Below are 113,554 nucleotides of genomic sequence, written 5' to 3' on the forward strand. Positions count from 1 at the left end.
ATGTGCGGACGGATCAGGACAACGAGGCGGAAGGAGCGGGTAGTGGCAGACCAGCAACTCGAGGCACTTTGGCGCGACCTGGTTGCAGAACTCCTCCAACTCTCCGAACGCCCAAACTCACCCGTTCCCACGCTCACACACCAGCAACGCGCCTACCTCCAGTTGGTCAAGCCAGTAGTGCTTGTCGACGGCTACGCCATCCTTTCCGCACCGCACACCGCAGCCAAAACCGTGGTGGAGGAGTCGCTCGCCCCGCACATCGCGGCTCAGCTCCAAGCGCGTCTCGGCACCCCGTTCACGCTCGCGGTCTCGATCGCGGCTCCCGGCGTGCAGGAGGTCGGCCAGCCGCAGCAGGAGCCGCCGATCGCCCAGCCGCAGACAGAGTGGACCGCGACGCAGAGCTCCCACACGCTACACCCGCCGGCAGAATCGACGTACGGATTCACCGCACCCGGGGACCAGATCCCGATGGGGCTTGACGAGTTGGCGCAGATGCATGCGAGGCAAACGGAGGAAAGTGAGCGTCGACAAGCAAATGCTCACCCCACGGTGCCGCAGCGTATCCGCCGTGAGAAACCTGCGCACGACCCAGACCGTGAAGCAAGCCTGAACCCGAAGTACACCTTCGAGAACTTTGTGATCGGCTCCTCGAACCGCTTCGCCAACGGCGCCGCGGTAGCCGTGGCCGAGAATCCAGCGCGCGCATATAACCCACTGTTTATATGGGGCGGTTCTGGGCTTGGCAAGACACACTTGCTGCACGCGGCCGGCAACTACGCGCGCGTGCTCGAGCCGAACTTGAAGATCAAGTACGTGAGCTCGGAGGAGTTCACCAACGATTACATCAACTCCGTGCGTGATGACCGGCAAGAATCGTTCAAGCGGCGCTATCGCAACCTGGACATCTTGATGGTCGATGACATCCAATTTCTTGAGGGCAAGGAAGGTACGCAGGAGGAGTTCTTCCACACCTTCAACGCTCTGCATCAAGCGAACAAGCAGATCATCCTGAGTTCGGATCGGCCGCCGCGGCAGCTGACGACGCTGGAGGACCGTCTGCGCACGCGCTTTGAGGGCGGGCTGATTACTGACATTCAGCCGCCGGATTTGGAAACGCGCATTGCGATTCTGATGAAGAAGGCCGCGGCCGACGGGACGCAGGTGAGCCACGACGTGCTCGAGCTCATTGCGTCGCAGTTCGAATCATCAATTCGCGAGCTTGAGGGCGCGTTGATTCGCGTGTCTGCGTACTCATCGCTCATCGACGAGCCGATCACCATGGACGTCGCCCAGGTGGCGCTTCGGGACATCCTGCCGGATGAGAACGATGTAACCGTCACGGCGACCATTATCAAAGATGCCGCGGCAGAGTACTTCCAGGTCGGTGTAGAGCAGCTGACCGGTGCTGGAAAGACCCGGCATGTGGCACACGCGCGCCAAATCGCGATGTATCTGTGCCGCGAGCTGACTGACCTGTCGCTGCCGAAGATCGGCGACGAGTTCGGCGGCAAGGACCACACCACCGTGATGTACGCGGACCGGAAAATCCGGAAGGAAATGACCGAAAACCGCGGCACCTACGACGAGATCCAGGAACTCACGCAGTTAATCAAGAACCGCGCGCGGACGCGGTAGCGGTGAGAGGGTTTTTAATTAGCTAGGTAAAGCTTGTGTAACCCCTGAAAGATTCCATGTTCAGCCTGTAGACATGCATGGAAGCTCCCTGTACGCTTACCAGGTCCTATCTTTTCAGGGAGGAATACATGTTAATTCAGAATGGGAGCTCAGGCGGCAAAACGCGCCGCTTCTCCGACATTCGAAAATCTGTGGTTGCCGCAGTGACTGGTGTAGCGCTTGCGCTGGGGTCTGTTACGGCGGCACCTATGGCGGAAGCGCAACCGGCCGTCCAGCCGGATTATCCAGACGACTCTCGAGCTTGGGATCCGAAGCTTCCGTTCGGGCCCGGGCAGGACATCGCAAAAAACCCCTCGTTAACTCCTGGGATTTGCGGTGGCAAAAATGGCAATCTAAAGATTGCGCTCGTCTTCGATGTCTCCTCGTCAATCGGAGAAGACGGCCTTCGCGACACTAAATCTGCAGGGGACGCGGTGGTGACGGCGCTCAACGATGCACCTGTTCAAATTGGTATCTACAATTTCGGAACCAAGGCGCCCTCGTCCTACAGCGAAGGCGCACAGACGTTGGGTGGTCCACTAGCAGTCGGCTCGGAAGAGGTGCTGAAGGAAAAAATCGCGCAGCTAGCGATTCCAGCCCGACCGCGCATTCAAGGGACCAACTGGGATCGAGGTATCAGCCAGATTCCCACCGGAACCTATGACGTTGTCTACTTCATCACAGACGGATTGCCCACCGCATACGGTGACGCAGTTGGCAGCGTCGATACCCAACGTGGAGCGAACAACCGACCTGCTTTCAATCACGCTAATGGTGGTGCAGCGAACAAGGATTACGCTGCCGCGAAACTCGATGTCCAGGAAGCTGTGAAATCAGCAAACGCTCTTAAAGCATCCGGTACACGCATCGTGCCACTCGCGGTGGGCAAGGACGTTAAAGGCGATCTCGCTAGCACTTACCTCGAATACATCTCTGGACCAGGGAATGCAATTCCAGTCGATGATTACGGTCAGTTGACAAAACAATTGGTAGCTCAAGCAACTGAAGGCTGCGCGGGCGAAGTTACCATCCAGAAGCAGCTGACTGACGCTAACGGAAATCTCACAAACGATTCTCCCGCGGGTTTCTCGTTCGAAGCATCAGGGATTTCAGAGAAGTTCCACCTCACTAACACCACGGCGATCACCGGTGATGATGGGAAAGCTACCTTCGGTTACGTCGCACCTAATAACGCAGCAACAGGTTCTTTCACTATCAAAGAAGTCGGGACCGAGTTCAAAAACGTCTCCTGCACCTCGGCTGATGGTGAGCCTTGGGAGCGAAACGGCAACGATTTCATCGTCCCAGCAAAGGCTGGCGGCAAAGCTGAGTGTACCGTCACTAACCCTGCACCTGTGACAGTTACAGTCACGGAAACTACGACCGAGACACCGTCGACGGTAACCGAGACCACGACCGTAGAACCCATCACCACCACTGTGACTGAGATTCCCGAAGCGGTGACAACAGTTGAAATCACAACTGTTACTGAAATTCCGGAACCTTCAACGGTTGAGAAGACTGTGACCGAAACGCCGGATCCCGTCACAGTCACTGAAGTGCCGGATCCCCTCACCGAAACGCTGACCGAAACACCAGATCCAGAAACCGAAACAGTAACGGTGACGACAACAGAAACTCAAGAGCCGACTCCAACCACCGTCACCCAAACCACGACGCAAACAGAGACGTCAACGGCTACTCAGACGGAGACAGCAACGGAAACTGCGACCGCGACGGCCACTGCGACCCAAACTGAAACCGCGACGGCTACTCAGACGGAGACCGCGACCGCCACAGAAACGGCCACAGAGACCGAGACTCAAACAGACACGACAACCGCTACAGCCACAGAGACTGAAACGACGACGGCGACAACCACCGCTACGGACACGCAGGTTCTTACCTCCACTGAGACGACGACAGTTACTGAGGAACCAGTGACCGTGGTGGAGACCGTCACGCCTGCGCCGGTAACGGAGACAGTGACCGCTGAGGTAACGGTGGTCAACGAAATTCCAGGTAAACCAGTTACCGTCACCAATACTTCCACCGTTACGGAGACCGTCGACAACACTGTTGAGAAAACCGTGGAGCAGACGGTCAACAATACGGTGACGGAAACGGTCGACAACACCATCGAGAAGACGGTTGAGAAGACGGTGAACAACGTAGTTACGTCCGTCGTTGAAGGCGAACCAGTTACCGTCACCAACAATGCAACGGTTACAGAGACACAAACTGAGACCACCACGGTGGTTCCAGGTCGTGAGCCGGCTACCGCGACTGCAACTGTTACCGTCACCGAAACTGAAACGCAGGTCATCACCACCACCGTCAGCGCTGATGACGCAGGTGCAGGAAATGCAGGCGCGAAAGAAACCGTCACAGTGACAACCACCGCGGCACTGTTCCCAGGCTCATCCAATGATGGCGGGATGCTGAGCGGATCATCCATCGGTAGCGAGGGTGGTTCGTCAGCGAAAGGCATCGTCGATGACCGCTGCATCCCGGCAGCGATCGGTCTCACCATCCCGTTGCTGGCTCTGATCCCGCTGCATCTGCTGCAGCAGGTCTCGATCCCGGGCCTGGAAGCTTACTCGGCTGAGATCAACTCGCGTATCACGCAGGCGAACAACCAGATCCAACAGCAGCTCGGCATCTTCGACGAGAACACTGCACGTGCCGTTCAGGAGTTCAACGCCCAGGTGAATCGCATCACCGCAGAGAACCAGCAGATCCTGCAGTGGGCTGGTATTGCCGCCGCAGTCGTCGGCGTCGCAAGCTACCTGTTCTACTTCTGCGTGCCGCGCCCGGACGCTGAGCAGGGTTCCAGCAACTAGGACATAGTTCGGCTTCAATCCTCCCGAAGCCGAATCCCCCGGTTGTCGCACTTCATCACGGAGTGCAGCAGCCGGGTTTTTCTTATCCACAGGGTTATTCACACCTGTGTAATTACGACGGAGAAATTTGGTGACGTCGGCCACAGAGGCGCTTTTCCACAGATTCGAGGTCCGCGTCGGGAGATGGGGATAAGAAAGCGCCGCGTGTGGATTGGCGGTGGGGAAACCGGGGCGGTTTGTGGGATTCGTCGATAAGCGAAAATTGCTCCACAAGATTGCCGGGTTGTGCACAAGCGATCCACAAGCCGAATCACAAGATTGAATTGTGCTGCGACCGCGGCAAACCCGGCTCAATCCACAGTTTCAACACCGCTTACTGTTGTTACCGTTCTTTTTCCTTGTAATTCATCAAGAGAAAGAGAGGGTGTGCACAAGACTGCGCGCCTTGGCTCAGTGTGAGGCTCGCATGCTCGGGGATCGGCGAGGAAGCTTTAGAAATTTCGAGCATGCCCGCCTAGAGTGAAAACGTAATTTCAAGAATCCAGCACAACCGACCTCGAGGGAGCAGCCAGCAGCATGGTTGACATCGCCGGTGACAACGCCGTGTCGTTCCGCGTTCACAAGGAAGACCTGTCGGACGCTGTGGCCTGGGTTGCCAGGAGCTTGCCTACCAAAAACACACAGCCGGTGCTGCGAGCTGTGGTGATCACCGCCGACGACAACGGGTTGGAATTCGCGGGCTTTGATTACGAGGTTTCCAGCCGCGTGCGGATTGGCGCGGAGGTGGATCAGCCTGGCCGTATCGCGGTGGCCGGCAAACTGCTCGCCGACATTGTTTCCAACCTGCCGGCGAAGCCGGTTGAGGTGACCACCGAGGGCAACAAGATGAAGCTCAAGGGCGGGTCCGCGAAGTTCGAGCTGCCGCTGATGAGCCTCGACGACTACCCGCAGTTGCCGGAGCTTCCCGAGGTCACCGGCGAAATCGCCCCGGCTGCGCTAACTGCTGCGGTGACCCAGGTCGCGTCTGCTGCTGGCCGCGACGACACGCTGCCGATGCTTACCGGTATCCACATGGAGATCGCAGGCAACCACTTGAAGCTCACCGCGACGGACCGTTTCCGCCTGGCGCTGCGCTCCCTGGAGTGGGAGCCGGCCGGAGCGGACACCGAGGCGAAACTGCTGATTCCGGCGAAAACGCTGCTGGATAACGCGCGCACGCTGGACACGCACATCGATGACCCAGTGCAGATCGCCGTCGGTGGAACCGGCAACGTCGGCGCCGAGGGCCTGTTTGGTCTGCGTACCGGCAACCGCGAGACCACCACCCGCATGCTCGACGCGGACTTCCCGAACGTGGCGCCGCTGCTGCCGAAGGCGCACACCTCGATTGCCACGGTGGAGATCGCGCCGCTGCTGGAGTCCATCCGCCGCGTGTCCTTGGTCGCCGACCGCAACGCGCAGATCCGCCTGCACTTCCGCGAAGGCGAGCTCGCGCTCCACGCCTCCGGTGCGGATTCCGGTGAAGCGCAGGAAACGCTGCCGGCCGCATTCACCGGCGCGGACGAACTGCTCATCGCGTTCAACGCCGGCTACCTGCGTGATGGGCTTTCCGTCATCGGCACCGATCGCGTCATGTTCGGTTTCACCGAGGCCTCACGACCGGCGATCATGGTCCCCGAGCCGGAGGATCTCCCGGAGGCCAATGCCGACGGCACGTTCCCCACCCCGGACACCTTCTTCACCTACTTGCTCATGCCGGTGCGCCTGCCGGGTTAAACCCTCACTCCGTTGTACGTCGCCGAACTTGACCTGCGAGATTTCCGCTCCTGGCCGGAACTGCACCTTGATCTTGAGCCGGGTGTCACCGTCTTCGCCGGTCGCAACGGTCACGGCAAAACCAACATCGTCGAGGCGCTCTATTACACCTCCCACCTGCGCAGCCACCGCGTTTCAGGCGACGGCCCGCTGATCGGAGCGCAGGCAAGCAACGCGCGCATCTCCGCGACCACAATCAACGAGGGCCGCGCGCTGACCACCCACTTGCTGATCCAGCACAGCGGCGGCAACCAAGCGCAGATCAACCGCACTCGCCTGAAATCGCCCCGCGAACTCGCGGGAGTGCTGCGCACCGTGATGTTCTCGCCGGAGGATCTCCGCCTGGTCAACGGCGAGCCGTCTGAGCGCCGCCGCTTCCTCGACGACCTCGCCGCACTGCGCACGCCGCGCCTCGGCGGAGCGCGCGCCGACTACGAGAAGGTCCTGCGCCAACGCAATGCACTGCTCCGAAACTCCAACATGGCGCTGCGCCGCGGTTACAGCGACGACACCGGCGCCAGCGCGCTGAGCACACTCGACGTCTGGGACGGTCAGCTCGCAGCGTACGGCAGCCAGGTGCTCGCCGGTCGCATGTTGCTTATCGACGCCCTGTCCGACCTCATCACCGAGGCCTACGCCGCCGTCGCCCCGGAGTCGCGCCCCGCGGCGGTACAGATCAAGTCCACGCTGGACCGAGCTGTCGCCGAGCTCGCGGGCGGGGAAACCAGAGACCCAGCGATCTTCGAGGCAGCGATGCTCTCCGAGTTGGGCCGGCGCCGCTCGGAGGAGATCGACCGCAGCACGACGCTGGTCGGCCCGCACCGCGATGACCTCGTGCTCATGCTCGGTGATAACCCGGCGAAGGGCTACGCCTCCCACGGCGAGACCTGGTCCTACGCGCTCGCGCTGCACCTCGCGGAATACCAGCTGCTCAGCTCAGATGGCTCCGACCCTGTGCTCATCCTCGACGACGTGTTTGCAGAACTCGACGCGAAGCGCCGCGAGCGCCTGGTCCACGTCGCTGAGGGTGCAGAGCAGGTGCTGATCACCGCCGCGGTTGGCGACGATCTACCGGGCAACCTCGACGACGCCGTCACCGCGCGCTACGCCGTGACCATGGATGAAGGGGTGAGCAGCATTGAGCGATCTGATCAGTGACACCTTTGAGCTGTGGCGCGAGACAGCTCGGCGGCGGGGTGGGCGCTTGCCGGATCTGTCGCGGCAGGGCACGTCGGTGGTGCCGAGGCGCAGCGTCGGAAAATCTGCGGTGACTAGCTCGGCGGCGGGGGAATCGCAGGTGAAGGTTCCGGGATTGGCGTTGGACGAGGCGTCGATAAGCAAAAAGCCCCAACCCCTGCGAGGCCGGCCAACTGGGCAGGATGGCCGTGCGATTCCGCGTGGGTACAAGGTGGATTCGCTGGGTGCGCTGCTGGGGCGCGAGATTCGCAAGCGCGACTGGAGCGAAAACATGGCCTACGGGTGGGTGATGGGCAATTGGGAATCGCTGGTGGGTGTCAAGATTGCGCAGCACACCGAGGTGAAGATGATCAAAGAGGGCGAGGTGCACATCGAGTGCGACTCGACCGCGTGGGCGACGCAGCTGAAGTACATGCAGTCGACGGTGCTGAAAGCGATCGCGGAAAAGGTTGGTGCCGGTGTGATTACCAAGCTGCATATCTACGGGCCGAAAACGAAGTCCTGGCGCAAGGGTCCGCTGCATGTGCCGGGGCGGGGGCCGCGGGATACGTACGGATAAAAGCGGGCGTCAGGGTCGCTGCATGCGGACCAACTGGACGCGGGAGTGGTGAGCGATCCACTTCGCAGCAGCTGGCTCGATCCAGTTCGCAACATTGTTGATGGCCTGCACCTGACGGTCAAGATTGGCAGTCTCATGAGCTTGGTTGGGGAAAACCAAGGACTCATGGTGGGCGCATCGATTGCGAAGTCTGTAACCAGAATGGTCCGTATCCACCTTGCCCGACTGGCACTTCCAATACGTCATGAACCCGATTCCGTAAAAGGACCTCTACGTGTTGAATGTCCTCAAGAAAAGCTTTTGCAGGTGGGTATTCTACAAATACAAAGACTCGGGAGACTGGTGAAAGCTATAACGGGCCATTCTGTCTGTGGAGAACCATCTGTCGAGGTCCACTCCGCGTGGTCCGTTTACTTTATTGCTCATAGTCCTGTAAACTTTCCCCCGAAAGCCCCGGAGCGATCCCTACGGAAACGTACATCGCCGGGGTTATTGAACTTTCACGACGAGTTTATCCCCTAGCAGAGTCGCGCGCCTGCCCCGGTTTAGATACCCCGACGCTGAAATCCGCGCGAGAAACGCCCTCTCGCGCTTTGAAGCGCTACCGGGCATAGACCCCCAACGGTGTAAGATGAGACGGGTTAAAACGCTTCACAGCGCGCCGGAGTGCTGAGAAGTCAAGAAAGTACTAGAGGAGAGTCCGTTTCCGTGGCTGAACAAGAACCGCATTATGACGCCTCATCAATCACCATCCTCGAGGGCCTCGAGGCCGTGCGTAAGCGCCCGGGCATGTACATCGGTTCCACCGGTGTCCGCGGTTTGCACCACCTGGTGTGGGAGGTTGTGGACAACTCGGTAGATGAGGCGATGGCGGGCTACGCCGATCGCGTCGATGTGACGCTGCTGGCAGACGGTGGTGTCGAGGTCGTGGACAATGGCCGCGGTATCCCGGTGGAGATGCACCCGTCGGGCGCGCCGACCGTCCAGGTCGTGATGACCCAGCTGCACGCTGGTGGCAAGTTCGACTCCGAGTCCTATGCGGTCTCCGGCGGTCTACACGGTGTGGGCATTTCCGTGGTCAACGCGCTGTCCACCCGCGTCGAGGCCGACATCAAGCGCGACGGCAAGCACTGGATCCAGCACTTCGACAATGCCGTGCCAGACGAGCTCGTCGAAGGCGGCAACGCCCGCGGCACCGGTACCGCGATCCGCTTCTGGCCGGACCCGGAGATCTTCGAAACCGTCGAGTTCAACTACGACACCATCGCGCGCCGCCTCCAGGAAATGGCTTTCTTGAACAAGGGCCTCACCATAACCCTCAAGGACGAGCGGGTCACCGATGAGGAGCTTGAGCTCGAGGCCATCGCGGAAGAGGGCGACACCGCAGCGCTTCTCGACGAGCCGACGTTCGACGACGACACCGTCACCGAGCGGGTGGACACGCCGTCCCCGGATTCCGCCGACGAGGTCGCCCCGGAAACCAAGCGCAAGCGCGAGAAGAAGGTGACCCACCACTACCCGAACGGTCTGATCGATTACGTAGAGTACCTGAACAAGGGCAAGACGGAGATCCACCCGACGATCATCGGTTTCGAGCAGAAGGGCAGCGAGCACGAGGCTGAAATCGCCATGCAGTGGAACGCCTCCTACAAGGAGTCGGTGCACACCTTCGCCAACACGATCAATACTCATGAGGGCGGAACGCATGAAGAGGGCTTCCGCGCGGCGCTGACCAGCATGATGAACAAGTACGCCCGCGACCACAAGCTGCTCAAGGACAAAGAGCCCAATCTGACCGGCGACGATTGCCGCGAGGGTTTGGCCGCCGTCATCTCGGTTCGAGTGGCTGACCCGCAGTTTGAGGGTCAGACCAAGACGAAGCTGGGCAACACCGAGATCAAGGGCTTTGTCCAGCGCGCGGTGAACGAGAACCTCTCGGACTGGTTCGACGCGAATCCGGCCGAGGCGAAGGCGATCGTGAACAAGGCTGTGCAGTCTTCGCAGGCGCGCCAGGCGGCGCGAAAGGCGCGTGACCTGGTCCGTCGTAAATCCGCGACCGACCTGGGTGGCCTGCCGGGCAAGCTTGCCGACTGCCGTTCGAAAGACCCGCTCAAGAGCGAGCTCTTCATCGTGGAGGGCGACTCCGCAGGTGGTTCCGCGAAGGGTGGCCGCGATTCGATGTACCAGGCGATCCTTCCGCTGCGCGGCAAGATCCTGAACGTGGAGAAGGCACGCATGGACCGCGTGCTGAAGAACGCTGAGGTCCAGGCCATTATCACCGCCCTGGGCACCGGCATCCACGACGAATTCGACATTGAGAAGCTGCGTTACCACAAGATCGTGCTCATGGCCGATGCCGATGTGGACGGCCAGCACATTGCGACCCTGCTGCTGACCTTGCTCTTCCGCTTCATGCCGCAGCTGATTGAGGAAGGCCACGTGTACCTGGCCAACCCGCCGCTGTACAAGCTCAAGTGGCAGAAGGGGCAGCCGGGTTACGCGTTCTCCGACCGCGAGCGCGACGAGCAGCTCGCTGCCGGACAGGAGGCTGGCCGCAAGATCAATACGGACGACGGCATCCAGCGCTACAAGGGTCTCGGCGAGATGAACGCCAAGGAGCTGTGGGAGACCACCCTGGATCCAGAGACCCGCATTCTGCGCCGCGTGGATGTCGAGGATGCCCAGCGCGCCGACGAGCTGTTCTCCATCCTCATGGGTGATGACGTGGCCGCGCGCCGCAGCTTCATCACCCGCAAGGCAAAGGACGTTCGCTTCCTCGACGTCTAAAGCACTTTCGCTATCCTCGGCAAAAGTATCCGCCCCAGCCCGAGGAGCCGTAACCCATCGACACCTACCCCGCATCCAGCCAGCACGGCGACCGCCCGCTCGTCGTCATCTTCCCCGGCATGGGCATGGGCGCACGCTACTACCGCCCAATTGCCGGGGCGCTCGCAGACGCCGGGTTCCCCACAGCTATCGGAGAGCTCCGCGGCCAGGGCGAGAGCCCCGCCGTCGCCTCCCGCTCCAACCAGTGGGGCTACCACCACGTCGCAGCGGAGGACTATCCAGCCACGATCAGGCAGGCTAAGCAGGAGCTTACGCTTGACGACGACACGCCTGTCATCCTCCTCACCCATTCAATGGGCGGACAAGTGGGCACCCTTTTCATGGCGCGTCCAGAGGCTAAGGAGTGCAATGTGGTCGGCATGCTCGGCGTTGGCGCCGGCAATCCGTGGCACAAGGCGTTTCCGTTGCGTGACAAGCTGAAGTACGGCTTGGGCATCCAGTTCATCTGGCTCGTTGCGCAGGTCCTGGGCTATTGGCCGGGAGACAAGATCTCAGTCGGCGGCAGCTGGGGCCGCCATCCGCGCACTTACATCAATGAGTGGGCGCGCATGAACCGCACTGGCAAGCGCGGGAAACTCGCGGGCGCGGACATGGATTACATCAAGGCGATGAAGCGTATCGACGTGCCGGTGGTGCTCACCCGTTTCACCAATGACCGTGACTGCACGGTCGCTTCCGCGCAGTCGTTGGCCGATCAGGTCTCCGGAGCCACCGTCGAAGAGCTCGACGGTGGGCTTGGCCATAATCGGTGGGCGAGGGAACCGCGTGCCGTCGTTAAGCGAATGCTCGAGTTTGCTGACGAGCTGTAGTTACTTGGCGTGGCGCTCGATGATGTCGCCGAGCTCGGGCAGGGCGGGAGAGACGATCTTGCCGGCCTTGCCGCGCAGGGTGGAGTAGGCCTTTTGCATTGCCGACGGCATGTCGGACGTGGCCTTGTCCGCGGCGCCGAGCATCGCTTCGACGACTTCGTTTTCGCGCGAGACCAAGTAGCTGCCAAAGCCCTGGGTGTCGGAGGACTCGTAGCCGCTCCAGAACGGCGCGAGCTCTTCGGTGATCTGGGGGAGGAGGCGGTTGACGCCCTTGGGGATGGCGTCGGCATCGGCCTTCTTACCTGCAGCGACGGCAGACTTCAGGGCCATGCCGGTGAGGCCGGATTGGTTGGACACGGTTTTGTCGATCAGCTCCGCCAGCTCGGTGACGACGGTCTGGCGGGTATCACCCTCAAGCAGGGCATTCAAGTTAGTCATGTGCACCGAGTCTAGCGGCTGGTGGGCTGCGGGCTGCGGGCTCGTTGCGAACGCGCAGAGAGCGCGTCACGAGCGGCAAGCGAAAACGGCCCTCGCCGGCTCTCGTGAGCGTTGGCGTTGGGCCGTTCGATCGGGTGTCGTAGCTCTTCCACCACAGCACCCGGCTCCTGAATCACATCAGTCACACGAGTCACTGTAACCACAACGGGCACAACCGTATCATGCGTCCCATGGGTCCGCCACTTTCGGGGGAGTGTTGGCGCTTTCACTACTCGGCGACTGCACGGCCCCGCTTTAACCCCAATTCTTCAGCACCAAGTTGGTGTTAAAGATCGCGATAAACCCCAACTTGGTGCTTGAAAGTTGGGGTGGAAGGGATCGGAAGGGGAGTGGCGGGTTAGTGCGGTGCGTTGATCAGGGCGAGGACGCGGTCGACATCGATGATGCGGTTGCCCTCGGAAGAGCCGGCGACCTGGGAGAGACCGAACTGCGCGGCGGCGTTGTCCACGGCCTGGCGCAGCGGCGGGGTGGCATCGACGATGACCTGCAGGGCAGCGGCGGCCGCGGCCAGCGCGATCGCGAGGGAAATCGGTGCGATGCCGGTGTAGGCGCTGCCCAGCGGGGTTTGCTTCGGCACATCGACACCCGGATTGTCCGGGTCGAGGCGGTAGTCCCGCTCGGAGGAGCCGCGGGTGCTGCTCAGTGCGCTCGAGAGCTCGAGGGCTGCGGTCTGGGCGGAGGCAGCCGGGGCGACGGTGACAGCGGCGACGGCGGCGACGGCACCGGTGGCCAACGCGGCGGTGACAGCGGTTGCGGCAGCCGCGGTTTTCATCCGCGCGGCGGGGGTCAGCGATCGTTTCATGGTGGTCACTCTAGGACACGGGGGCACTTACGGCGGCTAATCACCTTCCGCCCAGCGCGAATACACGTCCTGCGCCACGTCGGCAAAGGCCGAGTTGTGGTTGGTCAGGGGCTGCAGTTGCACGATGGTGTCGTGAAGCGAACTGCTCCCCTCGGTGACTGACCCGCAAACCGGCACTCCATGGATGCGCGCGCCGGGGACGGCTGCGGCTGCGGCGAGCGCGGCGAAGGAGCGGATGTGCACCTTATATACGGCGCAGAACTCGTCGGCGATGGCGAGGAGCTGCTCGGGGGAGAGGGCGCGCGTCATTCGCGGGCCTGCCTGATGCGGGACTCGGTGGCGCGGTACTCGGGAATGTGCTCGCGGGCAAGGGCCTGGACGGCGGCGGTGTCCAGCATGCGCGAGGCGGCGGTGAGCACCGCGCGCCGGGCGGCCTCCTGTTTAGAACAGCCCCATGCGGAGGCGAGGAGGACCAACGCGGTGTCCTCGTCGGCGGTGAGTCGAAGCGTCATAGCCATACCATTTTGATACCACGGCGGAGACGGAGAAACGCTCTACGGGCGTTAGAATGCAGGTGAAGCAACCAAGAAAGGGATTTTATGGCTGACGACACCCTGAGCGGCGACGGCTTCGACCGCATCCAACCCATTGACATCAACGAGGAGATGCAGACGAGCTACATCGATTACGCGATGAGCGTGATCGTGGGCCGCGCCCTGCCGGACGTGCGCGACGGCATGAAGCCGGTACACCGGCGCATCATCTACGCGATGTACGACAACGGCTACCGCCCCGAGCGCTCCTACGTGAAGAGCGCGAAGCCGGTCGCCGACACGATGGGTAACTATCACCCACACGGCGACAGCGCGATCTACGACACCCTCGTTCGCATGGCTCAGCCGTGGTCCATGCGCTACCCGCTTGTCGACGGCCAGGGCAACTTCGGTTCCCCAGGCAACGACGGCCCGGCGGCGATGCGTTACACGGAGTGCAAGCTCACGCCGATCGCGATGGAGATGGTGCGCGACATCCGCGAAAACGCGGTCGACTTCGTGCCCAACTACGACGGCAAGACGCAGGAGCCAACGGTGCTGCCGTCGCGCGTGCCGAACCTGCTGATGAACGGCTCCAATGGCATCGCCGTGGGCATGGCCACCAACATCCCGCCGCACAACCTGGGCGAGCTGGCGGATGCGATCATCTGGATCCTGGAGAACCACGAGGCCGACGAGCGCGCCACGCTCGATGCCGTCATGGAGCGCGTGAAGGGCCCCGATTTCCCGACGGCTGGCCTGATTGTCGGCGACGCCGGCATCAAGGACGCCTACACCACCGGCCGCGGCTCGATCCGCATGCGCGGCGTCACCGAGATCGAAGAGGTAGGCAACCGCCAGGTCATCGTGATCACGGAGCTGCCGTACCAGGTCAACCCGGACAATTTCATCCAGTCCATTGCCACCCAAATCAAGGACGGCAAGATGGCTGGCATCTCGGACATTGACGACGAATCCTCCGACCGCGTCGGCATGCGCATCGTGGTCACCCTCAAACGCGACGCCGTGCCGCGTGTGGTGCTGAACAACCTGTACAAGCACTCCGCGCTGGAGACGAATTTCTCCGCGAACATGCTCTCCATCGTCGACGGCGTGCCGCGCACCTTGCGCCTCGACCAGATGCTGCGTTACTACGTCAAGCACCAGATCGAAGTCATCGTTCGCCGCACCCAGTACCGCCTCGACGAGGCCGAAAAGCGCGCGCACATCTTGCGCGGACTGGTCAAGGCACTGGACATGCTCGACGAGGTCATCGCGCTGATCCGCAGCTCAGCCACCGTCGATGATGCTCGACAGGGGCTCATCGAGCTTCTCGACGTCGACGAGATCCAGGCAAACGAGATCCTGGCGATGCAGCTGCGTCGACTCGCAGCGCTGGAGCGCCAAAAGATCGTTGACGATCTCGCCGAGATTGAGAAGCAGATCGCCGACTACAAGGACATCCTGGCCAAGCCCGAGCGCCAGCGCGCGATCGTGGGCGAAGAGCTGCGCGAGATCACCGAGAAGTACGGCGACGAGCGCCGCACCCGCATCGTGGCCGCCACCGGCGATGTCACCGAGGAAGACCTCATTGCGCGCGAGAATGTGGTGGTCACCATCACCTCCACCGGCTACGCCAAGCGCACCAAGGTCGATTCCTACAAGAGCCAGAAGCGTGGCGGCAAGGGCGTGCGCGGCGCTGAGTTGAAGCAGGACGACGTGGTGAAGAACTTCTTCATCTGCTCCACGCACGACTGGATCCTCTTCTTCACCAACTTCGGTCGCGTCTACCGACTCAAGGCCTACGAGCTGCCGGAGGCGGGCCGCACCGCACGAGGCCAGCACGTGGCCAACTTGCTGGAGTTCCAGCCGGAGGAAAAGATCGCCCAGGTGATCCAGATCCAGTCCTACGAGGACGCGCCGTACCTGGTGCTGGCGACCCGCGACGGCCGCGTGAAGAAGTCGCGTCTGACTGACTACGAGTCCGCTCGCTCCGCCGGCCTGATCGCGATCAACCTCAACGAGGGCGACGCGCTGATCGGCGCTGCGCTCGCAGGCGAGAACGATGACGTTTTGCTGGTCTCCGAGCAAGGCCAGTCGATCCGCTTCACCGCCGATGACGAGCAGCTGCGCCCGATGGGCCGCGCAACCGCCGGCGTGAAGGGCATGCGTTTCCGCGGCGATGACCAGCTGCTGGCCATGACCGTGGTCCACGACGGCGAATTCCTGCTGGTGGCTACCTCCGGCGGATACGGAAAGCGCACGCCGATCGAGGAGTACAACCCGCAAGGCCGCGGCGGCATGGGTGTGATGACGTTCAAGTACACCCCGAAGCGCGGAAAGCTCATCGGTGCACTCGCAGTGGAAGAGGACGATCAGATCTTCGCCATCACGTCGGCTGGCGGTGTCATCCGTACGGAGGTTGCGCAGATCCGGCCGTCGTCACGCGCGACGATGGGCGTGCGACTCGTCGACCTTGCGGACGGCGTCGAGCTCCTGGCCATCGACAAGAACGTCGAAGACGAGGGCGAGGAAGAAGCAACCGCAGTGGCCAAGGGCGAGAAGACGATGGAGGAAGCCCAGGAGGCGACCTCATCGGCGCACGGCCACGAGAACTCGAGCACCCAATCCGCTGACGGCCAGGGCTCGGAGCTTGGCGTCTCCGGAGAGCGCTGGGAGGACAACGATCCGATTGAGACCGGCATCACTGATGCATCTGGTGAGGGCGACGCGGAGGCAAACGTCGATTACGATCCTGAGGATGATGACGAGGAGTAACGCATGGCCGCACGAAAAGTAGCGGTAAAGCACGTCGGGGTGGGATCGGTGTTCAAGGTGGCAACGATCCTCGCCTTGATCGGGTTTGTCGCGTGGATGATCGCCGCGACCGTAATTTACTTCGGTCTCGAGCGCGCCGGCGTGATCGAATCCATGAATTCGCTCATCGGCGGAGTCGGCGGTGACCAGGTCATCGACATGGGCTTGGTGCTTTCTGCAGCCGGCCTCGTTGGGCTGATCGGTGTGGTGTTCACCGCAGTGATGGCGCCGTTGGCCACCGTGATCTACAACGCAATCGCGGATCTCGTGGGCGGGATTACTTACACGATGTCCAACCGCGTCGGCTAGACGAAATAGGGCGCTACCTGGCGATTTGGTGCCTACGCCGTCGCTGGGTAATGTTCTATCTCGTCCAACGGGCCTATAGCTCAGTCGGTTAGAGCGCATCGCTGATAACGATGAGGTCGCAGGTTCGATTCCTGCTAGGCCCACGGTGTAAGCTACAATGTGGTTTCACACTTCAAGGGGCATTAGCTCAGTTGGTAGAGCACCTGCTTTGCAAGCAGGATGTCAGGAGTTCGATTCTCCTATGCTCCACAAATCGCTCCCTCTGTTTCGGCAGGGGGAGCTTTTCGCCTTGCGACGGGCGAAACTGTCCCCATTTGGGGGACGCGGGCACTCGCTGGCGCAATTCGTCGATAAGCAATCGAAGCTTGTGAGCGCACTGCTGATTTGTGTTCTGGTGAGGCTGGTGTGTACACCCCGAGGGTGTAACCTCGATGCACTTATCTGCGCCTTTCTTCTATTCACGTTACCCTCACGTTATACTCAGGTTACTTTTCTGAGACAAAAGACGGAAAACGCGTTTAAAGGCGGAAAACTCTATGGGCACTCACGTCTCCCACAGCCAGTTCGAGCGGCTGAAGTTTCTGATGCTGGCGGCACCGCGAGCCGCCAAGGCAACCATTGCGGCCTGCGTGGTGACGGCGCTGGTCGCCTCAGCCATGTGTGCGGCGGAAGCAGGCGCACAGGAGTATCCTTCATCATTCCGCGATACCAACGGTGTCGGCATTGTGACGAAGGTGTTCGACGACTCGACCAGTGCCGCTGAGGTGGAGGAGTCCTTCCGCACCGCAAAGGAAATGGGTGTGGAGTGGACCCGTGTGGGCGCGGCTTGGTACCACATTGAGCGCGAACCTGGCCAGTACAACTGGAGGTTCCTCGACCAGACCATCGCAATGGCGGAGAAGTACGACATCAACGTGATGATGCAGGTCACCACCGCACCGGAGTGGGCAACCGGCTTGAGCAGTATGTCGCCTGCCCAAAAGCGCTCGCTCGGTCACTATCCCGATACCTACGCACCGAAACCGGAGTTTTACGACGACTACGCGAACTTCTTCGCCGACGTCGTTGAGCGCTACGCGCCCCGCGGCATTGTGGATTACGAGGTGTGGAATGAACCGGCGCTCGCGGGCTTCTGGAAGGAAGACACCAACAACCGCATGCCCAGCCCGGAGAGCTACACCCAGCTCCTGAAGGAGACATACCCGGCAGCCCACCGTGCGTACAGTGGCGTCAACGTGATCGCCGGCGGCCAGGTTGTTCTGCCGACGGAGGCGGACGGGTCCCGCATCAACGCCGTGGAGTACCTCAAGCGCATGTACGCTGCGGGCGCAGGGGGCTACTTCGACTCTCTGGCGCACCACCCGTACGGCATTGACTCTCCGGAGTGGATCTGGAACGGCTGGGCATACATGTACAACGAACCGAAGACGAACAACGCTCCGCGGGACACCCTGCACTCGGTGATGAGCGCGCACGGTGACGGGGATAAGGAAATCTGGCTCACCGAGCTCGGTCAGGACACCCGGCACGGATGGGTGGACGAGAAGATGCAGGCGGAGCGCTACCAGCTCTACCTCGATGCGTGGGGAGACACCCCCAACATCGGCCCGATGATCTTCTACAGCCTCCAGGACAAGAAGTCCTACGGTAACAGCTTCGACAAGGAGGACTACTTCGGCGTGATCCGTGACGACGGCTCCTGGAAGCCGGCCGCGATGGCGATCAAGAGCTACACCAACGCCGCAGAATCCGGGACGGTTCCTCGCGCAGCAGCACCAGCGCCAGCGCCAGATCAGGCGCCAGTACCCGCGCCCGCACCGGCGCCGGCGCCGCTGGATGCACCCGTCGGCACCACGCCGGATGTCGAACAGGGCACGCCGGTACCACCTGCAGCCCCCAAGCCGCGGACGCAGGCACCTACCCAGCCGAACAATCCATTCGTTCCGGAAACTCCAGCCCTGGAAGACGCCCCTGCAGCCGACCCAGAGGCACCGCTTGTCGACGAAGCGTTCGCGGAGGAAGCACCCGTCATCGGCCCAGTGCCACCTGTGACTTGGCCAACGCTGGAAAACCCGCGCGCTTCGGATCCCACACTCGCACCGGCTCCTGCGCCGGTTCCCGCACCTGCCCCGGTTCCGGAAGCATTGGTTGAACCGCGGCCGGAAGCTCCGGCCCCGCCGTCTGCACCTGCGGAAGCCCAGCCAGACGCACCAGCGCGAGCAGTGCAGCCAGAAGCCACAACTGGACCAGCTATTGGCCTGGCACCGCTGGGTATGGCCCTGCTCCTATTCATCCGCACCCAGATCTGGAAGTGGCTCACCGGCTACCTGAAATAGTGCGGGGGCGGGAGATTACCCGCCTACCGTTCATTGATCCGCGCTGTGAGTTGTTACGCTTACTTACTCTCATAGAGTGATGACGCGGATGGGAGAAGAGAGATGGGTAGCGGGTTTTCTAGCGCAAGCAATCGACCGCGCTTCGGCGGATTGTCGCGGGCGACTCGGGCTCTCGCGGTATTCGCAGCACTCACGGTCGTCTTTGTCACGTCAACCTGCATCTCAGAGCACTCTGAGACGGAAAATGACAACGGCGTCGGCGTCATTGTCAAGGCATTCGACCACGGGTACTCGGATGATGAGGTCGAAGAGTCTTACGAAAACGCGGTTGAAATGGGGGCGAGGTGGACTCGCGTGGTCGTGCCCTGGTACTACGTTGAGCCGAGCCCTGGTGAGTACAACTGGGACTCCACAGATAAGAGCGTCGCCGCGGCGAACAAGCACGGAATGAACGTGCTCATCCAAGTCTCTACAGCTCCCGAGTGGGCGACCGGGGTTGACAAGCTTGCGCCGGAGGAGCGTGAGTCACTCCAACCCGGAATGGACACGTATGCTCCGACACCGGACCACTACGACGACTATGCGCAGTTCTTTGCCAAAGTGATCAAGCGCTACAGCAAGAAGGGCGTGAGCGACTACGAGGTCTGGAACGAGCCCGGATCGGCCGGTTTCTGGAAGGACAGCCCGGACAACCCCAAAGCCAGCCCAGAAAGCTACGCGCAGCTGCTGAAGCACGCGTACCCGGCGGCGCATAAGGCAAACCGCGATGTAAATGTCATCGCCGGCGGGCAGGTGGTCTTGCCGACCGAGGCCGACGATTCCGTCATCGGCGCAACCGAGTACCTCAAGCGGATGTACGCTGCTGGCGCGCAGGGGAACTTCGACTCGCTGTCGCACCACCCGTACGGCATCAACTCGGAAGAGTGGGTATGGAACGGTTGGGATTACATGTTCGGCGATCAACCGACCCTCAATGCCCCAGCGGACAACCTTTACTCACTCATGCGGGCTAATGGTGACGGGGACAAAGACATTTGGCTCACAGAGGTCGGCCAAGACACGGTGCGCGGCACCGCCGACGAGACGATTCAAGAGGAACGCTACAGCCAATACCTCAACACCTGGGGGCAGTCGCACAATGTCGGCCCGATCCTCTTTTATCACATCGAGGATAAGAAGCAGTACAACGCTAGCGAGAACAAAGAGGACTACTTCGGCGTGATCCGTGAAGACGGCTCGTGGAAACCAGCCGCTTGGGCGATCAAGTACTACACCGAAACGAACCCGCCGAAGGAGATGCGCGACTAGGGCCGTTCGCATGGGCCCCAGGGACCCCGTGGGCCCAGCGCGGCTCGTGCGACTACTTGCGCGGCAGCGCCATCAGCGCCGCGCCGATGGCCACCAGCCAGGCATCCTTCGACAGCGACAGACCGTCGTGGGACGGGCGGATGCCGTCATCCTCGGTCATTTGGTCGTTACCGAAGTACATGGTGAGCAGCCCCGCGCCGAAGGTAGCGAGGCCCAGACCAGCGAGACGGTTGGGCACAAACGGAAGGAGCAGCGCAGCGGCGAGGGCGGTCTCGCTCGCGGCGAGGGTCTTGGCAAAGGTCTCCGGGTCGAACTCGTCGAGCGCCGGGATGCCGGTGGCTGCCATGTCCTGCAGACCCTCAGCCGTTTCCTTGTCGGCGCCGAACTTACCCAGACCTGAGTTGAGAATGTACAGGCCGAGGGGCGCGCGCAGCGTCGCAGAGGCGAAGCCGAGGTTGGTCTTGTCTTGCTTAGAGAAGATGCTGACCGGGAGAAGGTTCAGGGGGTTGAACATTGTGAAATCCTTTTCGGTACTTGGTTGTAGGAGCTTTTCGCTTTACGACGGTACCGAAAACGCTTCGACAGCACTCTACCGCCACCGGTTGGGGCTGTTTCAGGCGCGGCTAGACCGAGATCTCGGGGTAGATATCCTTCTCTGTCGGGCGCCGCAGCGCGCGCAGACCCAGGCACGAGACCAGCCACGAACCGATGGCAAGCGCAACCAGCACGATGACCGCCCGGTGCATGCGCGGATCTGTTACCGCGGAGCCAAAGAGCGCGAAGCGCGTGAGGTCGACCACGTACGTCATCGGGTCCAGCTTGTGCACCCACTGGATGAACTCCGGCTGCACTTCCGGCGGGTAGAGGCCGTTAGAGGCCACCAGCTGCAGCGACATCAGGGCCATCGTGATCAGACGACCCACTGAGGCGCCGAAGACCGCGTTGAGGGCGAAGATGGTGGTGATGAACGCCCAGGAGGCGAACATCAGCACGGCGAAAAGCCAACCCGGGTGCTTGGGTTGCACATCGAGCACGAAGACCTGCACGACCCACAAGGCAATCACCTGAGCGAGACCGATGAGGTAAGCCGGAACCAGGGTGTTCAAAGCGACACGTGTCGGCAGGGCGCCGGAATCGATCGCGCGACGCGACAGCGGTGGGAGCACCATGAACATGATCAGGCCGCCGAACCACAGCGACAGCGACAGGAAAAACGGCGACAGGCCGCGACCGAAGAATGTCAGCTCGTCACCCACCTGGTTCACAACGACCGGGTTTGAGGCATTTTCCACAGCCATATCAAGACGCTCGCCTTCCCACCGCGGCGCCTTCTCTGCGCCCTCGGAGAGCTTCAGGGAGAGCTCGCCGGTGCCGTCGGAAAGCTGCACGAGGCCGTCGCTAAGCTCGCCCATTCCCACAACTAGCTGGTCTGAGCCTTCCGCAAGCTTCGAGGTGGCATCCGCAGCCGCGTTCGCCGCAACGACGAACGCCGATGTACCGTCCTTGAGCTTGGTCACGCCGGCCAGGAGCGTGCCGGAACCCTCGTCCAGTGCCGCAAGGCCCTTGGCCAGCGTCTCTGCTGCGCCGACGGCGGTGTTCATACCGGAGAGGTATTCGGATTCGGGGTCGTGGAGCTGGTATGCCACCTGGTGCGCGCCGTCCTGTAACAGCGTGAGTTGGCTGACTAGATCAGAACCGGCGGCAGCGCCGAGCGTGCCGGAGTTCAGCTGCGCGCGGGTGGCGCGCGCCTGCTCCGCGATCAGCTCGGATCCCGGGATGGGGGAGCGGTCGAGGTCTTCAATGACCTGTGCCAGCGAGGAGTCGATGTCCTCGTACGCCTGCTGTGCTGCGCTCAACGTACCAGCGAGGTCTGCGATCTTGTCCACGCCGCCGGCAACCTGCTCGGCACCGGAGCCGAGGGTGTCGGTAGCGGTCTTGAGTTTGCCCAGGCCGTCGGACAGCTGCTGGGCTCCGTCTGCGGCGGTGCCCAAATTCTCGTTCAGCTGCTGTGCGCCGTTCTGCAGCTCGCTGACGCCGTTGTCGAGTTCGCCGGCCGCTTCCGGAAGCTGCTGGGCCTTCTCGTTGAACTCGTTCAGACCATCGTTTAGACGACCAGCACCGTCGTCGAGCTGGCCAGCTCCGTCCTTTGCCGACTGCGCTCCGTCGTCAAGCTGGCTCGCGCCATCTTTGGCCTGGTCCATGCCGTCGCCGATGGTGTTGAAGCCAACGAAAAGCTGGTTCACCACTTCAGCGCCGATGCTGTGCGAGACGGCCTCCGCAACTTGGGTGGTAGCGGTGCTGCCGAGCATGGTGGGGATGAAACCGTTGGTCTCATTCAGCGTGACGTTGATCTTGGCCTGACGCGGGTTGTCCGACTGCACACTGGTCGCGGCATCGGTGAAGTCCGTTGGCAGCTCCATGGCTAAGTAGTACGTGCCGTTTTCCACGCCTTCTCGCGCTTCATCGGCGCTGACTACGTGGAAGTCCATCGGACTTTCCGCCACGAGTTCGTCGACGACCTTTTGGCCCGCGTCGCCTTCATCTGAGTTCACCAGCGCTACCGGCACTTTGTGGAAGTTGCCGAGGGGGTCGAAGTAGCTCCAGACGAAAAGGCCGCCGAACAGGAGCGGCAACAGCGCGATGGCAATCAGTGCAAGCGGCGGCAGGGTGCCGTGGAAGAATTTTCGGAAGTTAGTGCCGATGTGAAGTCCGCTCATTGCTCCTCATTCACGGTGGTCACGATGACGGGCAGGTACGACGCTACTACCTCAAGGTCATCCATAATTTGGCGGCGCAGGGCCATTTTCTTCACCTGGTCGACGTCATCGACCACGAGTAGCTCGGCGTTCGGCCGGGATACGAGAGCAAGCAGGATCCGGAGACGGAACCGATCCATCACGCCCAGTTCGCCGACCGTCTTGTCAACGTTCAGCTCTTCGAGGCGTAGCGGCTCCAGCCACGGCTGGACGTATTTGTGGCCCAGGATGTCCTTCGGTACACGGGCGAAAAACGGCTGAGCCCATGCGACCTGTTCTCGTATTGATTCCCGGACGGAAACCTGCCGCTCCAGGGTGTCAATGAAGTCCGCGCCGGCCAACGCGGTGCGTTTAAAACCAGGACCGTCCACGGTGCCGGAATAGGGCTTGAAACGGTCCGCGAGCGCCATCGCGAGCCGGGAACCGCCCGCCTCGCGACGCGTCTGCACGATGGTCAGCCCCTCTTCCGCAACCAGCGTCACCGGGGTGCCACCCTTGCGCACCACAAGGTCCTGCGTGGTGAGTACTACTGTCATCCTTGCTCCAGACGGAGGGTTAGCTATCACTTAAATCCGGTGTTATCATCCTCGCCACTAGCAGTCGTGTCAAAAGTAACGGGGAGGAGGTGGAACTGTGCGCGCAGATGCACGCGCAAAACGCGCTCAAATCATCACCGCCGCCATGCGGCAGTTCCGCACCCGGCCAGCCTCGGCGGTGACCATGGAAGGCATAGCCGCAGAGGCCAATGTCGGTATCGCCACCGTGTATCGCCACTTTCCGTCTCGGTCCGAGCTGCGCCAAGCGTGTGCCCTTGAACTCATCCACGTGCTCGACGAGTTCCTCGACAACTCACTTGCAGCTTTCGATGATGCTCCCCACGAGCAGTGGGAGAGCTTTGTTTGGAAGCTGGTGGATTACGGCGTGGGCATGCTCGTCGGCGCGTTGGTCAACGAGATGCCCGGAACGATTGACGCTGAGGTAGCGGCAAGACGCGACGAATTCTTCGACAGGGTCCAGGCGTTGCTCGACAATGCGGCCGCACACGGGTTGGTTGACCCGGGTCTGCGGCCGCTAGAACTCGCCTCCGAGCTGATCGTGGTCACCCGTCCGATGAACGAACAGCTCAATGCCCTGTTTCCCGATGTCCGGGAGCGGCTCGTGCGCCACCTCTTACTAGCGTGGCGTGCGCCGCGAGTGGACATTCAGCACACTCAGCTCAACAGCGCTTAACGCTTCGCGTCGTTGTCCTTGCGCAGCGCGTGGCGGCCGGAAGCGCCGATGGTGGTGTCGGCATCTGAGGTCTTATCGCTGCGGTTGCCCGAACCGGTGTCGCGCAGCACATCGCTCTTCACCTCGCTCCTCGTGTGACGCGGCTCGGTTACCTCACGCTGCGAGTCCTCGAGGGTGTCAAGGGTGGTCAGCTGCTCGTCGATGGAGGTGAGCAGCTCCTCGTCGCGCTCAGCCGGTTCCTCACCGAGCGGGCCTGCAGAGCCGTGCATGTCCGCCTTCGGGCGCATGTCGTTATCCGAGTCGTTGGTCACCCGTGCACCGGTCGCAGTGCTCGCGGTCTCGGTGGTGGTGGAGTACACCAAGGTGGAGTTGCCCTTCGCATCGGTTTCCGTGCGGGTCGGAGCCGGCCGGGTAGTCTTCGTTGCTTGTTTGCCGGAACCGCCGTTGACCATGTCGGAGAGCCAGAACTCCCACGCGGCCCACGCAGCGGCAGCTGCGCCTGCGACGCCGAGGCTGATGCCAATGAACTTGCCGACACCGCCGCTGCTGTTGTCTTTTTCCTGCTGCTTCGCCGCGTGCTTCAGTGCCTCCCGGCGTGCCTTGCGGTCCGGTGCGGCAGCGGCGAAGGCAGCGCGGCGGCGATCGAGGCGGTCGTGTGCGTCGCGGGTCAGGTCGCCCGCGTTCGCACGCGCGGTACCGTGCAGCTCCTCCAGGTCGTCGATGCCAAGCTCGTCGGCGAGGTCGCCCAGTTTGCCGTCTTTCAGTGCATCGAGCAGAGCGTCGTAGGTCTTGCGCTGCTGTTTTGAGTCGCTATTGCGGTGCATGTTGTACGCGCCGGCGGCGGCGCCCATTGCCAAGCGAAGCATGATCCGGTTCATGACGAAATAACTCCTTTTTGTGTGATGCGCGATGCATTCGCACGCGCGCGTGAATCCGCTCCCAGGGTAGCGAAAACGCTGAATGCCCCGCGCTACACAAACTGAACCAAGCGGTTCATTCCGCCCTTCGCACGGTGGTATTTTATTCACCCTACTCAGCTGTTCAACCAGCGCAAACATCTACAAGACCGAGAGGTACATTGAGACTGAAACTTGGGCGCAATAAGTTTTGCACAGCCGTTGTAAAACGGTTGAACGTCAAGTGCCGAGCCCGGCCAGACACCCAAGAAGATCGAAAGGCATCTGTTTCCATGCGTGGGAATTTTGCTTCGACTCGGCTGTCAGCCTCGGCACCCCTGGACAGCCCGTTCGAGGTTGACCAGTACTCGCCGGTGGTGAAGCACCACGGCACGCGCACAGCGCTGAGTTTTGAGCTCATCCCGCCGCGCAACAGCACAGATTCCGCCAAGCTCGATGAGCTTATCCAAGGCTTGGCCGCCTACCACCCCGACTACGTCTCGGTGACCAGCTCCATGCGCAGTGATTGGCTGGCTGGCACCACGGCACTCATCGAGCGCATCGCAAGCACTACAGATCTTCGCCCGATCGCGCACCTCGCGTGCACTGCCGGGCCGAAGGTCGAGCTTGAGGGGTGGATTCGCCAGCTTATCGACGTCGGCGTTCGCGGTTTTCTCGCGCTTCGGGGGGACCTGCAGCCGGGGCAGACTTCGCTACCAGAGGGCTACCTCCCGTACGCCACCGATCTTCTGAACCTGATCAATAAGGTGCAGGAGGAAGAGGCGTTCCGCCTAGCGGCGGGCAAGCTGGCGCTGTCGGTGGCGTGCTACCCCTCGGGGCACGCGGAGTCGAAGCACTTCGACCACGATCTGGACGTGCTGTTGGCGAAGCAGCGCCTCGGCGCAGATTTCGCCATCACGCAGCTGTTTTTCGACGCCTCGGATTACCTCGAGTTCGTGGAGGTGGCGCGCCTCGCGGGCGTGCGCATTCCGCTCATCCCCGGCATCATGCCCATCACGAGCTTGGCCAGGGCCAAGCGAATGGGCGAGCTGTCGGGATTGCAGGTTCCAGAGACCGTCGAAAAGCGACTTGCTTCCGCAACTTCTCCTGAGGAGGAGTATGAGCTGGGCATGGAGCTTTCGGCTGAGCTCACGCGGACGATCTTGGACGCCGGGACCGGCGGCCTGCACGTGTATACCCACAACAACCTTGCCGTGACTCGCGACCTGCTTGGACGCGTCGGCATTCAACAACCGTAATTTAGTTTAAGGACAAGCAATGACTGTACCTTTTCCCAAGGCGACGATTGAAGGCTACCCGCGCATCGGCGCGAACCGCGAGCTGAAGCAGGCGCTGGAGAGCTACTGGGCGGGCCGCATTGACGCGGAGACCTTCCGCTCCACCACCCGCGCGCTGCGCATTGACACCTACAACCACCTGCGCGACCTCGGCCTGACCGAGGACTACGCGATTCCGGCTGATGTGGCGTACTACGACCAGGTGCTGGAGACCGGCCTGACTGTCGGCCTGATTCCGGGCGGCACCGACCTGGATGAGGAGTTCGCGCTCGCCCGCGGCAACGACACCCGCGTGCCGCTGGAGATGACTAAGTGGTTCGACACCAACTACCACTACCTCGTGCCGGAGATCGCCGAGGGCCAGGACATCACCCCGGCCCCGGAGCGCGTGCTTCGGCTGGTGGAGGAGGCAGGCGAAGCTGGCCACAAGGTGCGCCCGTACCTGGTCGGCCCGGTCACCCTGATCGCGCTGTCGAAGCCGGCCGAGTGGTCGCTGTTGCCGGCGCTGGTTGAGGCGTACGCCGAGGTCTTCCGCGCGCTGAAGGACGCCGGTGTGGAGTGGGTCCAGGTTGCAGAGCCGGCCGTCGTGGCCGACCTGTCCACCGCGGACGCGGAGCTTGCCAACTACCTGCGCCAGGCCTGGAGCCAGCTGCTCGCCGAGGAAGCCCGCCCGCAGGTCTACCTGACCACCCCGTACGGCGCGGCGCGCGAGGCGCTGCCAGTGCTCGGCGAGCTCGCCCCGGAGGCGCTGCACGTCGACCTGTCGCCGTGGACCCTGGATTCCGATTCCGGTTACCCGGAGCGCGTGCGCGCGCAGGTCGCGGATTCCACCACCCTCGTCGCCGGGCTTATCGACGGCCGCAACGTATGGGCCGCCAATCTGCGCGTGAAGGCGGAGGTGCTGGAGTCCCTGGGTATCGCCGACGACGCACACGTGTCCACCTCCACCTCGCTGCAGCACGTGCCGCACTCCCTGAACGCGGAGAAGAACCTGCCGGTGGACGTGGCCAACTGGCTGTCCTTCGCCGATGAGAAGATCGGCGAGATCCAGGCGCTGGTCGCTGGCGAGGCAGGCGCTTCCGACGCCTTCGCACGTTCCGATCGCGCCGTTCGCACCCGCGCCGAGTCCGAGCGCACCCACAACGCAGACGTGGCCGCCAAGGTCGACGCGCTGCCGACCGGCACCGTCCAGCGTGAGCCGTCGTTTAGCGAGCGCAATGCTGCCCAGCGCGAGGCCCTTGGCCTGCCGCTGCTGCCGACGACCACTATCGGCTCCTTCCCGCAGACCCAGGAAATCCGCAAGGCGCGCGCCGATCACCGCGACGGCACCTTAAGCGACGATCAGTACACCGAGGCGCTGCGCGAGGAGATCAAGCAGGTCATCGCGCTGCAGGAGGAGATCGGCCTGGACGTGCTCGTGCACGGCGAGCCGGAGCGCAACGACATGGTGCAGTACTTCGCAGAGCTTCTCGACGGCTTCGTGGTCACCGAGAACGGCTGGGTCCAGTCCTACGGTTCCCGCTGCACCCGTCCGCCAATCGTGATCGGCGACGTCTCCCGCCCGGCGGCGATGACTGTCGAGTGGTCGCAGTACGCGCAGTCCCTGTCCGAGAAGCCGGTCAAGGGCATGCTCACCGGCCCGGTGACCATCCTCGCGTGGTCCTTCAAGCGTGACGATGTGCCGCTGGCCGTCTCCGCCGACCAGATCGCGCTTGCGCTCGCCGACGAGGTGCGTGACCTCGAGAAAGCCGGCATTAAGGTCATCCAGATCGACGAGCCGGCGCTGCGCGAGCTGCTGCCGCTGCGCGCCGACGAGCGCCCCGCCTACCTCGACTGGGCCGTGCGCGCCTTCCGCCTGGTTTCCCTGCAGGCGAAGCCGGAGACCCAGATCCACACCCACCTCTGCTACTCCGAGTTCGGCCAGATCATCGACGCAGTCGCCGGTCTGGATGCCGACGTGACCTCCATCGAGGCCGCACGATCCAAGATGGAGCTGCTCGAGGACATTGACGAGACCTTCCACTCCGAGATCGGCCCAGGCGTGTGGGACATCCACTCGCCGCGCGTGCCGTCCACCGAGGAGATGGCGGGCCTGATCCGCGCCGCACTGGAGAACGTGCCGGCCGAGCGCCTCTGGGTGAACCCGGACTGTGGTCTGAAGACCCGCGGCTACGCCGAGGTCGATCCGTCGCTGCGCAACATGATCGCGGCCCGCGACGAGGTGGCCCAGGGCCTGTAGTTTCTGCAGGGTCCGTCGGGCCTTGCAGGCCTCACGCGGCTCGGGCGCGGATGTCGGTACCCTGGAACGCATGACTCAAAAGACACAGACGATTACGTTCCACACCAACCACGGCGACATTGTTGTTGACCTCTTCGGCAACCACGCCCCGAACACCGTGGAGACCATTACCGGCCTGGCTACCGGCGAGCGCGAATACTCCGCGCAGAACGCGTCCGGTTCCACGTCCGGCCCGTTCTACAACGGTGCGATCTTCCACCGCATTATCCCGGGCTTCATGATCCAGGGCGGCGACCCGACCGGCACCGGCACCGGTGGCCCGGGCTTCCAGTTCGCCGACGAGTTCCACCCGGAGCTGCAGTTCGACCGCCCGTACCTGCTGGCAATGGCCAACGCTGGTCCGGGCACCAACGGCTCGCAGTTCTTCATCACCGTCGACGCAACCCCGTGGCTGAACAACCGCCACACCATCTTCGGTGAAGTCACCGATGAAGCGTCGCGCAAGGTTGTCGACGAGATCGCCAACGTCAAGACCGGCCAAATGGATCGCCCGGTTGAGGATGTGGTGATTGAATCGGTGGACGTCGCTTAAGGCGTCGATAAGCGAAAAGCTCTAGCCCCCGCACTGGCCGCGGGGGCCTTTTCCTCTTTTCTCCCATGTTGAAGACCCAGTTCAAAGGTGCGCCCGCGACCGCTGTGATTGCGGTGCTGTGCTGCGTGGTGTTTGTGATCACTGCGGTGCAGGCGCGATCGATCACCGATGTGGTGTGGGATTCTTGGCTCGGCTCCAACATGATTCTGTGGGGCCCGCTTGTCGACGGCCCCGGGTACCTGCGGGCCCTCACCGCCGGGTTCCTGCATCTGGACATCACGCACCTGTTTCTCAACGTGGTGCTCTTGACGGTCATCGGCCCGCCGATCGAACGGCAGGTGGGCACCGGTCCGTTCGCGGTGGCGTATGCGGCGGCGGGGCTTGCCGCCTCGGCCGCCGTGCTCGCGTTTAACTTCGCAGTCCCCACCGCGGGAGCGTCCGGTGCACTGTATGCACTCATGGCAATCTTTGTCGCAGTTGCTTCACGACGGTCCGCCGATCTCCGCGCGCCGCTCGTCCTGATCGCCGTCAACGTGGTGTACACCTTCATCGCCCCGAACGTGAGTTTCTGGGGGCACGCAGGTGGTTTAGTCGCGGGCGCTGTGTTGGCGTGGCCGTTGACGTCGGCGAATGCGCGGGTGCGGTGGGGGACCGCGTGGATCGGCCTGGTTTTGGCCGCGGTAGCGGTGTGGCTGCCGACGCTGCCGACGTCGCAGATGTACACGTAGCGGCTAGCGCGCCCTGTATATATGCGCCCTGCGCGCGGCCCCTGTGTGCGTGCGGCCTGTGCGTGCGCACAAACGTTCGTTCCACGCCGCGGAATCCGGCGCTTTTCCGCGCGGATTCGGTGCCATCGCGGAGTTATCCACAGTTGCGAAAAGACGTCTCCTGTTCACCTCTTTGCAACCTTTCCACTGGTTGTCCCCAAACTTGGGAGGGGTGTGGGTATCCACAGGTTTTGTGCACACTGTGGATACTCACACCTGTGTTATTCCTCGAACAGCGAGTCATAGGCGCCTTAGAACCCCTCTTAAGGCCGTTACGGACCGCAGATTTTAGTTTCGAAGCGAGTAGTGCACAGCTTTATCCACAGGTTGTGAGATTCTTGAAAGACTCATCGCACTCCACAGCCTGTGGATAAAGCTGTACATAGTGTGTGCAAATTGTGACCAAAGAAATCTGAACAAACGAGGGTAGTGTTTACCTGGCGCCCTGTCACAAAACACGGATTGCAGGTGTCGGATCCAGCCCAAAATCGCACAATTTAGCGGATTTCCGAGTCCTGCAGTCCGAGGTTTGGCCGGATTGGGGAGGATGGGCGGTTGATGGGCGGGGGAGGGTGGTGGACGGTTGGATTCCCCGCTATTGGCTCTGATAGAGCCAAACCCGGATAGTTAGCGCCCTCTATGTGTGCAGCAGCACACGTAAGGGATCGCAACTATCCGGGTTTGGCGAAATTGTCCGGGTTTGGCCCCGACGAGGCCGGGACGGACGGATGGGAGAGATGGGAGAGCTGGGAGAGCTGGGTGGGCTGGGAGGGAGTTAGCGCCAGCCCATCGTCATAAGCAAACCAGCGATCATGCCGGAGAAGCCGATGAGGTAGTTCCAGGGTCCGAGCTCGGCGAGGAACTGTACCTGGTCACCGGCGAGATAGAAGACAATGATCCAGCCGAGGCCGAGCAGCATCAGGCCGAACATGATGACTTTGTACCAGGTCGGGGTGCCACCGGTGTTGATCTTCACCGGGGTGCGCGAAGCACCCGCTGAGGTCGTCGAAGCCGGGCGGGTGGTGTCTCTGGTGACTTTTGCCTTAGGCATTGCTCGTTCGGGTCCTTTCGTGCTCACCAAGCGGTCGGCGTAATGGTATCACCGGCACTGATCTCCTAGTTATTCATCGGATTGAGTTTGGCGGGGTCAAACTCCCAGAGGTTGTAGCCAACAGTCTGGTCCTTGCGGATCAACTCGCCCGCCTCGACTTCCTGGTGGCCGATCTGGCCGACGTCGACAAGTGCGCCCGTCGACACGGTGGGCCCGGCAACGAGGCGACCAGTCCAGCCAGCTTCACGCAGAAGCTTGTCCGCCTCAGTCGGCGTCATGCGGGTGATCTCCGGCATCTTCATCAGCATGTTGTTGGAAACGCGCAGCTCAACAGTGGTTCCGCTGTCGACTTCACTGCCCGAACCGGCAACAGCGAGCACCTCGCCGTCGGGGCGGTCGGAGTCGACGCGGCTCACGGTAGATTCCAGGTTCAGCGACGCCAGGGTGGCAGTCGCCTGGTCGACGTCGAGGCCGACCAAGTTCGGGACCTTCACCTTCGCGCGACCGTCGGAAACTGTGACGGTCACCTTCGACCCCTTCGAGATCTGGGAGCCAGCAGCCGGGTGCTGGGAGATGATCACGCCGTCCGGCGCGGAATCAGAATGCTCGCGGTGGATGTCCTCGTTGAGCTCCAGACCAGCTTCCTCCAATGCCTCGGCCGCTTCCTGGGCGGTGAGGCTGGTGATGTCGGGCACGTCAGTCAGCTCACGGCCAGAGGAGACGTTCAAGGTCACCAGCGTGCCGGCGGCCAGCTGCGAGCCAGCGACCGGGTTGGTAGCAATGACGTTGCCGCGCGGAACTTCCGGGTGCGGCTCATCAGAGATCACAACTCGGAATCCCAAGCCTTCAAGTTCGCTCTGCGCGTCTTGGCGCGGCTTGCCTGCCACGTCGGGCACGGCGATCATGTTCTCCTGCACCTTGGCGGGGTCATCGTTCTCACCGGAGAAGTACGAGTATGCGAACCACCCGGTGGCGCCCAGCAGCACCAGGCCTAGCAGGGCAGCAACCCACTTCATCCACCCGGAGTCGTTCTTGCTGTTCGCGCGGCGGTGGTCCGCGTAGCGAGTGGAACCAGCCGAAGCGCCGGAACTGCCCGCGCGACGGGAACCCGCGACACCAGCCGCACCGGCACCAGCCGCACCTGCACCAGCCGCACCGGCACCAGCCGCACCGGCACCGGCCGCACCCGCGGCTGCGCCAGCGCCTGCACCGCCACGCGGCACAGGCTCGCGACGCACCGGCGGACCGCCCCGTACGGCGGTGCCCGACACTGACGTGGCATCCGGTGTCGCACCGTAGTCCGACTCCGCTGCCGCAAGGTATGTGCGCGCCGCGTTGGTCACGGAACCGCGCTCCAAAAGCGCGAGGTCACTGCCCATTTCGGTGGCCGTTTGGTACCGGTCGGCCGGGTGCTTCGCCATAGCGGTGAGAATCACCGCGTCGACGTTGACCGCTTCGTTCGGCGACAAGGAGTACGCAATCCGCTCGCTCGGCGGCTCCGGATCTTCCTGCACATGCTGGTAGGCGACGGCAAACGGCGACTCGCCCTCAAACGGCGGCGTCCCGGTCGTCGCTTCGTACAATACGCACCCAAGCGCGTAGAGGTCGCTGCGCGCATCCGCTGGTTTCCCGCGCGCCTGCTCCGGCGAGAGGTACTGTGCGGTGCCAATCACTGCGGATGTCTGCGTCATCGCGGAGGTGGAATCATCGATCGCACGCGCGATGCCGAAGTCCATCACCTTCACTTCGCCGGTGTTGGTGACCATGATGTTCGCCGGTTTGATGTCGCGGTGGATAATGCCCGCGTCGTGGCTGGATTGCAGCGCGCGGGTGACCGGGATCATCATCGCCGCTGCTTCCGGCGGCGGCAGCGGTCCGTCGGCGCGCAGGATGTCTCGCAGGTTACGGCCCATGAGCCGTTCCATCACAATGAACGGCACATCGATGTCGTCGACAAGCTGAGAGCCCGTGTCGTAGACTGCAACGATATTGGGGTGGTTGAGCCGAGCCGAGTTTTTGGCCTCCTGGCGGAACCGTTCGCGGAAGTTCTCGTCGCGGGCCATGTCGACCTTGAGCATCTTTACGGCAACGTTGCGGCCAAGCATGGTGTCCTTGGCTGCGTAGACGTCGGACATGCCGCCGGTGCCGATGATGTCGCCGAGCTCGTAGCGGTCAGCGATTCTCATGGGTTACGGGAGACCTCCTGTGACGGGTGGAAAGTAGGACAATTCTATCCCACCGTTACCCTGACCAGGCTGTTGCGGCGCGGGACCTTCCGCCGGATTTTGCGGCTGCGGTTGCTGCGGGGCCGATTGTTGCGGCTGTTGGGGCGCTGGAGACGGTGATGGCGAAGGCGTGGGCGTCTGCTGCTCCGTCGGCAATTCCGGAGACGGTGACGGCGACGCAGTGGGCTCCTCGGCCTCGGACGGCGACGGCTTCGGGGTGTCCGACTCCACCTTCAGCGTGCCGGGTTCGGACTGCTCGTGGGACGGACGTCGCCGCGAGGGCTCCGTCACGGTCACCGTCGGCTCCTCCTCAACGGTTGTCTCCGTCTCAGTCACCGTCGTCTGTGTGGACGTCGGCGCAGTTCGCTGGCCTGAGATTCCGTTGAATGCCCCGCTCGTCCAAGCCCACGCGGCCCCGCCTCCTGCCAAGGCAAGCAGCAGCAAACCAGCAATCCACGGCCCAGCTTTCGAGGACTTTTGCTTATCGACGGCCCCTTGCGCGCTCCCAGCCGAACCCGGTACCGAGCCTGCGGCGCGCGCCGGCGTCAGATGCGCTTCGGGGCGCATTTGAGGTGGTGCGGCCTGGTGGCTCGCCTGCACCGCGCGCGCCGCCGATGGAGGGTAGGCGCCGGCGGGACGGGTGGTGCGTTCCTCCGAGACGTCGGCAAGCATCTGTGTTGAAGCGGTGGGCGATGGCTCCGTGGCAATGACCTGGGTGCGGCCCCCCGGTTGTGCTGGGCGCTCGCCTTCGCGTACCTGGTGGACGGCGAGCTGCAGCTCGTTGCCGTCGGCGAAGCGCTGCGCGGGATCCTTGCGTAGGCCGATCTCGATGAGCTCGCGGGTCTGCGCCCCGACGGTGATGGGCATCGGAGGCGGCTCGTTGCTCACGTGCGCGAGCGCGACCGACACCGAGGAGTCGCCGGTAAACGGCCGCTTGCCGGTGAGCATTTCGTAGCCTACGACGGAGAGCGAGTAGACGTCCGAGGCAGGGCCCACGTCGAGGCCCTGCGCCTGCTCCGGGGAGACGTACTGGGCGGTGCCGACCACCATGCCAGTGCGGGTAAGCGGGACTGCGGCGGCGGCTTTGGCAATGCCGAAATCCGTGATTTTGATCTGACCGTTCTGGGTCACCATGAGGTTGCCCGGTTTGATGTCACGGTGCACCAGGCCCATGCGGTGGATTACCGCCAACCCGTGTGCAGCCTGCTCGAGCACGTCGAGCGCAAGCGGCTCGTCGAGCTGGCCTTCACGGGCGATGAGATCGGCGAGCGACTCGCCGCGGATGTACTCCATGGCGATGAAGCACATTGAGAACCCGGCGGGGCTTTCCACTTCGCGGTAGTCATAGGTTGCCACCACGTTTGGGGAATTGATGCCCTCAGCGGCGAGCGCCTCGTTTCTGAACCTGGCGAGGAACTCCTCGTTGGAGGAGAACTCGGGGCGCAGCACTTTGAGCGCCACTTCGCGCTGGTTGGCCACGTCGTCGGCGAGCCAAACGGTGGACATGCCCCCGTGGCCGATGATCCACTGCAGCTGGTAGTCGGCGCCGATGAGGGCCTGCAGGTCGTCGCGGTTTTCAGTGTTCATCTTCGATCACCTCGAGGGCTTTTCGGCGTTCGGGGCTGGCGCCGGGGCTGGCGCGGCGCGCAGCACCGCCCGCCCCAACGGGGCGGAAACTTGGCCGCCGGTCGCGCCGGCTCCAGCGTTGCCGCCGTTTTTCACAACTACTGCCACGGCGACATCTTTGTCCTTGTCAAAGGCGACGTACCAGACGTGCGGGTTAGCACCCTCGGCGTGCTCAGCGGTACCGGTCTTTGAGGCGAACGCGTTGCCGTCGTAGCCGTATGTGGAACGCTCCGAACCGAGCATAAGTCCCCGAATCGTGTCAGCTTCTTCGGGAGACAGGGCCTCGTTGAGCATTTTGGGTTCGGTGGCAGACACCTCGGTGAGGTCGGGGCGCAGCACGCGGCGGACCACGTATGGCGCCATGCGCTTGCCATCGTTCGCCACCACCGATGCCATGACTGCGGCCTGCAGGGCCGTCATGGTCACATCGCGCTGGCCGATCGAGGATTGCGCCAACTCCGCCTCGCCCGGCAAGTCACCGAGCGAGCCAGACGCGGCCGGCAGCCCAAGGTCGTAGCGCTCGCCGACACCGAATGCGGTTGCCGCCTCGCGCAGCCCGTCGGCACCGGTGGCCAGAGACATTTCCACGAACGCAGTGTTGCAGGACAGCGCGAACGCGGTGGCTAGGGTGACTTGCCCGCCACCGCCACCGCCGCAGGCCTGGTCGCCGTAGTTGGTCAGCGGGATCTCGGTGCCCGGCAGGACGGTCTGCGCGGCGCCGGTGAGCATGGAATCTGGCGTGTAGCCTGCGCGCAGGCCTGCGGCTGTGGTGATGATTTTGAAGATCGACCCTGGTGGCAGTTGCTCCTGCATCGCGTGGTTGAGCAGCGGGTTGCCCGGCGCCTCGGTGACCGCGCCCCAGGCTTCGTCGGCGGTGGCAGGGTCGGCGATTAGGTTCGGATCGTACGAGGGTGACGACGCCATGGCCAACACCTCACCGGTCGACGGGCGCAGGGCTACGATGGCACCTTCGTAACCGGGGTTGGAAAGCTGGTCGTACGCCAGCGCCTGCAGCGAAGGATCGATGGTCAGCTCAACCGAGTTACCCATCTGGTCCTGCTCCTGACCGGTGCGCAGGAAGCGCGATGCGCCGCCGCGCTTTTCACCGGTCAGCTCTGCGTTGAACCCGGCTTCCAACTGCGCGGTGCCGAACTGGTTGGAGACGTAGCCCAACACCGGCGCAAACGAGTACGGCATGTTCGGGTAGGTGCGCTGGTAGTAGTCGGATTCGTTCTTGAACGACTCGGCCAGCACCTCGCCGCCGGCGCTGATCTGGCCGCGGTTGATCCGCTTTAGCTCCGAGGTGATGCGCGCGTTGCGTGAGTTCTGGGCGTACTCCTCTTCACGGAAGCCCTGAACCACCGAGTAACTGATCAGCAGGGTGATGATGAGGAGCAGTGAAAACGATGCTCCGAAACGGATGGACTTGTTCATTGGGCGGCCACCTCCTCAGCAGCGCGAGCCGCGCGGCGTCGACGCCCGCCAGGTGCCGCGGTCGGCGCCGCCGCGTCGGACTCTGCCGGGCGGTTCGCCAAGTTCGAAATTCGCAGCAGCAAGCCCAGCAAGATGTAGTTGGCCATGATGGAGGAACCGCCCGCAGACATGAACGGAGTGGTCAAACCGGTCATCGGCAGCATCGACGAGACGCCGCCGGCAACCACGAAGATCTGGATTGCGATCATGGTGGAAAGACCCGCGGCCAGCAGCTTGCCGTAGGTGTCGCGCAGCTGCAGCGCGGTTTGGAACCCGCAGGTGAAGAAGATGGCGAACAGGCACAGCACGCTGGCTACGCCGATCAGCCCGAGCTCCTCGCCGATCGCGGCGAGGATGTAGTCCGAGTGCGCAACAGGCACCAGGTCGGGGTGGCCGTATCCAAGTCCTGTGCCCGTCAGTCCGCCCCAGCTCAAGGCGATCAGCGCGTTGGCGGGCTGGTTGCCAAACGTGTCGAAGTTGGAAAACGGGTCGATGAAGTTGGCCACACGGTCCTGGATCTTCGAGCTGATCTGGTACACCGCGTAGCCGCCAACCGCCACCAGGCCGACACCGATGAGCAGCCACGAAGCACGGCTCGTAGCGAAATAGACCATAGCCAGCACCGTTGCGAAGAGGATCAGCGCAGGACCGAAGTCGTTGGAGATGCCCATGATCAGGATTGCAATCGCCCACACCACCAGAATCGGCGCGAGGTCACGAAGGCGCGGGAACGTCATGCCCAAAAACCGTCGGCCTGCCACGGTGAACAGCGCGCGCTTCTGCGTGAGCAGCTGCGCGATGAAGATCAGCAGCAGGATCTTGGAAAACTCGCCGGGCTGGATGGAAAACGGTCCCAGCCAGAGCCAGATGCGGGCTTCCTCAAACCCCGGTGGCTGCGGCCACACCAGCGGCAGCGCCAGCAGGATCAGACCCACCAAGCCGAGCAGGTAGGCGTAGCGCGCAAGCGCCTTGTGGTCGCGCACCACGATCAGGGTGAGCACCATTAGCACCACGCCGACCAGCGACCACATCACCTGGCGCTCTGCGAGCGGTCCCACCAACGGCCGTTCCGCGAGGTCAAGCCGGTAGATCACCACCAGCCCGATCGCGTTGAGCAGGGAAACCACCGGCAGCATCGTCTGGTTCGCATGCGGCGCCAAAAACCCGATTGCCACATGTGCGATGGCGTACACCAGGACAAACCCGCCCACCAAATACAGCATCTCGGTGGTCAGTGCCCGGCCTTGGCTCATCTCCAGGCTAAAGAGCATCAGCAGCAGCAACCCCGCCGAGCACAGCAACAGCAGCAGCTCGCGGCTGCGTCCAAGCAATCCCGTCACTTCTTCACCTCCCGGCACTTGGCCGCTCCCTCAGAGGAGCTCTCTTGCTTATCGACGCACACCGGCAACGCCTCTTCAGCCAGCCTGCTCAACACCCCGAGAACGTCATCGTAGGTGCCGCCGCCGAAGCGCTCGGCGGCATCCTGCTGGTTCTGCGGCAGATCGTCTTGCCCGAAAATGTGACAGTCGGTGTGCTCCATATCCACAATCTGCAGCCGATTGCGCTCGTCGATGCACGCGCGCTGCATTGGCTCGCGTTTGGACTGGCTGCCGTGCTCGATCACAAAGGCGCCGTCGTCCTCGACGGAGAGAAAATACTGGTCAGCGACACGACTTTTCGCCCACATCACGCCGGCGAACACCAGAATCAACGCGAGCAGCAGCGCGCCGACTATCCACGGCCACCGAGTCTTGTTGGACTTTTTAGGCCGTTGGGGACCCTCCTCGTCGTCGCCGCCGACATCCGCGGGCTGGGTCTTCGCTTTGTTGTGGTCCGGCTCGATCGTCTCGGACTTGCGCAGCAGCGCCGCCGCCCGGCTCGCAGCAGAACTCGGGTGGGTGGATTCAAAGGCTGGAGCCAACGCGCCGGCTACAGCAGGGGTCGAAGCTTGTTCGCTTGTCGACGGCCCACCTGCGACCACATCGGCCACCACAACCGTGATGTTGTCTGGGCCGCCGGAGCGCAGCGCGAGTTCGATGAGGCGCTGGGCCGCGACTTCCGGGGAGCCCTGGCCGAGTGCCACGCCGATGGTCTCGTTGGTCACCGGGTCGGATAGACCGTCCGAGCACAGCAGGTATCGGTCGCCCTCGCGGGCCTCCACGATTTCCAGGTGCGGTTCAACCGGGCGGCCGGTGTACGCCTTGAGGATCAGCGACTTCTGCGGGTGGGACGAGACGTCTTCGGGGTTGAGCTTTCCATCCTTGACCAGGGATTGCACGAAGGTATCGTCCACGGTGAGCTGGCGCAACGTGCCGTCGCGAAGCAAATAGCCCCGAGAATCGCCGACGTGAATCATGCCGAAGACCTCGCCGTTGAACATGAGGGCTGTGAGCGTCGTGCCCATGCCTTCTTGCTCCGGGTGCTTCGAAACCGACTCTTGGATGGCGGCGTTGCCGTCTTCTGCGGCGGCGCCGAGCAGAGCGAGCATGTCGGCATCTTCCGGATCTTTGTCCAAGTGCTCCAGGTGGGTGACCATGAGCTGCGAGGCGACCTCGCCGGCGGCGTGGCCGCCCATGCCGTCTGCGAGGGCGAGCAGGTGTGGGCCGGCGTAAGCGGAATCTTCGTTGTTGCCGCGCACCAGACCGCGGTCCGAGGTGGTGACGTAGTGCAGACGCAGCGTCGCCTTGGTCTGGTCTGTCATGGCACCAACCTCACAATCGTGCTGCCCATCTTGATGTCGGTGCCTACGGAGACCCGCTCCGGCTGGTCAATTCGCACCCCTTGGACAAACGTACCGTTTCTGGAATCCAAATCCTCGACAAACCATTCGCTGCCACGGCGGAAGAGTCGCGCGTGCCTGGAGGACGCGAAGTCGTCGCCGAGCTGGAAATCATTATCCGGCCCGCGGCCGATCGTCACATCTTCGACGCTGGCGATTTCCATGTGCGAGCCGCGAAGCGGGCCCTCGACTACGGCGAGTTCGCGGGCCTTTTCGCGCCTCACCGGAGTTGTGGTGGCCGACTGCCTGCGCACCGCGCCCGCCGCGCGCACCAGATCCTTGCGCTGTACCCACATTGCAAGCAGGATGAACAGCCACAGCAGGGCGAGGAGCCCGAAGCGGGCGCTCAAGATCACCGTGGAATCCATGGGCTGGCCTTTCTCTTCGAAGCCTGGGCGGGAGGTGCGTGCCGAGTGCTACATGCGGAAGAACTCGGTACCAGGGTATTCCCCGCGCTGCGCTGCCTGGGGTTGCTGCGCCTGCTGGGAGTGAGTCGCGGGGGGCTGAGCGCCGGGCTCGATAATGCGGACCTCGATGTGAGAGTGTCCGACGGTGATCACGTCGCCGTCGGCAAGCATCCAGTTTTCTACCGGCTCATCATTGACGGTGGTGCCGTTGGTGGACTGCAAATCCACCAGGACCGCGACCTCGCCGTCCCACGTAATCTCCGCGTGCTGGCGGGAGACGCCGGTGTCCGGCAGACGGAAGTCTGCCTCGTTCGAACGGCCGAGGATGTTCGAGCCCTCGTGCACGAGGTAGGTGCGCGAGGAACCGTCCTGCAGCAGCAGGCTGACGGTGGGTCGGCTGGATGCGCCGGGGTTCATGGAATTGGGTTCGGACATAGTGCTTTCTTGCTCCTGCGAGTGAGGGCCGCGCGAGCGCGCTGCCTTCGGAGACGGCTCAGCGTAGATCGCGTCGAAGCCGCTTGCCACATCGGGCACGGTATCAATGTAAGAAGACACCCGAAGTTGCCCGGTGCGCAAACCGGATTCCTCTGCGATTCGCACCACGGCGGGTCCGTCGAGGAGCCAGCCCTGGTTGCGTACGTACCGCGTGAGCTGCTCGGCGAGGTCTGCGGGCAATTCGCGTTGCTGGGAGAGATTCTCCAAATCTTTCGACGACACGCCGACGGCGTAGACGTTCGGCGCGATCAGCTCGTCGTTGTCTGTGACAACGACCGAATCCTGCGCTTCCTGCTTGATCAGCTCTTCGATCTCAGCTGGAACAACTTTCCCGCCAAAAACGGCGGCCATGGAGTTGTCCAGTCCGCGCTGGATGGAGCTATCGAGTTTGGCGAGCCGGTCCATGAACGACATATCCCCGCACCTCCTTTCCTGCACTCGGTGCGCGCTGGGCGATTGCGCTAGACATCAGCATGCGCTTTGGGTGTTTTACAGCGCCGTAATTATATGTTGCACGAGCGCATCGAACCTAGTGGAACTAGCGGCGAGGCGGTGCGGGAAAAACAAACGCCGCAACCCGGTACCGGGTCGCGGCGTGCTAGCCCTCTCGGGCAACGCCAACTTAGATGGCGGAGGAGAGCTGGTCGATCACGATGATCGGGAACTTCAGGATGGCGGAGATTGCGCCGACGAAAACGTTAACGAGGTTGTTGAGGATCTGGGTCATGATCTTCCCTTTCTGGAGGTTGAATTGAACAAGTCGCAGTTTAAGAAAGCTCTGAGGTGAACGGAAGCGATACGGTGGCGCCAGAAGTGTAGACAACGGAATCTTCAAAGTTAGTTTTCAGGTGGAAAGTTGGCCGTACTGGGTCGCCACTCGCGGGCGGATCGCCGACACACCCTGTGCGTTCAGCGGTAGGTGACGTGGTCGCGACCCGTACACCTGGCCCAAAGGTAACTTTCAGGTAACAGTCCCCCCAGATAGGGGTGATTCGGGGTTGCTGGGAGGGAGGAGTCACGGTACTCGGCCCTCGAGTCGCGTCTGCGCTCTTTGGCCGGTCATTCCGCGATGCGCTGGCGATTTGGTGATTCGCAGCACTCCGGTGCTATATTTATCGAGTCGCCCGCCCGGGTGGCGGAATTGGCAGACGCGCTGGCTTCAGGTGCCAGTGTTCGCAAGAACGTGGGGGTTCAAGTCCCCCCCCGGGCACAAACGAAACGCCCCGTAGTACCAGCTCAAACGGTACTGCGGGGTTATTCTTGTGCTATGAGCGACTCCTGTATTGACCTTGTGCAGCTCGAGGGTTAAGTAGCAAAATGTGTGTCTGGTCGGTGTGTCGTCGGCTGGGCACACTTTTGCTACTTGAGGGGTCCTTTTCTGATTCCTATGTTGTGTTGGTATTCGGTTGGGATAGCGTTGTCATAGAAGGCTGGTCGGCCTGTATGTTGGTCGGCTTTGTTTCGGTCTTCAGGGACAAGATCGGGAACTTTGGCGAGTTGATCTTGCCCGAATGCGCACTGCCTGGCGATCTCTAACGGGTCGTCAGGCAGATGCGTTTTCGAGTGCAGATACCACTCGAGCATTCTGCGTTGGCGTTCTCCTGATCTGCCGCGGTGGGCGTCGGCGATGCGTTTGAGCTGCGCGTTGACCCCGCCTTCAAGACTGTTGGTGGTCGAGGTCCACCGGTTGGGTTCGAGGGCGTTTGGCGGGGGCTGGAGGTAGGTAAACAGCCAGTTGTTGCGCGATAGGTGCAGCAGTGAGTTATAGGCCTTGCGCACTCGGATGTGGGTGTATTCCCACTGGTGGTTCACGGTGCGGCGTTCTTGGGGCACAGGTGTTTTCTCGTTCAGGAAGCCTTTGTAGACCACCCCGAAGTCATGCAGTCGCAGTGTCCATTCCCGGGCTTGGTCCAAGGTGGTGATCTTGGTCAGTTTCAACGCCAGTGCGTAGATGGCTTTTCCGGCATCAGTGCGGGGCCGGGAGGTGGTGTAGCGGCGGATGACACGTTGGGCGTGCACAAGACAGCGCTGGATGAGTGTGGTCGGCCAGCAGGCCTTGATCGCAGAGTAGGCTCCTTGCCCGCCATCGAGGACAACGCATAACGGTTCAGCGATACCGTGCAGGAGTTGTGTGTAGGCGTGGGTGGTTTCGCTTCTAGCCCAGTGCCATGCGATGACGTGGTCCCAGCTGGCTGCGACAAGCAGGCAGCCGGCGTCGGTGTGGGTGCCGTCGATGAAGATCTGGTCGTAGACCCGATCAGGGTCTGGGGTGTTGGGAATGTCGATAAGCCAGAAAGGTTCGAAGCGGCGGTTCAAAGTCCACCTGCTCACACCAGCCTGTCTGGCTACGTCACATAACGGTGCGGTACCGGTGGCGTAGGCGTGGAATGCGGTGAAGTCGCGGGCTTGGGTCAAATCGGTGCGGCGGCGTGTAAACGAGACTCCGCAGTCTTTGCACCGCCACCGAGTGGAGCCTTTGGAGGTGGTGCCGTTTTTCTTCGTTTCCCCACTACATGAGGGGCATCGTGGTCTATTTGGTGTCACCGGGAAAGCACACCAACACCCGGCTACCACATGCAGGCGCCATTCCGATGGATTGAACGCGAATCGGGCTCGAATAAGGTACTGACCCTAATTCAAGCCCGATTCATCCAGCCTGATCAGCGGATACCCGCAAAATCAGACACACTTTCTGCTACTTAACCCCAGCTCGACGCCACCGACGATCCGGACCAGGCACAGCACCTCCAGCGGTGGCTGCGCGAGCGAGCGTGGACGCGCGCGGCCGAAGCTGAGTTCAAGGCGCCGCACCCGACGACGTCGGAAAGCGGGCTGCTCCGGCTCACCGACGCGCTGGCGCCGAAGGGCATGCAGCTGCTGCGCAACGAACCGCGCGGTGAAATCGCGGTGACCATTACCTCCGGGTGGCGGGCATACACCGCAACGGCGAACTACGAGCCGCCCGCTTGCCCGGCGTGCGGCGAACGCGCCGAGCCAATAATCGGTGCGGAAAGTGCGGACCCGTTCATTGAAGTGGTGGGCTCGTGGTGGGAAACGCGCGTTGCGCCGGAGCACACCTGCCCGCTGTGCGACCACCGCGCGGTGATCACCGACTGGAACCTGGACAACGCAGTCGCGTGTTCGTCGCTCGCCATCACCGCGGAGATGTATGGGGCCGAGAACGATCTGCGGCAGGAGCTGGAGGGTGAATTCGGTGGTCAATGGGCGACAATGCACGAACATATTTAGGTATCGTTCATTTCATACGAGGATCGGTTCTCCTCCCCGGGCGGCGAAATCCGCGTCTCCGTGGTGTCGCACCGCTAGTGCCCACTGGCTATAGTCGCGTTTCGTGACCAGACAGCCCAGACCCGAGCCAACGACACCCGCCCAACGCTGGGCGTTTTTTGCCGTCATCTCGCTCGGGCTGTTTCTGATCAGTCTGGACAACTCGATCCTCTACACCGCGCTTCCGGAACTCAACGCCCAGCTGGAAACTACGCCCACGCAGGCGTTGTGGATTCTCAACGCTTACCCTTTAGTACTGTGCGGTCTGCTCCTGGGCACTGGTGCGCTCGGAGACAAAATCGGCCACAGGCTGATGTTCCTCTCCGGCCTCATGATCTTCGGCATCGCGTCCCTCACCGCCGCTTTTGCCCCTACCGCCTGGGTGCTGGTCGTCGCGCGCGGCTTCCTCGGTCTCGGTGCCGCCACGATGATGCCCGCCACCCTCGCACTGATCCGGCTCACGTTTGCCGACGAGCAGGAGCGCAACACCGCCATCGGCATCTGGAGCTCGGTCGCTGTCATTGGTGCCGCGGTCGGCCCGCTCATCGGCGGCGCACTCCTCGAGGTGTTCTGGTGGGGCTCGGTCTTCCTCATCAACGTGCCAATCGTCGTCGCTGCAATCGTGCTCACTGTCTGGCTCGCACCGGAAAACCTCCCCAACCCGCACAAGCACTTCGACGTGCTCTCCTCGGTCTACGCACTCATTGCACTGTCCGGTCTCACCGTGGCCATCAAAGAGGCCGCCAACCCGGATCGCACACCGGCCCTGCTCAGCGTCGCCATCGTCGCGGCGTTCATCGGAGCTGTCCTCTTCACCCGCCGACAGAACACACTCGTAGACCCACTGCTCACGTTCGACATTTTCCGCTCGCGCCTGTTTACCGGTGGTGTAATCGCGGCAGCAGGAAGCATGTTCGTACTCATCGGGGCCGAGTTGCAGACCGTACAAAAACTTCAGCTTGTCGACGCCCTGTCACCCCTCCAAGCAGGCTTCGCCGTAGTCGCCATGGCTGCCGGGGCGTTTCCCGCCTCGGTTCTTGGAGGCGCGAACCTCCACCGCGTGGGTTTCTTGCCATTGATTGCAGGCGGGTTCGCTGGCTGTGCCGGCGGCGTTGTCATGCTCGTGTGGGGTTCGCAGCTGCAGTCGTTGCCCGTCGAGGTGTCCGCGCTCGCGCTTGTCGGTTTATCTGCGGGCGCAGTGATGAGCGTGTCCTCGATCGCGATCCTGGGCGCAGCGCCAATGCACCGCTCTGGAATGGCGGCCGGTGTGGAAGAAGTGTCGTACGAATTCGGTACCTTGCTGACGGTGGCAATCACCGGGTCGTTGCTCGCGCGTTGGCAGCTGGTGAGTCAGTCCGTTGAATACGACGGTGCGTACACCTTCGCCTACCATCGCGTGCTCATCGTGCTCGCTGTGATCTCCGTCTTGTTGGCACTGGGCACCTGGTGGTGCTTCCGCGACAATCCGAAGTCGGGAGATGTAGCGCAGGAGGTTCGATGAAGATTGGAATCGTAGGAGCGGGCATCGCCGGCCTTGCTCTGGGGAACGCATTAGTACAGCGGGGCGTCGATGTTGAAATCTTCGAGCGAAGCGCGCGAGTTAGGGCCGGCGGCTCAGGAATCACCTTGGCCCCCAACGGTCTTGCTGCGCTTGATGCCTTGGGATTAGGGGAGCGGTTCCGCGCGCTGCAGGAGCAGCAGTTGCCCCTTCGAGGTGGGTTGAAGGATCCGCGCGGTACATGGCTGAGCCGCATCCCAGCCGAAGTCACGACACAGTCACTCGCAATCAGCCGTGCGAAACTGCACGGACTTCTTCGGGACGGGCTTCCGGATGCGCGTCTGCACACTGGTGTTGAGGTGCTCGGGGCGGATCCGGAAACCGGTGAGATCGAGCTGGCATCCGGCGAGACCCGGGATTTCGACTTGGTCGTTGGGGCGGATGGGATAAACAGCAATGTCCGCGGATCATGTTTCGACGACCCCGGCACGAGGTACGCCGGGTACAACGCCTGGCGTGCAATTGGCCCGAAGATCGACGGCCTCGAGTTCGGTTCTGAAACTTGGGGCACGAAGGCGCGGTTCGGGGTTGTACCGCTTCAAGACGGCTCCACGTACTGGTTTGCAGTCAAGACAGGTCCGGAATCCCGGGCTGGGGAGAAGTGCTCAGACGAGTTGAAGAGCACGTTCAACCATTGGCACTATCCCATCCCGCAGCTCATCGCCGCGACTCCAGAACAGGACATACAGTTCCTACCCATCAGGGAGCTGGCGTCGCCGCTGCCTAGTTACACCAACGGCCGAGTGGTGCTGGTTGGAGATGCCGCCCACGCCATGACTCCGAACCTAGGTCAGGGCGCCTGCCAGGGACTTGAAGACGTAGCGGTGCTCGCCGACCTGCTGGGCGGTGCGGGGGACGGCACTGTGGATGACACTCTGGATCTCGCTCTCTACGACCAACAACGCGTGAAACGAAGTCAGCGCATTGCTCGACAGTCGCGATTGGTTGGAGATGTGGCACACACAGGAGGCCACAGGGTCGCGTGGCTTCGCAACCGCGTCTTGCAGGCAACTCCTGATGCCCTCACGGAGAGACAGACCAAGCGGGTGACCGATTGGCGCTGACCAATCACCGGGGTCACAGTCCGAAGACATAGTCGTGGCGGGTGAACGCCTCCGGGTCGGGGTCCGGACCCAGGTGGAACACAGCCATGTGGACGCGGCTGGGGAGCCCGGAATCTGCAAAGTGCGCTTCGGGCTGCGCGTTGACCACGCCGTAGAACTGTGATGCGCCTTCCTCGACGCGGAGGTGGTCGACAATCTGGTCGGCGATGTCGCAGATGTCCGAGTGGCCGAGGTCCGTGGGAACTCGCGGGCCGAGGTTCTCAGGAAGCGGAGCGCGCATGGCTCTCAAACACGCCACAAGCGCGAGCGCGTCGTGTTCGTCGCAGGCATGGAGTGCGCGGTTGGCGAGGGTACGCGCGAGCGCGGCGTCGCCGGATCCACTCCACTCGCGATCCGCGATGCAGGTCAGGGACGAGACAACCTCCGAAAGCAGTTGGGCCTGCCGAGCCGTATCGGAGCGCGCCTGGACCTGAAACAAGAGCTGGGCGCAGGCGTGGACATAGGCGAGTGTCGCCACCGCTTCCACGGTTGGGGTGGTTGGCGTGGTGGGGGAGAGCTCGCGTTGCAAAGAGCCGTCGATAAGCATGCGAAGCTCCCGAGCCAAGCTGAAGGCTTCGCCGCTGCCGTCGTCGACAAGATGCGCGACGACGGTGACGCGACTGCTGCCGATGTAGCGGTCGATGACGAGGAACGCGGTGTGGGTGTCGTCGAAGATGTCGATGGGAAAACCATGCGGCCGGGACGGATGAAATCGATGTCCGGCAGGTTTTTGGTGAAGTGCCCGTGCAGGAGTGCCTTGTTCGGTGCGAGGCTGCGGGCGAACTGGGCGTTTGTCTGCGCGTCGTCGATCACGACGTAGCTTTCGGCCCAGGGAAGCGGGGCGGGCAAGGGCTGCGGCATGACAGCCGCAAGCTCCTCCCACGCGCCCATGCCGTCATCGACCTCGCATTCGCCGATGAGCTGCTCGGCGGCGATGGCCGTGCTGTGGAGGTAGGTGAACCGCGCATCGGCCCGCTCGAGGCGACCGAGGGACTTGCGCAACCGCTGAATGTGCCAGTACAGCTCGGACGGCGCGAGCTCCGCGGCGTCTCGGGCGAGGTCGAAACACTGGCGCGCGTAGGCCAGTTCGATGTAGGTGTCCACGGGGAGCGGATGCGTGTTCGAGGCGGGTTCCCAGCTGCGAAGGAACTCGGCCACGTCGGCCTCGAGTGTGTCCATCAGCTGCGGTGACGCGGTGCCCGTGATGCGCCAGGTGAATGCGTTGCCACCGAGGGTGATCGTGCCGCCGCGTGCCGTTTCCAAGTTCATGACCCGCAGTTAAGCAGACGGCACCAACAGGGCTTGGGCTGGTCGAACGCTGGAATCGAACATGATTCTGCTCTGTAGACTCAAGCGCATGCCATTGCCAGTGCCACAGTACCTCGCTGACATCTTGGACACCGTCCGCGACCAGGACGAAGGGGAGAGGGCCGACTACATAGAGAAGCTGAAAAACGCTGATCCGGACAAGCTTGGTTTGGCACTATGCACGACCGCCGGACACCTGTACGCGGTGGGCGATTGTGAATACGAATTCTCCATTCAATCCGTGTCCAAGCCGTTTGTGTACGCGCTGGCACTGGACATCTACGGCCCTGAAGAAGTGCACAAATACGTCGGTGTAGAGCCGAGTGGCGAGGGATTCAACAAGCTTTCGCTGGATCGCGACGGCCGCCCAGCGAACCCGCTCATCAACGCAGGCGCGATCACAGTCAACCAGCTCATCGGCGGGCCGAACATTCCGGTGAAAGACCGTGTGGAGAAGATCCGCGATTATCTTTCGCGACTCGCCGGCCGCAAGCTTTCGATAGATGAGGAAATCTTCGAATCCGAAATCGCGGGCGCCGACCGCAACATGGCGATTGCGCACATGCTGCGCGAGGTGGGCATGGTTGTTGACGAAGCCTACGACGCCGTCTCCAGCTACATCTACCAATGCTCAGTGTTGGTGAATGTCCAAGACCTCGCGGTGATGGCCGCGACCCTGGCGAACGGTGGAACGCAGCCGATCACCGGTGAGAAGATCCTCAGCGCAGAAGCCTGCCGCGTGACGCAAGCGGTGATGGTTTCGGCCGGCATGTACGACGCGTCAGGGCGCTGGATGGTGCGTGTGGGCATCCCTGCAAAGTCCGGTGTTTCGGGCGGGTTGATTGGCACCATGCCCGGGCAGATGGGCATTGCCTCGCTCAGCCCCCGCCTGGACGAGAAGGGCAACTCCGTGCGAGGCGTGAAGATCTTCAACGAGCTCTCTGACGCGCTGGGGCTCAACCTGATGTCCTCCGACTTCTACATCGCGCCGGGGATTCGTTCCGTGCAGCGCAAAGGGCCGACCACTGTGGTGGAGCTGCAGGGCTCAATCAACTTCATCGCTGCGGAAAAGATCCTGCACGAGTTGGTGCAACGCGATCTCATTGGGGAGAACTTGGTGCTCGACGTGTCTGGGGTGACTTCATTCAACAAGGCCGGCCGCAAGATGATTAAGGACGGCTTGATGCAGTTCCGAGACCAGGGCGCGACTGTTGCGATCTACGACCCTGACGGCGCACTGCCGGACTACGAGTTTTCCGATGGGTCTATCGCCGAGTCCGTTGAGGACCTCACCGTGTCTTTCTCCGTGCCGGCGGCGCCGCGCCGAGTCTTCGACGCGATTACCAAACCACGGCACTGGTGGGAGGACCGGATCCAGGGCGAGGCCGATGCAGAAGGTTCCGAGTTCACCGTGGAGAACGACGGGCAAACGGTCGCGCTTAAGGTGGAGGAAGCCGCGGACGGCAAACGTGTGGTCTGGCACGTCGAAACGGCTGGCGACGAGAACGCTGACAGGGACTGGGACGACACCTCACTCATCTTCGACATCGAGGAGGGCGATGCGGGCAGCACTAAGGTCAGCTTCACCCACCGCGGCATGAGCCCGCATGACGACGCTTACGAGGATGCCGAGGAAACGTGGCGCGACCGCCTGCGGGAGCGGCTTGAACCGTTGCTGAGCCGCGTCGCCGAGGATGAAGGCGAGGTCTTGTCGGCGGAAGAAAAGTAGTCTTCGAGACGGAAAATTAGTAGCGTCCAGGCTGGAAAATTCGTATGGTTAAGCCATGTCCTACCGTCACCGGGTCATCGATTCCCAGCTTGACCAGCTCCTTGCTCACGTAGCGGCAATCGCGATCGAGGGTCCAAAGGGCGTCGGCAAAACCGAAACGGCAAGCCGTCGCGCATCAACGGTGATGCAGTTGGACTCAGCCCAAGATGCGGCCGCGATCGCTGCAGACCCAACGTTCACCAGCTTCGAAACCCCCCTGCTCATCGACGAGTGGCAAAAACAGCCTGAATCCTGGGATCAGGTGCGCCGTGCTGTAGATGCCGGAGCCAGCCCCGGTAATTTTCTACTGACAGGCTCAGCGACACCGGTCGCTGGCGTGGATACACACAGCGGGGCAGCTCGGATCGTTTCGCTTCGAATGCGTCCAATGGCGTTGTTTGAGCGACGCGGCTGGGAACCAGCGATCAGCTTGACGGAACTGTTCGCCAGCTCGGCCGACGTGGCCGCCAGTACGGATAAGACTCTGAGCGATTATGTTGACGCGATTGCGAGCAGCGGATTTCCCGGGTTCTACGAGGCTCCGCCCGTCGCGCGGAACCAGCAACTCGATTCCTACCTCGCACGCATTGTTGACCGCGACCTACCGGAGCAGGGATATTCTGCCCGCAACCCGGCGGCGCTGATGAACTGGCTGGCAGCCTACGCAGCAGCGAGTTCCACAACAACGAGCTACCAGGAAATCCTTGACGCTGCGACACCGGGCGAAGCCGACAAGCCGGCGAAAACCACCACAATGCAATACCGGGAAAAACTCTCCCAAATCTGGATGCTCGATCCAGTTCCGGCGTGGGATCTACGGCGCTCACCGTTTGCCGGGTTGGCAAAATCCCCCAAGCACCAGCTTGCGGATCCGGCGTTTGTTTTGCGGCTGCTCGATATCCCTGCCTCGAAATTGACCACTCGCTTCAACTACATGCTGGGACCGCTTTTCGAATCTCTGGCCACACTCAGCGTCAGAGCGGCGGTGCAAGCCGTCTTCGGAAGGGTGGGGCACTTTCGAACTACTAAGGGGGATCGAGAGATCGACCTCATCGCCCAGGATCAAGACGGCAGCATCATCGCCATAGAGGTCAAGCTCACGGCAAACGTCACTGACGAGGACGTTCGGCACTTGACCTGGTTTCGCGACCAAATCCCCGATGATGTCGCCGACCTCGTAGTCCTGAACACCGGAACCCGCGCATACCGCAGGCCGGATGGAGTTGCCGTCATTCCGCTTGGGCTCCTCGGCGAGTAGGGCCCGGCCAATACCCCGAGTAGTACCTTGGTGGGCATGATCGAAGACACCATCTGGTGGCACGTGTACCCGCTCGGCGCGACCGGCGCCCCGATCCGCGACCGCGGCGACAACCCAAACGACGCAGATCACCGCCTCCGCCAGCTCGAGCCGTGGTTGGACTACCTCATCGAACTTGGCTGCAACGGCCTCCTACTGGGCCCGATTTTTGAGTCGGTCGGGCACGGCTACGACACGCTCGACCACTACCGCATCGATTCCCGCTTAGGCGATGACGAAGACTTCGACCACTTGATCGCCGCCTGCAAGGAGCGCGGCATCAACGTGATGCTTGACGGCGTGTTCAACCACGTCGCGCGTACCCACCCGTGGGTTGCCGAAGGGCTTGCCGGCGACACCGACTGGGAAGGCCACGGCGAGCTTGCCACCCTGCACCACGGAGATGAGCAGGTGAAACAGGCAGTCACGGGCATCATGCTGCACTGGCTGCGTCGCGGGATCGCCGGGTGGCGCCTCGACGTGGCGTATTCGGTACCCCCGGAGTTCTGGCGCGACGTGCTCGCCCGCGTCCGCGAGGAGTTCCCCGACGCGCTCATCCTCGGCGAGGTCATCCACGGCGACTACGCCGAGATCGCGCAGGCTGGCACCTTGGATTCAGTCACCCAGTACGAGCTGTGGAAGGGGATTTGGAGCTCGCTTCACGACGAAAACTTCTGGGAACTCGATCACGCGCTGGCGCGCCACCAAGCAATCGCGTCGAAGACACTGCCTAACACCTTCATCGGCAACCACGACGTCGACCGGATCGCCTCCAAGGTGGGCCAGGACAGGGCAATTCTCGCGCTTGCCATCCTCATGAGCGTGGCCGGCATGCCGAGTATTTACTACGGCGATGAGCAAGGGTTTGAGGGGTTGCGCACCGAGGGCTTTAGTGCCGACGACAGCGTGCGTCCCGCGTTGCCCGCCTCACCGAAAGAGCTCTCCCCATTGGGCAACTGGATCTACGTCGAGCACCAAAAGCTGATCGGGGTGCGCCGGCGCAACCGGTGGCTTACCCGCGCCACGACGGAGGTTCTGGACAAGACAAACGAGACGATCTCGTTCCGCTCCTTCAGCGACGACGGTGAGCTGCAGCTCGACGCGTGGGTGCAGCCAAAACCTGGCGTGCGGATCCACGCCGGGGGCGAGACGCTTTACGAGTGGTCTTAGGCGTTAATGCCAGGGACCTTGATGTTGAAGGAGTCGAGGATCCCGGCGAGCGCCTGGCGAACGAGTTCTAACACATCCGGCAAAACGACCGAGCCCATGTCCGCAACCGGCAGTTCAAAGGACGGCGAGTTTGCTGGCGCGAGGTTGAGCAGCACCGGGGCTTGACCCTGTTGCGCATTCCCGGGCTGCGAAGGCACCGGCTGCGCTGGCGCTGGCTGGTTGGGAGCTGGCTGGCTTGGTGCCGGCGCAGGTGCCTGCTGCTGTGCCGGCGCAGCACCGCCGCCCTTGAGGCCGCAGCGGGTGGCGGCTTCGTCGACACGCGCAAGCGCTGCGAGGATCTGCGGGCCGCGCGGATCGAAGCGGGCCACCATCTGGGCTTGGGCAACCTTGTTGTAGTAGTCTGCCTCGTCGGTCCAGTAGCGCTGGGCCTGTTCGCAGGAGATCGGGCCGGACGGCAGCGCGGCAAGCGCGTCGTCGACGATATCGGCAGAGGCGGTGGGGGAAGCGATGAGCGTACCGGCGACAAGCGCGGACGCAGCGAATGCGCGGATCTTCATGCGCATGACCCTACGCGCCGACGAAGCGGCGCACCAGTGCGCGATAGGCATGCGCGGTGAGCTTGACGTCCTCCACCTCGACGTATTCGTCGTGAGTGTGCAGCAGATCGAGCACGCTGCCCAGCGTCTGATTGCGGCCGTGCAGCGCAAACCCGTAGCCCACCCCGCCTTTGCGGCGGCCAAAGCGCAGGTCCGAACCACCCGCAGCCAGGGTAGGCACAACGGGGACACCTGGGAAGAACTCGTTGAACGTCGCCACAATCGCCTCGTAGAGCGGGCCGGAGGTGGGGGAGACGGTGGCATCTTCGGTGATCAGGTGGGTGATCTCAACCTCGTCGGCGAGGTCTCCGAGCGCCTCGCGCAGCAGCGCGTCGATGTCCGCTTGAGTCTGGCCGGGCAGCGGACGGCAGTCCATTTCGAGCCAGGCCGTCGACGGCAAGACGTTGATCGCCTGACCGGCTCGCAGCACGGTGGGCGCGATCGTCAAGTGGCTCATGGCGTGGGAATAGCGCTTCAGGGGCCCGAGGGCGTCGTACGAGGAGCCGTCGAGAAGCGATTGTTCCGTGACTGGATCGAACTTGAAGGCCCGCACGTAGCCGGGCCACGGCTCGTCGCGGCTGACGTTGGGCTCGATGGCGGCGATGCGGCGCGCGACCTCGGCGATCTTGGCCACTGCGAGGTTACGCCCGTGTGGCGCGGAACCGTGGCCGGCATCGCCGTGCACCGTAAGGCGGCGCTGGCCCGCACCTTTTTCGCCGATGACGACGATGAGCGCATCGGAACCGTCAGTCACCGGCAGGTGGGATCCGCCCTCCTCGCTCAGGCAGTTCTTCCACGAAAACGCATCGGGGGCGTGCTCGGCGAGCCAACCGGCGCCGAGCCCGCCGCGAGCCTCCTCGTCCGCGCAGCCGACAAAGGTCAGCGTGCCGCGCGGGGCCACTCCGGAGGCGGCGACGTCACGCACGGCCGCGGCCATGGCGGCGGTGATGTAGAGCATGTCGGTCGCTCCGCGTCCGTAGATGCGCCCGCCGTCCTCCTCGGCGCCGAAGGGGCCGCGGGTCCACTTCGCCTCATCCACCGGCACCACATCGGTATGGCCGAGCAGGGTGAGCGGCTCAGCGTCCGGGTCGGTGCCCTCGATGGTGAAAGCGACGGAGACGCGGCCCGGGTGCGGCTCGAAGCGCTGTACCTTTACCGGAAGCGCGGTATCACCGACCTCAGCGAAGAATGCCTCCAACGTGTTTGCGCTGCGGACTTCCTGGCCGGAATCCGGCGTGAGGTCGTTCACGCACGCGTTGCGGATCAGGTCTTTGAGCAGCGTAATCGTCGCAGAGGCAACGGAGCTTCGGGCATCAGAGGCGGAGCGAGAATCCATGCGAATCGATAATAGCTACAACTTGTCGCAGCGCTTCCGACTCTATGGCATGATTTGCTGTGATTTGCATACTCGGTGGCGTATATAGCCTCTCTTCGCGGAAGGACTGTACCTATCGCACGTCGTGAAACAAGCATTGACCCGCGCGCAATTCGCACCCGCGAAGCGCTGGTCAGCGCCACAATTGACTTGCTGGCCGCGCAGCCAGCCAACGAGCTCTCCGTCACCGCCATCGTGCGCGCCGCTGGGGTCAGCCGCCAGGTGTTCTACGAGCACTTCACCGACCGTGACGCGGTGGTGCTGGCTGCCGGTCGGGCGATCTTTGAGCCCGCCTACACCGAGTTCATCACCACGTTCACCCCAGACACCACCTACCCGGAGCAGGTGACCAAGCTCTTCGCTCGCATGGGTGAGCACGGCGCGACCGTGCGCACGCTGCTGGATTCCGCCGCGCAAGGCAAGCTCAATCACTTCGCGGTGGACATGCTCTACGGCCCGATCCGTGCTGAGCTAGAGGCCCACCTCAAAGCCGCGAACGTGGACGTCGGTGCCGGGATGATGGATGATACGGCGCATTTCCTTGCTGCCGGCACGCAGGAGGTCTTCGCCCGCGGACTTTCCGAGGGCACAGAGCCGGACGAGGTTGCGCGCCGCATCGAGGACGTGCGCCGCACACTCGGGGCGTTCTCGATGGGCGAGTCCATCACCGACTAGTGCCGCAACCGCCGCTAGAGCAGCTAGCGCCGCTAGAGCTGCGCGAGCATCTCGGTCAGCGCATCGATCGCGTCGATGGTGTCTTGGAACGAGCCGTCCTCGCTCACCGCACCAACCGAGATGCCGTAAAGCTGCCCGTCGATCTCGCCGAAACCCATCTGCCGGGACTGCCAGGAGCCGTCCTCGTCAATGTCGCCCCAGCCGCCTTTGATCGGAATGTTCAACTCGCCGAGACCCCACGCCTGCTCGTCGTCAATGTTGCGCATATGCCGGATGACCTGACTGGTCTTCACATCCGGGCGCTGCGAAAGCCCGTATGCATAGCGCGCCTGCGCAGCAAACGGCCACGGCGTGCGGCCCCACGCGATGTCCACGCGCCCGCCCATCTCGTCGTGCACCAGCTCCTGCGCGCCGCCTGCGGCCTCGAGGCAGTACCACAAAGCGTCGGTCGCGTCGTTGTCGGAGATTTCAATCGAGGATTCAATCAAGTCCGCGATGTAGTCGTCGTCGTATTCGCAGTGCTCCTCGGCTGCGAACGCGATAGGCACTTTCACCGTCGACCACGCCGGCAGGGACCGGACTGAGCCGAAGTTAAGTTCGGACGTGCCGTCGTAAAGCGAAAGCCCCAGGCGAGTCGAAGTTTGCTGCTCGATGCGAGCGATCTCGCGGTCAAGTTTTTGTGTATCGATGCCTACGTCAGCTGGGGGTTTGGTCTCCGCTACCACTACCGGCTCCGGCTCAGTATGCGTTGAGCATCCGCTGAGTATCCCCGCCAACACCGCGATCGACACCACCCGTTTCGCATCCACAGATCAGTATTCTAGGGTCCATGCACCAGGTGGACACAGCAGCCCAGGCAGTCGAGGAACTTGTCTCGCTTTACGACGGCGCGTGTGGTCGCGCGCGCGACGCGATCGCAAGCGGAAAGTACGAGTCCTACAGCAGCGTGGTCTACCCGAAGCTCTCGGTGCGCGTGACATCGTGGCATCCGATCAACCGCTCCGAGCCATTCGGCTACGTGGACGAGGCCGGGGTTTACTCCGCGGTGCTGTCCCGCCCCGACCTCATGCGCCCATACCTCTTGGCCCAGCTCGAGGCGTTGACTTCGAACTACGAGTGCGAGGTGTGGGTCGGGGAATCGGACGTGTGCATCCCGCCGGAGTACATCACCGGCATCGACGACCTGTCGGCTGTGCGCGGCTCCAACACCCCGCACGTGCCGCGCCCGACGCTGGACGAGGTTGACGATGCGATTGTCGACGGGCACTGGGACGCGTTCCACGGCAAGGAAAAGCCGCTGTTCCACTTCAGGCCGCAGCGTTTTGATCTGGCGCTGGCCCGCCTGGAGCACTACACGGGCATTTCGCCGGAGTCGTTGCAGAAGTACATCCTGTTCACCAACTACGCCATGCACGTCACCGAGTTCGTGCGTTTCGGCGTACGCGAGCTTTCCAACCCGGATTCGCGCTACACCAGGCTGGTGCTGCCCTCGGGCGAGACGGTGTCCGACACCGTTGCGCTCGAGGACCTGGAGCTCGGCTCGAAGTTCCAGATGCCGCGCTACGACTTGGTCTGCGAAGGCGGAGACGGCATCACCATGATCAACATTGGTGTTGGGCCGTCGAACGCGAAGACCATTACGGATTGTCTGGCGGTGCTGCGCCCTGAGGCGTGGATCATGATCGGGCACTGTGCAGGCATGGACGCGCGCATGCGTATCGGCGACCTGATCTTGGGCAACGCTTACGAGCGTCGGGACCATGTGTTGGACGAGCACATCGGCCGCGACCAGCCGATCCCCGCCGTGCCCGAGATCCAGCGCACGCTGGAGAAGGCGGTGGAAAAGGTCTACGGCGATGAGACGTCGCTGATGCGCACCGGCACCGTGCTGTCGACGGGGGATAGGAACTGGGAGTGGAAGTCCCCGCGCGACCTGTGGGATTGGCTGCGCGGCTCCACGGCGGTGGCGGTGGACATGGAGTCCTGCACGCTCGCGGCCAACGGATACCGCTACCGCGTTCCCTACGGCACGTTGCTCGCCGTGTCCGACCTGCCGCTGCACGCCGTGCCGAAGCTGCCCGCAGGCGCGCAGGCGTTTTACTCCAACTCGAAGGAGGCGCACGTGATGTGCGCCGTGCGCGCGATGGAGCGCCTAGCCAGGAATCCGCGTCGGCTGCGCACCCGCAAGCTGCGCCGCACGATCGGCGAGGTTCCGTTCCGCTAGGAGTGGCAATCCTGCGCAATCCGGCGCAAACGCACTACCCTGCGAAACGATGGCCCAGCACACCTCCCCGGACAGGACGCAGACGCAGCCGCAGTTCGACGACCCCGCGATCGCGATTGCGCACCGCAGCGCCGTGCGCTCGATCGAGCGGGTGGTCTGTGAAACCGCGGTGCCGACGGACCCGTCGGAAGCGAAGCGCAGCGTCCTCGCGCAGCTGGAACACCCTAAGGTGCTGATTGTCACCGGCGCGGGCATGTCCACCGAATCGGGCATCCCGGATTACCGCTCGAAGAACGGCCGCCTGACCAAGGGCCGCCCCATGACGTTTCAGGAGTTCGCGCACTCGCCGGAGCAGGTGCGCCGCTACTGGGCCCGCGCCTTTGTTGGCATCCGCTTCATGTGGGCGGCGCACCCGAACCGCGCACACTTCGCCCTGGTGGAGCTGGAGCGCGCCGGGCTGACCACCGGCATCGTCACCCAAAACGTCGACGGTCTGCACACCGAGGCCGGTTCCGCGAACGTCATTGCGTTGCACGGGGACATGGACCATGTGGCGTGCCTCGACTGCCACTCGCTGCATGAGCGATCGCTTATCGACGCCCTGTTTGACGCCGCCAACCCCGACTTCTTCGAATCGGTGCGCGTCGAAGGATCCATGATCAACCCGGACGGAGACGTGGAGCTGCGCGATGCCGATGTGCAGCGCTTTGAAATGGTCGCCTGCCCCGCCTGCGGCGGCGCGCGGCTGAAGCCGAACGTGGTCTACTTCGGCGAGAACGTGCCGAAGTCCCGCCGCGCGGAGGCAGACCGCTGGCTTGCGCAGTCCACCTCCGTCATCGCGATTGGCACGAGCCTGGCGGTGATGAGCGGGTACAAGTTCGTGCTAGATGCCAAGCGCCAGGGCAAGCCGGTCGCGGTAATCAACGGGGGACCCGGCCGGGCGGACACCAAGGCGGACACCGTCTGGCGCACCAATGTGGGTGACGCGCTGGATCAAGTCCTCGACGGGCTGGGCCTATGATCGCAGCCGTCGTCAATGCCCTGGGTCTTGTGGCTATCCTCGCCTTCGCGTGGTGGCGATACCAGGTCAACGCCGACGAGCTGGGAAATGTTTTCGCGAACCATCTGGCTGAAGAAGTACCGACAGATCTGCAGGTCTATCTTCTTGGCGGCCAGCGCGTCTCTGAGGGTTTGCCGCTTTATGGCGGCGACCTCTTGCCCGGGCTGCCGTTCACGTACCCGCCGTTCGCCGGAGTGGTGTTCTCGTGGTTCGGCGAGTCCCGCCCGGCGCTCGGGATCGCGTGGACCGTGGCGTCGATAATTGTGCTGGCCTGGGTGGTGTGGGAGTCGGGGAGGAAAGGCTCCGGTTTTACGCCGGTAATCCTGCTGACTGCGTTCTTCGTCGTGTGTACGGAGCCGGTGCACGCCACGCTGTTTTTCGGGCAGGTCAATATCTTCCTCATGGCGCTGGTCTGCCTGGATTTTCTGCCGAAGAACCGCTGGTCTGGCGTGGGTACCGGCTTGGCCGCGGGGTTCAAGCTCACGCCGGCGTTTTTCATCTTGCTGTTTGCCCTGCGCCGCCAGTGGGGCGCAGTATTCGTTGCGGCGTTCACGTTTCTGTGCACGGTTGCAACGGGCTTTGCCGAGGTCAAGGATGCCGGCCGTTTCTGGACGGAGTTAATGTTCGACTCCGACCGCGTCGGCTCCGCCGATAACCCGGGTGCGCAGGCGATCCGCCAGGTATTGGAGCGTCAGTTCGGCATTGACTCCACGGGGGTTTGGCTCGCGCTCGCAGTAGCAGTCACGGTACTGGCTGCAGCGGCCGCGCACTTTGCTTTACGACGGGACGAGGTTGCCCTAGCGGTCGCCTTCATCGGGATGGCGTCGTGCCTCGTCAGCCCCTTCTCGTGGCATCACCACTGGGTGTGGATCGTGCCGTTCGGCGTGGTGATCTACCGGTGGTGGGGTGTGCTCGCACTCACGCTGTTCATGCTCCCGTACGTAGCACTGAATGTGTCGTACGGGTTGTTCATGGTGCCGGAGCTGCTCTTCACCGCGGTGCCCATCGGGTTCATGGTGTGGTTTGTTGCCCGCGAAGCCTTCGGCGCGTTGGCGCAGCGCTCCTAGCGCGCTCCGACAGTTGCTTTCGCTTTGGGCTCGGCCGGGGACTCGGCGTCCCCGCCGGGCGTAGCGTTGTCCCAGACCTCCTTGTCCCAGATGCCTTCGCGCTTGGACACGATCGTGGCCACTAGTGCCTGGCCGGTGACGTTGAGGGCGGTGCGGCCCATGTCGATGATCGGGTCAACCGCGAGCAGCAGGCCGACACCGGCCAGCGGCAGGCCCAGCGTGGACAACGTAAGGGTGAGCATCACGGTGGCGCCCGTGGTACCTGCAGTTGCTGCCGACCCGAGCACGGAGACGATCACGATCAACAGGTAGTCCGTGAACTCCAACTGGATGCCGTAGAACTGGGCAACGAAGATCGCAGCAACGGCCGGGTAAATCGAGGCGCAGCCGTCCATCTTGGTGGTAGCGCCGAGCGGCACCGCAAACGCGGCGTACTCGCGTGGGACACCGAGGGATTCTTCGGAGATACGCTGCGTCACTGGCATCACGCCCATCGAGGAGCGGGTGGCAAAGCCCAGGGTGGTGACCGGCCACACGCGCTTGAAGAAGCCCACGACCGGGATGCGGTTGAGCGCGAGTAGCGCGGGGTAGAAGCCGAAGAGCACTAGGCCGAGGCCGACGTAGATCGCGAGCACGAACTTGCCCAGGGAGCCAAGCGCTTCCCATCCGTAGGCGGCAACGGCGTTGCCGATCAGCGCCGCGGTGCCAATCGGTGCGAGGCGGATAATCCACCACAGCACCTCTTGGATCACCTTGAGCAGGGAGCCGGAGAACTCGATGAACGGCTCGGCCGCCTTGCCCGCCTTCACGGCGGCAACGCCAACGAGCAGCGAGATCACCAGGATCTGCAGCACGTTGAAGGAGACGCTCACTGCGCCGGTGTCGCCGACTTTCGCGCTAAGGCCGAGGAAATTCGACGGGACGACGGAGTTGAGGAAGCCCATCCACGACCCGGTCGAGCTGGGCTCGGTGGCGTTCGCGGCGTCGACGGTGGAGTTCATGCCCGGCCGCACAACCAGGCCAACCACAATGCCGATGACCACTGAGAAGAACGCGGTGATGGCGAACCAAACCAGGGTTTGGACCGCGAGACGAGCTGCGTTGGTGACCTTGCGCAGGTTGGCAACCGAGGTCACCACCGCGGTGAATACTAGCGGCGGAATGAGCAGCTTCAGCAGCTGCACGTAGGTCGAGCCCACCCACGCGAGCGTGGCGGCGAGCGCGTTACCGTCGCCCATTCCGGCGGCGACGAAACCGAGAATCAAGCCGATGATCAAACCGGCGATGACTTGGGCACCGAAGTTCGAGGCCCACTTTGGGAGATGCATGATCGCTCTTTCCTAGACAGATCAGTTCATATAGGTGAAATTACTAGCGCACAACCTACTCTTTTCTCCTAGAACGTCAAGATCTAGAAGTAGACCGACCTGTCTTAAGCGTGCCGTCGTGAAGCAAAAAGCCTTAAGCTGGGCCCATGATTTATGCCTTTGAGGGCAAAGCCCCGACCATCCACGAGACGGCGTATGTGGCTCCGAGCGCGACGGTCATCGGCGATGTCACGCTCGGGCCCGATGTCAACGTTTGGCCGGGAGCGGTGCTGCGCGGCGATGTCGGCCGGATTGTCATCGGCGCGCGCTCGAACATTCAAGACGGCTGCGTGGTGCACGTGGATACCGGGGGCGAGACGGTGCTTGCAGAGGATGTTTCCGTCGGCCACCTGGCGCTGCTGCATTCGTGCACGGTGGGCCCAGCGTGCTTGATTGGGATGGGCTCGACGGTGCTGTCGCGCTCTGTAGTGGGCGAGGGCACGATCATCGCTGGGGGAGCGGTGGTGCTCGAGGGGCAGGAGATTCCGGCGTTTTCTCTCGCCGCGGGGGTGCCGGCGAAAGTGAAGCGGGAGCTGGATCCGGCGACCCGGGCGGATCGCGTTTCCCACGCCGCGCAGTACGTGAAGCTAGCTGGACGCCATCGCGACGGGATCCGCGAGCACAAGATCTAGCGCCACGGCGCGCGCGATGTCGCGCACCATCTCGCGGTGGGTGGGCAGCATGCGCAGGTCCACCTTCGCCCTGAACGTCTCGCGCACAGCCTGCGCGAAGGGGGCGGGGGCGAGCGGATCATCGATGAACGCGCTGCCCGCAATGACCACGGTTGCAGGTTCGTGGGCTTCGCACAGCTCGCCGACCAGCTCGCCCAAACCGCGCGCACGGCGGTCGAGGGCCTCGCGCGAAACGTGCTGCACGGTCGTGTCGGTCACCGCTTGGCGCAGGGTGCGTATCGACGGCTCGTTGATCTGCTCTAGGAGCCCCTGGGTGGTCAAATCCTCGCGGACCACTTCGATCGGAGCGACTTCCTCATCGGTGCCCACCGCCGCGGCGATGGAATCGTCGGCGAAAAGCGCGAGCACCGAGGGCATGGCGAGGTCGGTGCTGGATTGCATCTCGGAACCGACGATGGCCGCGGACACCGAGGTGACCTGCACGGGGACTGCGAACTGTTCGCGCAGCTGCGCGCCGAGCTCAACGTCGTACCAACCGAGGTTCGGCGCGGTGACGCTGCCGGAGTCGGTCACAGTGCCCGAGGCAGTGACGCCGACGGTGGCCAGCGGGCGGTTCAGACCCGCTGAAAGGCGGTTCAGGCCAGCCATGATGTGCTGGATGAAGTCGTCTTGATCCAGCGCGGCGACGGAGAGCTCGAGGTCAACGCTGCGCAGCAGGTGGCCTTTGAGGTCGAACAGCCCGATGTAGGTGGAGTCGGTGCCAATAGACACCCCGGCGTGCACCGCCCGGGGCTCCGCCAACTCGAGCGGCACCGTGGGGCGGCCGCGGCCCGTCGAGCGGGCGAGGTCCATGCGCTCGGTAACGTAACCGGCCTCGACCAGGGCCGTTACCGCACGGGTGATCGTCGGCTGCGACAGCCCGGTGGCTTCGATGAGCTCGCTTCTCGACGTCAGCTCGCCCAGGCGCACAAGGTGTAACGCCTTCGCGGCGGGCGACCTGGGTCGAGAGAAAGCCATGTTGCAAGTACTACCTTAAGGTAGACCGCCTTGTCCATTCGTTGACGTGTCCAGCAAGGCAAAATAGACCGCTTGGTATGCCGTATGGGGCCTGCTCGCAACGGTTCAGCGGTTTTGGGTCCGTGGGTTAGAATCCCTAGCCATGACTTCACTCTCCGCGGCCATACGCGAAACCTCGCTACTGGACGCAACCTGCGAAGACTTTGTTTATGACCTCGTCGAACTCGTGCCCACCGTGGGCACCCAGATCGGCCTCGACGGCCACGACGGGGAGCTGCAGGACTATAGCCCAGCGTTCTGGGACGCAGTCGCGGACCGCATCCGCGACTTGGTCCAGGACGTGGAGGCACTCAATGACTCCACCGACGCGTGCGATGACGAAGATGATTTTGACGATGTCGACCGCCTGACCGCTGCAATCCTGCGCGACCAGATGACGTTTGAGCTGGACCTGCACCACCGCGGCGAATACCTGCGCCGACTGAACATTATTGATTCCCCAGTGCAGACCATCCGCGACTCGTTCGCGCTGATGCCGAAGGTCACCCCGGAAGACTTCGACAACATTGCCTCGCGCATGTCCAAGGTGCGCACGGCGCTGCGCGGCTACGCGGAATCGCTCGCCGAGGCTGCGCAGACCGGCGATGTCGCTTCGCACCGTCAGATCGACGGCGTGATTAGCCAGTGCGAGGCGCTTGCGGAAGACGGCTCCCTGCTCGAGCGCCAGGGCCTGCCGCCTGAATCGGCCGTGGTGGAGGAAGCGAAGCAAGCGTTCTCAGAGTTCGCCGACTGGCTCTCCACAGAACTCTCCCCACAGGCCACCCATGAAGATGGCGTGGGGCGCGACCGCTACGAGATGTTCTCCGAGTTTTTCCTGGGCCGCAGCATCGACCTCGACGAGGCGTACAACTGGGCCAAGGACGAACTGGCAAAAACCGTCGACGAGCAGGTGCAGCTCGCCCACAAACTCTACGGCTCGGACACCAACGTGCTGGGCGCGTACCGCCAGCTCAACGAAGATCCGCGCTACCAAGTCCACGGCACCGACGCGCTGATGGAGTGGATGCGCAGCGTCAACGACGAAGTGCGCAGCGAACTCAACGGCAAGGACCTCACCGTCCCTGAGGATCTGCCCCCCGTTGAGTGCGCCATCGACGGCGCCGGCTCCGGCGGGATCTTCTACACCCCGCCGTCAGACGACCTGTTGCGCCCAGGCACCATGTGGTGGTCCGTGCCGGAGGGCCAGGAGGTCTTCCACACCTGGCAGGAGCTGACCACGGTCTTCCACGAGGGCATGCCGGGCCATCACCTGCAGATCGCTACGACGCTGCTGCAGCGCCGCGACCTGAATCTGTGGCGCCGCTCGCTGTACTGGAACTCCGGCCACGGCGAGGGTTGGGCACTCTACGCCGAGCACCTCATGGCCGACCACGGCTATTTCGACGATCCGGGCTACCGCATGGGCTTGCTGGATTCTCGCAGGTTGCGGCTCGCACGAGTGCTTGTCGACGTCGGCGTGCACCTGAAGAAAGCCACCCCGGATGGCATCGGAACGTGGGATGCGCAGTACGCCAAGGCCTTCCTGCGCGATAACTGCGCCATGATGGAGGCGAACCTGTCCTTCGAGTTGGACCGCTACATGGGCTGGCCGGGACAGGCGCCGTCGTACGCGATCGGTTACCGCGACTGGCTCACCCTGCGCGACAAAGCGCTCGCCGAGGGTATGGATCTGCGCCGCTTCCACGACAAGGCGCTCCGCCTCGGCTCGATGCCGATGGACATGCTGGCCAACGAGGTGCTCAACCACTAAGCGCCCCAGCCTTTGGCTGTCGCCTAACGCCCGCGCCGCATCCGCTTCAGAATCCCCGGCAGGTATGCGGCGAAGATGAGCACGCAGATCAGCCGGACGAGCTGCATCGCGATCACGGCCGGGCCCGCGCCACCCTCTGTGGAGAGCACCAGCACCGTCTCAAGCGCGCCGGGGCTGGTGGCGAGGTATCCCTCGTAGAACGTGATGCCCATCCACTTCGACATCACCCAGCCCAGACCCGCGCACGCCGCCATCAGAGCTGCGATGTAGGCAAGGGTGGCCGGCAGGAGCCGACTGAATTGCTTGAGTGCAGGCACCGACAGCGCGCCGCCGCACATCCAGCCGAGTACCACAAACGCCACCACGCTCAGCGGTCGTGGGGAGACAATCGGAATGTTCAGCACACTGCCTACCGCGACCGTCGTCAGCATCGGGCCGAACACTGACGCATTCGGCAGGTGCAGTAGCTTGCCCAGCGGCACGCCAACGACGATGAGCGCGGGAACCAGCAGCCACATCCACCAGTCGGCTTGTACAGCCTGGATCGGCCCGGCTGCCGGCGCGTCGAGCACGGCGGAAACCAAGGGCAACGTAATGGAGACGATGAGCAAGCGCAGGTACTGGCTCAGGGCGACGTAGCGCATGTCCGCGCCCACTTCGTCGGCAATGGCCGGCATGACTGACGCCCCACCGGGCAGCAGCGACAAGATCCCGGTTTCGCGCGAGACCCCGTGATTGGCCAGCACCATCCCGCCCCCGAACGCCATCGCCAGCGCCGCCGCCGCTGCCACCAGTGCCGGAATGAGGAACGGGAGAATTTGCCCAAGCGGCACGCCGAGCAGCGGCAACGCGGCCAAAACACCGATCGCACCGCGGGCGAAGTTGAACAGGTGCTTGTTTAGCGGCAGATCACGGCCGCTTGCCAACGCCACCGCACCCGAGCCGATAATGCCGCCCAGAATCCACGCCGCCGGCACGTGCAGCCAGGAAAGTAAGGCACCGAGGATCACTGACGTAGGTGCAGCGATGAGCCATCGGTTCATGGGCTGTCATAGTAGTCTTTCTGAAATGGACCTCGCTACGCTGCTTATCGCCATCGTCGCAGCGGCGTTCGCGGGGTGGATCGACGCGGTGATCGGTGGCGGGGGTCTCGTGCTCATCCCGGTGCTGATGAGCACCACTGGCATGCCGGCTGCCGCCGTGCTGGCGACGAACAAAGTCGCCGCGGTCACCGGCACCGCGTCTGCGGCAATCACACTCGCGCGCCGCGTCGGCATTCCACGCGCGACCTGGGCGTTCGCTGTCGCCGCATTTGCAGCCTCCGCTGGCGGCGCCACCGCAGTGGCCTTGATTTCGGACGACATCGTCCGCCCCGCCATCATCGTCCTGCTCTTAGCCGTCGGCGCGTTCGTCGCGCTGCGCCCCCAATTCGGCGCCGGCGAACGCACCCGCACCGTCACACCCGCGCGCACGATCCTCGCCCTCGCGGCCGCCGCCGCCATCGGGTTTTACGACGGCATCTTCGGCCCCGGCACCGGCATGTTCCTCATCATGGCGTTCACGGCCATCTTCACCCAGAGCTTCCTCGAGTCCTCCGCGATGGCGAAAGTGGTCAACACCGCCACCAACCTCGGCGCGCTCACCGTGTTCATCATCGGCGGCTACGTCCACTGGCCCCTCGCGCTCACGCTCGCCGTCGCCAATGTCGCCGGCGCGCAGCTCGGCGCCCGCACGGTGCTCAAGGGTGGCTCTCAGCTGGTCCGGTATGCGCTGCTCGGCCTCGTCGTCGTGCTCTGCACCAAGTTGCTTATCGACGAGTTCTTCTAACCCGCCTACCCCAGCACCAGCGTCCCGTTAAGCAGACCGACCAACGCGATCACGGCACCCACAACCACGAGCGCGACGACGAACCACTCGAAGGTGTTGAACAGCCGCTCGCCGCGAGCGCGCTTCGTCCACACGTACGGAACCAATCCCGGCAGCACCGCCAGCGCGCCGAAGAGCACAAACACCGGATCGGCAGCGTAGATCAGCCACAGCGAGTAGATAAAGGCGACCACGCCAACAAATAAGTGGCGGCGATTCTCGCTAGTCCCGGGGCGCACCTCGCCCTTCGTCGGATCGTCCTCCGGTCGCAGGCACAAGATGACCAAATAGAGCGCCGAGAAAATGTAGGGCAGCAGGTACATGATGGTGGCCAGCTGCACCATCGCGTTGTAGGAGGTCTCAGACGCGAAAAAGACGATCACGAAGAACTGGATGACCACGGTGGACACTAGCTGTGCGGCGAACGGCGCACCGGCGCGGTTCACACGTCCCAGCACCGCCGGCAGCAGGCCGCCGCGGGCCATGAGCACGATCGGCTCGGCGCAGAGCATCTGCCAGGACACGTACGCGCCAAGCACCGAAAGGCACACGCCGATGGAGATGAACACGCCGCCCCACGGCCCGACCACGGCCTCGAGCACTGCGCCCATGGAGTTATCCGGCAACGCCGCGAGCTCTTCCTGGGTGAGCACGCCGAAGGACAGCGTCGACACCGCGACCAGCATTGCCAGCACCGAGAGGAAGCCGATGATGGTGGCACGCCCAACGTCGGTACGCTTGCGCGCCTGCTTGGAGTACACCGACGCGCCCTCGATACCGATGAACACCCACACCGTGTACAGCATGATGCCCTGCAGCTGTTTGGAGAACGAGGACCCGGTCGACTCCCCCCAGAAATCCAGGGTGAACTTGTCCCACGAGAACCCGAGGAACGCCACCAGCACGATGAAGGAAAGGATCGGCAGGATCTTCGCCACCGTGACCACGAGGTTCATCACCGCGGCCTGTTTCACGCCGCGCGTTAGCGCCGCGAAGATCAGCCACGTCAACACCGACACCGCCACCGCCAGCACCCACTGATTTTTGAACACCGGGAAGTAGTAGCCCAGCGCGCCAAAGAACAACGTGGCGTAGCCCACCTGCGCCATCACCGAGCCGAGCCAGTAGCCCAGCCCCGAGGTGAACCCGATGAAATCGCCCAGCCCAGCGCGCACGTAGGAGTACACGCCAGAATCCAAGTGCGGCTTGCGCTGCGCCAGGATCTGGAACACGAACGCGATGGAGAGCATGCCCACACCTGCGATGAGCCATCCGGTGAGCATCGCGCCGGGCCCGGCCACCGAGCCGATGTTTTGCGGCAGCGCGAAGATGCCGGAGCCGACGGTGGAGCCGATGATGAGGGACACCAGCGTCCACATCGTCACGGTGTGCGTCTTCTGCGCAGTCGAAAGAGCAGTGGTCATGATGGGTTACATTACTTGGTGCAGGCCCACCTTTCCTAAAATGGCCAACTATTTTCCCATGCGAGCCTTGGTCTTCGCCGTCGCAGTCGCGCTCCACGGGTCTAAAGGCCACGGATGCTTCGGGTAGCGCCCGCGCATTTCCTTGCGCACCTGGGCGTACGGGCCGTTCCAGAAACTCTCCAGGTCATCGGTCACGGCCAGCTCGCGCCCGGCAGGCGACAGCAGGTGGAACTGCACCCGCACCCCGGCCACCACCGGCGAGTGCGCCAGCCCGAAGCATTCTTGCAGCTTGACACGCACCACCGGCCGCCCGCTTGCATAATCCACCCGCGGGTGCGAGCCGCTGGGCACCTCCAGTCGCTGCGGCGCGAGCTCATCAAGTTTCGCAGCCTCGGGCCAAGGAAGGTTGCGAAGCATTGCGGTTTTCATGTCCACATTGCTTATCGACGCCCCCTTGGCAACCTCCCCGATCTCCACACCGTAATCGCCCTGGGTCACGTCCGGCCATGGGTCGCCGAGAGTGGCGTGGAGGAAGTCGAGGCGGTGCTTGAGCTGCTGCGCGGCGTCATCAAGTGTGAAGTGCTCGAAGCTGAGATCGGTGAGGGCTTCCATGGCCTGGTCGGCGGTGAGCTGCACGGGTGTGGAGGACAGTTCAATCGCGCCCACCGCTTTGACCTTGCGCCCTTGGACTCGGCCGTCGACGAGGGTGGCGCGGTACTCCTCGGTGACGCGGTCCTCGGGCAGCGTGGTCGCCGCGGCGGTGCGGATGATGGCGCCGGAGCTTGAGCCGGAGCTTGAACCGGTGTTGGTGCGCTGGATCTCGGCCGCGGCGAGCCACTCCGGGGTGCCCATGGTCCCTGCCACCTCTGAGGCGAGGCGGGCGCGGGTGCCGCTGGCCAGCAGGTAGTCCTCGCCGGTGCGTTTGGCCACCCACTGCGGAAACGCCGCCGCGACCACGTCGCCTGCCGGCACTGGCGGGCCCGCGGGAGCGAGCTTGGCCAGGCGCTCGATCTGACGTTTCGGGGCTTGAGCGCGGGTAAGGTCGCCGCTGATGCCTTCGGCGATGGCCGCGACCGTCGGTGCGGCACCGGCACCGAGGCTGAGGAGCGCTGCGCCGAGGCGCGGATCAAGGGGAAGACGAGCGAGCTGGCGGCCGAATTCGGTGATCGTCGCGGTGTCACCGGTGCCGGTGCCTTCTATTGCGCCGAGTAGTTCGAGCAGATTTTCCGCCTCGCGGAATGCGGCGGCCGGCGGAGCGGTGATCAGCGGCAGGTCGGGCGAGCCCCAGGCGTGCATCGCTAGAGCGGCACCGGTGAGGTCGGAGGTGGCGATTTCGGGGGCGGCATCTTCGCGGAAGTGCTGGTAGTCCGGCTCGGCGAATGCGCGGATGACCGCGCCCGGCCCGAGGCGCGCGGCACGGCCGGCGCGCTGGTTCGCGCTCGCCTTGGATTCGGAGACGGTGACCAGACCGGTCATGCCCCGGGCGTCGCGGCGCGGCTCGCGCGACAGGCCAGCGTCGACCACGCAGCGCACACCCGGCACCGTGATGGAGGACTCCGCCACCGCAGTGGCCACGACCACCGAGGCATCGCCGTTTAGCGCCTCGTCTTGTTCCGCGCTGCTCAACCGCCCGTGCAAACGGGTGGCCTCGCGGCCGTTCGCGCGCAGGAACTCGACCACCATGTCGACCTCGCGCGCGCCGGGCACAAACACGAGCGTGCGGCCATCGTCCTGAAGAGCTTCCGATGCCAGCCCGGCGACATGGCGATAGAACTCGCGCGTGCCCTCGAGACGGCCCGAGTGCGGGGCGTACTGCACCTCAAGGGGATGCGTCTCGGCGCGGGTGGAAAGGATCTGCGCGCCCATGTGCTCGGCAAAGGCAGCCGCGTCCAGTGTCGCGGACATCGCGGCGAGGTAGAAATCGTCGCGCAGGATCGCCACCTCCATGCACATGGCCAGCACCAGATCGGTGTCGAGTTGGCGTTCATGCACCTCATCGATGATGACGGCGTTGATGCCCTCCAGCCCGGGGTCGCGAAGCAGGCGGTTGAGCAGCACGCCGGGGGTGACAAACTCGACCAGCTCACCGCGCTCATGCTCACCGCGGATGGCGTAGCCGACTGCTGCGGGAGGTAACGAGGCGTCGTCAAGCGAAAGCTTTTGCAACCTGCGAGCCGCTGCGCGAACTGCAACCCTGCGCGGTGCGGTGACCAGTGTTTTTCCGACCTTGTTGGCAACGGCCGGGGGAACGAGGGTGGTTTTGCCGGTGCCGGGTGGGGCCTCGACGACCAGGGGGCCGGTGTCTGGCAGCTCGCCGATGACCGACGCGACCGGCAAACCGGCCCCGATTCGTTCCAGGTTAAACATGGGCTCCCAGGGTACCTTTATGGGCATGAGACGCCTGTTCGCTGCAATCGTCCCACCCGCCGAAGTACGCGAGCACCTGGTCACAGCGTTGCGACCGATCCGCGAGAGCTTCGGCACCGAGTCCCGCTGGACGGACCCGGATAACTGGCACATCACGCTCGCGTTCTACGGATCGCAGCCGAACGACGCGGCGTTGGTCACGGACACGCTCGCCGCAGCGACGGCCTGGGCCCCGGCGCTTGACCTGCAACTTCGCGGAGCCGGGTGCTTCGACCGGCGGACGCTCTGGATCGGCGTTGGCGGCGACAAGGTGGGGCTTCGCGAGCTGATGGCAGACTCCATGATCGAACCAGATCAGCGAGGCCGCCAAAGGGCCCACCTCACCGTCGCGCGTACCGGAACCCGGACGCGCGATTTTTGGCTTCTCGACGACCACGCGCATGCGCTCAGCGTGTACTCCGGGCCGAAATTCATCGCCGACGAGGTGCACCTGATGGAGTCGCACCTGGGCAAAGGCCGCTCCGGCGGGCCGAAGTACGAGGTCGTGGACACGTTCTACCTGCGCGGCCCGGCGCGCCGGCAGGCGAGCTAGGGCTTGGTTGTGCTCCCGTACCTCGCGTTGTGAGTTAGACTTTCTAGAAGTCAAGACCATTGGCACATTCTTTGTGGAGTTGACGGAGGCGCGTTGTACGACGTCATAAAGCAGGCCTATGCAAAGCGCGCTCCCGAATACGTTGAGGCCTTGGGCTCAATTCAGGATATGAGTCCTCAAGACATAGTACTCATTTCTGAGTGGGGAAGAATGGTTAGTGGTCCGGTGCTGGATGCGGGGTCGGGGCCCGGACACTGGACAGACCTATTGCGCACTTTGGACTGTGAAGTAGTCGGGCTTGATATGGTCTCAGAGTTCATTGGAATTGCGCAGAATCGATTTCCCTCCACCAACTTCGTCTTGGGCGAGTTGTCGGAGATACCGTTTAAGTCATCCAGTCTCGGGGGGATACTTGCTTGGTACTCGTTGATTCATTTGCGGCCAGATGACTGGGCCTTGGTTTTGAGTGAATTCTCTAGGACTCTTAAGCCGGATGGATCTTTGCTTCTCGGAGCGTTTTTAGGTGAGCAAGGTGCTCCATTCGAGCATGCAATTACTACGGCTTACTACTGGTCAGAGATAGAGCTACTCAAGCAGTTGGAGTCGGCTGGCTTTAAGGCGATTTCTGTCCATTCTCGACACACGGATGGCATTAGGCCGCACCTAGACGTTCTTGCACAGCGTTGCTAGATGGAAACACGGGTTAAGTAGCAAAATGTGTGTCTGAGTTTCGGCGTTCTTGCTGATCAGTCTAGGTAAATCGGACGGATATAAGCAGCAAGACCTTATATCCGCCCGATTTGTGTTCAATCCACCGGAATGGCACTCGCATGTGCTAATCGGGGGTTGGTGTGCTTTCCGGGTGAGTAAAAACAGACCACGATGCCCAGTAGAGGGTGTCAGGAAGTTTGTGTGTGAGGCTCTGATCTAGAAGGAGTTTCACCGATAATGACTACGGTGTCACCGAAGAAAAACCATGACCCGGCGAGGGTCAACGAGATCAGCGAGAAGCTGATGGAAAATCCTGAGCTCGCCAGCCTGATCAGCGAGCTGTCGACCACTGCTGATGATGCCAGCGAGCTGGTCAAAGGCTTGTTGCAGGCATCGATCAACGCTGGTCTTAAGGCAGAGATGGATGCGCATTTGGGCTATAGCCATTCCGACCGCAAGGCCAAAGCCCAGGTGGAAACCGCGCAGGAGAGCAATCACCGCAACGGGTCGTACACCAAGACCGTCAATTCTGGCTACGGCGCGGTGGAAGTGACCGTGCCCAGGGATCGTGCCGGCACGTTTACTCCCCGGATGGTGCCCAAGGGCGCACGCCGGCTCACAGAACTCGACGACATGATCGTCTCGCTCTACGCCGGCGGGATGACAGTGCGCGATATCCAGCATCACCTCGCGACCACCCTTGGGGTGGATATGAGCCCGGATACGATCAGCACCATTACCGATGCGGTGTTAGACGAGGTCATGATCTGACAAAACCGCCAGCTCGACGAGTTTTACCCGGTGATCTTCCTCGACGCGCTACGCGTGAAAATCCGTGACGGCCACCGCGTGGTCAACAAAGCCTGCTATATGGCGGTTGGTGTCGACATGGACGGCATCAAGCACATCCTGGGATTGTGGATCGCCGACAATGAAGGCGCTGCATTCTGGGCATCGGTGTGCGCGGATCTGGCCAACCGCGGTGTCCAGGACGTGTTCATTGTGTGCTGCGACGGGCTCAAAGGCTTGCCGGAAGCCGTGGAGGCAACCTGGCCGAATTCCATGGTGCAGACCTGCATTGTGCACCTGATTCGGGCTACGAACCGGTGGGTGTCGTATCAGGGGTTGCGTCCCTTAGTGTGGTGTAACGCTTGCTGATGGTGGGCCCTTGAAAATAGTGGGGCGGCCACCGCCAGTAACCTTTCGACTCAACTACCACATCTCACCGAAAGGCACATGACGATGACCGCTGCACCGCATTCTATCGACCCTGCAACCTACTTGGATGATCTGCTCGCCCAAGCCTCCCCTGACCTGATGCGGCAGATGCTGCAAGGGTTTATCAACCAGATCCTCTCCGCCCAGGCCGACACCGTCTGCGGCGCCGAATACGGCGTTGCTTCCACCGAGCGGGTCAACCACCGCAACGGGTACCGCCACCGCGACCTCGACACCCGTGTCGGCACGATCGACGTGGCAGTGCCGAAACTGCGCCACGCACGCGTTCTTCCCCGACTGGCTACTAGAGCGCCGCTCACGAGCAGAACGCGCGCTGTCGACCGTGATCGCGACGTGCTACCTCAAAGGGGTCTCCACCCGCCGAATGAACGATCTGGTGGCAACCCTTGGGATTTCTAACCTGTCAAAATCGCAAGTCTCGCGGATGTCGGAAGAACTTGACGAGATGGTCGCAGACTTCAAAAACCGCCCACTCGACCCCGGCGGGTACGCCTACCTGTCGTGTGACGCACTCACGATCAAAGTGCGTGAAGGCGGACGTGTGGTCAAATGCTGCGTGCTGCTAGCTACCGGGGTCAACGCCGACGGCTACCGGGAAATGCTCGGCATGCACGTTGCCACTGCGGAATCCAACGCGTCGTGGAAGGGCTTCTTCCAAGACCTCAAGGCCCGCGGGCTTTGCGGGGTCTTCCTTATCACCAGTGATGCTCATGAGGGCATCCAGCACGCCATTTCTGAAGTGCTGCCTGATGCGTCGTGGCAGCGCTGTCGCACCCACTTCGCCAAAAACCTCTACGAAAAGGTGCGGGTCCGGAGAACGTCAACGGAAAATGCTCGAGTGGTACCTCCACACCAAAAAGCAACTGCCTGACGACCCACTAGACATCGCCAGGCAGTGCGATTTTGGCCAAGATCAACTCGTCAAAGTCAACGATCTTGCCGAAGAAGACCACAACAAAGCCGACCAGGAAACAGGACGACCAGCCTTCTACGACAACGCTATCCCAACCGAATACGAACACTCGATAGGAATCAGAAAAGGCCCCATGAAATAACAAACGGTGTGCCCGCCCCACGACACGCCGAGCGGACACACATTTTGCTACTTAACCCTTTTGGACTGGCAACCCCAAAATTAAAACCCTCGGAGGAACGCGGAGTCTATGTCCGTGAACCCAAACCCGAGGGACTACGTGCTTTAGGCTACATGTGTGACCTACCCAGTGCAACCTCCGACATCGCAAGATTCGTTGTTATGGAGTTCTATTCCTCCTGCCCGTATGGCGACTTTCCTGCGTAATGCCCCAAATGGAACGGCAGACGAGGCTCTGAAACTCTATATCTGGGACCGTGAATTGGCTGCCGCTTTCCTTGCTGATCTTGCAATTCTGGAGATTGCGCTGAGAGAGGGATTGCACAGAGCTGCAACTGAAAAGTGGGGGTGTATTGGTATGAAGAGATGCCCTTGGATTACCGATCGCAAAAAGGACTGGCGGAAGCTTGGAGTCGGTTGCCTGAGAACCTACGGAAAGATCGCCGTAGGGGTGATCTTCCAGGTCGTTTAGTAGCAAATTGTATGTTCGGGTTTTGGACGAATCTGCTTGATCAAGGGGGCTACACGGGTATTGGCCCTCGTCGGCGCCAAATTACATATGACGATAACTGGCCAGCCCTGCTCAAAGCTTTTCCTGGCGGACGAATAGAGGCTAAGCTGCAGCGCCGGAATAATCCCGCTAATGCCAACGAGATTACTTTCTCCAGGGCTTGGGTCTTTCAGGTCTGTAAGAGGGTTAACGATATCCGAAATAGAGTTGCCCATCACGAACCGGTAATTAACGGATTCCCGCTCAAAGGCCAGTCAAGCAATGGGTCGGTTATACGGCTGACTCCGTCGGAGGCGCACGATGAGATTTTGAGTTTGGCCCGCATGCTCGATAGAGACATGGCTGAATGGCTACGGGTCAATAGTGCCGTGCCGCGAGTTTTCGCACAGAAACCGTTTTGATGGTTCTATAGTCACGCGTTTATCTCTACGGCTGTCACCCGGATCAACAGAATGACGCTCCAAGAACGCAGGAATATGACGGTGAATAGCTACGCTTCGATTCGTCCGTAGAGGCTAGCCGAGCTGCCGGTGAACGTTGCCCAGCGCTGGTCGCCGTAGGAGAAGTGCCACCACTCGCTGTCCAGCGGAGCGAAGCCTGCGTCGAACATGGTGTGGCTGAGCAGGCGTCGCAGGTCGCGGTTGAGCACTTGCTGCGGCGACGGATCCTCCAGACGCTCCAGGTACATCGCGCCGGCTGACTCATCGAACTGGTCAAAGTCGGCACCCAAAGGCAGGCCCTGGCCGTCCACGCACAACGTGAGGTCGACGGCCGCGCCCATGGTGTGCGGTGCGATGAGCTCGGTGTCGGAGGCGTCGGCAATGTAACGGGCATCGAGATCGGGGTACTTCTGCTTATAGATACGCGCCAGTTCCGCCTGCGCCTCGACAGAGCGCCACGTGTCCAGGATGAGGAACGTGAACGGTGCTGGCAGCGAGGCCTGCGCGCGGCGGATCCGGTCAATCACTTCCTCACGTGCCAGCATGACCCGCGGCATTGCCTGCGAACCGAGCTCCAGGTATGCGTGGTACGTGGCCAGGTCATCTGGGATCTCCACCAGCGCGCCGCCGGTTTCCTCCACCGGAACGGTTCGTGCCACATCCGTGGACGGGGGCTCGGGTAGCGGCGTCAAGTCCGTCGGGGTGATGGCGCGCAGCTCGTCGTAGTCGTAGGGCTGCAGCCAGCGCTCGGGCACGGTCATGCTGCATCCTCCTTGAGCTGGCGGGGCAGCGACTCCTTGTGCTCGCCCAGGAGCCGCTCAAGCGCGACTTCGTGGTCGATCGGCTTGCTCATGAAGTAGAAGACTGCGCCGATCACCGCCCAGACGATGAGCACGCCGTACTCAAGCGGCCACGCGAGACTCATGTTGGTCCCCGGCCACAGGGCGAGGATGATCACCAGCGCCGCGCCTACGGCACCGATCAGCGGGACAAACCCAGCCTTGAGTTTCGACGCTTCGTACAGCGACGGGTACTTCGTCTTCAAGCGGAACTGGCACGCAACCACCAGGATCCAGACCAGGCCGAGATAGATACCGCCGGTTTCCAGGAAGGACACCATGGCGCCGCGGCCGAGCAGGCCCAGCGCAATCGTGATCGCGGTGACCAGCATCAGCGCGTTCTTCGGCGTGCCGTGCTTCGGGTCGATCTCAGCGAAACGTTCGGGCAGCAGGTTCACGCGTGCGAGCGCGACGACGATGCGGCTGGTGGCCATGAACAGGCCAAGGAAGGAGGTGAGCAGGCCAAGAATCGCAATGGCGAAAGCCAGCGTGCCCAGGACGGGGAAGCCCGCCTCCGTGAACGCGGTGATCGTGCCCTGCTCCATGCCGGGAGGGTGTCAGGAGTTTTGTGTGTGAGGCTCTGATCTGAAGGAGTTTCACCGATAATGACTACGGTGTCACCGAAGAAAAGCCATGACCCGGCCAGGGTCAATGAGATCAGCGAGAAGCTGATGGATAACCCCGAGCTCGCCAAGCTCATCGGGGAGCTGTCCACCTCCACCGACGATGCCAGCGAGCTGGTCAAGGGGCTTTTACAGGCCTCGATCAATGCCGGTCTACAGGCGGAGATGGATGCCCATTTGGGCTATGAGCACTCTGACCGCAAAGCCAAAGCTGAGGTTGACACCCGCGGTGAGGATAACCACCGCAACGGGTCGTATACCAAGACCGTCGACTCTGGCTACGGCCCGCTGGAAGTAACCATGCCAAGGGATCGGGCGGGGACGTTTGCCCCGCAGATGGTGCCAAAGGGGGCCCGCAGGCTCACTGAGCTTGATGACATGATCATTTCCCTGTATGCGGGCGGGATGACAGTGCGAGACATCCAGCACCACCTCGCAACCACCCTCGGGGTGGACATGAGCCCCGATACGATCAGCACGATCACCGACGCGGTACTCGATGAGGTGATGATGTGGCAGAACCGACAGCTCGAAGAGTTCTACCCGGTGATCTTTCTCGACGCATTGCGGATCAAGATCCGCGATGGTAACCGCGTGGTCAACAAGTCCTGCTACATGGCCGTTGGTGTCGACATGGACGGCATCAAACACATCCTTGGGTTGTGGATCGCCGGTAACGAAGGTGCCGCATTCTGGGCGTCCGTGTGCGCTGACCTTGCCAACCGTGGGGTCCAAGACGTGTTCATCGTCTGCTGCGACGGGCTCAAAGGCTTACCCGATGCGGTGGAGGCAACCTGGCCGAACTCGATGGTGCAAACCTGTATCGTGCACCTGATTCGGGCTGCGAACAGGTGGGTGTCCTACCAAGACCGCAAACCCGTATCGAGTGCGTTACGGGAGGTCTACACCGCACCGAACGAGGACACCGCCCGCGCCGCCCTGGACGCGTTCGAAGCCTCTGAGCTAGGGCGCCGCTACCCGCAGTCGGTGAAGGTGTGGCGTGATGCGTGGGAGCAGTTCGTGCCGTTTTTGCAGTTCCCGCCAGCGGCCCGGAGGGTGCTCTACACCACGAACGCGATCGAATCGCTCAATGCTGAACTGCGCAAAGCTACCCGCAACCGGGGCCAGTTCCCGAACGACACCGCGGCGCTGAAGACGCTGTGGTTGATGATTTGCAACATCGAAGACAAACGCGCCGCCCAGCGGGCGAAGAAGGCAAAACGGGCAATCGAATGCAACGGCTATATTGAAGGGGCGAAAGCCACCGGGTGGAAACAAGCCATCAACCAACTAGCCGTGGCATACCCCGACCGATTCGCGGACTACCTGTAAACCAAGCCCCCGCACACAAACAATCGGACACCCTCCATGCCGGCGACCTCTTGCCACGGCATGATGAACGCCGACGATGCCAGCACAATGCAGTAGAACGAACCCGCAATGAGCACCGTCGCCACGACCAGCCAACCGATCTTCTTCGGCGGCAGGTTCGCGTCCTCTGCAAGAGTGGCAATCAGCCCGAAGCCCGCCATATACGTCATGCCTGGCACCACGAAGCGCAGCACGCTCATCGCGGCGTTCTGGTCCTCGTAGAACGGCGGCCAGAAATTATCGACGCTACCCGCGCCGAAACCCACCACCGCCAGCGCCAGGCCGATGCCGATGAGCGCAATGAACAAGATCACCTGCAACTGCCCGCCGAGGCTCGCACCGCGCACGTTGAGGAAGTAGAACAGCAGCGTGAGCGCCAGTCCGGCGACCAGGATCGGCAGCGTCACGGTCGACCCAGCCAGCGTGTACACCGGGATCTCATCCATCGCCGGGATGTAGAACTCCAGCAGCACACCGAACGACGTGAAGTAGAACGCCAGCGAAGACACGTACGCCCCGATCAGCAGCCAGCCGGCGATGAAGCCCCACGTCCGCCCGAGGATGGTGAAGCTGAACACCACCTCGCCACCAGCACGCGGGAACAGGCCAGTGAGCTGCGCGTACGACAGCGCCACACACGCCGCGAGCAGGGTGCCCAGGGCGAGGCCGAAGATCATGCCGCCGGCACCGTATTCCTCGAAGAAGGAACCGTTCGTGTAAATCCAACTCGACCCCACCACGCCTGACACACCCAGTGCAATCAGGGTGAACATGCCGAGTTCTTTCTTCAGCTGATCCGCAGCCATCGTTTCCACTCCCTTCACATCGGTTGACTCACATCACGCAGTTCGCGATTGCGCCATATCTTAAGCAGAGCTCAAGGGCGCAGGAAGGCTTTTCGCTTTACGACGGCACGTTGTCCCCCGTAGCCTCGAAGGCTTTACGAAGCCCGAATTGGGAGTGCGGCTCAACAATGACGTGAAAGGCTTCCATCTACTGTTCCTTCGTCGATCGTTTGACCTCGGCCGGGACTCCCGCGGCCAGCGAGTCCGAGGGTATGTCGCGAGTGACCACGCTGCCGGCGGCGACCACCACGCGATCACCCACCGTGACCCCTGGCAGCACGATCACCCCTGCACCGAACCAGCAATCCTCGCCAATCCGGATCGGGCGTGCGCGCTCCCAGCCCTCGGCGCGTTCAACATGATCGTTCACCGGGTGTTCAACGGTAATCAGTTGGCAGCCCGGACCGAAGAGGGTGCGAGCGCCAACGGTGACGTCGGCGATGTCCAGGATGGTGCAGTTGAAGTTCATGTAACACCCTTCACCGAAGCGGGTGTTCACACCGAACTCGAGGTGCAGCGGCGGCCAGATATTGGGCAACTCACCGTGCGGAAACAATCCGCGCAGCAGCTCCCGCGAGCGCTCCGGATCCGTGTTTGCAAGCCCGTTGAACTCGCGGATCAGCTCGCGGACCTCGCGGTGTCGCGCAGCCGCTTCCTCGCCGGCGATGTACCACTGGCCTGAGCGCATGCGTTCCATGTCGTGCATAGATTGGAGCCTATGCTTTTCGACGCCCTCCCGCGCGAGCCTTCAAACCCACCTCCGGCGCAATATCGTTTACTTTTTGCGCGACCTCGGATCGGCTCTCAAAATGCCGGGAATAGGGTCGTTGGACGAATAATCTTCCAGGACGTTCGGCTCCATGCAATTCATGAATTCGAATATCTCGCTCCTGAGCTGAGCGCAGATACTTTTCTGTGCGAGGCTGGCTCAATGCGCTTAGAACTTCTTGTGCATGCGCAGATCCGCGCATAGTTCCCCACCCCGTGTTAGAAGTCGACCTTGATGTCTCCCAAACTTCGGACTATTATTCCATGTTGAGTGAGCGATGGTGGTCTGATGACCGCCGATTGACTCCAGTAGAAGGGGCCACGTCCGAATACCGGCATCCGCCGAAGCATCGGGAGGGGCCCTTTCACTATCTCAACTCTCCGTGTACGGAAATTGGAGCCTATGCTTTTCGACGCCCTCCCGCGCGAACCTTCCAACCCCGCTCCCGGAGTCGTGCACGTGCCTAACTTCTTGGCGTTGGAGGAGCAGGAAGCACTGGTTGCGCAGGCGCGCGAAATCGCACAGTCGGTGGCCGGCACGCCGGTTGCTATGCGACGGCCTTACGTTGGCACCGGTCAGATGACCACCTGGATGCTCTCACTCGGTTGGTTCTGGGCAACGAAGCCGTACCGGCTGGTGCGCGAGGTAGACGGGCACCCAACGCCACCAATACCCGCGAACTACCAGGAAATCGCGGCCAAAGTTATGGCGGCAGCGCGCGAGATCGACCCGCAGGTCGGTGCCACGCCCGAGGTGGAAACCGCGCTGGTGAACTTTTACCCGCCAGGCACTTCGATGGGCATGCACGTCGATGCGGAGGAAGAGTCGGACAACGCGGTGGTGAGTCTGTCGATCGGGGAGGAGACTATCTTCCGCATCGAGGCGCCCGGCGGCACCGTCGACCTGCTGCTCATGTCCGGCGATGCGCTGGTGTTCGGCGGACCGGCGCGCCGGGCCCGCCACGGCGTGATGGGCGTGCGCGCGGGCACCGGCCCGGCCGGCACGGGTCTCACCGAGGGCCGAATCAACATCACGATGCGGCAAGTGCACGCCCCTTCCGCCCGGTACGCTAATGGGCTATGAACGCACCAGAGAGCGAGAAGTTCGCAGTAGTCACCGGCGGTTCCGCCGGCATTGGTGAGGCCGCCTGCCGGGCACTCGCGGCAGACGGCTGGACCGTCTACGTCGCCGCGCGCCGCGTCGAGAAGTGCGAGGCCATCGCGCAAGAGATCGGCGGGATTGCGTTGGAGTTGGACGTGACGGATCAACGAAGCGTCGACAAGCTGAAAGAGCTCCCTCAAGTCGACCTTTTGGTGAACAACGCGGGTGGTGCGAAGGAGCTGGATTACCTGCGCGACGCGAGCGCCGAAGATTGGCAGTGGATGTTTGACACCAACGTGCTGGGCACGATGCGGGTGACCAAGGCGCTGTACCCGCAGCTCAAGGAGGCGAAGGGGCTGGTGATCAACATTGGCTCCGTGGCCGGTACTGACGCGTACAAGGGCGGAAGCGGCTACAACGCGGCGAAGTACGGGCTGCGTGGGATGACGCGGGCGTTTCGTCGTGAAGAAGCTCCCGACATCCGGGTGTGCGAGATCGATCCGGGCCGCGTGAAGACGGAGTTCTCGCTCAACCGCTTCGCCGGCGACGAGGCGCGCGCCGCCGCGGTGTACGACGGCAAGCTCAACCTCGAGGCGGAGGACATCGCCGAGGCGATCCGTTGGGTGGCCTCGCTGCCGCCGCGTGTGAACGTAGACACCATGAGTATTATGCCCGCTGACCAGGCGGAACGTTAAATGACGGGATCAGCATTCGCCGCACTGCTTGCCACCTGGATCGCGGCGATTCTCAGCCCCGGACCGGACGTATTCCAGATCATCCGCGTCGGCGCGAAAGACCGCGCGGCTGGTGTGGCGTGCGCGCTGGGGATCATGGTGGGCAATGCCCTGTGGATTATCGGCTCGCTGCTCGGGCTGTCTGCGCTGATCCAAGCGGTGCCGCAGATCTTGGTGGTGCTGCAGATTGTCGGTGGTGCGTACCTGCTGTACATGGGCATTGGCGCGTTGCGCGGCGGGTTGGCGGGGCGCAGGCCGGACCCGGCCGCAGCCGGAGCACCCCAACACGCTCGCACCGTCGCTCCGGCGAAGGCGTTTCGCATCGGTGTGGCCACAAACCTATCCAACCCGAAGGCGATCCTCTTCTTCGGCGCGATTTTCGCGCAGTTCGTCCGCCCCGGCATGGGCGCGCAGTGGATGCTCATCATCGCGCTGACGCTGATTGTCACGGGCATCATCTGGTTCGTGGCGTTCGCGGCGGCGGTGCGCGCGCTGGCCGCGCCGATTCAGCGTTACGGCTGGGGGATTGACATTGCTACCGGCGCCGTGTTCATCGCGATCGCGCTGTGGATGGTGGTTGAGGGAGTGACTGCCGCGGCGCAGCATCTGGCTTAGACTTGTCCGCATGCATATCGAGGTGCCCATCGCAGGCGAGTCCATCAAACTCGGCCAGTTTCTCAAGCTAGCCAACCTCGCGGAATCCGGCGGTCACGCGAAAGAACTCATCGCAGAAGGTGAGGTGCAAGTCGACGGCGAGGTGGTCTCTTCGAGGGGCTTTTCGCTTGGCGACGGTGCACGGGTCACCGTCGGCGACACCTCGGCGACCGTCGTGTGTAGTGGGGAGGACGGCGAGGACGACTACTTCGACGAGCGCACCGCCAACGATGATTTCGACCCCGAAAAGTGGAGGAACATGTAAATGCCCGCATTCGAGGCGAAACCCGGCATGCCGTACTGGCAGGATTTGGTGACCACGCAGCCGCAAAAAGCAGCGTATTTTTACGCGAAGCTGCTTGGCTGGGAAGTTTCCAACGATGCGTACCGCGTCGCCCGCAAAGAGGGGTTGCCGGTAGCTGGCATCGTCGGCGCGGAGACCGACCTGTTGGGCTGGACGCCGTACTTCCTCGGGTTGGGCACCGACGGGGTGGAGAAGCTCGGCGGCGAAGTGATCAGCACTGCGGACGTGGCGCTTGGGCAGATGACCATTTGCCAAGACCGCACCGGCTGCCCGTTCGGGTTGATCGAGCCGCACGGGGAAGATCAGTTCGTGGCTGCCGGGGAGCCGGGCGTGCCCGTGTGGCACGAATACATCGCGCCGAGCCAGGACGCGATCGACTTCTACGCTGAGCTTTTCGACTGGGAAGTGGTGCGCGACGGCAACTACTTCATCGCGATGGAAGACGGCGCACCGTTTTTGGGCATGCTGCTCGATGAAACCGCCGGTGTGTCGCTGTGGCAGACCTATTTCGGCGTGGAAAACCTCGAGCACGCGCTGATGACCGTCGGCAATTTTGGTGGTCAAGTGATCAGCGGTCCGGTGGCCAGCCCCTTCGGCCTGATTGCCATCGCGGAGGACGCCACCGGCGCGGGTTTTCACCTCTGCGAAGTAGCGGTGCCCGAATTCGACGACATCCGCGAATCCGACTCCATCCTGGATCTGTGACTTAAAAGCCATGACCAGCGCGAGAGTACTGAATTCTGGAATTGCGGCTGCAGTCGTCGCAATGGCGTTGTTGGCGCTCATGTTCGTCGCCGCCCCCGCGGCGCACGCCTACCACGTGGACCCGTCGTATAACCGGGAACGCACCGCGCTCGCGGTCGTGCACCCGGATGGGCGGGTGAGCATCTCCCCAACAGCAGAGGAGCAGCGTCCGGCGCTGAGCCTGTCCAAGCTCTACCTCGGCTACTACGTGCTCTACCACGGCACTGCGAAAGAGAAGGGCGAGATCAAGGAGATGCTCACTACCTCCGACGACGCCATTGCCACCCGCCTGGATGCGAAATACCCCGAAGGCATTGACAAGGTTGCCAAGGATTTCGACCTTGACCAAACGAAACGCAACGGTTACTGGGGAAAGACACAAACGTCGGCACGCGACGTGGCTACCTTCATCGCCGCCATCGTGTGGGACCCCCGCGCCAAGCCGCTTTTTCGACGGCATGGCGCAACAGGAAGAAGTCGCCGCCGACGGGTTCATCCAGGAATTCGGCACCGCACGCCTCGACCGCGTGAAAAGTTCGAAGATGGGGTGGGCGGATGAACGAGACACCGCCACGGCAAGTGTGTCCTGGGGTGAGATCGGCGATGAGACCTGGGCCGTTGCCGCGCTGACCACGGGTTCGGCGTACCACAACACGGTGGACACGCGGATGGGCATCAGCCAGGTCGACGACTCGCCACCGAAGAGCGAAAAGCGGTGAATCGGTACAGCGAGCGCGGGGCGCTAAGACCGCATTAAGCTGCGGGGCATGGCCAATAAGACATCGGGAGATAACAGCACCCTGCTCGCCGCCATTATGGGATTGTTGCTCGGCGTCGGGTTTTACTTCGGAACCCATAACTCCTTCAGCAGTGAGACGGTCGCGCTAGTGCTGGCAATCGGTATTGGGGTGATGTGGTTCCTCATCTTCAAACCGATCTTCGCTAAAGAAGCGGAGAAAGATCAGGACGAGACGCCTTAGGCCGACGCAAGGAACTCAGCGACGTCACGCACGCGGCGCCTGGACTCTGCAGGCGTCGCGATGTAGTGGGTCGAATGGTACGCAACCACCTGCGCTCGGCGCGGCGGCTGCACCCGCGCCACAACCTCATCCTTCAGCGCGACCTGCAAAAACGACACCGCTTTGGTGCTGGAATCCGGCACCACGGTGGGAAACGTGAGCACATGCACGTCCGCGTCGGGCGGGATGGACTCGGCGGCGGCACCGAATGCCCACACCGCGATCCGCTTGGCACCTTCCGCGCGGGCGAACTCCACAGCCGCTTCGGCGTCAGCCAGGTTGTTCACGTCGAGCATGGTCGCCCCCGACAGCTCTGCCACGCCGGCGACCTCGGGGCGCCAGGAGTTGTTCTTGGCGTTGGACGGGCCGTCGTAAAGCGAAATGCCCCATGTGGCGGTGGGTGAGCTGGGCACGAACAGGGTGCCGAGCTCCACCTCGCGGACCTCGACGCCGCCGGGGAAGGCGACGCCCGGCATGGACTGGTCGATGCCGCTGCCGAGCATGAGCATGGCGGCATGGGTGATGCGGTCGGGAAGCAGCGCGAGGTACTGCTCCGAGCTGGGGTCGTAGGTGGCCTCGATGTAGCTGACGAGTTGCTCGAGCTGAAGCTCGGGTGGCATTTCGCGGTCGCGGCCGCCGACGTGGAAATCGTCGCTGAGCTGCTCGTTGATCGGCTCTACCAAATTGTCACCCGATCTTCCGGCGCGATCCAAACGGGCGAACCTTTCTCCACGTCAAAGGCCTCGTAGAACTCCTCGACGTTGCCGGCGATGACGTTGCAGCGGAACTCGTTCGGCGAGTGCGGGTCAATCGCCAGCAGCTGCGCGGCCATCTCCGGGCGCGACTTGGAGCGCCACACGCGGGCCCACGCCAAAAAGAGGCGCTGGAAACCGGTGAACTCGCCGTCGAGGTCGCCGAACGGCTTCGCCTCGCCGTCGCCCAAGCCCTTGTCCTCTAAGTAAAGCTTGTAGGCCACCACCGCGATGCCGAGACCACCGAGGTCACCGATGTTCTCGCCGAGGGTGAACTCGCCGTTGACGCCGGAAATGCCTTCGCGGTCCGCGAGCACGCTGGGCACGAGGCCTTGGAACTGGCCCACGAGTTTTGAAGTCAGCTCCTCGAAGCGCTCGCGGTCGGCATCGGTCCACCAGGAGTTCAAGTTGCCTAGGCCGTCGTAACGCGAGCCCTGGTCGTCGAAGCCATGGCCGATTTCGTGGCCGATAACCGCTCCGATCGCCCCGAAATTCTCCGCCGCGTCCGCCTCCGGGTCGAAGAACGGCGGCTGCAAGATGGCGGCGGGGAACGTGATGTCATTGACCACCGGGTTGTAGAACGCGTTCACGGTCTGCGGAGTGGAGACCCACTCTTCGCGGTCAGTCGGCTTGCCAATCTTGGACAGCTGGTAGTCGTGCTCGAAGGCGGAACCCGCACGCACGTTGTCCACCAGCGCCTCGCCCGACTCGTCGAATTCGAGCCCATCGAAGCTGCGCCACCGATCCGGGTAGCCAATCTTTGAGGTGAACTGCGACAGCTTCGCCTGCGCGCGATCCTTCGTGGCCTCGCTCATCCACTCCAGCTTGGCAATCCGCTCACGGTACGCGCGGACTAAGTAAGAGACCAGCTCGAGCATCTCGCTTTTCGACGAAGCCGGGAAATGCTTTTCCACATACACCTGGCCAATTTCCTCGCCCACGAGGGACTCCGCCAGTCCCACACCGCGCTTCCAGCGGTCGCGCTGCTGCGTGGCACCGGAGAGGTGGGTGCCGAAGAACTCGAAGTTAGCCTCGCCGATTTCCTCGCTGAGCAGACCGGCGCGCGAGCGCAGGATGTTCCACGCGCCCCACAGCTGCCAGTCCGCCAGGGTCTCTGGGCGCAGCATGCCGGCGAGGTCCTGGGTGTAGGAGGGCATCATGTCAATCAAGCGGCCGTCCTGGATGCCCGAGGCGCGCAGCATCTCCTGGATGATGCCTGGCAGCTGGTCAAGCTCGGTCGGATTGTAGGTGGCCACCGCGTCACGGGCACGGACGACATCCCAATGGCTTTCAGCCAGGTGCGATTCCAAAGCCACGATGCGCTGGGCCGCGAGTTGCGGGGTGAGCCCCAGCAAGTACTTCGGATCCAAGAACTCGAGCATGCGCGCGACGTGCGCCTCGTACTTCTGCAGCGTCTCTGCGTGCTGGGGCTCGCGGTAGTAAGCCTCATCCGGCAGGCCAAGGCCGGATTGCACTAGGTAGGGCACCGCCAATTCGCCCTGGGAGTCCTTTTCCACCCAGTAGGTCAGCGGGCCCCCAATACCATCGCGCTCGAGGACACCGAGGTTGCGGACGAACTCCTCGACGCTTTTCACCGCAATTTTCTCCAGGTCGCCCTCGAGCGGCGCAGTGCCGCCGGCGTTGATCGCGTCGGTGTCCATGAAGGAGCGATAGAGTGCGCCCCCGCGGCTGTCGCTCTCTTCGAGCAACGCGTGAACATCGGCTTCCGATTTATCGCGCAGTTCGTAGAATGATCCGTCGATTCCGCGGTCTGCAGGGATCTCGTGTTCACGCACCCACGTGCCGTTGACTAGCTCAAAGAGGTCTTGCATGCCCCCGAGTGTAACGGTTTAGCTACTCCTCAGATGCCGGTTCCGGTGCAGGATCTCCGGAGTGCAGGACGACCCAATCTGCGGCTTCGCGCGGGGCAGCTTGGCCGTAATCACCGTGCGCGCCCATCGCTCCCGGAATGCCCAGTGCTTCCACGCCCAGGTGGGAGAAAATCCCGGCGAACTCGGAGAAGGGGACGCGGCCCGCGTTCAGGTGGGTGCGCAGCGCAGGTTCCACCAGCGGGCGGTAGTCCTCATCCATGGAGCAAACGATGTCGTCGGGGCGGCAGATTTCCAGTACGAGGTCCGCGAGCTGGCCGTAACCGCCTTCGAGCTCGCCGAGGGCGCCGCGTGAGTCGGGGGAAGTGCCCGGCGCGAGCCACGCACCGTTGTCACCCTGGTACGGGTTGGCAATTAGCGCTACCGAGCGCACGCGCTCCGGCGCGATTGGGCCGGAGCCGTAGGCGATGTCGCGCGTGAGGCGCGCGGCTACGTCCGCGCCAAGTGAGTACCCGGTGAAGTGGAACGTTGCGTCCGGGCACGCATTTGAAAGCCTGGTCACCACATTGCGGGTGGCCGTGTATGCCTCCGCCGAAGCGGCGTAGTACGTGCGGTTCGCAAACGCTGCGGAGTTGTAGGACACCCACAGCGGCTGGACCTGGCCGCCGGTCTGAGCTTGGGTGCGCAACCCGGTGGAGAACACCTGCCCGCCGTGCGGCAAGAACGTGGGCACGCCTTCCACCGTGTTCGCGCCGCCTGGAACGGCAATGAGGTACTGCGCGCGGCATCCCTGTTGGCCGAGCAGGTCGCCAACCAGGTTCGACGGCGTGATTGGGGCGGGGAATGCGTTTGCCGCAGGGGCGGTGGCCAGCGGAGTTAGCAGTGCGGCGGCCGCGGCGATTGTGGCCGCAGCTTTCGCGGCGATGGCGTGAAGTTTCATGATGTTTCTACTCGTTCGGGTTGCGGACCTTCATCGGGCCCGGTGTCCACCAGCCCCAGCGGGTGTGGGTTTCATGATCAATGTCGGCTTCAACTGGCGCGACACCAACCGAGTCAGTGCGTAGCTCGTACTTTGCCACGGAGCCCCAGTCGCGCTGCCAATCATTGCGCAGATACCCCGGGACATCGTAGCTGTAATTCACTGCCTCAGCAGTGGCAAGCGCGCCGCCGCCGAGGAAGTCCTGGAAGCCGGAGAGTTTCTCCTTGCCAGGCGCGTCCGGCATGACGCGGAACTGCGGAATCTCGGCCACGCCGGCGTAGTGGTTGAACGTGCGCTGGCACGGGTATTGGAACGCGACTGTCCAGTCCAGCAGGCCCGGGGTCTCTGGGTCGATCGCCTCGTTCATCGGCGTAAGCACCGGGTTGCGCAGCGGGGTCACCGCCAGCCAGTCCTTTTCCGCCAGCGAGGTGTCCTCGCCAACCAGACGAACGACATCGGCGTCTTCCGGCAGATCCGCGACGGGATAGCGGAGATTGCGCCAGTTCGGGCCCTCGCCCTGGTCGAGCATTTCGACTTCGCCGAGGCGTTTGACCGAGCCGTCGTTAAGCAATTGCCCGTACTCGAGCAAGAGGTCGGTGCCTTCTTCCTCGATCCCGTTGATGTCGTGGTGCGCGATGCGCCCGGCGACGGAGGTGACCAACAGCGGTGCATCTTCGCTGGCTGCGGGCAGCTCGAACCAGACGCTTTCGAGCTTGGCGGCGCGGCTCGGGTCGTCCTCGAAGGTGCCGGCGACGGGCACCCGAGTGTAGTCGAGGCCGAACGGCATGCGCACCGTGGAGCCGTTCACGCCGCGCAGGCTCGGCGGGCGGTTGCCTTGGGTGTTCACGCTCGAGGTGGACTGTGCCGCAGCGCTGGTCTGATCCTCTGGCGTTTCCTGCTGGTTGGCATCGGTCTGGGCGGACTGGATCTGGCCGGAACCGGTAGACCCGGTCGACCCAGCAGATCCAGTAGACCCAGTAGACCCGGTCGATCCGCCACCGCCGGTGCCAGACGCGCCCGTGTCGTTGGTGTTGGAGTTTTCCGAGGCGATGAACGCCGGCACGCCATCCGGGGTGAACCCGCGGTTGACGCCCGCGTCCAGCGAGCGGCCCAGCGGCACGCCGTCAACTGGAGTGAGGAAGGACTCGTTCGGGTCCATTTCCAGCAAAACGTCGCTGGCAAGAGCGCAAGAATCACCCGCGAAAGTGCGCACGTTGCCCATGCCCACCGAATACGCCGGCGCCTGGTCCACAAACGCCTTGACAAATGTCAGGCACGAAAACAGGACCATGAGCACGGCCAAGACGGCCAGCGGGGCCGACATGAGGCCCGCGAAGCGGCCGGTGTCCACGCGCGCAGCCTGGTCGAACTCCTGGGCGCGGTTCGCTTCCTTCGCCTGCAGGCGCTGGGCGTTGTGGCGCAGCGACTGCACGATGCCAATGAGGAAGACCAGCAGCGTAATCGCCAGCATGACAGTGTTGGCTTCGACAGCCTTGTACTGCACCGTGCGGTCCCACCACGGCACACCGAAGGAGGACACGTACCACCAGGCGTTCCAGCCGGCGAGGGCCATCGCCATCAAGAACAGGCTGGCGGCGAGCGCGAACGTGCGGTTGCGCGCCGAGCGCAGGGCCAGGTGCGAGAGCACCACGGCACCCATCGCGGCCACCGCGCCGCCGACACCCGCGTAGATGCCGAAGTGGTGGGTCCACTTCGTCGGGGTGAACATGAGGAAGAACGATGTCAGACCGATGATCAGCATCATCCGCTCCGTCGTGCCCTTCGCCGTGCCGGGGATGCGGCCGCTGAATTTAGCCAGGCCCCACAAAATCAGCACCACGGTGAAGATGAGCACAAACATGGGGAAGCGGCGCGCCAGCGAGGCGTCCACGGTCTGCTGGAACAAGGTGGCGTAGCGCACCCACTCCTCGTACCAGTGCAGTGCAGGTCCGACCTCGGCGCGCACAGCGGTCGCCTCCAGCACGGTGGCCAGAGTCTGGTCCTTGAACACTGGCACCATCACCGCCAGGCCAGCCCCCAGGAAAGGAGCCACCAGGGCGATTCCAGAAGCTATTGCTTGTCGACGCCTCATGGTCCTGAACACGGCGGGCAAGCAGATGAGGAAGACACCGACCGCGGAAAGACCCGTGGGCCCGCAAGCGAGCGTGAATGCCGCGGCGATGGTACCCAGTGCGGCCGGCAGCAATCTGTCCGTGGCAATTGCGCGTTCAAACAGGGCCCAGGTGAGGATCAGGCCGAGTGCAATGATTGGCTCGGGGCGGGTGCCGTTGTCGTACGCCAGCCAGAACGCGAGGAAGACGAACGCGGCCGTCCAGAACGCCACGCGCCGCCCGGCAATCGCTTCGCCGAGCCGCGGCAGGATCTCACGCGAAAGGATCCACCAGATGAGAATCCCGGCGATCAGGGTGGGCAGGCGCATCCACATCGACGCGGTGGACACCCTGGCGAGTAGCGCCAGCACGTCGTAGAACGGCGAGCCGAACGGCGCTTCCGGCACGCCGTACCAGCGGTAGTAGTTGGCCATGTAGTCCGACTCGTTGGCCACCCGCGCCATGGTGAGCAAGAAGCCATCGTCAGAGGTGTTCGCGCCGAACACGTGCCAGAACCCGAGGGTGAGCAAGACCGTCGCATCGAGCGGGGTGAAGGAGCGCCACTCCTTGCTAATCACGGGGATGCGGCGCCCGTCGAGCCGGTCGATGCGCCCCAGCGCCCACAGACCGATCACCGCGGCGATCAGACCGCCGATCATGGCGATCAGCTTCAGGATGCTTGGCGACGAGGTGAATCGGGAGTTGATGTCGATCTCGGCGCGCAGGCCGTCGTCGATAAGCTTCTGCCCCGAGTCTGGGTTGAGCTCTGTGTAGATACCGGTGAACTGCGCGCGGTAGTCGTCCTCTAATTCCTCGCTGTGGGAGGTGCCGGGGATTTCAACCGTGGTTGCCGCGTCGGTCTGGTGGACGCGCAGCACGGCGGTGTCGGGGAGTTTGGTGACTTCCTCGGGGGTGAGGTCGAAGACGATCTCATTCATCGCGGAGACGACCAGGCCGCCGTCGGGTGCGGTGATGAACAGCCCGCGGTCGTGGGCGTCCTGCGAGGACTCGGGAAGCGTGCCCAGGATGAGCGTTTGGCCGTCGCGAACCTCGCCGACGGCAGCGACTGGGACCTCCAGCTCCACCTCCTGCGGGGAAACCGAGATTAGCGGGGCGTTGACCGCCTGGAGCGAGCCGTTCTGCGGCCAGGAGAGGGAGGATTGCACCTGGTTGACCGGCAGGAACGGCACCGCTATGAGCAGCACGAACGCGATCAGGCCCGATACTGCGGCCGTGGTGGTCAGCGACTGCGGTGCGCGGCGGGCGCCTTGCGGCTGGGGGGTCGTGCGGCGGTTCATGGGAACGCGGCGCGGCGGCTCAGCTGAGGTCTCCTGGTACACGGTGGTCACGCAGAGTCACCTTACTTCCGGGGGCAAATCTAGTTGCGGACTACTACGACGAACGGGCCGATCTGTGCCTGGCTCCACTCGCCGGCGGGGAATGCGGCGGGGTTGAAGAACAGGCCCTCGTAGCGCACGTTCGGCTGGCTCGGGTAGATGTCGTGGGCGATGTGGGTCTTCAGCGGCGTACCGGCCGCTAGGTCGCCGCGGAAGATGAACGCTTCCGGCCGGCGCCACGCGGACGCGTCGATCGCAGCGGTGACTTCGCGCGGGTTGGTGTTGGAAAGCTCCGCCCACGCGGCCAGGTCCTCGTTGCGCATGTCGAACTCGCCCAGCGGGTTGGCGTAGTGGCTGGTGAACGCGTTGAAGCCGTAGTAGGAGTTGTAGGCCATGAAGTTGATCTCGTCTGTGTAGATCACAGCCTCGCCAGGGTTGCGACCGTTGGTCTTGAGGTACTCCACAATGTCGCCGTAGTAGCGCGCGGCGTCCGGCGGGAATTTGTCGGCGCGCTCGCCGTAACCGTCGGTGTCCGCGTACGCCTGGTCGATGTGGGATTCGTTCTCCTCCGGGATCTGCTGAACGTAGAACAGGGAACCTGCGGCAATCAGGATCACCACTGCGGCGACAAAGCCGCGGTTGGCCTCGTCGCTGAACCGGTCCGGGTATAAGAAATCGAAGCCCACCAGCATAATCTCTGCGATGCCCAGCACACCTGCGGTGGCGAAGATGAGGATGAGCAACACCTCCACGCGGAAACCCAACAGCGAGGTGCCGACGAGTGTCACCGCCATCGATGCCATGGCCCAGAGGTAGCAGACGAGGATAGCCAGGCTCAGCGCTGCGATCTCCGGCTCATTCATGCGGATGACCAGCCATATCAATCCGATGAGCGAAAGCAGCCCGATGATAGAGATGCTGAAGAACGGCAGCGGGAAGTACGTGCCTTCCGGCGGCAGGAAGTGGTTGGCCGTGGAGCGCGCCTGGAAGTCGCCGAAGAGCAAGTTATAGAGGTAGGGCCCCCACGCCACGAGCGCGATGGCCAAGGAAGAGAACCCGATGATCAGCAGGTGTTTGATGGGGGTGAACCCGCGGTCGTTGAGGAAGAGGATCACGGCCAGCACCACCACGGTCAGCGCGGTGATGGCGGTGAACAGTGTGTAGAACGTCGCGGAGACGCCCAGGAACAGTGCGAGTGCGATGGTGGCGAACCAGGAGCCGGACAGCGCGCGCTGAGCGCCGATCGTCGCGGCCGGCACGAACATGGCCACAAGCGCGGCGTAGGGCTCATCCGGCACCTCAGTGAGTACCACCGCGGTGGTGACCATGGCGATCGCCGCGGCCGTCGGAAGCGAGCCGGTAAGGCGGCGCCAGACCGGAGTGAGCATCGCAGCGCCGGCGGCAAGCGAGGTCAGCGCCCACGGCTGGTACACCTCCCAGCCCGGCATGCCGAGCAGGTTGGCCATTCGACCGCCCAGGAAGAACCACCCCATGGGGTAGAAGGTGGGAAGGTCGACGTAGTTCATGTCCGCGTAGGAGATGGACTCCGTCATCCGCGTCAGGAACTGGGTGCGAAAACCCTGGTCCACCTGGATGCCGTCGAGCCACAGCTTGGTGGCGGATAGCGGGATACCCAGCGACGACACCACGATGCCCGCCGGGGCGAGCGACAACACCGCCTCGACGAACCAGTTCCGGCGGCGCGCAGAGATCCACAGCCACGCCGCGATCAGCGCCAGGGCGATGATCAGCAGCGACAGAGAGACCGACAGTGCCCGCGTCACCATCGACGTGTTGAACGCCGGCAGGGTGGTGGTGTGCAGCAGGAACCACGCCACGAACGCGAGTACGCCGCCGATCAATCCGTAGGAGATGATGCGCGCCCACGTTGCACCACCCGAGATCTCATCTGGGGTGTAGGAGGTTACGCGTAACTCGCGGGGGGCAACGGTTGTCATGCGTCTAAGTGTGGCATAAGAGGCTTCTGGTTTAGCCGATACCGCGCTCCGCGAGGTACATCAGGATTGCACGCACTCGACGATTCTCCTCATCCGGGGTCAGCCCGAGCTTGGTGAAGATGTTGGAGACGTGTTTCGCCACCGCCGCGCCGGAAAGGAACAGCCGCTGCGCGATCTGCGCATTGGAGAGTCCCTCAGCCATGAGTTCTAAGACTTCGCGCTCCCGCGGGGTGAGGGTGGTCAACCAGCGGGAGCTGGCGGCCATGAGCTCGCTTGCCACCTGCGGGTCGATCACCACACCTCCAGCTGCAACGGTCTCGCAACCAGCGACAAAGTCTTTCACTTCGGCAACCCGGTCTTTAAGCAGGTAACCGGTGCCGCCTCCGGTCGCGTGCTCCCCGCTGAACAACTCGCGGGCGTACGCTGGGGCGACGTACTGGGATAGCACCATCACATTCACCGCGCCGTGGCGCTGCCGCAGCGACAGGGCTGCGACGAGGCCGTCGTCACGCATCTGCGGGGGCATGCGCACGTCGGTGATGACAAGGTCGGGCACGCAGCCGTCGACAAGCGAGCAAAGCTCCTCGGCATCGGCGGCTTGGCCGACGATGTCGTGCCCGCGGCGGGTGAGGAGTCCGGCGACACCCTCGCGCAGCAGTGCGGAGTCGTCCGCGATCACGATTTTCATGGTGCGATCCCGCTTTCGCCTCGGTAGAGCAGGAGGGGGATGCGGGCGGTGACGGTGGTCGGTCCGCCGCTGGGAGAGCGCAGCTCGACATCGCCGCCGAACGCCGCGATGCGGTCGCGCATCCCCTCCAGACCGCGGCCGGGTACGAATTGCGCGCCGCCGTCACCCTGGTCTGCCACGGCGATGTTGAGCGTGCTGTCGCAGGTAATCAGCACGTTTACTGGCGCGCCGGGCGCGTACTTCGCGGCGTTGGTCAGCGCCTCGGCGGCGAAGAAGTAGCCTGCCGCAAGCACCGGGGCGTCAATCTGCGGCAGCGGGTGCGGGGCGCGCACCGTGGCATGCGGGCCATAGTGGGCCGCGGCGGATTCCACGGCGGCGACCAGCCCGCGGTCGGTGAGTTCCTGTGGGTGGATCCCGCGCACTGTGCGCCGCAGCGCCTCGAGTCCGCTGCGCAGGTTGTTCGCGGCATCGTCGAGGAGTTGGGCGGTCACCCCGCTCGCCGTGAGCTGTGCCTCGCCCACCTTCATCGCGGCGGCCACGAAATACTGCTGCGCGCCGTCGTGCAGGTCGCGCTCGATGCGCAACCGCTCCACCTCGTACGCCTCCGCGATGCGCCGCCGCGAGGCCGTGATCTGGTGGATCGCTGCCGCGGCCGCTGCCTCGTGGTCAACCCCAGTTTCAACCCCGGTCCCGGCCGGGGCACGCCGTGCTCTGGGCCATCTCATATGCATGCACAATAGCGGGGTAGTGCTGGCACTACCCTGATTTGGGCGCTCGCACCATGGCTTTCGCCGCTGCGCCCGATTGGAATGAACACCATGCTTGTACTCAACGACATCACCAAGTCCTTCACCCAGCAACGGGTGCTCGAAGGCATCAGCCTCGAAGTCGGCCGCGGCGAATCGCTCGCCATCATGGGCCCTTCCGGCTCCGGCAAGTCCACGTTGCTCCACTGCATGTCCGGGGTACTCACCCCCGACACCGGTGAGGTTGTCTTCGAGGGTCAAAGCATTTCTTCGCTTGACGACGCCGCGCGGTCCACCCTCAGGCTCAATCACTTCAGCTTCATCTTCCAAGATGGACAGCTCCTTCCGGAGCTCACCGCCAAGGAGAATGTGGCGCTGCCGGCAATCATGCGCGGAGTGGCGCAGAAGGAGGCACACGCCGAGGCGACGGAGATGCTCACCCGCCTCGGGCTCGGCGCGTACACCGAGCGCTTCCCGGGCCAGCTGTCCGGCGGCCAGGCCCAACGCGTTGCCATCGCGCGTGCTCTGATCGGGCCGCCATCGGTGGTGTTCGCTGACGAGCCAACCGCCGCGCTCGATCAGGCCACCGGGCACGAGGTGATGCAACAGATCACTGCGGTAGCCGAGAAATTCGGCGTGACCTTGGTGTTGGTCACCCACGACCCGAAGATCGCCGCCTGGTGCAACCGCCGCATTGAGATCCGCGACGGGTTGATCCACGACGAGACGTTCCGGGAGGGGATGCGCCGATGACGCCGTCAACCACGCAATCGCAGTCACACTCCCTGACCCCGATGACGCTCGCCCGCGCCGCGATGTCGAGCAGCCGCGAGGGACGCGATCAGCGCACCAGCGGTGAACGTTGGGTGCGTGTGCTCTCCCTGGCCGCGTTCACCGTGTCGACCTGGATGTTGCTCACTCTGGCCGGCGGTACCTGGATGTTTGTGGGCCGACACCGCAATCCCGGGGAGGTGTTGCAGGCCGCCAGCGAAGAACTGCACGGACCGCAGGGCATTCCGTACATCTTTCTCGCGCTGTTCGCGTCGCTACTGTTAATCCCCACCCTGCTCAACCTGCTCACCCAAGCTGCGCGGGCCAACCTTTCCGGGCGCGAAACGCACCTGGCAACCCTGCGCCTGCTCGGCGCAACCGCGGGCCAAGTACGGGGCATGATGATTGTCGACGCCTTGCGTCAAGCCGCCATAGGCCTCGTCCTAGGCACCGTGCTCTACGCGGTGACGGTGCCGGTGTGGTCGCTCATTGCGTTCCAAGGGGAGCAAATCGGACGTTGGGAGATGTTGACCTGGTGGCTGATCCCTGTCGTCTGGCTGGTGGTGCTGGCGTTGGCTGCGGCGTCGGTGTGGCTTGCTCTTCGGCGCGTTTCGATCACCCCGCTCGGTGTCAGCAAACGAGTACCGCCCAAGGGACAAAACCTGGTGACGTTCGTCCTGTCCTTCGTGATCACTTGGGCGCTGCTCAAGATGTTGAGCCGGTTCGGGTTGTCGCCGTCCGCCGACACTGGGGTGTATCTCGGAGTGCTGGTGTTCGGTGCCGCGTTCATGCTGGCTAACGCAGTGTTTGCCGTCGGGCTGATCCAACTCGTTGCGCGCCTGAGTTATAGGGTGCCGGGGTCGAAGAACTACGTGGCCACCCGCAGGGTCGGACGCGATGCGAAGACCACGTGGCGCCGCGTCGCTGCTTTGTTCTTCCTTGCCTTCACCGCGGGTTTCGCGTCCAGGCTGTCACTTGTTGAAACCGAATTCGAATCGGTGGCAGTCGATATGTACACCGCCGACATTCCGACGGGTGTCGCAATCACTGTCACCTTCGGCATTGTGCTGCTGTGCGTCTCCACCCTGCTTGGCCAGGCGCTCGCCGTCGTCGAGCAAAAATACCTGACGAGGTCGCTGTACTTCATTGGTGCGCCAGCATCGTTCCACACCGCAGTCGCTGTGCGGGAGATCGGGATCCCAATGGCCATTGTGTCCTTCATCGGATTGATCCAGGGCGGCCTGATGGGCACAGTGATGTCCGTCGAGCAGCCGAACACCATGACGAGCCTGATCCAGTTCGTGGCCCTGGTCGCCATCGCCTTGATCGTCTCGGTGGCTGCCGTGTACGCAACCGGCCCGCTCCGCCAGCGGGTGCTGGCGCAAACGGGCCGGTTGAACGACTAGCGAGCAATGAGCGACTAGAAGCTCAGCTTGCGCATGATCGGTGCCGGGATGTGCTGCAGCACCAGGGAGATTGGGCCGAAGAGCTTGTGCACGAACACGTACCGGTCGCCCTTCAGCGCAGCCTCCACGGCAGCCTCCGCTACGTCTTCCTTGTTCACGGTCAGCGGGGCTTCGTCCAGACCTGCGGTCATCTTGGTGCGAACCTGGCCGGGGCGGACAACGGTGACCCGCACGCCGTCGTTACGCAATGCCTCGCCGAGCTGGAGGTAGAAGCCGTCCATACCTGCCTTGGCCGAGCCGTAGACAAAGTTGGAGCGGCGCACCTTCTGGCCCGCGACGGAGCTCATGGCGATGATGGTGCCGTGGCCCTGGCGCTTCATGGCCTGGCCGAGCAGCACGCCGACGGAGACGTATGCGGTGTAGTTCGTCTGCGCGGACTCGACGGCGAGCGCCTGGTCCTGCCAGAGCGCTTCCTGGTCGCCGAGGGTGCCGAAGGCCACCACGGCCACGTCGATGTCGCCGTCCTCGAAGGCGGCGTCGATAACGCCTTGGTGCGCGGCGGTGTCGAGCGCGTCGAAGTCGATGACGCGCACCTTGCCGGCGCCTGCCGCGGTGACGGCGTCAATCGCGCCCTGAAGACGCGGGGAGTCCTCGCGCGCGCAAAGCGTCACGGTCGGTGCACCGCCGCGGTGCACCAGCTCCTCCACGATGGCGAGGCCGATCTCGGAAGTGCCGCCGATCAGCGCGATGTGTTGTGCCTGTCCTACTGCGTTGAGCATTTATTTGGTCCCTTTCTGCTTCCTGATCCGCAGTTTCCTAGTTGAGTTCCAACCTGCGCGACAGGTCAGAAGCGAACACACCGGTCGGGTCGATGGCGCGGCGGGTCTCCAGCCAGCCAGCCATGCCCGGGTACATCGCGTGGAACTTCTCGGCGGAGGTACGCGATTCCTTGGCCAGGTAAAGGCGGCCGCCGAACTCCATGACTTGGTCGTCCAAGCGGTCGAGGAATTCGTTGAGCCCGTCGCGGATCGGGAAGTCGACACAGACGTTCCAGCCCTTCATCGGGTAGGACAACGGCGCGCGGTTACCCTCGCCGAACAGCTTGAACACGTTGAGCGCGGTGTAGTGCCCGGAGGACTGGATCTGGTAGATGATGTCCTTGAACGGCTCGACAGCGTCGGTGGGCACCACAAACTGGTACTGCAGGAAGCCGGCATCGCCGTAACCGCGGTTCCACTCGCCGATGAGATCCAGCGGTTGATAGAACTGCGTGAGGTTCTTGATCTGGTTCTTCGCGGGGCCGCCCATGAGGTAGTAGGCCTCGCCGATCATGCGCAGCGTGAGCTTGTTCATGGTCCAGGACGGGAACACGTCCGGCACCGTCATCAGCTGCGGAGCGTTGAACTTTAGCGGGTCCTTGGCCAGGCGCGGCGCGTACTCCTCGAGCTGCGCCAAGGTAGCCAGCGAGCCGCGGGAAATGGTGGAGCGGCCCGTCTTCGGCGGTGCGGAGATCGCGTCGAACCATGCAGAAGAATAGGTGTAGTTCACCTCCGAGCCGTCCGAGTGTGCCGCGATGGTCTCATCCAGGGTGCCGGTCCGTTCGGTGTCCGAGATGAAGTACGCGGTCTCGGTCTTGGTCATCGCGATCCGCGCGCGCAGGATGATGCCGGTCAGGCCCATGCCGCCGACGGTGGCCCAGAACAAGGTGCCGTCCGGGTCGTCCGCGGAGCCCTCTGGCTCGAGGTGCAGCACGCGGCCGTCGGCGACCAGCAGTTCCATGGAAACAACGTGGTCGCCGAAGGAGCCGGCGGAGTGGTGGTTTTTGCCGTGGATGTCCGGGCCGATCGCGCCACCGATGGTCACCTGGCGGGTACCGGGCAGCACCGGAACCCACAGGCCGTACGGCAGCGCCGCCTTCATCAACTGATCCAGGGTCACGCCCGCGTCCACGTCCACGATGCCGCTGTCCGGGTCGATGGAGTGGATCTGGTTCAGCGGCTGCATGTCAATGACCAGGCCGCCGCCGTTTTGCGCCGGGTCACCGTAGGAGCGGCCCATGCCGCGCGCGATCACGCCGCGGCGCTGGGATTCGGGGAGGGAGGAATTCTCGTCCGCGACTTGAGCGACGGCCGCGCGGATCACATCAACGTCCGGGGTGGCCAGCACGTGGGCGGTGGACGGAGCAGTGCGACCCCACCCGTAGAGGGACTTTTGTTCGGTGTGCAGTTCCATGGCACCCAAGCCTACCGACCAAAAACCCGAATACCGGGCACAATAGGTGTGATCTTAATTAACGCTTAGAGTTCGAGGATCTCGCGGATTTCCGCAGGCAACTCCTCTTGGGAAGTAATCTGCGGCCGCCCCGCCTCCGTGTGCTCGCGCAGCAGCTGCATCACCCGCGCGCGGCTCGTTGAATCCAGCACCGGCAGCTCTTGTGCCATCAGTTGTTGCATGAAGTGGTTCAAGGGTTGTGCCATGGGCGTAACTGTAGCGCTACCATCGGCACCCATGACCACCAATGCAACCATCCAGGAAGCAGTCGACGAAACCCAGATCGACTACAACGCACTGGACAACACGCTCGGCGGCCGAGTCATCCAGGCAGGGTTCATCGCAGCATTCTTCGCCACTCGTTCAGTTCCGGCTCGCGTTGGGTTGAGCATTTTGAACTTGACGACGGTCGGGCTGTTCAATGCGTTCGACGAAGATCCCCGAAACGACCTCACTTCCCGGGTGGACGCGGAACAAGGCGAAGACGAATCTGTGGCGTTGTCCTGGGGCGTGCTCGCCGGGCTGGGAGCAGGCACGATTGCCGCTTTGACTGTGGCCGCGAAAGCTCAGTCGGGGATTGCCGGTTGGCTGGCTGGGCGGGGCGTCGCAAAGCCTGATGCTCTGATTGGCCTTGCTGCGGGCGGAGCTTACCTGGCGGCAAAGCAGCTGCGACCGTAGCTATATTGGGCGCCATGTCCAGCACGATCTACAGATCCGCATCGCTTGCGCCGGTGATCAACCTCGCCGCCGAGCGGACGCGCCGCCGCAATGGCAGTGCCGCTGCGGCCGATGTGGGCGACACGCTCATCGTGCGCATCGTGCTGGTGTCCGACGACACGGTGTACCGCTGGGTAGGCATCGATGAGCGCACCACGATCCGGGAGTGCTGCACCGTCGTGGAGACGGTGTTCGGGATCGATGAGCTGCGCGCCACTGAAGACGGCACCGATGCGGTGCGGGCGGAGGCCGATGGGGCCTGCGAACTGCGAGACGTGCTGGACGCGCCGGGGGAGGCCACAGCCTTTACGTGGGGGTTGTGGCAGTTCGGCATGCAGCTTGCCGACGTCTACCCGCGCGACGAATCGACCCCACCTGCCGTGTGCGTCGCGGGCTCCGGGTCGTTCGGCGATGCCCGCTTCGACATCGGACGCGTGAACGCGCAACTGCTGGGCGCGGAACGGGTCAAAGATCTCGCCTCGCTGGTGCGCGACGACGTCCGCGACGTACTGGAGCGCGCGAGCACCCACGACTTCTTGCCGCTGATCCACGCGCTCGGCGTGGAGCGCGCCGTGTCGCCGGGGGAGATGCCGGTCGTGGCCCGCGCGCGCTTGGCGCGACTGCCCGTGGAGGCGGATCCGCGCGCCCGAGACGCGTTCTGGGCATCGGTGCTTGCCGCCGCATGCTGCGGGGATGCGGCAAGCACAGACTCGATCACCGAATCCATTATGCAGGCGCTGCGCGCTGCGGATCTCTCCGCCGCCGAGGTCAGGCAGCTGTGCGCGGCATCGCTCGCGGATCTCGATGCGCTCACCGCGAACCTCTCGTTGCCGGAGCGACTAGACGTCTACCGTGATCTGATTCGGGGGTAGACGCTGTAGACTCAGCCCGCGTGAGTGCTTCCGGTGTGAAAAAGCAGCTGATCCCGTTCGTCATCATCGGCGTGGGCTGCGCCGTCCTTGACTTCGGCATCACCTACCCCGTCGATGAGCTCACGTCACTGTCTCGCGAGATGGCAAAGGCCATCGGCTGGGTGGTGGGCACCATCGTGGCCTATGTGCTGAACTCACGGTTCGCTTTTCACGCCGAAGTCAGCGCCAAGAAGGCTGGCGGGGTGTTCGTCCTGTACGCCACCACCTTCGCGGTGCAGATCCTGCTGTACCGCTATTCAGCGTTGCCGCTGCGCGCGCTGGGGCTGAACAAGTTCTTTACGGACCTGATCAGCTTCATCATCGCCCAAGGCGTCGCCACAGTCACCAACTTCGTGCTGCAGCGCCGGGTGATCTTTAGGGAAGAGACGAAAATAATTGAGTCGCAAGAGCCCGTCGTCAAGCAAAAAGCCCCTATGGGCGACGGAAGTCCTCCCGTGCCCCCATCCGCAGTAACTTCAACCAATTCTTGAAAGCGGCTGGGTCGCGGCGCTGAAGGAGGAAGAACCACGCGAAACGCACAACTTCCTGGAACTTCATCGTGCGCATGCCGCGCTGGTTGATGATGAAGCCGCGGTTGCGGTACGCGAAGTAGCGCTTCGTCTCATTATCCGGGAACTGCGCGTGCGCGCGGCCGCCCATGATCGGCTGGAACTCGCTGGAACCGTCTGGGTGCAGGTAGAACGCGGTGAGCGCGGTGCCGTAATCCAGGCCCGAGTTGGAAAGGCGGCGGTGGTACTCCACCTCGTCGCCGCGGATGAAGAGGCGGTAATCCGGCACGCCAATGCGCTCCATGGCCTCGGCGGAGATGAGAGCGCCGTTGAACAAGGACGCGTAGCCGGGCAGGAACTCGCCCTCCAGCTCGTCGGTGTTGCGCATCCAGGTCAAGCCCTGTCGGATTGGGAACGCGAGGCGGTTCGGGTCGTCAATGGCCGCGACAATCGGGCTGACCTCGTGGAGGTTGCGCTCCTCAGCGACGCGGTAGAGCTCCGCGAGGGTCTCGTGGCTCTCCGGGCGGCCGTCGTCGTCGGCGCACCAGATGGCGTCCGCGCCGAGTGCGAGTGCGTGGAGGAAGCCGTAGGCGAAACCGCCCGCGCCGCCCAGGTTCGTGTGGCTGGGTAGGTAGACGCCGCGGTCCTTTGCGAGGTCGCTGAGCAGCTGCTCAACCTCCGACTCCGCGCCGTTATCCACCACAATCACCCAATCCACCGGGTGGGTCTGGTTCACAACTTGCTCCAACGAGTGGCGCAGAAGTTCCACGCGCTTATGGGTGACAATCACTGCGGCCGTAGTTCCTGAGGATTTTAAGGTCTTTGTCATGTCGACGATTATGCCTTGGTCAGGCCGAGCTGGCTGGGCGGAGTGCGCGTCGGCGCGGGGAACCGAAGCAGGAAAACCGAGGTCTAACCCAGTGTGGGCAAGCTTTTCGACGGCATGCACGTGGTGCCCGGAGACCTCTTAATCCGGGCGAGTGGCGCTGTTCCTGGTGCTGTTCCTGGCGCTGCTCCTGGCGACGGTTTCAGCGGCCTGGTGGAGGTGGCTGGCGGCTACTCCATTCCGCATCGCTTTGCGACTGAGCGCGCCATCGCACGTGCCGCCGCCCGCCACCACCCGCGCGGGATTGCGTACGAGATTCCCGCGGCGTACCGGGCTGCGGCTTACGGCCTGACGCACCCGGATTTCACCGTGACCGGGTTTGGGGCGCTTGCGCTCTACGGACTGCCTTTCCTCGTCGACGCCTGCGACACGGTCTTGGAAGGGCCCCGCGTTGACCGGAAACAACTGGCCACGGCCACGACCCCCACCCTGGTACGCGGCCATTTGAAGCGTGATGAAGTCTGGAACGTGCATTGCCACGGCAAACCGATCACAGTAGCGGCGCCAGCGATCGCGGTGGTGCAGGCGCTGAAAGCCATCCGCCAAGGGGAGGCGAGCTGGTCAACGATCCCTGTAGAGGGAAGAGACCCTGCGTTCGTAAGAGCAGTGCAGCTCGTGGACGCCGCGCGGCGCTTCCTCGATGTAGAAACTGAAGAGATCGTCCGAGCAAGTCGTCAAAAGCTGAATTCCCGGTGGGTGAGTGAGGTGGTCGCGGCATCTTCGAAGAACGCTGACTCTCCGAAAGAAACCGAAATGCGCCTCCTCGCGCAGCAGCTAGCCGATCGGTATTGCCTGACCTTGAAGGAGCAGGTGGTGATTCGGAAAGACGGTGAGCCGGTAACCCGCCTTGACCTCGCTTTCATGGAACCAAAGGTCGGCTTGATGTACGACGGCGCACAGCACTGGGACTTTGAACGCCGGCAGAAGGACGCCAAGATCAATCTCGACGCTGCAACATTGAGGTGGACGATGCTGAGGTTCGCATCGGGGACCTTGGGCACGCTGCCTACGACGGTGGCCGGGCTGCTCGATGAAATTCTGTAAGAATTTAAATCGCGCGAGATCCGACCTGGGGAAACGCGGCAACAGAGGCCCGTCTCAGTAAGTTCCTACAGGGTGAGACGGGGTCGGGCGGCGAGGGACGGAGTCGGGCGGCGAGGGACGGGGGTTGAGCGGGGAGGAGGGCGAGGCGGGGGTTAGCGATCGACGGCATCGGGGCCGTGGAAGCGCTCGACCAGGTCGGCGACGTACTCGCCGGCCTCGGGGCCTTCGTAGGCGGCGACCACGTCAGAGACCAAGCCAGCCTGCCGGATTTCTCCCTTGTCCACCCACAAGGCCGTGTTGCAGAGCTGCGCCAAGAAGTCGTTGGAGTGCGACGCAAAGACCAAGATGCCGGATCTTTCCACCATCTCCGCCAACCGCACCCGGGCCTTGGACATGAAGGCGGCGTCTACCGCGCCGATGCCTTCGTCGAGAAGCAAAATTTCTGGCTCGATCGAGGTGACAACCCCGAGGGCTAAGCGGACGCGCATGCCGGTGGAGTAGGTGCGAAGGGGCATGGAGAGGTAGTCGCCGAGCTCGGAGAATTCGGCGATCTCGTCCATTTTGGCTTTCATTTGTTTGCGGGTCTGGCCGAGGAAAAGCCCGCGGATGATGATGTTTTCGTAGCCGGAGATCTCCGGATCCATGCCCACGCCGAGGTCGAAGACCGGCGCTACGCGGCCGCGGACGACGGCGGAGCCGCGCGTGGGTTCGTAGATGCCGGAGAGCAGCCGCAGCAGGGTGGACTTGCCGGCGCCGTTGTGGCCGACGAGGCCGACGCGGTCGCCCTCGCGCAGGTGGAGGTTGATGTCGCGAAGCGCCTCGACGACCACGGTGTTGGAGGCGTTCTTGCCAATCTTGCCGCCGGCGGAAGCCATCATGGCCTTTTTCAGCGAGCGCGATTTGGCGTCGAAAATGGGGAAGTCGACGCACGCGTTGTAGGTGTCGATGGAAACCATGAGAACCTTTCGAAGCTCCCGTCTTTAAACCCAGTAGGGGACTCGGAAGCGCATCTGCTTCATTGCGAAGAGTGTGACCACCAAGCCGACTGCTGTGCACGCCAGCACTATCCACCAGTGGTATGCGGCGACCTCATGCCCGATCAGGGGTGCGCGCACGATTTCCAGGTAATGGTACAGCGGGTTAATCTCCGCCAGCATCGCGCGCTGCTCGACCTCGCCGCCCTGCGCTTTGAGGGTCTGGGTGGTCCATACGATCGGGGTGACGTAGAACAGCAACTGCACGAGCGCTTCGAGCAGGGGCGCGACATCGCGGAAGCGGGTGGCGATGATGCCGAACAACATGGTCACCCACACCCCGTTGAGTACCAGCAGGAACAGGCCAGGCAGCGCCCACAGCGCGTTCCAGCCAAGGTGGATGCGGAAAATCAGGACGAGCAGCGCCCAAATGATCATGTTGTGGGCTAAAAACAGCAGCTGGCGCCACACCAGCCGGTAGACGTGGACGGACAGCGCCGAGGGCAGCTGCTTGATCAGGCCCTCGTTCTCAATGAACACGGTGGAGCCGTCTTTAATGCAACCGGAGATGAAGCCCCAGACGATGAAACCGACGGTGACGTGCGGCAGGAACACCGCGACGTCGATTTGGAACAGCATGGAGTAGAGCAGCCCTAGGGCCAGCGACATCACGCCGGTTGCGATGGTGATCCACAGTGGACCGAGCGTGGAGCGGCGGTAGCGCTGCTTGATGTCTTGCCAGCCCAGCTGCAGCCAGAGTTCGTGCTGCCCCCAGCCGCGCACCAAGTCGCGCCACGCCATGCGCATGGTTTTCGACGGTGACGGCGGGGTGACCTCCCCAGGCTCGCTGGTCATGCGGGCGACGTCCGCCCGCAGTTGTTCTACGTCGTGCACGTGATTCACCCTAGCGCCCCCTCAACGCGATTTAAGGATTCGCGTCCACTGGATTCCGCGAAGCGGCGAAGGGAGTACTAAGGAGCAGGAGGTATGCACGTTGGAAACGCAGCGTGCATAATAAGAATTCGGCAAGAAATTCGGAAAAGGTCTGGGAGGTTTTCGTGGCCTACGATGTTGCGGGTGTCCGCGGCCTCTACACCTCTCTTTCGGATGGTTGGACGTACCTGAACGCCCACGACACCCCGCAGGTTCCGGAGCGGGTGGCGTCGGCGGTGGCGCGTTCGTTCCGGATGGCGTGCGGTGTCTCCGCGCCCGAGCTGAGCCGCGGTATCCACACGCGCGACCGAGTTGGCCGGCCGGAGGGCGACGCGTTCGTTGCGGATGCACGCGCGGCCGTCGCAGACCTCGCGGGAGTGACCCCGGAGCGGGTGCTGCTCGGCCCGAGCCTACCCGCGCTCTACTTGGCGCTTACAGCGGCGATGCGCCCGCTGTACCGCTATAACTCCTCGGTTGTGCTCACGAACGTTCACAACACCCAGCTCAACGGCATCCTCGAGCGCGCCGATGCCGAGGTGCGCTGGGCGCTGGCCGACCTCGCCACCGGGGAGCTGCCGGCGTGGCAGTTCGATTTGCTTGTCGACGGCTCGACGCGCCTGGTTGCGGTTCCCGCCGCCCACGCGCAGCTGGGCACGGTGGTTCCGGTCCGCGAGATCGGCGAGCGGATACGCGAACGCTCGAGAGCTTGGTTGCTTGTCGACGCTTCGGCGTACGCCCCGTATCGCCTCCTTACTTTCGACGACTGGGAAGCCGATATCGTCGCCATCGACGTGGCTAAACTCGGCGGCCCGCAAGTTGCAGCCCTGGTGTTCCGGGATGAAGCAATGCTCTACCGCCTTGAGGAGAACGTGCTCACCATGCCTATCTCTCCGGGGTTGGCCGGTGGCGTGTCTGCAACGGTGGAGCACTACGCATCGCTGGTGGAGCAGCAGAACGGCCGCCGCTCGCGCCGCAGCCGCCTTGTCGACTCGATGGGTGAGGCGTCGCGTTACATGGAGCACTTGCGTGAAGACGTCTACACCTTCTTGGGCACGCTGCCCATGGTCCACATCGTCGGCTACTCCGGGGAGGCTGCCGAGCACAGCAACGCCGACCGCATCCCGCGGATGACGTTCGGGGTGACCGGGGTTCCCTCGGCCACCGTGCATCAGCGTTTGGTGGCGAACGGGATGATCGCTACTGAGACGTCGATAAGCAAACTGCTCCGCGAAATGGGTGTGGAAGAGATGGGTGGAGCGGTGACCCTCGGCCTGAGCCCGTTCAACACGCAAGCCGACATCGTGCAGCTCACGCGCACCGTGGCGTCGCTTGCCTGACGGCTGCGCAACGGGCTACAGCGGGCTACACAGTCAGGACGATTTTGCCGGTGTTGTCGCCGGAGTCCATTTTGTCGTGTGCTTTTGCGGCCTCGGTGAGGGGGAAAGCGGCGCTGATATTAGGTTTGATGGCACCAGATTCGACGAGCGGCCAGACGTGCTCGATGGTGGAGCGGACGATGTCGGCTTTCATCGGGCGGGGGCGGGCGCGCAGCGTGGTGGCGTGCAGCGATTGGCGGCGCGGCATCATGCGCCCGAGCGAGATCTCGCCCTTCGGGCCGCCCTGCAGTGCGATGACCACGATCTGCCCGTCAACGGCGAGCGCCTTCACGTTGGGTTCGAGGTAGGGGCCGCCGATGACGTCGAGGATGACGTCCGCCCAGCCCTTGAGCTCCTCGGCGAAGTCCTGTTCTTTGTAGTTGATCGCGATGTCCGCGCCGAGGTTGGTGCAGTACTCCAGCTTCTCGGCGGAGCCGGCGGTGGTGGCCACCTCACAGCCGAGTTGCTTGCACAGCTGGATGGCAAACGAGCCGATGCCGCCGGAGCCGCCGTGGATGAGCACCTTTTTCGGGCTGCCGTCGACGTGCGGTTCGTGGACGCCGGCGAGCATGCCGAGGTTGGACCACACGGTGCAGGCAACCTCGACGACACCGGCGAGCTCCTCGAGCGAGAGGTTATCCGGCTTGGGCATGAGCTGGCCCTCCGGCACCGCGACGTATTCGGCGTAACCGCCGCCGGCGAGCAAGCAGCCGACCTCTTCGCCCTGCTCGCGGCCGGTGGTGCCCGGGTCTTCGATCACGCCGGCGCACTCGAGGCCGATGATGTCGGATTCGCCCTTCGGCGCCGGGTACTTCCCGGCCGCCTGCATCAGGTCGGCGCGGTTGACACCGGCGGCGACTATCTTCACCAGTACCTCGCCGTCTTGCAGCTCAGGGGTGGGCACGTCACGCAGCTCAAGGGAGCGGGGATCGGATTCGTCGGTGATCTGGATAGCCTTCATGCCCACCCAGGATAGCGGGATGCAAAGGGCCATACGGTAAGCTTTCTCACCGCTGGAGACGTGGCAGAGCGGCCGAATGCACCGGTCTTGAAAACCGGCGAGGGTCACACCTCCGGGGGTTCAAATCCCCCCGTCTCCGCCAATTACGCTTCGTCCGGGAACAACTCCGGCATGGTGTGGAACTGGCGCTCGCCGTCGAAATCGCTTTCCACACCGCGCAGCACCTCAATCGCGCGCTTCGTCGCCGCGCGGTGCTGGCCGGCGACCACTTGGATCTGCTCAATCGGGAACTGGCCGCGCAGCTGCACCACGGCAGTGCCGTCCGTGCGGTGCGCGAAATCCGTGCCCATCAACCCGGCGACCTCGTCCAGCGACTCCACTGAGCGCACGTCGGTGCCGGCGCCGGAGCGATCGTTAAAGCGCCAGTTGCCTTGTGCGCGGTCCAAATCGCCCAGCGGCACGCCGAGCAGCACAATGTCCGCGCCGCCGCCAGACACGGCGGAGGTCTTCGGGGTGAGGAAGAACGGCACCGATTCGCTATCGCCCTTCAAGGGCCCAGCGGTCAGGGAGTCAATTTGAGCCGGGAACCAGACAAGCCAGTTCGCAGCGTCGGAGTGGTCGCCGCGTGCAGAGAAACCAGAGGTCAGCCAGGTGTTGAGTTTCATGTGCATAAGTCTAAACAAAACTGCTGATCAGCGCTTCGCTGCCAAATGCGTACGCCACGCGCACGTCCGCCAGCCCGTACGCCTTGTTGAAGCTGCGCAGCACCACCAGGTTCGGGTGCGCGGCGATCGCATCCGTGCTCACCACCTCAGCTTCATCGCCAGCCTCATCGCCGGCCCCCTCATCCGGGTACTCCAGGTGCGTCTCATCCAGCATCACCGTCACCCGCTCGGGCACCGTGCGCATGAACTCGGTGAGCTCGCGCGTGGTCATAGAATCCCCCGCCAGCTCCGCGGGGGAGGAGAGGAAAATCAGGCACGTTGAGTCGTCGATAAGCGAAAGCATCTGCTCCAAGTCGTGCGAACCGTCCGGTTTGAAGGGGACCGGTTGCGGGCAGGCTTGCCCCAGTACAGGTGGTGGGGGAGCATCGGTCCGCTCGGTATAGAGCACTTTGCTTGACGACGCACACGTGGACCCAACCAGTCGCCCAAGCAGAGCCAACGTGTTGTTGCCCACCGCTACCTGCGCCGTTGGCAGGCCGAGGTGGTCGGCGAGGGTCTCGCGCAGCTCGGTGGTGAATGCGTCGCAGGGCGTGGTGTCCATGAGGTTTAAGTGTATGCCGAGTGTATTTGGTTGGGGTGGGGGTGTGGTCTAGAATGTTCCAAGGTCTGGAGACGTGCCAGAGTGGCCGAATGGGGCTCCCTGCTAAGGAGTTGCCCTCTTTGCGGAGGGCCGCAGGTTCAAATCCTGTCGTCTCCGCCACGCGCCCGTAGCTCAACGGATAGAGCATCTGACTACGGATCAGAAGGTTGGGGGTTCGAATCCCTCCGGGCGCACAGAAAAACCCCTGCATGTGCAGGGGTTTCGGTGTTCTTCGGGTGTGCTCTGGGCGGGCCTTGTCTCCAGCTGGCAGGAATCTTGCAATCCGCCTACTCTGCCTTGAGCGGGCAGCGGAATCCTCGGGCCTGACAGAGCGGAAAGGAAGAGGAGCATGACGACGCCACAGACTCCTTCCCTCGTCAACGAAGACGAGGCAATCTACGAGCTGGAGAAGGTTCTCGGGGCCCGCAAAGACTTGGAGCCGGACGAGCTCGCGGTGATGCAGGAGGCGCTGGAAAACCTGTCGCTGCGCCAGGTCATCGAGCTGATTGAGCGTCAGCCGTCGAAGCGCGGCGCGGTGCTGCTTCGGCTACTCGCTCCGCAGCGCGCCACCGCCGCCTTCGACGCGCTTGATCCTGGGCACCAGGCCGACATCGTGGGGGCGCTCGCGCACGAAGATGTGACGGATCTCTTTGCGGCGCTGGGCGTCGAGGACCGCGTCCAGCTCCTGGACAACCTGCCGGCGGAGATCGCCGACCAGGTCATGTCCGGCCTCGACGAGGAGGAGCGCGAGAGCACCAACGCGCTCATGGGCTACGAACGCGGCACCGTCGGACGTCACATGTCGCCGGATGTGCTGGTTGTGGAACCGGCCGATGGCGTTGAAGGGGTCGTCGACAAGCTGAAAGCTGAAGCTGAAAACCTGGAGACGATTTACACGCTGCCTGTAGTGGACGAGGATCGTGTGCTGATCGGCATCACCGGGCTGAAGGATCTGTTCGCGGCGAATTCGGGCGCCACGATCGGCGACATCATGCACGAGCCCGCATGGGCGGAGGCGACCGATGACGCCGAAGGCACTGCGCGGTGGTTCCTGTCCACCCACCACATCGCGATTCCCGTGGTGGATGCGGATCATCGCCTCGTGGGCATTTTCACTCACGACGAAGCACAGGACGTGATCGAGGGTGCCGACAACGAGGACCACGCGCGCCAGGGCGGATCCGAGGCGCTGAACAAGCCGTACTTGTCCACGCCGGTGGTGGAGCTGTTCCGCTCGCGCGTGGTGTGGCTGCTGGTGCTTGCCGTCTCCGCGATCTTGACCGTGCAGGTGCTCGACGTGTTCGAGGCGACGATCGCGGAGGTGACCGTGCTATCGCTGTTCATTCCGCTGCTGACCGGCACCGGCGGTAACACGGGCAACCAGGCTGCCACCACCGTCACGCGTGCGCTGGCGCTTGGCGACGTCCGCAAGCGCGACATCGCCAAAGTCATGTGGCGCGAGTGCCGCGTCGGCCTCACTCTCGGAGCGGTGCTGGGCACGATCGGCTTCGCACTGGCGTGGGTGGTGTTCAGCCAGGAGATCGGCATCATCATTGGTGCGACGTTGCTGTGCATTTGCACGATGTCCGCGACCGTCGGCGGCCTCATGCCGATTCTGGCGAAGGCCATCGGCGCAGACCCGGCCGTGTTCTCCAACCCGTTCATCTCCACGTTCTGCGATGCGACGGGACTTGTCGTGTACTTCTTCATCGCGAAGACCGTGCTAGGTATTTAGCGCACCTCTCCCATCTAGCGCGCATTTAGTGGCGTGACCTGCCATTTTGGTAGGTGCGGGGTCCCGGTGTAATGTTGTCCCACGTTGTAAGCGCCCGTAGCTCAACGGATAGAGCATCTGACTACGGATCAGAAGGTTGGGGGTTCGAATCCCTCCGGGCGCACCACGCAAAGCCCCTGATTAGCAGGGGTTTTTCTGCATTCTGGGGCAGCTCAGGCGAGAGAGAAAAATCGGTTCACCGATTGAGAACGTCTGGCCCGGCCATTAAGTTGATCTGTGGCTCTTGGGGGCCGCGCGGAGGTGGCGCGCGCCCAAAACCGACGGAGAGGTACCCATGCCACACAGGAACATTCGCACTATTGCCCGCTTGTCGCTGGTTGCGGCGGTGGCAGGCAGTTTCGGCATCGTCCCCGTCAGCGCGCAGGCACAGGCTTCGCTTATCGACGCCCCCTTGACAACGTTCCCGGCAACCCCCAACGCCTCGCCGAAGCTGACCCCGGGCAGCGGCAGCGCCAACGCCCGCTACTCCTCGGCAGGCTGGACCTACACTGCGGTGGCGTTCAACCCGGCGAACGAGCGGATGTACGCCATCTCCACCGGCGACAATGGCAAGGAAGCTGGCCACCTGCTGCGCTTCCAGCCGAAGGGCAAGCGCATTGCGGATCTTGGTCTGCTGGAACTCGACGATGTTCAAGCCGACAACATCGCCTCCGCGGCCTTCACCTCTCGCGGCCAGCTCGTAGTTTTCTCCGGCGCGAAGTTCCGCGTGCTGGATCTGTCGAAGGACTTCAGCCCAACCGCCGTGTCCCGCACCGCAGATATCGAGGTCGCGGCCCACGAGCTCAAGCTTGGGGACGGCAACGGCGAAAGCGGCCTGACCGGCGATAACGGCCTGCCCGGGGCCTGGGCGTCCGTTGGCGAGAAGGGCGAGGTCGACACCCTGTACGCGGTCTCGCGCTCGCCGGAGAACGACTACTTTAAGTGGGCGCTGGATGTGACCACCGGCAAAGTCGAGATCACCCAGCTTGAGGTCGCGCCGAACCTGCGTCTCGACGAGATCGGCACGCTCAACTACGCGTACACCAAGAACGAAACGACGCTCGTGTTCGCCGACGACCAGGCCCGCTCGCTGGAGGTCGAGGGCAACACCATCCGCGCGTCCTACTTCGGAGGCACCGTCGTCGATAACTTCCGGGAGCTCTCGTACTTGCCGACGGGTGCGCCCTACCACCCGGTGACCAAGTTCATCACCCCAGCGTCCCCTGCATCCCCGGCCTCGCAGCCTTCGGTTTCTGCGGTGGACGTGGGGTCTGACACGGATGCTGGTACCCCGGCTCCGGCCGCCCAAGACGCGGCCTCGTCTCTGCCGACGACGGTTGAAGACGCCACCGAGCCGACCGTCTCCCCGAACGCCGCGCCGGCCCAGGATGCGCAGGCCGCCGCTAATGCTGGCGGTGCCGCCGACGCTTCCGGCGCTGGGGGTGCAGAGACTCAGACCGGCGAGAGCCGCGACGTGAAGTTCACCGTCATGAACGAACGCGGCCACGCTGTCTCCGGCGCGGACATCGAGATCGTCGGCGCCGACGCCTCGGCGAAGACCGACCGTAACGGCCAAGCAGCTCTCTCCATTCCCGGCGACGATGTGCTGGCGATGGTCGAGGGCGAACCCGTCGTCATCGACGCCGACGAGTCGCGCATCCGCGTCACGCTGAACTCCGACTCGAAGACGAACGCCGGCACCGAGGACACCACCACCTCAGCGACCGCGAGCGGCACCCGCTCCATCCCGGTCGCGGTGCAGGACAACGCAGGCCACAGTGTCGCAGGTGCGACGATCGAAGGCGCCGGAGAGATGGCGGGCAAGTCCTTCACCTCGAATAGCGCAGGCCTAGCCATCGTTGAGGTGCCGGCATCCGCGTCCGACAAGACTTTGACTTTCACCGCGTCGAAGGACGGTGTTCAGGCCCCGTTTGACCTGGCAACTGATGCACAAAGCGCCACCGTGCAGCTCGGCACTACCTCCCAGCAGGGCGGATCTCAGCAGGGCGGGTCGCAGCAGGGCAGCCCGCAGCACCGGGACAGCACCATCTTGGTTCGCGTAGTCACCGACGGCGGTGACCCAGTGCAGTACGCCGAGGTCTACAGCCCGGGGCGCCCAGAGGTGCGTGCCAACGGCGGCACCGACGCAAGCGGCTACGTCAAGGTGGTCGTACCCGCCAATTCCGGCACCGGCCAGACCGTGCGACTCGCAGTGCGCAATGCCCCGAGCGGTTACAAGACCGTCGATAAGCAGGTCAACCGCTACGAGGACGACGTGACCCTCACGCTGTCGCGCTCGTCCACCGCTACCTCCTCGACGAAGTCGAAGCCCGACGAGGTCATGGATGTTGTCAAAGAGGTCGAGGGGCTGATGAAAGAGCTCGCGGGTCCAGCCGCCATTGGCGGCGCGTTGCTGCGCGGTCAGCGTGGGGGTACCAGCGCCACCCGCTCGGCAAGCGCGACACCGCTGCCGCTATCAGGTACGGCGACCGCCACCGCTTCCACCACGGGCACTACGACTGGCTCAACGACGGGTTCCACAACGGGTGCGAGGGACTCCAACACGCGGATGGTCAACCGCACCACCAGCGTGTCCACCACGGCTGCTCCGGCTCCGACCCGGTCGCTGTACAACTACGACAGCGACGACTCTTCCGACGACAGCGATTCCAAGCAGAGCGCGAAGCGCAGCCGCAGCGGCGACTTGGCCAACACGGGCACTCCGATGACCACCGTCATCGTGCTCGGAATCTTGGCAATGCTGCTCGGCGGGGCGTACCTGGTGATCAGCCGCCGCCGCGAAAACTAGACCACCTCTAAACCACCCCTAGAAGACCTCGACGCGCCCGCCCAGCGCCTCGATCTGCTCGAGCTGGGCCACCCACCCTGGGGCTCCGGGGTGGACCCGCATCACCGGGCGCGAGGACACTGCCACCGGCGACACCGATTCGCGACGCGCCCCGGAGCGTGCCGACATCCGCTCATGCGCGGTGTGGCCTGCCTCCGCTAGCGCCTGCATGGACGGCGGGTTGCCTGCAAGGGTAGCGCGGGCGTCGTTGAGCAAGGCGATGTATTCGTCGAGGACCTCGACGAGCGGTGTGGCGTTAGTCTCGCACATATTGCCCACTAGCGCCGGCCGCGTACCTGCGACCCGGGTTGCGCCTGCGAAGGACCCGGCCGCCAGCGACTGCGCCATCGGGCCGCCCCGGTCGCCGGTGACCGCGAGCGCCTCGGCAATTACGTGCGGCAGGTGCGAGATCCGCGCCACCGTCTCGTCGTGCTTGCGCGCGGTCACCGGCACCGCCTCGGCGCCCACCAGCGCCACCATCCGGCACACCTGCCCGAACACCCGCACCCACGAGTCGGGCACGCGCCCCCCTGCGCCTTGACCTGCGCTCGGACCAGCGCCCGCACACTCGCGTGCGTAGTCGTACGCAACCACCCACGCCGCTCCTTGGAAGAGTCCGGTCTGTGTGGCGGCCCATCCGGATTCCGCGGTGCCCGCCATCGGGTGGCCGCCCACGTACCGCTCGCGCATCCCGCGCTGCGCCACCAGTTCCAGAACCGGTGCCTTCACCGACACCACGTCGGTCACCCCGCACGACGGCGAGTGCTCTGCGATCGCGTCCAACACCGACGCCACCGCATCAAACGGCACTGCCACCACGATCAGGGCGAGTTCGGATTCGGCGCGCGACAGGACGTCGATAAGCGAACTGCTTACCTCGAACCCTTCCGCAACCGCTCGTGCTGCCGCGGCTTCAGAGTGAGTGGAGCCGAAGACCCGCACGCCACGGGCGGCGAGGTCGCGCAAGAGCGAACCGCCGATCAGGCCGTTGCCGATGATGCAGACGCTTCCCAGTTCGCTTCCCAGATGGTTCATTCGCCAAAGTCTAACCCCACCACACAACCGCCCGGCTGGGACTACGCTGTGTGACCATGAGCCAGGACTTCCAGGACGGATACGCGGTCACGGTCGCCCAAGCGGGCGGCGCGTGGGTGGTGCGCGAGTTCGACGACGACTTCACCGACCTCGCCACCTCCGTCACCGCAGTGCGCGCGTTGCGCAGCGAGGGCGCGGCGTTCGCGATCCTCAACGTCGAGGAGGACTACCTGGTCATCGTCCGCCCGGGCCCGAGCCGCATCCGCCTGCTCATCTCCGACGCCACCATGGCGGTTGACGACGACTTCGCCGCCGACATCCTCGAAGAAATCGGCGCGGACGTCCCCGACATCGACCCCGACGAGCTCGACGATGTCGACGGCTGGGCCGAGGGCGACTTCGCCATCTTCGAAGACCTCGGTCTCTCGGAGGAAAGGTTGAGCATTTTGCTTGACGACGACCCCGCGCCCGACGAGCTGGCCGAAACCATCGCCACCGAGCTCGGCTTCGCCGATGCACTCGCGGACACCCTCGAGTAGCGCGGCCCTGCCTGACGCGGCCCTGCCCGACGCGGCCCTGCCTGACGCAGGGCGGCGCGCCGCCGAAACGCGCATGCACGATGCCATCGAGCTGGCACGCGGCACACCGGCCGAGGACGTGCCGGTGGGCGCGATTGTGTTCGCTCCCGGTG

The 113,554-nt window shown here is 63.3% G+C and carries 102 protein-coding genes, 7 tRNA genes and 3 pseudogenes (1 of these 112 cut by a window edge); 64 read left to right on the forward strand and 48 right to left on the reverse strand.

The window, feature by feature from the left end:
• The first annotated feature begins 42 nt into the window (after positions 1 to 42).
• The 7 genes from dnaA to CGLAU_RS00040 all read left to right on the forward strand — a co-directional run bounded on the left by dnaA (position 43) and on the right by CGLAU_RS00040 (position 11,744).
• A complete protein-coding gene (dnaA, locus tag CGLAU_RS00005) occupies positions 43 to 1,635 on the forward strand; it encodes a chromosomal replication initiator protein DnaA (protein WP_095658925.1) in 1,593 nt (530 codons plus the stop codon).
• A gap of 128 nt (positions 1,636 to 1,763) precedes the next feature.
• The gene (locus CGLAU_RS00010; protein WP_157731209.1) at positions 1,764 to 4,517 is read left to right on the forward strand and encodes a vWA domain-containing protein; all 2,754 of its coding nucleotides are present in this window, start codon (positions 1,764 to 1,766) and stop codon (positions 4,515 to 4,517) included.
• A gap of 576 nt (positions 4,518 to 5,093) precedes the next feature.
• Complete coding sequence (gene dnaN / locus CGLAU_RS00015) at positions 5,094 to 6,293, forward strand: DNA polymerase III subunit beta (protein ID WP_095658927.1); 1,200 nt, start codon at positions 5,094 to 5,096, stop codon at positions 6,291 to 6,293.
• Positions 6,294 to 6,305: 12 nt separating this feature from the next.
• On the forward strand, positions 6,306 to 7,490 hold the full coding sequence (gene recF / locus CGLAU_RS00020; protein ID WP_095658928.1) for a DNA replication/repair protein RecF: 1,185 nt from the start codon (positions 6,306 to 6,308) through the stop codon (positions 7,488 to 7,490).
• A complete protein-coding gene (locus tag CGLAU_RS00025; protein ID WP_095658929.1) occupies positions 7,471 to 8,088 on the forward strand; it encodes a DciA family protein in 618 nt (205 codons plus the stop codon). The genes recF and CGLAU_RS00025 overlap by 20 nt, the downstream gene beginning before the upstream one ends.
• Positions 8,089 to 8,796: 708 nt before the next feature.
• Positions 8,797 to 10,875: a DNA topoisomerase (ATP-hydrolyzing) subunit B gene (gene gyrB, locus CGLAU_RS00035; protein ID WP_095658930.1), complete on the forward strand. Its 2,079-nt coding sequence runs from the start codon at positions 8,797 to 8,799 to the stop codon at positions 10,873 to 10,875.
• 56 nt (positions 10,876 to 10,931) lie between these two features.
• The gene (locus tag CGLAU_RS00040; protein WP_269768563.1) at positions 10,932 to 11,744 is read left to right on the forward strand and encodes an alpha/beta fold hydrolase; all 813 of its coding nucleotides are present in this window, start codon (positions 10,932 to 10,934) and stop codon (positions 11,742 to 11,744) included.
• Here the strand turns inward: CGLAU_RS00040 and CGLAU_RS00045 are convergent, their stop codons facing one another.
• From CGLAU_RS00045 to CGLAU_RS00060, 5 genes are all read right to left on the reverse strand, one after another.
• Positions 11,745 to 12,182, reverse strand: a complete 438-nt coding sequence (locus CGLAU_RS00045) for a DUF6918 family protein (RefSeq protein WP_095658932.1) — start codon at positions 12,180 to 12,182, stop codon at positions 11,745 to 11,747. It abuts the gene before it with no gap.
• An 11-nt stretch (positions 12,183 to 12,193) separates the two neighbouring features.
• The gene (locus tag CGLAU_RS12180) at positions 12,194 to 12,367 is read right to left on the reverse strand and encodes a hypothetical protein (RefSeq protein WP_157731210.1); all 174 of its coding nucleotides are present in this window, start codon (positions 12,365 to 12,367) and stop codon (positions 12,194 to 12,196) included.
• 212 nt (positions 12,368 to 12,579) lie between these two features.
• Positions 12,580 to 13,044: a hypothetical protein gene (locus CGLAU_RS00050; RefSeq protein WP_157731211.1), complete on the reverse strand. Its 465-nt coding sequence runs from the start codon at positions 13,042 to 13,044 to the stop codon at positions 12,580 to 12,582.
• 36 nt (positions 13,045 to 13,080) lie between these two features.
• The gene (locus tag CGLAU_RS00055) at positions 13,081 to 13,353 is read right to left on the reverse strand and encodes a TetR family transcriptional regulator (RefSeq protein ID WP_095658934.1); all 273 of its coding nucleotides are present in this window, start codon (positions 13,351 to 13,353) and stop codon (positions 13,081 to 13,083) included.
• Positions 13,350 to 13,562: a CopG family transcriptional regulator gene (locus CGLAU_RS00060; RefSeq protein ID WP_095658935.1), complete on the reverse strand. Its 213-nt coding sequence runs from the start codon at positions 13,560 to 13,562 to the stop codon at positions 13,350 to 13,352. Before CGLAU_RS00060 ends, CGLAU_RS00055 begins: the two co-directional genes overlap by 4 nt.
• A gap of 81 nt (positions 13,563 to 13,643) precedes the next feature.
• Here CGLAU_RS00060 and gyrA point away from each other — a divergent pair, with 81 nt between their 5' ends.
• From gyrA to CGLAU_RS00090, 6 genes are all read left to right on the forward strand, one after another.
• A complete protein-coding gene (gene gyrA, locus CGLAU_RS00065) occupies positions 13,644 to 16,355 on the forward strand; it encodes a DNA gyrase subunit A (RefSeq protein WP_232507129.1) in 2,712 nt (903 codons plus the stop codon).
• A 3-nt stretch (positions 16,356 to 16,358) separates the two neighbouring features.
• Entirely contained in the window at positions 16,359 to 16,703 is a 345-nt protein-coding gene (locus CGLAU_RS00070; RefSeq protein ID WP_095658936.1) for a DUF3566 domain-containing protein, read from the forward strand.
• A gap of 69 nt (positions 16,704 to 16,772) precedes the next feature.
• Positions 16,773 to 16,846: transfer RNA gene (locus CGLAU_RS00075), tRNA-Ile, on the forward strand.
• A 33-nt stretch (positions 16,847 to 16,879) separates the two neighbouring features.
• Positions 16,880 to 16,952 (forward strand) — tRNA-Ala (locus CGLAU_RS00080).
• 287 nt (positions 16,953 to 17,239) lie between these two features.
• On the forward strand, positions 17,240 to 19,039 hold the full coding sequence (locus CGLAU_RS00085; protein WP_095658937.1) for a beta-galactosidase: 1,800 nt from the start codon (positions 17,240 to 17,242) through the stop codon (positions 19,037 to 19,039).
• A 102-nt stretch (positions 19,040 to 19,141) separates the two neighbouring features.
• Positions 19,142 to 20,347 (forward strand): beta-galactosidase, encoded by a 1,206-nt coding sequence (locus tag CGLAU_RS00090; RefSeq protein WP_157731212.1) that lies wholly within the window; start codon positions 19,142 to 19,144, stop codon positions 20,345 to 20,347.
• 52 nt (positions 20,348 to 20,399) lie between these two features.
• Here the strand turns inward: CGLAU_RS00090 and CGLAU_RS00095 are convergent, their stop codons facing one another.
• The 3 genes from CGLAU_RS00095 to CGLAU_RS00105 form a co-directional block, all read right to left on the reverse strand.
• Positions 20,400 to 20,861, reverse strand: coding sequence for a hypothetical protein (locus CGLAU_RS00095; RefSeq protein ID WP_095658939.1), 462 nt, complete (start codon positions 20,859 to 20,861; stop codon positions 20,400 to 20,402).
• A 109-nt stretch (positions 20,862 to 20,970) separates the two neighbouring features.
• A complete protein-coding gene (locus CGLAU_RS00100; RefSeq protein ID WP_095658940.1) occupies positions 20,971 to 23,064 on the reverse strand; it encodes a YhgE/Pip domain-containing protein in 2,094 nt (697 codons plus the stop codon).
• Positions 23,061 to 23,639, reverse strand: a complete 579-nt coding sequence (locus CGLAU_RS00105; RefSeq protein WP_095658941.1) for a hypothetical protein — start codon at positions 23,637 to 23,639, stop codon at positions 23,061 to 23,063. The genes CGLAU_RS00100 and CGLAU_RS00105 overlap by 4 nt, the downstream gene beginning before the upstream one ends.
• Before the next feature lie 97 nt (positions 23,640 to 23,736).
• On the opposite strand from CGLAU_RS00105, the gene CGLAU_RS00110 reads away from it, so the two are divergent.
• Positions 23,737 to 24,333: a TetR/AcrR family transcriptional regulator gene (locus CGLAU_RS00110; protein ID WP_095658942.1), complete on the forward strand. Its 597-nt coding sequence runs from the start codon at positions 23,737 to 23,739 to the stop codon at positions 24,331 to 24,333.
• On the opposite strand, the gene CGLAU_RS00115 is transcribed toward CGLAU_RS00110, so the two are convergent.
• Complete coding sequence (locus CGLAU_RS00115; protein WP_095658943.1) at positions 24,330 to 25,211, reverse strand: hypothetical protein; 882 nt, start codon at positions 25,209 to 25,211, stop codon at positions 24,330 to 24,332. The genes CGLAU_RS00110 and CGLAU_RS00115 overlap by 4 nt on opposite strands.
• A 311-nt stretch (positions 25,212 to 25,522) precedes the next feature.
• Here CGLAU_RS00115 and CGLAU_RS00120 point away from each other — a divergent pair, with 311 nt between their 5' ends.
• The 4 genes from CGLAU_RS00120 to CGLAU_RS00135 all read left to right on the forward strand — a co-directional run bounded on the left by CGLAU_RS00120 (position 25,523) and on the right by CGLAU_RS00135 (position 30,086).
• Positions 25,523 to 26,488: a methylenetetrahydrofolate reductase gene (locus tag CGLAU_RS00120; protein WP_095658944.1), complete on the forward strand. Its 966-nt coding sequence runs from the start codon at positions 25,523 to 25,525 to the stop codon at positions 26,486 to 26,488.
• Between the two features lie 19 nt (positions 26,489 to 26,507).
• Positions 26,508 to 28,766 carry a 5-methyltetrahydropteroyltriglutamate--homocysteine S-methyltransferase gene (gene metE, locus CGLAU_RS00125; RefSeq protein ID WP_095658945.1) on the forward strand — a complete coding sequence of 753 codons (2,259 nt, stop codon included), beginning with the start codon at positions 26,508 to 26,510 and terminating at the stop codon, positions 28,764 to 28,766.
• 70 nt (positions 28,767 to 28,836) lie between these two features.
• The gene (locus CGLAU_RS00130) at positions 28,837 to 29,358 is read left to right on the forward strand and encodes a peptidylprolyl isomerase (protein WP_198304952.1); all 522 of its coding nucleotides are present in this window, start codon (positions 28,837 to 28,839) and stop codon (positions 29,356 to 29,358) included.
• Positions 29,359 to 29,423: 65 nt separating this feature from the next.
• The gene (locus tag CGLAU_RS00135) at positions 29,424 to 30,086 is read left to right on the forward strand and encodes a rhomboid family intramembrane serine protease (RefSeq protein ID WP_095658946.1); all 663 of its coding nucleotides are present in this window, start codon (positions 29,424 to 29,426) and stop codon (positions 30,084 to 30,086) included.
• A gap of 814 nt (positions 30,087 to 30,900) precedes the next feature.
• Here the strand turns inward: CGLAU_RS00135 and crgA are convergent.
• The 8 genes from crgA to CGLAU_RS00175 all read right to left on the reverse strand — a co-directional run bounded on the left by crgA (position 30,901) and on the right by CGLAU_RS00175 (position 40,595).
• Positions 30,901 to 31,176, reverse strand: coding sequence for a cell division protein CrgA (crgA, locus tag CGLAU_RS00140; RefSeq protein ID WP_095658947.1), 276 nt, complete (start codon positions 31,174 to 31,176; stop codon positions 30,901 to 30,903).
• 65 nt (positions 31,177 to 31,241) lie between these two features.
• Positions 31,242 to 33,362, reverse strand: coding sequence for a Stk1 family PASTA domain-containing Ser/Thr kinase (gene pknB, locus CGLAU_RS00145; RefSeq protein ID WP_095658948.1), 2,121 nt, complete (start codon positions 33,360 to 33,362; stop codon positions 31,242 to 31,244).
• Between the two features lie 3 nt (positions 33,363 to 33,365).
• On the reverse strand, positions 33,366 to 34,988 hold the full coding sequence (locus CGLAU_RS00150) for a serine/threonine-protein kinase (protein WP_095658949.1): 1,623 nt from the start codon (positions 34,986 to 34,988) through the stop codon (positions 33,366 to 33,368).
• 6 nt (positions 34,989 to 34,994) lie between these two features.
• Positions 34,995 to 36,461, reverse strand: coding sequence for a penicillin-binding transpeptidase domain-containing protein (locus CGLAU_RS00155; protein WP_095658950.1), 1,467 nt, complete (start codon positions 36,459 to 36,461; stop codon positions 34,995 to 34,997).
• Positions 36,458 to 37,840, reverse strand: a complete 1,383-nt coding sequence (locus tag CGLAU_RS00160; protein ID WP_232507130.1) for an FtsW/RodA/SpoVE family cell cycle protein — start codon at positions 37,838 to 37,840, stop codon at positions 36,458 to 36,460. Before CGLAU_RS00160 ends, CGLAU_RS00155 begins: the two co-directional genes overlap by 4 nt.
• Positions 37,837 to 39,201 carry a PP2C family protein-serine/threonine phosphatase gene (locus tag CGLAU_RS00165; RefSeq protein ID WP_095658951.1) on the reverse strand — a complete coding sequence of 455 codons (1,365 nt, stop codon included), beginning with the start codon at positions 39,199 to 39,201 and terminating at the stop codon, positions 37,837 to 37,839. The genes CGLAU_RS00160 and CGLAU_RS00165 overlap by 4 nt, the downstream gene beginning before the upstream one ends.
• Positions 39,198 to 39,647, reverse strand: a complete 450-nt coding sequence (locus CGLAU_RS00170; protein WP_095658952.1) for an FHA domain-containing protein FhaB/FipA — start codon at positions 39,645 to 39,647, stop codon at positions 39,198 to 39,200. The genes CGLAU_RS00165 and CGLAU_RS00170 overlap by 4 nt, the downstream gene beginning before the upstream one ends.
• Before the next feature lie 48 nt (positions 39,648 to 39,695).
• Entirely contained in the window at positions 39,696 to 40,595 is a 900-nt protein-coding gene (locus CGLAU_RS00175; RefSeq protein WP_095658953.1) for a DUF3662 and FHA domain-containing protein, read from the reverse strand.
• A 712-nt stretch (positions 40,596 to 41,307) separates the two neighbouring features.
• Between CGLAU_RS00175 and CGLAU_RS00180 the strand changes: the two genes are divergently transcribed.
• A tRNA-Leu gene (locus CGLAU_RS00180) sits at positions 41,308 to 41,391 on the forward strand.
• 149 nt (positions 41,392 to 41,540) lie between these two features.
• On the opposite strand, the gene CGLAU_RS00185 is transcribed toward CGLAU_RS00180, so the two are convergent.
• Entirely contained in the window at positions 41,541 to 42,725 is a 1,185-nt protein-coding gene (locus CGLAU_RS00185) for an IS1249 family transposase (protein ID WP_095658954.1), read from the reverse strand.
• Positions 42,726 to 43,049: 324 nt separating this feature from the next.
• Here CGLAU_RS00185 and CGLAU_RS00190 point away from each other — a divergent pair, with 324 nt between their 5' ends.
• The 3 genes from CGLAU_RS00190 to CGLAU_RS00200 all read left to right on the forward strand — a co-directional run bounded on the left by CGLAU_RS00190 (position 43,050) and on the right by CGLAU_RS00200 (position 46,091).
• A complete protein-coding gene (locus tag CGLAU_RS00190) occupies positions 43,050 to 43,430 on the forward strand; it encodes a hypothetical protein (protein WP_095658955.1) in 381 nt (126 codons plus the stop codon).
• A gap of 103 nt (positions 43,431 to 43,533) precedes the next feature.
• Positions 43,534 to 44,970, forward strand: coding sequence for an MFS transporter (locus CGLAU_RS00195; RefSeq protein WP_232507131.1), 1,437 nt, complete (start codon positions 43,534 to 43,536; stop codon positions 44,968 to 44,970).
• Complete coding sequence (locus CGLAU_RS00200; protein WP_095658956.1) at positions 44,967 to 46,091, forward strand: FAD-dependent monooxygenase; 1,125 nt, start codon at positions 44,967 to 44,969, stop codon at positions 46,089 to 46,091. Before CGLAU_RS00195 ends, CGLAU_RS00200 begins: the two co-directional genes overlap by 4 nt.
• Before the next feature lie 13 nt (positions 46,092 to 46,104).
• Here CGLAU_RS00200 and CGLAU_RS00205 read toward each other — a convergent pair whose 3' ends face one another.
• Entirely contained in the window at positions 46,105 to 46,677 is a 573-nt protein-coding gene (locus CGLAU_RS00205) for a hypothetical protein (RefSeq protein ID WP_095658957.1), read from the reverse strand.
• Here CGLAU_RS00205 and CGLAU_RS12185 point away from each other — a divergent pair.
• From CGLAU_RS12185 to CGLAU_RS00225, 5 genes are all read left to right on the forward strand, one after another.
• Positions 46,654 to 46,950 carry a hypothetical protein gene (locus tag CGLAU_RS12185; protein ID WP_157731213.1) on the forward strand — a complete coding sequence of 99 codons (297 nt, stop codon included), beginning with the start codon at positions 46,654 to 46,656 and terminating at the stop codon, positions 46,948 to 46,950. The genes CGLAU_RS00205 and CGLAU_RS12185 overlap by 24 nt on opposite strands.
• Positions 46,875 to 47,321, forward strand: coding sequence for a hypothetical protein (locus CGLAU_RS00210; RefSeq protein WP_095658958.1), 447 nt, complete (start codon positions 46,875 to 46,877; stop codon positions 47,319 to 47,321). Before CGLAU_RS12185 ends, CGLAU_RS00210 begins: the two co-directional genes overlap by 76 nt.
• Before the next feature lie 166 nt (positions 47,322 to 47,487).
• Positions 47,488 to 49,167, forward strand: coding sequence for a glutaminase (locus CGLAU_RS00215; protein WP_095658959.1), 1,680 nt, complete (start codon positions 47,488 to 47,490; stop codon positions 49,165 to 49,167).
• A 55-nt stretch (positions 49,168 to 49,222) separates the two neighbouring features.
• Positions 49,223 to 50,464 carry an ATP-binding protein gene (locus CGLAU_RS00220; RefSeq protein ID WP_095658960.1) on the forward strand — a complete coding sequence of 414 codons (1,242 nt, stop codon included), beginning with the start codon at positions 49,223 to 49,225 and terminating at the stop codon, positions 50,462 to 50,464.
• 36 nt (positions 50,465 to 50,500) lie between these two features.
• Positions 50,501 to 51,673 (forward strand): alpha-amylase family protein, encoded by a 1,173-nt coding sequence (locus CGLAU_RS00225; protein WP_095658961.1) that lies wholly within the window; start codon positions 50,501 to 50,503, stop codon positions 51,671 to 51,673.
• On the opposite strand, the gene CGLAU_RS00230 is transcribed toward CGLAU_RS00225, so the two are convergent.
• Positions 51,670 to 52,236, reverse strand: coding sequence for a hypothetical protein (locus CGLAU_RS00230; RefSeq protein ID WP_095658962.1), 567 nt, complete (start codon positions 52,234 to 52,236; stop codon positions 51,670 to 51,672). The genes CGLAU_RS00225 and CGLAU_RS00230 overlap by 4 nt on opposite strands.
• Positions 52,237 to 52,240: 4 nt before the next feature.
• Positions 52,241 to 53,605, reverse strand: coding sequence for a M20/M25/M40 family metallo-hydrolase (locus CGLAU_RS00235; protein WP_095658963.1), 1,365 nt, complete (start codon positions 53,603 to 53,605; stop codon positions 52,241 to 52,243).
• 75 nt (positions 53,606 to 53,680) lie between these two features.
• Between CGLAU_RS00235 and CGLAU_RS00240 the strand changes: the two genes are divergently transcribed.
• Positions 53,681 to 54,319: a TetR/AcrR family transcriptional regulator gene (locus CGLAU_RS00240; protein ID WP_095658964.1), complete on the forward strand. Its 639-nt coding sequence runs from the start codon at positions 53,681 to 53,683 to the stop codon at positions 54,317 to 54,319.
• A 32-nt stretch (positions 54,320 to 54,351) separates the two neighbouring features.
• On the opposite strand, the gene CGLAU_RS00245 is transcribed toward CGLAU_RS00240, so the two are convergent.
• The gene (locus CGLAU_RS00245; RefSeq protein WP_157731215.1) at positions 54,352 to 55,128 is read right to left on the reverse strand and encodes a serine hydrolase; all 777 of its coding nucleotides are present in this window, start codon (positions 55,126 to 55,128) and stop codon (positions 54,352 to 54,354) included.
• A gap of 20 nt (positions 55,129 to 55,148) precedes the next feature.
• Here CGLAU_RS00245 and amn point away from each other — a divergent pair, with 20 nt between their 5' ends.
• From amn to CGLAU_RS00260, 3 genes are read left to right on the forward strand one after another with little or no spacing between them, the layout of a single operon-like run.
• On the forward strand, positions 55,149 to 56,543 hold the full coding sequence (amn, locus tag CGLAU_RS00250) for an AMP nucleosidase (protein WP_198304955.1): 1,395 nt from the start codon (positions 55,149 to 55,151) through the stop codon (positions 56,541 to 56,543).
• A gap of 49 nt (positions 56,544 to 56,592) precedes the next feature.
• Positions 56,593 to 57,564, forward strand: coding sequence for a Sir2 family NAD-dependent protein deacetylase (locus CGLAU_RS00255; RefSeq protein WP_095658967.1), 972 nt, complete (start codon positions 56,593 to 56,595; stop codon positions 57,562 to 57,564).
• Positions 57,561 to 58,670 (forward strand): glycosyltransferase 87 family protein, encoded by a 1,110-nt coding sequence (locus CGLAU_RS00260; RefSeq protein ID WP_095658968.1) that lies wholly within the window; start codon positions 57,561 to 57,563, stop codon positions 58,668 to 58,670. Before CGLAU_RS00255 ends, CGLAU_RS00260 begins: the two co-directional genes overlap by 4 nt.
• On the opposite strand, the gene CGLAU_RS00265 is transcribed toward CGLAU_RS00260, so the two are convergent.
• Positions 58,667 to 59,998 carry a dicarboxylate/amino acid:cation symporter gene (locus tag CGLAU_RS00265; protein WP_095658969.1) on the reverse strand — a complete coding sequence of 444 codons (1,332 nt, stop codon included), beginning with the start codon at positions 59,996 to 59,998 and terminating at the stop codon, positions 58,667 to 58,669. The genes CGLAU_RS00260 and CGLAU_RS00265 overlap by 4 nt on opposite strands.
• Positions 59,999 to 60,144: 146 nt before the next feature.
• On the opposite strand from CGLAU_RS00265, the gene CGLAU_RS00270 reads away from it, so the two are divergent.
• The gene (locus CGLAU_RS00270) at positions 60,145 to 60,669 is read left to right on the forward strand and encodes a gamma carbonic anhydrase family protein (protein ID WP_095658970.1); all 525 of its coding nucleotides are present in this window, start codon (positions 60,145 to 60,147) and stop codon (positions 60,667 to 60,669) included.
• Here CGLAU_RS00270 and CGLAU_RS00275 read toward each other — a convergent pair.
• Positions 60,625 to 61,686, reverse strand: coding sequence for an ROK family protein (locus CGLAU_RS00275; protein ID WP_095658971.1), 1,062 nt, complete (start codon positions 61,684 to 61,686; stop codon positions 60,625 to 60,627). The genes CGLAU_RS00270 and CGLAU_RS00275 overlap by 45 nt on opposite strands.
• 142 nt (positions 61,687 to 61,828) lie before the next feature.
• Here CGLAU_RS00275 and CGLAU_RS00280 point away from each other — a divergent pair, with 142 nt between their 5' ends.
• On the forward strand, positions 61,829 to 63,496 hold the full coding sequence (locus tag CGLAU_RS00280; RefSeq protein ID WP_095658972.1) for a DUF885 domain-containing protein: 1,668 nt from the start codon (positions 61,829 to 61,831) through the stop codon (positions 63,494 to 63,496).
• A gap of 23 nt (positions 63,497 to 63,519) precedes the next feature.
• On the opposite strand, the gene CGLAU_RS00285 is transcribed toward CGLAU_RS00280, so the two are convergent.
• A complete protein-coding gene (locus CGLAU_RS00285; protein WP_095658973.1) occupies positions 63,520 to 64,539 on the reverse strand; it encodes an AbrB family transcriptional regulator in 1,020 nt (339 codons plus the stop codon).
• 25 nt (positions 64,540 to 64,564) lie between these two features.
• Here CGLAU_RS00285 and CGLAU_RS00290 point away from each other — a divergent pair, with 25 nt between their 5' ends.
• On the forward strand, positions 64,565 to 65,323 hold the full coding sequence (locus CGLAU_RS00290) for a TSUP family transporter (protein WP_232507132.1): 759 nt from the start codon (positions 64,565 to 64,567) through the stop codon (positions 65,321 to 65,323).
• A 5-nt stretch (positions 65,324 to 65,328) separates the two neighbouring features.
• Here CGLAU_RS00290 and CGLAU_RS00295 read toward each other — a convergent pair whose 3' ends face one another.
• Both CGLAU_RS00295 and CGLAU_RS00300 read right to left on the reverse strand, forming a co-directional pair.
• Complete coding sequence (locus CGLAU_RS00295; protein ID WP_095658975.1) at positions 65,329 to 66,786, reverse strand: amino acid permease; 1,458 nt, start codon at positions 66,784 to 66,786, stop codon at positions 65,329 to 65,331.
• A 48-nt stretch (positions 66,787 to 66,834) separates the two neighbouring features.
• Entirely contained in the window at positions 66,835 to 69,153 is a 2,319-nt protein-coding gene (locus tag CGLAU_RS00300) for an ATP-dependent helicase C-terminal domain-containing protein (RefSeq protein WP_095658976.1), read from the reverse strand.
• 25 nt (positions 69,154 to 69,178) lie between these two features.
• On the opposite strand from CGLAU_RS00300, the gene thpR reads away from it, so the two are divergent.
• The 6 genes and pseudogenes from thpR to CGLAU_RS00330 all read left to right on the forward strand — a co-directional run bounded on the left by thpR (position 69,179) and on the right by CGLAU_RS00330 (position 73,260).
• Positions 69,179 to 69,745, forward strand: a complete 567-nt coding sequence (thpR, locus tag CGLAU_RS00305; protein WP_095660944.1) for an RNA 2',3'-cyclic phosphodiesterase — start codon at positions 69,179 to 69,181, stop codon at positions 69,743 to 69,745.
• Between the two features lie 210 nt (positions 69,746 to 69,955).
• Positions 69,956 to 70,435, forward strand: a complete 480-nt coding sequence (locus CGLAU_RS12595) for a class I SAM-dependent methyltransferase (protein WP_353959455.1) — start codon at positions 69,956 to 69,958, stop codon at positions 70,433 to 70,435.
• A gap of 258 nt (positions 70,436 to 70,693) precedes the next feature.
• A pseudogene (locus CGLAU_RS00315) lies at positions 70,694 to 71,575 on the forward strand (IS256 family transposase); the annotation flags it as partial.
• A 123-nt stretch (positions 71,576 to 71,698) separates the two neighbouring features.
• Positions 71,699 to 72,488 (forward strand): annotated as a pseudogene (locus CGLAU_RS00320) (IS256 family transposase); the annotation flags it as partial.
• 16 nt (positions 72,489 to 72,504) lie between these two features.
• Positions 72,505 to 72,750: pseudogene (locus CGLAU_RS00325) on the forward strand (IS1249 family transposase); the annotation flags it as partial.
• A 156-nt stretch (positions 72,751 to 72,906) separates the two neighbouring features.
• Positions 72,907 to 73,260: a hypothetical protein gene (locus tag CGLAU_RS00330; RefSeq protein ID WP_157731216.1), complete on the forward strand. Its 354-nt coding sequence runs from the start codon at positions 72,907 to 72,909 to the stop codon at positions 73,258 to 73,260.
• A 529-nt stretch (positions 73,261 to 73,789) separates the two neighbouring features.
• Here the strand turns inward: CGLAU_RS00330 and CGLAU_RS00335 are convergent.
• Both CGLAU_RS00335 and CGLAU_RS00340 read right to left on the reverse strand, forming a co-directional pair.
• The gene (locus tag CGLAU_RS00335; RefSeq protein WP_095658978.1) at positions 73,790 to 74,500 is read right to left on the reverse strand and encodes a M15 family metallopeptidase; all 711 of its coding nucleotides are present in this window, start codon (positions 74,498 to 74,500) and stop codon (positions 73,790 to 73,792) included.
• Positions 74,497 to 75,123 (reverse strand): APC family permease, encoded by a 627-nt coding sequence (locus CGLAU_RS00340; RefSeq protein ID WP_095658979.1) that lies wholly within the window; start codon positions 75,121 to 75,123, stop codon positions 74,497 to 74,499. Before CGLAU_RS00340 ends, CGLAU_RS00335 begins: the two co-directional genes overlap by 4 nt.
• Before the next feature lie 60 nt (positions 75,124 to 75,183).
• Here CGLAU_RS00340 and CGLAU_RS00345 point away from each other — a divergent pair, with 60 nt between their 5' ends.
• Entirely contained in the window at positions 75,184 to 76,533 is a 1,350-nt protein-coding gene (locus tag CGLAU_RS00345; protein ID WP_095658980.1) for an IS256 family transposase, read from the forward strand.
• On the opposite strand, the gene CGLAU_RS00350 is transcribed toward CGLAU_RS00345, so the two are convergent.
• The gene (locus tag CGLAU_RS00350; RefSeq protein ID WP_095658981.1) at positions 76,524 to 77,378 is read right to left on the reverse strand and encodes an APC family permease; all 855 of its coding nucleotides are present in this window, start codon (positions 77,376 to 77,378) and stop codon (positions 76,524 to 76,526) included. The two genes, CGLAU_RS00345 and CGLAU_RS00350, sit on opposite strands and share 10 nt — an antisense overlap.
• A gap of 187 nt (positions 77,379 to 77,565) precedes the next feature.
• Entirely contained in the window at positions 77,566 to 78,123 is a 558-nt protein-coding gene (locus CGLAU_RS00355) for a sugar O-acetyltransferase (RefSeq protein WP_232507133.1), read from the reverse strand.
• Positions 78,124 to 78,588: 465 nt separating this feature from the next.
• Here CGLAU_RS00355 and CGLAU_RS00360 point away from each other — a divergent pair, with 465 nt between their 5' ends.
• Genes CGLAU_RS00360 through CGLAU_RS00390 form a run of 8 tightly spaced genes read left to right on the forward strand, consistent with a single transcriptional unit; the run spans position 78,589 to position 82,703 of the window.
• On the forward strand, positions 78,589 to 79,269 hold the full coding sequence (locus CGLAU_RS00360) for an alpha-ketoglutarate-dependent dioxygenase AlkB family protein (protein WP_095658982.1): 681 nt from the start codon (positions 78,589 to 78,591) through the stop codon (positions 79,267 to 79,269).
• The gene (locus CGLAU_RS00365; RefSeq protein ID WP_095658983.1) at positions 79,266 to 79,982 is read left to right on the forward strand and encodes an SDR family oxidoreductase; all 717 of its coding nucleotides are present in this window, start codon (positions 79,266 to 79,268) and stop codon (positions 79,980 to 79,982) included. The genes CGLAU_RS00360 and CGLAU_RS00365 overlap by 4 nt, the downstream gene beginning before the upstream one ends.
• Complete coding sequence (locus CGLAU_RS00370; protein WP_095658984.1) at positions 79,983 to 80,636, forward strand: LysE family translocator; 654 nt, start codon at positions 79,983 to 79,985, stop codon at positions 80,634 to 80,636.
• Between the two features lie 10 nt (positions 80,637 to 80,646).
• Complete coding sequence (locus tag CGLAU_RS00375; protein ID WP_095658985.1) at positions 80,647 to 80,940, forward strand: RNA-binding S4 domain-containing protein; 294 nt, start codon at positions 80,647 to 80,649, stop codon at positions 80,938 to 80,940.
• Entirely contained in the window at positions 80,941 to 81,684 is a 744-nt protein-coding gene (locus CGLAU_RS00380; RefSeq protein WP_095658986.1) for a VOC family protein, read from the forward strand. It abuts the gene before it with no gap.
• A 10-nt stretch (positions 81,685 to 81,694) separates the two neighbouring features.
• Positions 81,695 to 82,282: a hypothetical protein gene (locus tag CGLAU_RS00385; protein WP_095658987.1), complete on the forward strand. Its 588-nt coding sequence runs from the start codon at positions 81,695 to 81,697 to the stop codon at positions 82,280 to 82,282.
• On the forward strand, positions 82,266 to 82,442 hold the full coding sequence (locus CGLAU_RS12190; RefSeq protein ID WP_157731217.1) for a hypothetical protein: 177 nt from the start codon (positions 82,266 to 82,268) through the stop codon (positions 82,440 to 82,442). Before CGLAU_RS00385 ends, CGLAU_RS12190 begins: the two co-directional genes overlap by 17 nt.
• Positions 82,443 to 82,490: 48 nt before the next feature.
• Entirely contained in the window at positions 82,491 to 82,703 is a 213-nt protein-coding gene (locus CGLAU_RS00390; protein WP_095658988.1) for a hypothetical protein, read from the forward strand.
• On the opposite strand, the gene CGLAU_RS00395 is transcribed toward CGLAU_RS00390, so the two are convergent.
• From CGLAU_RS00395 to CGLAU_RS00425, 7 genes are read right to left on the reverse strand one after another with little or no spacing between them, the layout of a single operon-like run.
• Positions 82,700 to 83,425: an alpha/beta hydrolase gene (locus tag CGLAU_RS00395; RefSeq protein ID WP_232507134.1), complete on the reverse strand. Its 726-nt coding sequence runs from the start codon at positions 83,423 to 83,425 to the stop codon at positions 82,700 to 82,702. The two genes, CGLAU_RS00390 and CGLAU_RS00395, sit on opposite strands and share 4 nt — an antisense overlap.
• Entirely contained in the window at positions 83,419 to 85,326 is a 1,908-nt protein-coding gene (locus tag CGLAU_RS00400) for a M13 family metallopeptidase (protein WP_095658990.1), read from the reverse strand. The genes CGLAU_RS00395 and CGLAU_RS00400 overlap by 7 nt, the downstream gene beginning before the upstream one ends.
• A 22-nt stretch (positions 85,327 to 85,348) precedes the next feature.
• Positions 85,349 to 86,263: a cutinase family protein gene (locus tag CGLAU_RS00405; protein WP_095658991.1), complete on the reverse strand. Its 915-nt coding sequence runs from the start codon at positions 86,261 to 86,263 to the stop codon at positions 85,349 to 85,351.
• Positions 86,264 to 86,270: 7 nt separating this feature from the next.
• Positions 86,271 to 89,762: an arabinosyltransferase domain-containing protein gene (locus CGLAU_RS00410; RefSeq protein ID WP_332461815.1), complete on the reverse strand. Its 3,492-nt coding sequence runs from the start codon at positions 89,760 to 89,762 to the stop codon at positions 86,271 to 86,273.
• 29 nt (positions 89,763 to 89,791) lie between these two features.
• Entirely contained in the window at positions 89,792 to 91,708 is a 1,917-nt protein-coding gene (locus CGLAU_RS00415; protein WP_095658992.1) for a galactan 5-O-arabinofuranosyltransferase, read from the reverse strand.
• Between the two features lie 31 nt (positions 91,709 to 91,739).
• Positions 91,740 to 92,396 carry a response regulator transcription factor gene (locus CGLAU_RS00420; protein WP_095658993.1) on the reverse strand — a complete coding sequence of 219 codons (657 nt, stop codon included), beginning with the start codon at positions 92,394 to 92,396 and terminating at the stop codon, positions 91,740 to 91,742.
• Positions 92,393 to 93,121 carry a sensor histidine kinase gene (locus tag CGLAU_RS00425; RefSeq protein WP_095658994.1) on the reverse strand — a complete coding sequence of 243 codons (729 nt, stop codon included), beginning with the start codon at positions 93,119 to 93,121 and terminating at the stop codon, positions 92,393 to 92,395. Before CGLAU_RS00425 ends, CGLAU_RS00420 begins: the two co-directional genes overlap by 4 nt.
• An 84-nt stretch (positions 93,122 to 93,205) precedes the next feature.
• Between CGLAU_RS00425 and CGLAU_RS00430 the strand changes: the two genes are divergently transcribed.
• Together CGLAU_RS00430 and CGLAU_RS00435 are read left to right on the forward strand one after the other, a co-directional pair.
• Complete coding sequence (locus CGLAU_RS00430) at positions 93,206 to 93,895, forward strand: ABC transporter ATP-binding protein (protein WP_095658995.1); 690 nt, start codon at positions 93,206 to 93,208, stop codon at positions 93,893 to 93,895.
• Entirely contained in the window at positions 93,892 to 95,319 is a 1,428-nt protein-coding gene (locus CGLAU_RS00435; protein ID WP_095658996.1) for an FtsX-like permease family protein, read from the forward strand. Before CGLAU_RS00430 ends, CGLAU_RS00435 begins: the two co-directional genes overlap by 4 nt.
• A gap of 14 nt (positions 95,320 to 95,333) precedes the next feature.
• On the opposite strand, the gene CGLAU_RS00440 is transcribed toward CGLAU_RS00435, so the two are convergent.
• The 3 genes from CGLAU_RS00440 to CGLAU_RS00450 all read right to left on the reverse strand — a co-directional run bounded on the left by CGLAU_RS00440 (position 95,334) and on the right by CGLAU_RS00450 (position 97,796).
• On the reverse strand, positions 95,334 to 96,098 hold the full coding sequence (locus tag CGLAU_RS00440; RefSeq protein WP_095658997.1) for a decaprenylphospho-beta-D-erythro-pentofuranosid-2-ulose 2-reductase: 765 nt from the start codon (positions 96,096 to 96,098) through the stop codon (positions 95,334 to 95,336).
• A 37-nt stretch (positions 96,099 to 96,135) separates the two neighbouring features.
• Positions 96,136 to 97,551 carry an FAD-binding oxidoreductase gene (locus tag CGLAU_RS00445; protein WP_095658998.1) on the reverse strand — a complete coding sequence of 472 codons (1,416 nt, stop codon included), beginning with the start codon at positions 97,549 to 97,551 and terminating at the stop codon, positions 96,136 to 96,138.
• A gap of 65 nt (positions 97,552 to 97,616) precedes the next feature.
• Positions 97,617 to 97,796 carry a hypothetical protein gene (locus CGLAU_RS00450; RefSeq protein WP_332461816.1) on the reverse strand — a complete coding sequence of 60 codons (180 nt, stop codon included), beginning with the start codon at positions 97,794 to 97,796 and terminating at the stop codon, positions 97,617 to 97,619.
• A gap of 31 nt (positions 97,797 to 97,827) precedes the next feature.
• On the opposite strand from CGLAU_RS00450, the gene CGLAU_RS00455 reads away from it, so the two are divergent.
• From CGLAU_RS00455 to CGLAU_RS00465, 3 genes are read left to right on the forward strand one after another with little or no spacing between them, the layout of a single operon-like run.
• Positions 97,828 to 98,268, forward strand: a complete 441-nt coding sequence (locus CGLAU_RS00455) for a hypothetical protein (protein WP_095660948.1) — start codon at positions 97,828 to 97,830, stop codon at positions 98,266 to 98,268.
• Between the two features lie 14 nt (positions 98,269 to 98,282).
• The gene (locus tag CGLAU_RS00460) at positions 98,283 to 99,179 is read left to right on the forward strand and encodes a hypothetical protein (protein ID WP_095659000.1); all 897 of its coding nucleotides are present in this window, start codon (positions 98,283 to 98,285) and stop codon (positions 99,177 to 99,179) included.
• 20 nt (positions 99,180 to 99,199) lie between these two features.
• Positions 99,200 to 99,709: a GtrA family protein gene (locus CGLAU_RS00465; RefSeq protein WP_198304958.1), complete on the forward strand. Its 510-nt coding sequence runs from the start codon at positions 99,200 to 99,202 to the stop codon at positions 99,707 to 99,709.
• On the opposite strand, the gene glfT1 is transcribed toward CGLAU_RS00465, so the two are convergent.
• The gene (gene glfT1, locus CGLAU_RS00470) at positions 99,651 to 100,556 is read right to left on the reverse strand and encodes a galactofuranosyltransferase GlfT1 (RefSeq protein ID WP_198304959.1); all 906 of its coding nucleotides are present in this window, start codon (positions 100,554 to 100,556) and stop codon (positions 99,651 to 99,653) included. The two genes, CGLAU_RS00465 and glfT1, sit on opposite strands and share 59 nt — an antisense overlap.
• A 93-nt stretch (positions 100,557 to 100,649) precedes the next feature.
• Between glfT1 and CGLAU_RS00475 the strand changes: the two genes are divergently transcribed.
• On the forward strand, positions 100,650 to 101,657 hold the full coding sequence (locus tag CGLAU_RS00475; protein WP_157731218.1) for a hypothetical protein: 1,008 nt from the start codon (positions 100,650 to 100,652) through the stop codon (positions 101,655 to 101,657).
• Positions 101,658 to 101,809: 152 nt separating this feature from the next.
• Here the strand turns inward: CGLAU_RS00475 and wzt are convergent, their stop codons facing one another.
• On the reverse strand, positions 101,810 to 102,613 hold the full coding sequence (wzt, locus tag CGLAU_RS00480; protein ID WP_095659002.1) for a galactan export ABC transporter ATP-binding subunit Wzt/RfbE: 804 nt from the start codon (positions 102,611 to 102,613) through the stop codon (positions 101,810 to 101,812).
• Positions 102,614 to 102,637: 24 nt separating this feature from the next.
• Positions 102,638 to 103,486, reverse strand: a complete 849-nt coding sequence (wzm, locus tag CGLAU_RS00485) for a galactan export ABC transporter permease subunit Wzm/RfbD (RefSeq protein WP_095660951.1) — start codon at positions 103,484 to 103,486, stop codon at positions 102,638 to 102,640.
• 203 nt (positions 103,487 to 103,689) lie between these two features.
• Between wzm and CGLAU_RS00490 the strand changes: the two genes are divergently transcribed.
• Entirely contained in the window at positions 103,690 to 104,901 is a 1,212-nt protein-coding gene (locus tag CGLAU_RS00490) for an aminotransferase class V-fold PLP-dependent enzyme (RefSeq protein WP_095659003.1), read from the forward strand.
• 25 nt (positions 104,902 to 104,926) lie between these two features.
• Here CGLAU_RS00490 and CGLAU_RS00495 read toward each other — a convergent pair whose 3' ends face one another.
• Positions 104,927 to 105,901, reverse strand: a complete 975-nt coding sequence (locus CGLAU_RS00495) for an NAD(P)H-quinone oxidoreductase (RefSeq protein WP_095660952.1) — start codon at positions 105,899 to 105,901, stop codon at positions 104,927 to 104,929.
• Positions 105,902 to 105,955: 54 nt separating this feature from the next.
• On the opposite strand from CGLAU_RS00495, the gene CGLAU_RS00500 reads away from it, so the two are divergent.
• Positions 105,956 to 106,043, forward strand: a tRNA-Ser gene (locus CGLAU_RS00500).
• A gap of 1 nt (position 106,044) precedes the next feature.
• Here CGLAU_RS00500 and CGLAU_RS00505 read toward each other — a convergent pair.
• Both CGLAU_RS00505 and CGLAU_RS00510 read right to left on the reverse strand, forming a co-directional pair.
• Positions 106,045 to 106,566: a hypothetical protein gene (locus CGLAU_RS00505; RefSeq protein WP_157731219.1), complete on the reverse strand. Its 522-nt coding sequence runs from the start codon at positions 106,564 to 106,566 to the stop codon at positions 106,045 to 106,047.
• A gap of 10 nt (positions 106,567 to 106,576) precedes the next feature.
• Positions 106,577 to 107,167 (reverse strand): aminotransferase class I/II-fold pyridoxal phosphate-dependent enzyme, encoded by a 591-nt coding sequence (locus CGLAU_RS00510; protein WP_095659005.1) that lies wholly within the window; start codon positions 107,165 to 107,167, stop codon positions 106,577 to 106,579.
• 67 nt (positions 107,168 to 107,234) lie between these two features.
• Here CGLAU_RS00510 and CGLAU_RS00515 point away from each other — a divergent pair.
• From CGLAU_RS00515 to CGLAU_RS00535, 5 genes are all read left to right on the forward strand, one after another.
• Positions 107,235 to 107,326: transfer RNA gene (locus CGLAU_RS00515), tRNA-Ser, on the forward strand.
• 1 nt (position 107,327) lies between these two features.
• Positions 107,328 to 107,400: transfer RNA gene (locus CGLAU_RS00520), tRNA-Arg, on the forward strand.
• A 155-nt stretch (positions 107,401 to 107,555) separates the two neighbouring features.
• Complete coding sequence (gene mgtE / locus CGLAU_RS00525) at positions 107,556 to 108,941, forward strand: magnesium transporter (protein WP_095659006.1); 1,386 nt, start codon at positions 107,556 to 107,558, stop codon at positions 108,939 to 108,941.
• Positions 108,942 to 109,031: 90 nt separating this feature from the next.
• Positions 109,032 to 109,107 (forward strand) — tRNA-Arg (locus CGLAU_RS00530).
• Positions 109,108 to 109,275: 168 nt separating this feature from the next.
• Positions 109,276 to 111,789: an LPXTG cell wall anchor domain-containing protein gene (locus CGLAU_RS00535; RefSeq protein ID WP_095659007.1), complete on the forward strand. Its 2,514-nt coding sequence runs from the start codon at positions 109,276 to 109,278 to the stop codon at positions 111,787 to 111,789.
• Between the two features lie 18 nt (positions 111,790 to 111,807).
• Here CGLAU_RS00535 and CGLAU_RS00540 read toward each other — a convergent pair whose 3' ends face one another.
• Entirely contained in the window at positions 111,808 to 112,863 is a 1,056-nt protein-coding gene (locus tag CGLAU_RS00540) for a prephenate dehydrogenase (RefSeq protein WP_095659008.1), read from the reverse strand.
• Positions 112,864 to 112,919: 56 nt separating this feature from the next.
• Here CGLAU_RS00540 and CGLAU_RS00545 point away from each other — a divergent pair, with 56 nt between their 5' ends.
• Together CGLAU_RS00545 and CGLAU_RS00550 are read left to right on the forward strand one after the other, a co-directional pair.
• On the forward strand, positions 112,920 to 113,402 hold the full coding sequence (locus tag CGLAU_RS00545) for a tRNA adenosine deaminase-associated protein (protein ID WP_095660953.1): 483 nt from the start codon (positions 112,920 to 112,922) through the stop codon (positions 113,400 to 113,402).
• 73 nt (positions 113,403 to 113,475) lie between these two features.
• Positions 113,476 to 113,554: the 5' portion of a nucleoside deaminase gene (locus tag CGLAU_RS00550; protein WP_095659009.1), read on the forward strand. 353 nt of this gene lie beyond the right edge of the window; the window shows 79 of its 432 coding nt (coding positions 1-79); its start codon is at positions 113,476 to 113,478; its stop codon lies beyond the right edge, outside the window.

Origin of the sequence: Corynebacterium glaucum, assembly GCF_002287505.1 — a bacterium.
Classification (GTDB): Bacteria; Actinomycetota; Actinomycetes; order Mycobacteriales; family Mycobacteriaceae; genus Corynebacterium; species Corynebacterium glaucum.

Bases quoted from the DNA above. Each gene is read 5' to 3' on its own strand.
- CGLAU_RS00010 (WP_157731209.1), top strand. From the start codon at position 1,764: ATGTTAATTCAGAATGGGAGCTCAGGCGGCAAAACGCGCCGCTTCTCC.
- dnaN (WP_095658927.1), top strand. From the start codon at position 5,094: ATGGTTGACATCGCCGGTGACAACGCCGTGTCGTTCCGCGTTCACAAG.
- CGLAU_RS00045 (WP_095658932.1), bottom strand. From the start codon at position 12,182: ATGACTAACTTGAATGCCCTGCTTGAGGGTGATACCCGCCAGACCGTC.
- CGLAU_RS00050 (WP_157731211.1), bottom strand. From the start codon at position 13,044: ATGAAACGATCGCTGACCCCCGCCGCGCGGATGAAAACCGCGGCTGCC.
- CGLAU_RS00055 (WP_095658934.1), bottom strand. From the start codon at position 13,353: ATGACGCGCGCCCTCTCCCCCGAGCAGCTCCTCGCCATCGCCGACGAG.
- CGLAU_RS00060 (WP_095658935.1), bottom strand. From the start codon at position 13,562: ATGGCTATGACGCTTCGACTCACCGCCGACGAGGACACCGCGTTGGTC.
- gyrA (WP_232507129.1), top strand. From the start codon at position 13,644: ATGGCTGACGACACCCTGAGCGGCGACGGCTTCGACCGCATCCAACCC.
- CGLAU_RS00070 (WP_095658936.1), top strand. From the start codon at position 16,359: ATGGCCGCACGAAAAGTAGCGGTAAAGCACGTCGGGGTGGGATCGGTG.
- CGLAU_RS00085 (WP_095658937.1), top strand. From the start codon at position 17,240: ATGGGCACTCACGTCTCCCACAGCCAGTTCGAGCGGCTGAAGTTTCTG.
- CGLAU_RS00090 (WP_157731212.1), top strand. From the start codon at position 19,142: ATGGGTAGCGGGTTTTCTAGCGCAAGCAATCGACCGCGCTTCGGCGGA.
- CGLAU_RS00095 (WP_095658939.1), bottom strand. From the start codon at position 20,861: ATGTTCAACCCCCTGAACCTTCTCCCGGTCAGCATCTTCTCTAAGCAA.
- CGLAU_RS00100 (WP_095658940.1), bottom strand. From the start codon at position 23,064: ATGAGCGGACTTCACATCGGCACTAACTTCCGAAAATTCTTCCACGGC.
- CGLAU_RS00105 (WP_095658941.1), bottom strand. From the start codon at position 23,639: ATGACAGTAGTACTCACCACGCAGGACCTTGTGGTGCGCAAGGGTGGC.
- CGLAU_RS00115 (WP_095658943.1), bottom strand. From the start codon at position 25,211: ATGAACCGGATCATGCTTCGCTTGGCAATGGGCGCCGCCGCCGGCGCG.
- CGLAU_RS00120 (WP_095658944.1), top strand. From the start codon at position 25,523: ATGCGTGGGAATTTTGCTTCGACTCGGCTGTCAGCCTCGGCACCCCTG.
- metE (WP_095658945.1), top strand. From the start codon at position 26,508: ATGACTGTACCTTTTCCCAAGGCGACGATTGAAGGCTACCCGCGCATC.
- CGLAU_RS00130 (WP_198304952.1), top strand. From the start codon at position 28,837: ATGACTCAAAAGACACAGACGATTACGTTCCACACCAACCACGGCGAC.
- CGLAU_RS00135 (WP_095658946.1), top strand. From the start codon at position 29,424: ATGTTGAAGACCCAGTTCAAAGGTGCGCCCGCGACCGCTGTGATTGCG.
- crgA (WP_095658947.1), bottom strand. From the start codon at position 31,176: ATGCCTAAGGCAAAAGTCACCAGAGACACCACCCGCCCGGCTTCGACG.
- pknB (WP_095658948.1), bottom strand. From the start codon at position 33,362: ATGAGAATCGCTGACCGCTACGAGCTCGGCGACATCATCGGCACCGGC.
- CGLAU_RS00150 (WP_095658949.1), bottom strand. From the start codon at position 34,988: ATGAACACTGAAAACCGCGACGACCTGCAGGCCCTCATCGGCGCCGAC.
- CGLAU_RS00155 (WP_095658950.1), bottom strand. From the start codon at position 36,461: ATGAACAAGTCCATCCGTTTCGGAGCATCGTTTTCACTGCTCCTCATC.
- CGLAU_RS00165 (WP_095658951.1), bottom strand. From the start codon at position 39,201: ATGACAGACCAGACCAAGGCGACGCTGCGTCTGCACTACGTCACCACC.
- CGLAU_RS00170 (WP_095658952.1), bottom strand. From the start codon at position 39,647: ATGGATTCCACGGTGATCTTGAGCGCCCGCTTCGGGCTCCTCGCCCTG.
- CGLAU_RS00175 (WP_095658953.1), bottom strand. From the start codon at position 40,595: ATGTCGTTCATGGACCGGCTCGCCAAACTCGATAGCTCCATCCAGCGC.
- CGLAU_RS00190 (WP_095658955.1), top strand. From the start codon at position 43,050: ATGCAGCTGCTGCGCAACGAACCGCGCGGTGAAATCGCGGTGACCATT.
- CGLAU_RS00200 (WP_095658956.1), top strand. From the start codon at position 44,967: ATGAAGATTGGAATCGTAGGAGCGGGCATCGCCGGCCTTGCTCTGGGG.
- CGLAU_RS00205 (WP_095658957.1), bottom strand. From the start codon at position 46,677: ATGCTTATCGACGGCTCTTTGCAACGCGAGCTCTCCCCCACCACGCCA.
- CGLAU_RS00215 (WP_095658959.1), top strand. From the start codon at position 47,488: ATGCCATTGCCAGTGCCACAGTACCTCGCTGACATCTTGGACACCGTC.
- CGLAU_RS00220 (WP_095658960.1), top strand. From the start codon at position 49,223: ATGTCCTACCGTCACCGGGTCATCGATTCCCAGCTTGACCAGCTCCTT.
- CGLAU_RS00225 (WP_095658961.1), top strand. From the start codon at position 50,501: ATGATCGAAGACACCATCTGGTGGCACGTGTACCCGCTCGGCGCGACC.
- CGLAU_RS00230 (WP_095658962.1), bottom strand. From the start codon at position 52,236: ATGCGCATGAAGATCCGCGCATTCGCTGCGTCCGCGCTTGTCGCCGGT.
- CGLAU_RS00235 (WP_095658963.1), bottom strand. From the start codon at position 53,605: ATGGATTCTCGCTCCGCCTCTGATGCCCGAAGCTCCGTTGCCTCTGCG.
- amn (WP_198304955.1), top strand. From the start codon at position 55,149: ATGCACCAGGTGGACACAGCAGCCCAGGCAGTCGAGGAACTTGTCTCG.
- CGLAU_RS00255 (WP_095658967.1), top strand. From the start codon at position 56,593: ATGGCCCAGCACACCTCCCCGGACAGGACGCAGACGCAGCCGCAGTTC.
- CGLAU_RS00260 (WP_095658968.1), top strand. From the start codon at position 57,561: ATGATCGCAGCCGTCGTCAATGCCCTGGGTCTTGTGGCTATCCTCGCC.
- CGLAU_RS00265 (WP_095658969.1), bottom strand. From the start codon at position 59,998: ATGCATCTCCCAAAGTGGGCCTCGAACTTCGGTGCCCAAGTCATCGCC.
- CGLAU_RS00270 (WP_095658970.1), top strand. From the start codon at position 60,145: ATGATTTATGCCTTTGAGGGCAAAGCCCCGACCATCCACGAGACGGCG.
- CGLAU_RS00275 (WP_095658971.1), bottom strand. From the start codon at position 61,686: ATGGCTTTCTCTCGACCCAGGTCGCCCGCCGCGAAGGCGTTACACCTT.
- CGLAU_RS00280 (WP_095658972.1), top strand. From the start codon at position 61,829: ATGACTTCACTCTCCGCGGCCATACGCGAAACCTCGCTACTGGACGCA.
- CGLAU_RS00285 (WP_095658973.1), bottom strand. From the start codon at position 64,539: ATGAACCGATGGCTCATCGCTGCACCTACGTCAGTGATCCTCGGTGCC.
- CGLAU_RS00290 (WP_232507132.1), top strand. From the start codon at position 64,565: ATGGACCTCGCTACGCTGCTTATCGCCATCGTCGCAGCGGCGTTCGCG.
- CGLAU_RS00295 (WP_095658975.1), bottom strand. From the start codon at position 66,786: ATGACCACTGCTCTTTCGACTGCGCAGAAGACGCACACCGTGACGATG.
- CGLAU_RS00300 (WP_095658976.1), bottom strand. From the start codon at position 69,153: ATGTTTAACCTGGAACGAATCGGGGCCGGTTTGCCGGTCGCGTCGGTC.
- thpR (WP_095660944.1), top strand. From the start codon at position 69,179: ATGAGACGCCTGTTCGCTGCAATCGTCCCACCCGCCGAAGTACGCGAG.
- CGLAU_RS12595 (WP_353959455.1), top strand. From the start codon at position 69,956: ATGGTTAGTGGTCCGGTGCTGGATGCGGGGTCGGGGCCCGGACACTGG.
- CGLAU_RS00335 (WP_095658978.1), bottom strand. From the start codon at position 74,500: ATGACCGTGCCCGAGCGCTGGCTGCAGCCCTACGACTACGACGAGCTG.
- CGLAU_RS00340 (WP_095658979.1), bottom strand. From the start codon at position 75,123: ATGGAGCAGGGCACGATCACCGCGTTCACGGAGGCGGGCTTCCCCGTC.
- CGLAU_RS00345 (WP_095658980.1), top strand. From the start codon at position 75,184: ATGACTACGGTGTCACCGAAGAAAAGCCATGACCCGGCCAGGGTCAAT.
- CGLAU_RS00350 (WP_095658981.1), bottom strand. From the start codon at position 77,378: ATGGCTGCGGATCAGCTGAAGAAAGAACTCGGCATGTTCACCCTGATT.
- CGLAU_RS00355 (WP_232507133.1), bottom strand. From the start codon at position 78,123: ATGCACGACATGGAACGCATGCGCTCAGGCCAGTGGTACATCGCCGGC.
- CGLAU_RS00360 (WP_095658982.1), top strand. From the start codon at position 78,589: ATGCTTTTCGACGCCCTCCCGCGCGAACCTTCCAACCCCGCTCCCGGA.
- CGLAU_RS00365 (WP_095658983.1), top strand. From the start codon at position 79,266: ATGAACGCACCAGAGAGCGAGAAGTTCGCAGTAGTCACCGGCGGTTCC.
- CGLAU_RS00370 (WP_095658984.1), top strand. From the start codon at position 79,983: ATGACGGGATCAGCATTCGCCGCACTGCTTGCCACCTGGATCGCGGCG.
- CGLAU_RS00375 (WP_095658985.1), top strand. From the start codon at position 80,647: ATGCATATCGAGGTGCCCATCGCAGGCGAGTCCATCAAACTCGGCCAG.
- CGLAU_RS00380 (WP_095658986.1), top strand. From the start codon at position 80,941: ATGCCCGCATTCGAGGCGAAACCCGGCATGCCGTACTGGCAGGATTTG.
- CGLAU_RS00385 (WP_095658987.1), top strand. From the start codon at position 81,695: ATGACCAGCGCGAGAGTACTGAATTCTGGAATTGCGGCTGCAGTCGTC.
- CGLAU_RS12190 (WP_157731217.1), top strand. From the start codon at position 82,266: ATGGGGTGGGCGGATGAACGAGACACCGCCACGGCAAGTGTGTCCTGG.
- CGLAU_RS00390 (WP_095658988.1), top strand. From the start codon at position 82,491: ATGGCCAATAAGACATCGGGAGATAACAGCACCCTGCTCGCCGCCATT.
- CGLAU_RS00400 (WP_095658990.1), bottom strand. From the start codon at position 85,326: ATGCAAGACCTCTTTGAGCTAGTCAACGGCACGTGGGTGCGTGAACAC.
- CGLAU_RS00405 (WP_095658991.1), bottom strand. From the start codon at position 86,263: ATGAAACTTCACGCCATCGCCGCGAAAGCTGCGGCCACAATCGCCGCG.
- CGLAU_RS00415 (WP_095658992.1), bottom strand. From the start codon at position 91,708: ATGACAACCGTTGCCCCCCGCGAGTTACGCGTAACCTCCTACACCCCA.
- CGLAU_RS00420 (WP_095658993.1), bottom strand. From the start codon at position 92,396: ATGAAAATCGTGATCGCGGACGACTCCGCACTGCTGCGCGAGGGTGTC.
- CGLAU_RS00425 (WP_095658994.1), bottom strand. From the start codon at position 93,121: ATGAGATGGCCCAGAGCACGGCGTGCCCCGGCCGGGACCGGGGTTGAA.
- CGLAU_RS00430 (WP_095658995.1), top strand. From the start codon at position 93,206: ATGAACACCATGCTTGTACTCAACGACATCACCAAGTCCTTCACCCAG.
- CGLAU_RS00435 (WP_095658996.1), top strand. From the start codon at position 93,892: ATGACGCCGTCAACCACGCAATCGCAGTCACACTCCCTGACCCCGATG.
- CGLAU_RS00440 (WP_095658997.1), bottom strand. From the start codon at position 96,098: ATGCTCAACGCAGTAGGACAGGCACAACACATCGCGCTGATCGGCGGC.
- CGLAU_RS00445 (WP_095658998.1), bottom strand. From the start codon at position 97,551: ATGGAACTGCACACCGAACAAAAGTCCCTCTACGGGTGGGGTCGCACT.
- CGLAU_RS00450 (WP_332461816.1), bottom strand. From the start codon at position 97,796: ATGGCACAACCCTTGAACCACTTCATGCAACAACTGATGGCACAAGAG.
- CGLAU_RS00455 (WP_095660948.1), top strand. From the start codon at position 97,828: ATGACCACCAATGCAACCATCCAGGAAGCAGTCGACGAAACCCAGATC.
- CGLAU_RS00460 (WP_095659000.1), top strand. From the start codon at position 98,283: ATGTCCAGCACGATCTACAGATCCGCATCGCTTGCGCCGGTGATCAAC.
- glfT1 (WP_198304959.1), bottom strand. From the start codon at position 100,556: ATGACAAAGACCTTAAAATCCTCAGGAACTACGGCCGCAGTGATTGTC.
- wzt (WP_095659002.1), bottom strand. From the start codon at position 102,613: ATGGTTTCCATCGACACCTACAACGCGTGCGTCGACTTCCCCATTTTC.
- wzm (WP_095660951.1), bottom strand. From the start codon at position 103,486: ATGACCAGCGAGCCTGGGGAGGTCACCCCGCCGTCACCGTCGAAAACC.
- CGLAU_RS00495 (WP_095660952.1), bottom strand. From the start codon at position 105,901: ATGAAGGCTATCCAGATCACCGACGAATCCGATCCCCGCTCCCTTGAG.
- CGLAU_RS00505 (WP_157731219.1), bottom strand. From the start codon at position 106,566: ATGAAACTCAACACCTGGCTGACCTCTGGTTTCTCTGCACGCGGCGAC.
- CGLAU_RS00510 (WP_095659005.1), bottom strand. From the start codon at position 107,167: ATGGACACCACGCCCTGCGACGCATTCACCACCGAGCTGCGCGAGACC.
- mgtE (WP_095659006.1), top strand. From the start codon at position 107,556: ATGACGACGCCACAGACTCCTTCCCTCGTCAACGAAGACGAGGCAATC.
- CGLAU_RS00535 (WP_095659007.1), top strand. From the start codon at position 109,276: ATGCCACACAGGAACATTCGCACTATTGCCCGCTTGTCGCTGGTTGCG.
- CGLAU_RS00540 (WP_095659008.1), bottom strand. From the start codon at position 112,863: ATGAACCATCTGGGAAGCGAACTGGGAAGCGTCTGCATCATCGGCAAC.
- CGLAU_RS00545 (WP_095660953.1), top strand. From the start codon at position 112,920: ATGAGCCAGGACTTCCAGGACGGATACGCGGTCACGGTCGCCCAAGCG.